78 protein-coding genes and 5 pseudogenes are annotated in these 87,528 nt (G+C 55.2%); 38 read left to right on the forward strand and 45 right to left on the reverse strand.

Annotated elements, in window-relative coordinates:
- From GHO42_RS04275 to GHO42_RS04300, 6 genes are all read left to right on the forward strand, one after another.
- A partial coding sequence (locus tag GHO42_RS04275; RefSeq protein WP_256671105.1) for an ATP-binding protein occupies positions 1-741 on the forward strand: 741 nt, incomplete at its 5' end.
- Between the two features lie 129 nt (positions 742-870).
- Positions 871-3,105, forward strand: coding sequence for a TonB-dependent siderophore receptor (locus GHO42_RS04280; RefSeq protein ID WP_133145018.1), 2,235 nt, complete (start codon positions 871-873; stop codon positions 3,103-3,105).
- A gap of 123 nt (positions 3,106-3,228) precedes the next feature.
- Positions 3,229-3,516, forward strand: coding sequence for a DUF3649 domain-containing protein (locus GHO42_RS04285; protein WP_095002875.1), 288 nt, complete (start codon positions 3,229-3,231; stop codon positions 3,514-3,516).
- The gene (locus tag GHO42_RS04290) at positions 3,513-5,120 is read left to right on the forward strand and encodes a PepSY domain-containing protein (protein ID WP_095023721.1); all 1,608 of its coding nucleotides are present in this window, start codon (positions 3,513-3,515) and stop codon (positions 5,118-5,120) included. The genes GHO42_RS04285 and GHO42_RS04290 overlap by 4 nt, the downstream gene beginning before the upstream one ends.
- Before the next feature lies 1 nt (position 5,121).
- Positions 5,122-5,445, forward strand: coding sequence for a DUF3325 domain-containing protein (locus GHO42_RS04295; RefSeq protein ID WP_095020736.1), 324 nt, complete (start codon positions 5,122-5,124; stop codon positions 5,443-5,445).
- 88 nt (positions 5,446-5,533) lie between these two features.
- A complete protein-coding gene (locus tag GHO42_RS04300; RefSeq protein WP_095039021.1) occupies positions 5,534-6,118 on the forward strand; it encodes a hypothetical protein in 585 nt (194 codons plus the stop codon).
- A 264-nt stretch (positions 6,119-6,382) separates the two neighbouring features.
- On the opposite strand, the gene GHO42_RS04305 is transcribed toward GHO42_RS04300, so the two are convergent.
- Positions 6,383-7,597: an aldose 1-epimerase family protein gene (locus GHO42_RS04305; RefSeq protein ID WP_095020737.1), complete on the reverse strand. Its 1,215-nt coding sequence runs from the start codon at positions 7,595-7,597 to the stop codon at positions 6,383-6,385.
- Between the two features lie 463 nt (positions 7,598-8,060).
- On the opposite strand from GHO42_RS04305, the gene GHO42_RS04310 reads away from it, so the two are divergent.
- Positions 8,061-8,387 carry a hypothetical protein gene (locus tag GHO42_RS04310; protein WP_095002880.1) on the forward strand — a complete coding sequence of 109 codons (327 nt, stop codon included), beginning with the start codon at positions 8,061-8,063 and terminating at the stop codon, positions 8,385-8,387.
- 380 nt (positions 8,388-8,767) lie between these two features.
- Here GHO42_RS04310 and GHO42_RS04315 read toward each other — a convergent pair whose 3' ends face one another.
- Complete coding sequence (locus GHO42_RS04315; RefSeq protein ID WP_095018615.1) at positions 8,768-9,676, reverse strand: LysR family transcriptional regulator; 909 nt, start codon at positions 9,674-9,676, stop codon at positions 8,768-8,770.
- Positions 9,677-9,830: 154 nt separating this feature from the next.
- Here GHO42_RS04315 and GHO42_RS04320 point away from each other — a divergent pair, with 154 nt between their 5' ends.
- From GHO42_RS04320 to GHO42_RS04340, 5 genes are all read left to right on the forward strand, one after another.
- The gene (locus GHO42_RS04320) at positions 9,831-10,601 is read left to right on the forward strand and encodes an SDR family NAD(P)-dependent oxidoreductase (protein WP_153326971.1); all 771 of its coding nucleotides are present in this window, start codon (positions 9,831-9,833) and stop codon (positions 10,599-10,601) included.
- Positions 10,602-10,624: 23 nt separating this feature from the next.
- Complete coding sequence (locus GHO42_RS04325) at positions 10,625-11,965, forward strand: MFS transporter (RefSeq protein ID WP_218575987.1); 1,341 nt, start codon at positions 10,625-10,627, stop codon at positions 11,963-11,965.
- 71 nt (positions 11,966-12,036) lie between these two features.
- Complete coding sequence (locus tag GHO42_RS04330) at positions 12,037-12,909, forward strand: NAD(P)-dependent oxidoreductase (protein WP_153326974.1); 873 nt, start codon at positions 12,037-12,039, stop codon at positions 12,907-12,909.
- A gap of 172 nt (positions 12,910-13,081) precedes the next feature.
- Positions 13,082-13,939 carry a fumarylacetoacetate hydrolase family protein gene (locus GHO42_RS04335; protein WP_153326976.1) on the forward strand — a complete coding sequence of 286 codons (858 nt, stop codon included), beginning with the start codon at positions 13,082-13,084 and terminating at the stop codon, positions 13,937-13,939.
- Between the two features lie 117 nt (positions 13,940-14,056).
- The gene (locus GHO42_RS04340) at positions 14,057-14,410 is read left to right on the forward strand and encodes a hypothetical protein (RefSeq protein WP_095002886.1); all 354 of its coding nucleotides are present in this window, start codon (positions 14,057-14,059) and stop codon (positions 14,408-14,410) included.
- Positions 14,411-14,663: 253 nt separating this feature from the next.
- On the opposite strand, the gene GHO42_RS04345 is transcribed toward GHO42_RS04340, so the two are convergent.
- The 4 genes from GHO42_RS04345 to GHO42_RS04360 all read right to left on the reverse strand — a co-directional run bounded on the left by GHO42_RS04345 (position 14,664) and on the right by GHO42_RS04360 (position 17,612).
- Positions 14,664-15,887 (reverse strand): amidohydrolase family protein, encoded by a 1,224-nt coding sequence (locus GHO42_RS04345; protein WP_138738281.1) that lies wholly within the window; start codon positions 15,885-15,887, stop codon positions 14,664-14,666.
- 201 nt (positions 15,888-16,088) lie between these two features.
- Positions 16,089-16,343 carry a DUF2790 domain-containing protein gene (locus GHO42_RS04350; RefSeq protein WP_095002888.1) on the reverse strand — a complete coding sequence of 85 codons (255 nt, stop codon included), beginning with the start codon at positions 16,341-16,343 and terminating at the stop codon, positions 16,089-16,091.
- A 109-nt stretch (positions 16,344-16,452) separates the two neighbouring features.
- Positions 16,453-16,923 (reverse strand): cyanase, encoded by a 471-nt coding sequence (gene cynS, locus GHO42_RS04355; RefSeq protein ID WP_095002889.1) that lies wholly within the window; start codon positions 16,921-16,923, stop codon positions 16,453-16,455.
- Positions 16,924-16,952: 29 nt separating this feature from the next.
- Positions 16,953-17,612, reverse strand: coding sequence for a carbonic anhydrase (locus GHO42_RS04360; protein ID WP_095002890.1), 660 nt, complete (start codon positions 17,610-17,612; stop codon positions 16,953-16,955).
- Positions 17,613-17,722: 110 nt separating this feature from the next.
- Here GHO42_RS04360 and cynR point away from each other — a divergent pair, with 110 nt between their 5' ends.
- The 3 genes from cynR to GHO42_RS04375 are packed head-to-tail and all read left to right on the forward strand — an operon-like array spanning position 17,723 to position 19,577.
- Positions 17,723-18,613 (forward strand): transcriptional regulator CynR, encoded by an 891-nt coding sequence (cynR, locus tag GHO42_RS04365; RefSeq protein WP_095020744.1) that lies wholly within the window; start codon positions 17,723-17,725, stop codon positions 18,611-18,613.
- A gap of 23 nt (positions 18,614-18,636) precedes the next feature.
- Positions 18,637-18,948: a hypothetical protein gene (locus GHO42_RS04370; RefSeq protein ID WP_153326978.1), complete on the forward strand. Its 312-nt coding sequence runs from the start codon at positions 18,637-18,639 to the stop codon at positions 18,946-18,948.
- Between the two features lie 5 nt (positions 18,949-18,953).
- Complete coding sequence (locus tag GHO42_RS04375; RefSeq protein WP_138738350.1) at positions 18,954-19,577, forward strand: flagellar biosynthesis protein; 624 nt, start codon at positions 18,954-18,956, stop codon at positions 19,575-19,577.
- Between the two features lie 369 nt (positions 19,578-19,946).
- Here GHO42_RS04375 and GHO42_RS04380 read toward each other — a convergent pair whose 3' ends face one another.
- Both GHO42_RS04380 and GHO42_RS04385 read right to left on the reverse strand, forming a co-directional pair.
- Positions 19,947-21,302: a dicarboxylate/amino acid:cation symporter gene (locus GHO42_RS04380; RefSeq protein ID WP_095002892.1), complete on the reverse strand. Its 1,356-nt coding sequence runs from the start codon at positions 21,300-21,302 to the stop codon at positions 19,947-19,949.
- Between the two features lie 106 nt (positions 21,303-21,408).
- Positions 21,409-22,464 (reverse strand): tartrate dehydrogenase, encoded by a 1,056-nt coding sequence (locus tag GHO42_RS04385; RefSeq protein ID WP_095032066.1) that lies wholly within the window; start codon positions 22,462-22,464, stop codon positions 21,409-21,411.
- 136 nt (positions 22,465-22,600) lie between these two features.
- On the opposite strand from GHO42_RS04385, the gene GHO42_RS04390 reads away from it, so the two are divergent.
- The 3 genes from GHO42_RS04390 to GHO42_RS04395 all read left to right on the forward strand — a co-directional run bounded on the left by GHO42_RS04390 (position 22,601) and on the right by GHO42_RS04395 (position 26,052).
- Positions 22,601-23,512, forward strand: coding sequence for a LysR family transcriptional regulator (locus tag GHO42_RS04390; RefSeq protein ID WP_095002894.1), 912 nt, complete (start codon positions 22,601-22,603; stop codon positions 23,510-23,512).
- 355 nt (positions 23,513-23,867) lie between these two features.
- The gene (locus GHO42_RS25980) at positions 23,868-23,990 is read left to right on the forward strand and encodes a hypothetical protein (RefSeq protein ID WP_256670549.1); all 123 of its coding nucleotides are present in this window, start codon (positions 23,868-23,870) and stop codon (positions 23,988-23,990) included.
- Between the two features lie 637 nt (positions 23,991-24,627).
- A complete protein-coding gene (locus tag GHO42_RS04395; RefSeq protein WP_095025353.1) occupies positions 24,628-26,052 on the forward strand; it encodes a site-specific integrase in 1,425 nt (474 codons plus the stop codon).
- 10 nt (positions 26,053-26,062) lie between these two features.
- On the opposite strand, the gene GHO42_RS04400 is transcribed toward GHO42_RS04395, so the two are convergent.
- Positions 26,063-26,299 carry a hypothetical protein gene (locus GHO42_RS04400; protein WP_370688619.1) on the reverse strand — a complete coding sequence of 79 codons (237 nt, stop codon included), beginning with the start codon at positions 26,297-26,299 and terminating at the stop codon, positions 26,063-26,065.
- A 60-nt stretch (positions 26,300-26,359) separates the two neighbouring features.
- Positions 26,360-27,022, reverse strand: coding sequence for a hypothetical protein (locus GHO42_RS04405; protein ID WP_095025352.1), 663 nt, complete (start codon positions 27,020-27,022; stop codon positions 26,360-26,362).
- A 1,194-nt stretch (positions 27,023-28,216) separates the two neighbouring features.
- On the opposite strand from GHO42_RS04405, the gene GHO42_RS04410 reads away from it, so the two are divergent.
- Complete coding sequence (locus GHO42_RS04410) at positions 28,217-28,543, forward strand: hypothetical protein (RefSeq protein WP_095025351.1); 327 nt, start codon at positions 28,217-28,219, stop codon at positions 28,541-28,543.
- Between the two features lie 178 nt (positions 28,544-28,721).
- On the opposite strand, the gene GHO42_RS04415 is transcribed toward GHO42_RS04410, so the two are convergent.
- Complete coding sequence (locus GHO42_RS04415; RefSeq protein WP_095023688.1) at positions 28,722-29,393, reverse strand: ankyrin repeat domain-containing protein; 672 nt, start codon at positions 29,391-29,393, stop codon at positions 28,722-28,724.
- Positions 29,394-30,038: 645 nt separating this feature from the next.
- Positions 30,039-30,296, reverse strand: a complete 258-nt coding sequence (locus tag GHO42_RS04420) for a hypothetical protein (protein WP_095032543.1) — start codon at positions 30,294-30,296, stop codon at positions 30,039-30,041.
- A gap of 118 nt (positions 30,297-30,414) precedes the next feature.
- On the opposite strand from GHO42_RS04420, the gene GHO42_RS04425 reads away from it, so the two are divergent.
- Positions 30,415-31,290: a YafY family protein gene (locus GHO42_RS04425; RefSeq protein ID WP_095023686.1), complete on the forward strand. Its 876-nt coding sequence runs from the start codon at positions 30,415-30,417 to the stop codon at positions 31,288-31,290.
- On the opposite strand, the gene GHO42_RS04430 is transcribed toward GHO42_RS04425, so the two are convergent.
- From GHO42_RS04430 to GHO42_RS04440, 3 genes are all read right to left on the reverse strand, one after another.
- Complete coding sequence (locus tag GHO42_RS04430; RefSeq protein ID WP_256670551.1) at positions 31,277-31,861, reverse strand: ankyrin repeat domain-containing protein; 585 nt, start codon at positions 31,859-31,861, stop codon at positions 31,277-31,279. The two genes, GHO42_RS04425 and GHO42_RS04430, sit on opposite strands and share 14 nt — an antisense overlap.
- Positions 31,854-35,222: a TM0106 family RecB-like putative nuclease gene (locus GHO42_RS04435; RefSeq protein WP_095032544.1), complete on the reverse strand. Its 3,369-nt coding sequence runs from the start codon at positions 35,220-35,222 to the stop codon at positions 31,854-31,856. The genes GHO42_RS04430 and GHO42_RS04435 overlap by 8 nt, the downstream gene beginning before the upstream one ends.
- Before the next feature lie 63 nt (positions 35,223-35,285).
- Positions 35,286-36,641 carry a hypothetical protein gene (locus GHO42_RS04440; RefSeq protein WP_254925237.1) on the reverse strand — a complete coding sequence of 452 codons (1,356 nt, stop codon included), beginning with the start codon at positions 36,639-36,641 and terminating at the stop codon, positions 35,286-35,288.
- Between the two features lie 343 nt (positions 36,642-36,984).
- Here GHO42_RS04440 and GHO42_RS04445 point away from each other — a divergent pair, with 343 nt between their 5' ends.
- A complete protein-coding gene (locus GHO42_RS04445; RefSeq protein WP_095025346.1) occupies positions 36,985-37,632 on the forward strand; it encodes a HEPN domain-containing protein in 648 nt (215 codons plus the stop codon).
- A 151-nt stretch (positions 37,633-37,783) separates the two neighbouring features.
- Here GHO42_RS04445 and GHO42_RS04450 read toward each other — a convergent pair whose 3' ends face one another.
- From GHO42_RS04450 to GHO42_RS04460, 3 genes are read right to left on the reverse strand one after another with little or no spacing between them, the layout of a single operon-like run.
- Positions 37,784-40,417 (reverse strand): DEAD/DEAH box helicase, encoded by a 2,634-nt coding sequence (locus GHO42_RS04450; protein ID WP_095032545.1) that lies wholly within the window; start codon positions 40,415-40,417, stop codon positions 37,784-37,786.
- Positions 40,414-42,405 (reverse strand): hypothetical protein, encoded by a 1,992-nt coding sequence (locus GHO42_RS04455; RefSeq protein ID WP_153326984.1) that lies wholly within the window; start codon positions 42,403-42,405, stop codon positions 40,414-40,416. Before GHO42_RS04455 ends, GHO42_RS04450 begins: the two co-directional genes overlap by 4 nt.
- Positions 42,402-43,697 (reverse strand): hypothetical protein, encoded by a 1,296-nt coding sequence (locus GHO42_RS04460; protein WP_095032547.1) that lies wholly within the window; start codon positions 43,695-43,697, stop codon positions 42,402-42,404. The genes GHO42_RS04455 and GHO42_RS04460 overlap by 4 nt, the downstream gene beginning before the upstream one ends.
- A 509-nt stretch (positions 43,698-44,206) precedes the next feature.
- On the opposite strand from GHO42_RS04460, the gene GHO42_RS04465 reads away from it, so the two are divergent.
- The 7 genes from GHO42_RS04465 (at position 44,207) to GHO42_RS04495 (ending at position 54,822) form a co-directional block, all read left to right on the forward strand.
- On the forward strand, positions 44,207-44,581 hold the full coding sequence (locus GHO42_RS04465; protein WP_095023682.1) for a hypothetical protein: 375 nt from the start codon (positions 44,207-44,209) through the stop codon (positions 44,579-44,581).
- Between the two features lie 62 nt (positions 44,582-44,643).
- A complete protein-coding gene (locus tag GHO42_RS04470; RefSeq protein WP_095032548.1) occupies positions 44,644-46,401 on the forward strand; it encodes a dynamin family protein in 1,758 nt (585 codons plus the stop codon).
- Entirely contained in the window at positions 46,398-48,635 is a 2,238-nt protein-coding gene (locus GHO42_RS04475; protein WP_095032549.1) for a dynamin family protein, read from the forward strand. The genes GHO42_RS04470 and GHO42_RS04475 overlap by 4 nt, the downstream gene beginning before the upstream one ends.
- Positions 48,632-51,025, forward strand: coding sequence for a dynamin family protein (locus GHO42_RS04480; protein ID WP_095032550.1), 2,394 nt, complete (start codon positions 48,632-48,634; stop codon positions 51,023-51,025). The genes GHO42_RS04475 and GHO42_RS04480 overlap by 4 nt, the downstream gene beginning before the upstream one ends.
- Before the next feature lie 91 nt (positions 51,026-51,116).
- A complete protein-coding gene (locus tag GHO42_RS04485) occupies positions 51,117-51,455 on the forward strand; it encodes a YkvA family protein (RefSeq protein WP_095023678.1) in 339 nt (112 codons plus the stop codon).
- Positions 51,456-51,609: 154 nt separating this feature from the next.
- On the forward strand, positions 51,610-53,697 hold the full coding sequence (locus GHO42_RS04490) for an AAA family ATPase (RefSeq protein WP_095032551.1): 2,088 nt from the start codon (positions 51,610-51,612) through the stop codon (positions 53,695-53,697).
- Between the two features lie 93 nt (positions 53,698-53,790).
- Positions 53,791-54,822, forward strand: a complete 1,032-nt coding sequence (locus GHO42_RS04495; protein ID WP_176464980.1) for a YafY family protein — start codon at positions 53,791-53,793, stop codon at positions 54,820-54,822.
- A 376-nt stretch (positions 54,823-55,198) separates the two neighbouring features.
- On the opposite strand, the gene GHO42_RS04500 is transcribed toward GHO42_RS04495, so the two are convergent.
- The 4 genes from GHO42_RS04500 to GHO42_RS04515 all read right to left on the reverse strand — a co-directional run bounded on the left by GHO42_RS04500 (position 55,199) and on the right by GHO42_RS04515 (position 61,398).
- Positions 55,199-55,399 carry a hypothetical protein gene (locus GHO42_RS04500; RefSeq protein ID WP_095023675.1) on the reverse strand — a complete coding sequence of 67 codons (201 nt, stop codon included), beginning with the start codon at positions 55,397-55,399 and terminating at the stop codon, positions 55,199-55,201.
- Positions 55,400-56,704: 1,305 nt separating this feature from the next.
- Positions 56,705-57,409: a DUF5677 domain-containing protein gene (locus tag GHO42_RS04505; protein ID WP_153326986.1), complete on the reverse strand. Its 705-nt coding sequence runs from the start codon at positions 57,407-57,409 to the stop codon at positions 56,705-56,707.
- Between the two features lie 159 nt (positions 57,410-57,568).
- The gene (locus GHO42_RS25985) at positions 57,569-57,703 is read right to left on the reverse strand and encodes a hypothetical protein (RefSeq protein WP_256670552.1); all 135 of its coding nucleotides are present in this window, start codon (positions 57,701-57,703) and stop codon (positions 57,569-57,571) included.
- Between the two features lie 623 nt (positions 57,704-58,326).
- The gene (locus GHO42_RS04515) at positions 58,327-61,398 is read right to left on the reverse strand and encodes an STY4851/ECs_5259 family protein (protein ID WP_218575988.1); all 3,072 of its coding nucleotides are present in this window, start codon (positions 61,396-61,398) and stop codon (positions 58,327-58,329) included.
- Positions 61,399-61,434: 36 nt separating this feature from the next.
- On the opposite strand from GHO42_RS04515, the gene GHO42_RS04520 reads away from it, so the two are divergent.
- A protein-coding gene (locus GHO42_RS04520) for an IS3 family transposase (RefSeq protein ID WP_153326990.1) occupies positions 61,435-62,585 on the forward strand; the annotation gives its coding sequence in 2 pieces (ribosomal slippage) (positions 61,435-61,672 and positions 61,672-62,585; 1,152 coding nt in all).
- Between the two features lie 65 nt (positions 62,586-62,650).
- On the opposite strand, the gene GHO42_RS04525 is transcribed toward GHO42_RS04520, so the two are convergent.
- Positions 62,651-62,911, reverse strand: coding sequence for a hypothetical protein (locus GHO42_RS04525; RefSeq protein WP_095023647.1), 261 nt, complete (start codon positions 62,909-62,911; stop codon positions 62,651-62,653).
- A gap of 242 nt (positions 62,912-63,153) precedes the next feature.
- Here GHO42_RS04525 and GHO42_RS04530 point away from each other — a divergent pair, with 242 nt between their 5' ends.
- Positions 63,154-63,738, forward strand: a complete 585-nt coding sequence (locus GHO42_RS04530; RefSeq protein ID WP_095023646.1) for a hypothetical protein — start codon at positions 63,154-63,156, stop codon at positions 63,736-63,738.
- 224 nt (positions 63,739-63,962) lie between these two features.
- On the opposite strand, the gene GHO42_RS04535 is transcribed toward GHO42_RS04530, so the two are convergent.
- From GHO42_RS04535 to GHO42_RS04565, 7 genes and pseudogenes are all read right to left on the reverse strand, one after another.
- On the reverse strand, positions 63,963-64,634 hold the full coding sequence (locus GHO42_RS04535) for a DNA adenine methylase (protein ID WP_153326992.1): 672 nt from the start codon (positions 64,632-64,634) through the stop codon (positions 63,963-63,965).
- Positions 64,577-64,756, reverse strand: coding sequence for a hypothetical protein (locus tag GHO42_RS04540; protein WP_153326994.1), 180 nt, complete (start codon positions 64,754-64,756; stop codon positions 64,577-64,579). The genes GHO42_RS04535 and GHO42_RS04540 overlap by 58 nt, the downstream gene beginning before the upstream one ends.
- A 150-nt stretch (positions 64,757-64,906) precedes the next feature.
- Positions 64,907-65,224, reverse strand: a pseudogene (locus tag GHO42_RS25990) (lysis protein); the annotation flags it as partial.
- A gap of 99 nt (positions 65,225-65,323) precedes the next feature.
- The gene (locus GHO42_RS04550; RefSeq protein ID WP_138738271.1) at positions 65,324-65,530 is read right to left on the reverse strand and encodes a hypothetical protein; all 207 of its coding nucleotides are present in this window, start codon (positions 65,528-65,530) and stop codon (positions 65,324-65,326) included.
- Between the two features lie 169 nt (positions 65,531-65,699).
- A complete protein-coding gene (locus tag GHO42_RS04555; RefSeq protein ID WP_150628178.1) occupies positions 65,700-66,014 on the reverse strand; it encodes a type II toxin-antitoxin system RelE/ParE family toxin in 315 nt (104 codons plus the stop codon).
- Entirely contained in the window at positions 66,011-66,265 is a 255-nt protein-coding gene (locus tag GHO42_RS04560; protein ID WP_095002908.1) for an antitoxin, read from the reverse strand. Before GHO42_RS04560 ends, GHO42_RS04555 begins: the two co-directional genes overlap by 4 nt.
- Positions 66,266-66,949: 684 nt before the next feature.
- On the reverse strand, positions 66,950-67,486 hold the full coding sequence (locus tag GHO42_RS04565) for a hypothetical protein (RefSeq protein ID WP_095002910.1): 537 nt from the start codon (positions 67,484-67,486) through the stop codon (positions 66,950-66,952).
- Between the two features lie 168 nt (positions 67,487-67,654).
- Between GHO42_RS04565 and GHO42_RS04570 the strand changes: the two genes are divergently transcribed.
- Both GHO42_RS04570 and GHO42_RS04575 read left to right on the forward strand, forming a co-directional pair.
- The gene (locus GHO42_RS04570) at positions 67,655-67,855 is read left to right on the forward strand and encodes a hypothetical protein (protein ID WP_153326998.1); all 201 of its coding nucleotides are present in this window, start codon (positions 67,655-67,657) and stop codon (positions 67,853-67,855) included.
- 21 nt (positions 67,856-67,876) lie between these two features.
- Complete coding sequence (locus tag GHO42_RS04575) at positions 67,877-68,326, forward strand: hypothetical protein (RefSeq protein WP_153327000.1); 450 nt, start codon at positions 67,877-67,879, stop codon at positions 68,324-68,326.
- Positions 68,327-68,328: 2 nt separating this feature from the next.
- Here GHO42_RS04575 and ykgO read toward each other — a convergent pair whose 3' ends face one another.
- On the reverse strand, positions 68,329-68,484 hold the full coding sequence (ykgO, locus tag GHO42_RS04580; RefSeq protein WP_095020762.1) for a type B 50S ribosomal protein L36: 156 nt from the start codon (positions 68,482-68,484) through the stop codon (positions 68,329-68,331).
- 192 nt (positions 68,485-68,676) lie between these two features.
- Here ykgO and GHO42_RS04585 point away from each other — a divergent pair.
- Together GHO42_RS04585 and GHO42_RS04590 are read left to right on the forward strand one after the other, a co-directional pair.
- Positions 68,677-69,375 (forward strand): annotated as a pseudogene (locus GHO42_RS04585) (tyrosine-type recombinase/integrase); the annotation flags it as partial.
- 284 nt (positions 69,376-69,659) lie between these two features.
- Positions 69,660-71,057 (forward strand): site-specific integrase, encoded by a 1,398-nt coding sequence (locus GHO42_RS04590; protein WP_153327002.1) that lies wholly within the window; start codon positions 69,660-69,662, stop codon positions 71,055-71,057.
- A 147-nt stretch (positions 71,058-71,204) separates the two neighbouring features.
- Here the strand turns inward: GHO42_RS04590 and GHO42_RS04595 are convergent, their stop codons facing one another.
- From GHO42_RS04595 to GHO42_RS04630, 8 genes are all read right to left on the reverse strand, one after another.
- Positions 71,205-72,323 carry a GTPase gene (locus GHO42_RS04595; RefSeq protein WP_153327004.1) on the reverse strand — a complete coding sequence of 373 codons (1,119 nt, stop codon included), beginning with the start codon at positions 72,321-72,323 and terminating at the stop codon, positions 71,205-71,207.
- A gap of 34 nt (positions 72,324-72,357) precedes the next feature.
- Positions 72,358-72,627 carry a YkgJ family cysteine cluster protein gene (locus GHO42_RS04600; protein ID WP_153327006.1) on the reverse strand — a complete coding sequence of 90 codons (270 nt, stop codon included), beginning with the start codon at positions 72,625-72,627 and terminating at the stop codon, positions 72,358-72,360.
- Positions 72,620-74,263: a dynamin family protein gene (locus GHO42_RS04605; RefSeq protein WP_228394080.1), complete on the reverse strand. Its 1,644-nt coding sequence runs from the start codon at positions 74,261-74,263 to the stop codon at positions 72,620-72,622. The genes GHO42_RS04600 and GHO42_RS04605 overlap by 8 nt, the downstream gene beginning before the upstream one ends.
- A complete protein-coding gene (locus tag GHO42_RS04610; protein WP_153327008.1) occupies positions 74,260-76,023 on the reverse strand; it encodes a dynamin family protein in 1,764 nt (587 codons plus the stop codon). Before GHO42_RS04610 ends, GHO42_RS04605 begins: the two co-directional genes overlap by 4 nt.
- A complete protein-coding gene (locus GHO42_RS04615) occupies positions 76,020-76,574 on the reverse strand; it encodes a hypothetical protein (RefSeq protein ID WP_153327010.1) in 555 nt (184 codons plus the stop codon). Before GHO42_RS04615 ends, GHO42_RS04610 begins: the two co-directional genes overlap by 4 nt.
- Before the next feature lie 16 nt (positions 76,575-76,590).
- Entirely contained in the window at positions 76,591-77,460 is an 870-nt protein-coding gene (locus GHO42_RS04620; protein ID WP_153327012.1) for a GTPase, read from the reverse strand.
- A gap of 130 nt (positions 77,461-77,590) precedes the next feature.
- Entirely contained in the window at positions 77,591-77,791 is a 201-nt protein-coding gene (locus GHO42_RS04625; protein ID WP_153327014.1) for a hypothetical protein, read from the reverse strand.
- Positions 77,792-77,823: 32 nt separating this feature from the next.
- Positions 77,824-78,081 (reverse strand): hypothetical protein, encoded by a 258-nt coding sequence (locus tag GHO42_RS04630; RefSeq protein WP_153327016.1) that lies wholly within the window; start codon positions 78,079-78,081, stop codon positions 77,824-77,826.
- Between the two features lie 119 nt (positions 78,082-78,200).
- Between GHO42_RS04630 and GHO42_RS25995 the strand changes: the two are divergent.
- Positions 78,201-78,635: pseudogene (locus GHO42_RS25995) on the forward strand (WYL domain-containing protein); the annotation flags it as partial.
- A gap of 40 nt (positions 78,636-78,675) precedes the next feature.
- On the opposite strand, the pseudogene GHO42_RS04640 reads toward GHO42_RS25995, so the two are convergent.
- Together GHO42_RS04640 and GHO42_RS04645 are read right to left on the reverse strand one after the other, a co-directional pair.
- Positions 78,676-79,923, reverse strand: a pseudogene (locus GHO42_RS04640) (TM0106 family RecB-like putative nuclease); the annotation flags it as partial.
- A gap of 63 nt (positions 79,924-79,986) precedes the next feature.
- Positions 79,987-81,468 (reverse strand): hypothetical protein, encoded by a 1,482-nt coding sequence (locus tag GHO42_RS04645; protein WP_153327018.1) that lies wholly within the window; start codon positions 81,466-81,468, stop codon positions 79,987-79,989.
- A gap of 220 nt (positions 81,469-81,688) precedes the next feature.
- Here GHO42_RS04645 and GHO42_RS04650 point away from each other — a divergent pair, with 220 nt between their 5' ends.
- Together GHO42_RS04650 and GHO42_RS26000 are read left to right on the forward strand one after the other, a co-directional pair.
- Complete coding sequence (locus GHO42_RS04650; RefSeq protein ID WP_153327020.1) at positions 81,689-82,336, forward strand: HEPN domain-containing protein; 648 nt, start codon at positions 81,689-81,691, stop codon at positions 82,334-82,336.
- A 56-nt stretch (positions 82,337-82,392) separates the two neighbouring features.
- Positions 82,393-82,701 (forward strand): annotated as a pseudogene (locus tag GHO42_RS26000) (integrase); the annotation flags it as partial.
- Positions 82,702-82,841: 140 nt separating this feature from the next.
- Here the strand turns inward: GHO42_RS26000 and GHO42_RS04655 are convergent.
- Genes GHO42_RS04655 through GHO42_RS04665 form a run of 3 tightly spaced genes read right to left on the reverse strand, consistent with a single transcriptional unit; the run spans position 82,842 to position 85,620 of the window.
- Positions 82,842-83,522, reverse strand: coding sequence for a hypothetical protein (locus tag GHO42_RS04655; protein WP_153327021.1), 681 nt, complete (start codon positions 83,520-83,522; stop codon positions 82,842-82,844).
- Positions 83,519-84,646, reverse strand: a complete 1,128-nt coding sequence (locus GHO42_RS04660) for a hypothetical protein (RefSeq protein WP_153327023.1) — start codon at positions 84,644-84,646, stop codon at positions 83,519-83,521. The genes GHO42_RS04655 and GHO42_RS04660 overlap by 4 nt, the downstream gene beginning before the upstream one ends.
- Positions 84,643-85,620, reverse strand: coding sequence for a hypothetical protein (locus tag GHO42_RS04665; protein WP_153327024.1), 978 nt, complete (start codon positions 85,618-85,620; stop codon positions 84,643-84,645). The genes GHO42_RS04660 and GHO42_RS04665 overlap by 4 nt, the downstream gene beginning before the upstream one ends.
- 412 nt (positions 85,621-86,032) lie before the next feature.
- Here GHO42_RS04665 and GHO42_RS04670 point away from each other — a divergent pair, with 412 nt between their 5' ends.
- The gene (locus GHO42_RS04670) at positions 86,033-86,362 is read left to right on the forward strand and encodes a hypothetical protein (protein ID WP_153327026.1); all 330 of its coding nucleotides are present in this window, start codon (positions 86,033-86,035) and stop codon (positions 86,360-86,362) included.
- Here GHO42_RS04670 and GHO42_RS25660 read toward each other — a convergent pair.
- Positions 86,351-87,528, reverse strand: a 1,178-nt coding sequence (locus GHO42_RS25660) for a hypothetical protein (RefSeq protein ID WP_218575989.1), incomplete at its 5' end; no start/stop codon positions are given. The two genes, GHO42_RS04670 and GHO42_RS25660, sit on opposite strands and share 12 nt — an antisense overlap.

The raw sequence follows: 87,528 nt of genomic DNA on the forward strand, positions 1-87,528 counted from the left end.
GGGCCGCAGGTGGCTCGGCGGCGCGACGAGCTGGGCGACCTGGGGCGAACCTTCGATCACATGGCCGAGCGCCTGGAAAACACCCTGGCGCTGCAGCGTAGGCTGATGCGTGACTTGTCCCATGAGTTGCGTACGCCGTTGAGCCGACTGCGCGTGACCGGTGAACGTGAACCGGACATGGATGCCATGCGCCAGCGCCTCGAACGTGAGGTACAGAGCATGGACCGATTGATCGGCGATACGCTGGAGCTGGTGTGGCTGGACACCGAGCGCCCCGCCCTGGCGCTGGAGCCGGTGGAGCTGGACCAGCTATGGGAGGTGTTAAGTGGCGACGCCAGCTTCGAGAGCGGTTGGCCGATCGAGCGTCTGCGCTGTGATTTGCCTCCTGACTGTCGCGTCATGGGTAACCTGAACAGCCTGGCGCAGGCGCTGGAAAACATCTTGCGCAACGCCATCCGCCATTCACCGCAACACGGCGCAGTCACATTCACCGGTGTCAGCAAGGGCGCCTATTGGTACGTGTGGATCGAAGACCAGGGGCCCGGCGTCGCTCCCGACAAGCTCGAACAGATTTTTCAGCCCTTCACCCGACTCAACGCCGCACGCCCCGGCGGCAGTGGCTTCGGCCTCGGTTTGTCGATTGCGCGCAGCGTCGTGCAATTGCAGGGCGGCGAAATCTGGGCAGAAAACACTGACAGTGGATTGCGCATAAATCTGAAATTACAAATGTATAAAATGTAAATAAGATTTACTCACGTTTGCGAATCACTTCTATTAGCGCCGCCCATGGAGATTCAGCTTAACCGAGCCCCCTGCTGACAGGATGCTCAGACACTCCATTGGGCTCATCCACTAACAGGAGTGTTGTCGATGTACCCGCGATTCAAGCTCAATCATCTTGTCCTCGCCTTGATGGCCTGCTCGCCCGGCGCTGCGCTGGCCGAAACCGAACTGCTGGCGGCGCCGGCGTCAGACAATGTCTTGCAACTCGATGATACCCATGTTGTGGCCACTGCCGCGCAAGAGCTCAAGCAAGCCCCCGGGGCATCGATCATCACGGCCGAAGACATCAAGAAACGCCCGCCCGTCAATGACCTGTCCGATATCATCCGCAAGATGCCGGGGGTCAACCTGAGCGGCAACAGCGCCAGCGGTACACGCGGCAATAACCGCCAGATCGACCTGCGCGGCATGGGCCCGGAGAACACCCTGATCCTGATCGACGGCAAGCCCGTGACCTCACGCAACGCCGTGCGTTACACCCGTTCCGGCGAGCGCGATACCCGTGGCGACAGCAACTGGGTGCCGGCTGACGAAGTCGAGAGCATCGAGGTGCTGCGAGGCCCGGCGGCCGCTCGGTACGGCTCCGGCTCGATGGGCGGCGTGGTGAACATCATCACCAAGCGCCCGACACAGGAACTCAGCGGTTCGCTCTCGGCGTACACCAACCTGCCCGAGGACGATGCCGAAGGCATGACCAAACGCACCACGTTCAGCCTCTCCGGCGCGCTGAGCGAAGCGCTGGCATTTCGTGTCTACGGCAACCTGAACAAGACTGACGCCGACGACTCCGATATCAACCTCGCGCACACCGACACCGCCTCCGGTTCTGCATTGGCTGCCGGCCGCGAAGGGGTCCGCAATAAAGACATCAACGCGTTATTGAGCTGGGCGCTGGACGATCAGCAGACCCTCGATTTCGAGACCGGTTTTAGCCGGCAAGGCAATATTTACACCGGGGATGTCGGCACCGGGGGAACAGACTCGCAGACGCCCGGCAGCACGATCAACCAATGGCTGGGGCGTGAAACCAACACCATGTACCGGCAGAATTTTTCCGTTACCCATCGGGGTGACTGGGCGTTCGGGACATCACGGGTGTTGGCGCAATACGAGAAAACCCGCAACAACCGATTGCAAGAAGGCCAGACCGGTGCGGTCGATGGTGACATCAGCGCCAACGCAGACAAGAGTACCAGTACCTATGACAGCTACTTGCTCCAGGGCGAACTGAACATTCCCCTGCAAGTGCTGCTGCCACAAACCTTGACCCTCGGCGCGGAATGGAATCGCCAGGAGCTGGACGACCCGAGCACCTTCGACCGGGCCGTCGGCACCACATTGCCCAACTCGGCGTTGGGTGCACGCTCGTCCTATATGGACGCGACGATCATGGCCTTGTTCATGGAAGACAATATCGAGTTGAGCCCCAAATGGTTCCTGACGCCCGGGCTGCGCCTGGACCATCATGATCAATTCGGCGCCAACTGGAGCCCGAGCCTGAACAGTTCCTACATGTTGACCGACGACATCACGTTGAAGGGCGGTATTGCCCGCGCCTTCAAGGCGCCGAATTTGTACCAGTTGAACCCCAACTACCTGTATCGCAGTAACGGCAACGGGTGTGCACCCACACTGCTCAGCACGGGTTGCTATGTGTTGGGCAATAAAAACCTCGAGCCCGAGATCAGCATTAACAAAGAGCTGGGCATCAGCTTTGCCCGGGATGGATGGACCGCCGGGATCACCTACTTCCGTAATGATTACGACAACAAAATCGTGGCTTCGAACGATTTGGTCGACAAGACCCTGGCCAACGAGGCCATCCTGCAATGGGATAACGCCAAGGATGCCGTGGTCAAGGGATGGGAAGGAAACGTCGGCATTCCATTGCTCGGTGAGAATGGCAATACGCTGAGCTGGAACACCAACTTCACCTATATGCAGTCCAACAAGGACGGCGACGGCAACCCGTTGTCGGTGGTGCCCAAGTACACGGTAAACACCATGCTCGACTGGCAGGCTACGCAGGCACTTACCCTGAGCCTGACCGGGACCTATTACGGCAAGCAAGAGCCGCGGGTATTCAACCCGACACGTGATGTTGCCGTCATCGCCACAAACGAGCTGCAAACCCTTGACCCTTACCATATCTGGGGTATTGGCGGGACCTACCAGGTAAACAAGAACCTGTCGCTCGGTGCCGGCATCAACAACCTGTTCGACAAGCGCGTGTACCGCGAGGGCTCGGGCACCACAGCCGGGGCCAGCACTTACAACGAGCCGGGGCGCGCGTTCTACGCGTCGATCAGCACCTCGTTCTGATCCCGGCGCTCACAGGCGCACTTGATCACCCACCCAACGCTCAGCCGCTGACCAGGCTGGGCGTTGGCGTACAGCTTGATAAAAATACTCCGGTATCGTGCCGGGAACTGATGAGCATGCCAGATGAAAACACCCCCCCATTACGGCCCGACAGTGTCGCGTATCCTTGCGGCGCTGTGCGGCGGCTACCTGTTCACTTACGCCTTCACTGCGGCACTTGCGCGCTTGCTGCCGATGAATAAAGTCGATGCGCTGGTGACGGCCAGCCTGGTGTCATTTGCGGTCTACAGCCTGGCGATTCTTTGGGCATTTGCCTGCCGCAGTGCCCGCCGCGCATGGGCCGGGCTAAGCCTGGCTGTGCCCTTGGCGGCGATCGGTTTCTGGCCGCAGTGGATGGAGATACCGGGATGAAAAGCAAAACCATCACCCAGTCCCTTGCCTGGCTGCACACGTGGGGCGGGCTGATTTTCGGCTGGATCCTGTTTGCAATCTTCCTCACCGGCACCCTCGCAGTGTTTGATAAGGAAATTGATAGCTGGATGCGGCCGGAAATACCGGCCCACACGCTCACGTCAAGCGAAGCCGCACAACGCGCACTCGACTATCTGCACGCGCAGCAACCGAACGCCAGCACCTGGAACATCGGCCTGCCCACCGAGCGATCACCAGGGCTGACCGTCTCCAGCGGTGAACAACGGCGTGGCGGTGGCGTGAACCTGGATCCGGAAAGCGGCGCCCCGCTTGACGTCCGCAAGACAGCGGGTGGCGGGTTCTTTTTTCGCTTCCATTTCACCCTCGACCTGCCGCGCAATATCGGCATCTGGGTGGTTGGCCTGGCCGCCATGGGCATGCTCGTCGCACTTGTCAGCGGCATCGTCATTCACAAAAAATTCTTCAAGGATTTTTTCACCTTCCGCCCGGCCAAGGGCCAACGTTCCTGGCTGGACGCGCATAACGCCACCGGTGTGCTGGTACTGCCTTTCCATCTGATGATTACCTACACCGGCCTGGTGATTTTTTACCTGACCTACATGCCCGCGGCGATGGACGCACTGTTCGATGGCGATCGTGTCGCGGCCAGTGGAGCGCTACGCGGGGCGCCTGCTGAACAGCGTGCAGAACACAATCACGCACCCGGCAAGCAAGACATCGCCACTGCGGGTGCACGCCGTGAGGGACAGAGGCCAGGGCGTGGCGAGCCTCTTCACCCCGTCTCTCAGCCTGCACCGCTGACCGCCATAGGACCTTTACTGGCCGAAGCCGAGCGAAGCATGGGGCCGGTTTCCGGACTGTCGATTAAAAATCCCGGTCGCAGTGATGCTCGTATTGAAGCGCGCCCCTTGCTGGGTAATCGTATCGAGCTGACCAAGGGCGCCAGCATGGTGTTCGACGGCGTTACGGGCAAAGTCTTGCGGCAACCGCCGCAGAGCCGAGCGAGCCTGCTGACCCAGAAAGTCATGTCCGGCTTGCACTTCGCCCAGTTCGGCGGTTATCCCATGCGCTGGTTGTACTTTGTCTGCGGCCTGGCCAGTTGCGCCATGCTGGCCACCGGTGTGGTGCTGTTTACCGTCAAACGGCGCCGTCGTCACGATAGCGAAGGGGTGATCGGTGCGATGCTGTATCACGCTGCCGAACGCATCAACGTAGCGGTCGTGGCCGGGCTGGTGCTGGCATCTATCGCACTGCTTTGGGCCAACCGGTTGCTGCCGTTGCAATGGGCCGGGCGTGATCAATGGGAAGTGCGGGTTTTCTTTCTGGTGTGGCTCGCCAGCCTGGGCCATGCCATCGTCAGGCCCAGACTCGCTGCCTGGCGCGAACAGTTGGGCCTCGCGGCCTTGATGTGTTTGAACTTGCCCCTGCTGAATCTGATTGTTGTCAATCGAGGGGACGGGCTCTACCTGGAACTCACCCTCGTAGTGATAGGTGCGCTGCTGGCCTGGGCAGCCTGGCAGACAGGACAACCGGCCAGACAAGCAGTACCGCGTAAATCCTCTAACACCCTGGAGCAGCATTGAAATGAACCTTGCCTTGATCGCGGGTATGTTGCTGGCCTGTAGCGGCATGTTGGGTTTGTGCCTGGGGCTGGAGCGGTATTACAAACAGCTCAGGCAACCCACGCCCGCCCCTGTCGTCCTGCGAACATTACGCTGCACCGGCTGGATTGCCCTGTTGGCCAGCTTGGCCTGTTGTATTCAAGCCTGGGATGGGCCCATGGGTGCCGTGGCCTGGCTCGGCAACCTCTCCCTCGCGGCACTCACGGTAGCGTTCCTGCTGCCTTACGCGTCTCGGCTGCGCAGAGTGCCTGAGCCAGAGAGGGCTGAGGTCAGGCAAACAACCTGAGAGACGCTTGGGTGGGGGTTGCCTTCAAGGCCGGGACGACTCAGATTACGCAACAGGATGTAACTTCTGACTTTCCAAGGTGGAATAGATGTTGAACAAAGCCCTGAAACGCAACGCACTCCTCGCCCTGCTCTCTGCCGTTTTGCCCTCTGTGGTCATGGCTGCCACCCCTGAAATGCCCAAGGGTATGACGGTCAAAGAGCTCATGCCCAGCAAGCCGTTCCCAACGACGTACCCCGGGTTTGAAGGCCAGAAAAGCAAGTTTCCGGCGCAACTTGAAGGTAGCGGCGAGTTCGAGGTGACGCGTGTGACCAGCGTTTGCGCTGACCCGGACAACCCGATCAACTTCGCGATGGAGGCCGAGAGTTTTATCCGAATGGGTAACAAGCCGGTGGCCGATGTACTGGAAAAACGCAACATTGATTGGGAAATGTGTGACGCCTCGGTGGTAGGCCAGAAACTCAAGGTGGTTCGCTTGCAGCTGTTGGGCATGGGCTGCGGCTTTCCCTTTGTGGGCCAGCAAAAAATCCCTGTCGACCAGATCAGCCAGCATGCCTGCTTTTACGTGCCCGTGGTTGAGTTCAACGGCAAGGAGCAATTGATGGCCAGCGATGCGCTGAAAGGTTTCGAGGGGTTTGCGGTAGAGCGTTTGAGTGCTTACCTGAACCCGTAAATGCCTGTACGCCACAGGCTTGATGCCTCGCTACCCCTTACCTGCGCCGAGTGCCTGGCGTCCTGAAAAGGGGACAGCCTCAACGCGCTGGCCTCTGCCTGCGCGTTGCTCCATCAGCATCAGCCCCCCGCCCAACAGCAGCAAACCGGCGGCGAAGAAGATGTAAATCCCGTACACACCGGTGGACCTTGAACAAACCGAGGAATAAGGTGCGAACATTTGGCCGAGGCTGCGTCACATCGGCCGACGGTGCTCTAGCCGGTGCTATCCCTTGGTCAGATCAACCAATGGCGTTTGCCGTACCTCAGTTTCCCGCCCACCCTGAATGTCGCTCACTCGCTTCAAAGCCTTATCAACAGCCACCTTATCCGCCAATAAGCTATAGCTAATGTGGAACTGCTTGTGTTCCTTCGGCCCAATTGTTGGTACCAAATTCAGTGGCCGCTGATAACGGCGGTTGTAGGAAAAACTTGTCCCCGGTTCCAAGCCGGTAACATAGCCCTGGCCTTGGGTATCGGTGTTTTTCCACAGGGAAAACACCGGCAGTGTCTGAGTATTGAAGCCGACTGAAACGCCCAGGCTGCCAGCCTTGTTATGCAACACGGTCAACGTATCGCCCTTGGCATCGCCATACGGCACCACGTTGTAAACCGTTTCGTCGTAGTCCTTGGTCGGTGCACGGTAGGTTTGCCAGTCGGGCAGATCGTCCTTGGCCTTGTCGTTGAACGGCGACACCTGTTTCACCGGTGCGGCGAAACGAGCGCCCTGCTCCAGGAACGGGGTGCTGAAGTTACTGTGATAGAGCGCCTGGTATTCCTTTGGATAGTCGCCGTTGTTGGTTAGGGTGTCGTTGAGGGAGAACACTACGCTGCCGGGCTCGGTGACCAATTCGGTAGCGACGGAAAAGTCGACTTTTTTGAACGCCTGCTCTTTCAGTTCGCCGCGCAGGGTGATGGCATACGGCGGTTTTTCATCGATATGCAGGGTGACTTTACTTGCAGGAATGTTAGCGGCCCGACCATGCAGGGTCAGCAGTTCGCCGTTGTCGACTCCTGGGTGGCCGACCCATTCGTATCCACAGCGGGTGACCAGCTCATTGAAACCTTCCAGCCAGCCCAGACCACCACGACCATTAAGCTCGATAAAGGACGGGTTGATCACTTCCTTGACCGGCGAATCCCAGCCCATGCGCACATTACCTACCGAGGCCTGCAAGACGTTCATTCCGCGAGTAGGCACTACCGAGAGTTTCATCGTACCGTTATCGATGTCCACAATGCTGACGCCCTCCTGCCGGCCACCGTGCAAGGTGCGCAAGGTGATGCTGAAGGGTTTATCGGTTTTTACGCCGAGTTGCTGGCTGTTGATCTGCCAGTTCCGGGCGCCATGGTCGGTGTCGAGCAGAACATAGTCCCAGGCCATGGCGTGGGAGGCTGCGGTCAGTGTAGTGAGGGCAACAAAGAGTTTGAGCGGGGTCATGGCAGCAGCCTTTCTTGGAATTGTGCCTTTTTATAGACTTGATGAAACGTTTCATCAAGCTTTAAAACCGACATAAAGCCGCAAAATACCCAGAAAAATCGGGGGAACATCGAAAATTTTTTCGATGTCATCACGAGCACACTTGCTCCCAAATCAGATCGAATATGAGCGCCCGCAGGTGAGGCACTTATCGCAGTAACTCCTGCAAGATGAACTTCACCCACTGCGGATCGGAAGCGCCAATGATGCGCAGCCTGGCTGTTCCTGGCTCAATACCGATCTCGGAAACCGATTCTATTGACGGAACATGGTTAGCGATAAAACAGCATAAACAATCACACACACTATTCCACCCAGCCAAGCTAAAGAACAGTACTCCCCTCCCCACCTGAAGTGCTACTGTCTTTATAAGTCGAGCACGGCGCACGACTTGTAAATCGAACTTCTCACAAGGACAAGCAAAGTGACAAAATATTACTTCCTATTCACTTATTCAATTTCTCCGACAGGAGATACTGACACTGCAGCCAAAGCAGCTGACAAAGTCAGAAAAGGGATTGCCAATATAGAAAATTCTGACTGGAACAAACTCTCCACTGTTGAAACCACGTTCTCCGGCCGGCTGACACTGACAGCTGAAACGGTCTGTGAAAAAAGAGAGGAAGCAAGAGGCCTTGTCTGTCGTGAAGTGAAAGCCGTAGTCGACGCCTATAAAGCGTGCTGCGAGATACGTGCCGACATCTCTTTACTCGTCGACGGCCTCGGCCCGCGCATGGATATCGTCATTTAATTGCACGCTAGTCCTCAACCGGGTGCAATTGAAAAGTAACTTGCAGCACTTCCCCTGCCCCTATCAATCCAAGCCGGGCGAATTCAATATATATTACCAGTTCTTACCGGGATATACGTTTTTCGAAGGAAGAATACACTGCAATTCAAACATGGCAACCTGAACACTACCTGACAGTTTTACCTAAATACCCAAACTACAGTTCATAAATATCGCATCAATTTTCTCCATTCAAGATCGAGCCAGTAGTTTTGCACCCGAATACGATCTTCAGAGACGTAGTTACTTGTGCAAGTGATTTAAAAAACGGGTTTTGTCTGCAAGACTGAAGTAGCACGCAGCGGCTTGCTTACTCCTGATGCAGGCCCAACCCGTTTCGATCAGCGAACCAGGCCTGCGACGAAATCAAGAAGCGCGCGAGTCTTTGCGGGAACATGATGTCGCGACGGGTAGTATGCATAGAGCGGAAAACGCTGCTCCGACCAATCGGGAAACAGCTGAACAAGCTGCCTGGAAGAGGTATATTCTTCAATTCCCAACTCGAACAACTGCGCAATACCGAGCCCGGCCAAGCATGTGCTATAGACCGTACCCGGGTCGTTGACGGTCAACATGCCCTGCGGCTTGACTGTGACCTTCTTGCGGCGCTGATGAAACTCCCAGGCAAACGGGCGGCCGGTGACTGGCTCCCTGAACAGGATGCAGCGATGGTCCGAAGTCTCGAGTTCCATAGGGTCCTTTGGATGGCCGAAACGCTCAAGATAAGCCGGTGATGCCATGGCCAAAACTCGCGTATCGAGGAGTTTTCTCGCCACTAACGACGACGGCTGAGGATGGCCGAAGCGGATCGCGATGTCGAAACCATCCGCGATCAAATCACCCAGGTCTTCCTTGCTGCGCAGCTCCATTTCGAGCTCAGGGTGGCTATCCATGAACGCGCCCAATCGGGGACCGAGGATCAGTCTCGCAAATAGCGGGTCCACGTTGACGCGCAGCCGGCCACGAACCTTTTGCGCATCACTGGCGGCGCTGCCTGTCGCCTCGGCAAGCGCATCGATCAGAGGCATCACCTCTTCGTAGAAACTGCGCCCTTCGTCGGTCAGCCTCACTGATCGCGTCGTGCGCTCGAACACTCTGATGCCCAATCTTGTCTCCAGGCGGGCTATTGCCCTGCTCACGCCAGATTGAGACATATCCAGTACCTCAGCAGCCCCGCCAAAGCTGCGCGCATCAACGACAGCCGCCATAACGTCGACGCCTTCCAGCAACCGGGAACTTAATGCCCTCATTGATGACTCCCGCGCATGAATATTATGCGTTCCATGCTATCGCATTATAAGGCCCAAAATCCCAACATTGCTCCAACGCTGAGCCGGCTACCCCATGCCGACCCTACACCCCATTGAGGCCACCCCCGACGTGGCATTCACCGGAGCAATGACAATGACGCGCATCCTCGTTACCGGATCCTCCGACGGTCTGGGCCAAATGGCGGCACGCCTGCTCGTGGCCAACGGTCATCAGGTCGTGTTGCATGCCCGAAACCAAGCCCGGGCGGCCCATGCCATCGCTCAAGTTCCCGGCGCGCAGACGGCACTCGTCGGGGACCTTTCCAGCATCGCAGAAACCAAGGCGCTTGCTGCCAGCATCAATGAACTGGGCCCCTTCGATGCCATCATTCACAATGCCGCTGTCGGCTTCCAGGAGCGCGAGCGCATCGCCACAGTGGATGGCCTGCCCCATGTCTTTGCCGTGAACTCTCTGGCGCCCTACATTCTGACCGCCATGGTCAAGCGACCCAAGCGCCTGGTCTACATGAGCTCCAGGCTTCACTTGAAGGGTAATCCCTCTCTCAGCGACCTGACCTGGGAATCGCGACGCTGGTCCGGGATGCAGGCCTACTCGGATTCCAAGCTTCACGCGGTCCTGCTTGCTTTTGCCGCCGCGCGTCACTGGCCAGATGTGCTGTCCAACTGCGTCGAACCAGGTTGGGTTGCCACGAAGATGGGCGGCCCTGAGGCTACGGATGACCTTGACCTCGCGCCCCGCACCCAGGCGTGGCTCGCTGCAGGCACTGCAGCGCGCGTAACCGGCGACTACTTCTATCACCAGCGGTCGGCACAGGTTCACAGCGCTGCGTTTGACCCCGCGCTTCAAGAGCGATACCTGGCCGCTTGTGCGCAACTCTCAGGCATTGAGTTTCCCCCACGATAAGTTCGCATGGCCCATCAGTCGGCATGCCGGTCACCACAGTACACCGGGTGCACGCACGGCTTGGCCTTGAAAAACCTTACCTTTGCGACCTTTATTTTGAATTTCACAGAGATACGCCCATGCAATCGAAAGTCATAAGGCATCAGGCCGATACTACGTCGGCAAGTGCCCACGCGCCCGTAACGCCACACCCTCATGGGGTAACTGTATCCAGGGCACAGGCGGTAGCGGCTGTTCTTGCCCTGAGCCTCGGCTGCTTCTCCTTTGTCAGCACCGAGCTCATGCCCGTAGGCGTGCTGCCAGCGATGGCCGCTGGCCTGAATGTCTCGCTCGGCGCCGCAGGTTATCTGGTTACAATTTTTGCATTTATGGTCGCTCTGACCGCAGCGCCGCTGACTGGCCTGCTTGGATCGCTCAACCGCAAGACACTGATGGCCGGTCTGCTGGCGGTCTGCTGTATCGGCAATCTGATCACCTTCCTGGCGCCAAACTACTTCGTCGTTTTCCTTGGACGCATTCTGGTCGCAGGTGCAATCGGCGTGTTCTGGTCGACAGCAGTGGTCACCGCAGTGCACATGGTCTCTGCACGAAACGCAGTACGAGCTACATCGATTGTCTTTGGCGGTGTTTCGCTGGCGACGGTGCTGGGGATTCCGGCTGGCACAATGCTCGGTGAAATGTATGGATGGCGCTCCGTGTTTGCTGCGCTCTCGATACTCAGCCTGGTCGTCTTCACGCTGATCGCATGGTCAGTTCCGGCGGTCCGCATCTCGAAGGCTGCCAAGCGAGGGGCGATGTCAGCCGTGCTCAAAAGTGGCCCCTTGCTTGTGGTTTTCGGGATCACCGCCCTTGTCGTCACCGGCAACTTTCTGGCTTACACCTACGTGTCTCCGTACCTTGAGCAGATTGCCGGCCAGAGCCCTGCACAGGTCAGCATGCTTCTGTTGGTCTATGGCGCGGCAGGTGTAATCACCAACTTCGCCGTGGGCCCGTTCGCGTCCAGGGCACCAAGAACCAGCCTGGGTCTGGTGACAGCACTCCTTGCCGCAAGCTTGTCATGCATGAACGCGGCAGCGGTCAGTCATGCCGCCATTTTCGCTGTGCTTGCTGCGTGGGGCGCTGCATATGGCGCACTTCCGGTGCTGCTGCAGACCCTGGTGTTCAAGGAGGCCTCCAGGATTCCAGGCGGAGCCGACGCAGCCACCTCCATCAATGTATCTGTATTCAATGCAGCCATCGGCCTGGGCTCGCTGCTGGGCGGACTGCTGATCAATCTTGCCGGACCGCAACCCATTGCGTACCTGTCCGCCTGCTTCGCCATTGCAGGCTTGGCGGTGATCCTGGTGAGTCGCCAATCTTCATAGTCGCGCAACCTCTGACAACCACCGAGTCCTGTCAGCCCCTCCCCCTTACACGTTGAAATGGAACAAAGCATATGAGCAGAATCACAGTCCTGGGCCTCGGCGCCATGGGGTCGCGCATGGCCTCACAATTGCTTGCTGCAGGTCATACAGTCACTGTCTGGAATCGAACCCCCGATGCAGCAGAAGCGCTTGTCAAGCAAGGGGCCTTCCACGCGCGCACGCCAAGAGAAGCCAGCGCAGGTGCGGAGTTCGTCATTGCAATGTTGCGTGACAATGATGCGTCTCGCCATGTCTGGCTGGATCGCGAGATCGGCGCCCTCTCTGGTATGCCAGCGGGAGCAATCGCCATCGAGAGTTCGACACTCACTTCTGGCTGGATCCAGGAGCTCGGCACCCACATGCAGCATGCCCGGGTGGCGCTGCTGGAAGCGCCGGTATCGGGATCCCGTGCTCAGGCCGATGCGAGGCAACTGGCCTATCTGGCAGGCGGAGAGGAAGAAGTCCTGGAGCGCTGTCTGCCTCTGCTACGCGTCATGGGCTCTTCAGTCCATCACGTCGGCGGCCTGGGTCATGGCGCTTTGGCGAAACTTGCCACCAACGCCATGCTGGGAATACAGGTGACGGGCCTGGCAGAGGTCATCGGGTTATTGGAGCGAAACGGAGCCGATGCATCGCGAGTGCTGGCAGCCATGGCAGGCACCTCCGTCTGGCCACCGGTTGCTGCCTATCTTTCAGGGAGCATGATGACGGAGAACTTCGCCCCGCAGTTCCCCGTGGCGTTGATTGAAAAGGACTTCGGCTACACGCTCGAGGAAGCAGGATCAGCAGAGAACGCCCCCACAATTGCCGCAGCACATAACGTTTTCCAGCGCGCAGCAGCGCGCGGAATGGGCGACCGGAACATGACAAGCGTAGTGCGATTGTTCACCGAAAAGCGTGATTGATCCCGCGAACCTACTGGGTCCTTTTGGCATGCAAACCGAGATGCCCCTCCCCCGCACTTTGCGTGCAATGAAGCATGACTGACAGTGGCTGCGGGGGTGTATCCCGCAACCAGCCTGGTGCCTGGCGCGCTCGGTTCCTGTGCATATTCTGATACTGCAACTGGAGACAACAATGAAGCTCTTTCGCTATGTTAAGCATGATGGCGTGTATCCGGGCATGGTCGATTCATCGGGTCAGCTGCGGGACATATCAGCCCATCTGGATGACGTCTCGCGCGCGTGCTTGTCCGATACGGAACTTACCCGGCTTTGTGAGCTTGACGAACACCGGCTTCCGCTTATTTCGACCCCGGTTCGCTACCTGCCACCGATAAGCGATATCGGCAAGTTCATCGCAATTGGTTTGAACTACCTGGACCACGCCGAAGAGGCCGGTCTTGCGATCCCGTCCGAACCGTTGGTGTTCTTCAAACCGGTCAGCTGCATCAGCGGGGCCGATGACCCCATCGTACAACCTCCCCACTCAAGGCAATTGGACTGGGAGGTTGAGCTGGGGGTCGTCATCGGAAAGCGCGCCCGTTACGTTCCGGTTGCCCAGGCACTTGAACATGTGGCGGGCTACTGCGTGGCCAATGATGTTTCCGATCGTGGATTCCAGTTTCAGAGCTCGCAATGGGACAAAGGCAAGAGCTCCGACTCCTTTGGGCCGCTGGGTCCCTGGCTCGTGACCCGTGATGAGGTCCCGGATCCGCAGAGCCTGCCAATGTGGCTGGAAGTCAACGGCCAACGGCGACAGGAAGGAAACACCCAGACCATGATCTTCAGCGTTGCAGAGATCATTTCCTACTGCAGTCACTACATGACCCTCGATGTTGGGGATGTGATCATCACCGGCACCCCGCCTGGCGTGTCGATGGGAATGAAGCCACATCCGGAATGGCTGGAACCGGGGGATGAAGTGGTGCTGTCGATCTGCGGCCTTGGTGTGCAACGACACGTTGTGATGCGATACGAGGCAGAGCAGGCGTAAATCTTGCCTGCTCCGAACCTGAGGCTGCATAACGCAGCCTGACACGCAGCTAAGCCAAGTGCCAAACCCTGTCTACACTGATGCTCATACCACGTGAGCTCGCAGGGAGCGCAAAGCATGGGAGCAATCGCCAGCTGGACTTTTTTGTTGGTTGTGGTTGTAGTTGTGGGTGTGCTTAGCTTTTTTATGTTGCGAGCGGGTGTTCAAAACGACCGGCGTATCAGAGAAGAACTCTACCTAACCTTCGAAAGCACAATGCAACAACACGGGGTCCGGACTTACGAAATCCTGAAAGAGAGCATTTGGATTAGAAACGGCATGCGCCTATCAGAGCTGCACCGAATTGTATTGGCCGACACCGGGCACTACTTTCTTTATTTCCAGGCAACCGGTACGCCGCCCTATTTTGCCCCCTTAACAGAGAAGCGCGCGATGCAAGCTTCAGCAGGCAAGATCGGGATTCAGGCATGACCGCATAAAAGCCATGCCTTTGCCATTGGCGGGCAATGGATGCATCCACGACTTCTCGCCCAGCTGAAACAGAGCAAGCGACGACATATTGCCGACCTTCCCGCTTGAAATAGTGGCACGAGGCCTGAATCTCTAGGCGATAAATCCGCAGCCGTTACACCCGTCCACACGCGATTGTCGTCGATCATCAAAAGACGACAGATTGACTGAGTGTCACATGGGTATCCGTTACTGATCCGGCAGGCGGGGACGATCAGAAGGCTATCGAACGGTTGTAATTTGATGTCGCCACTATTTTCCCGCGCTTCAACACCATAAGACGAGCCGGCAAGTCGAGGATAACCCCGGCGACCGACTGGGTATCCACCAGCACCAGGTCTGCATTTTTGCCGGCTTCCAGCCCATAGTTATCCAGCCCCAGGGCTTTTGCAGGATTAGTTGTGAGCATTCCCAATACTGTGGCCTGATCATCGGCCCCACCCAGGTGGCATGCAGGCATTGCCAATTGCGCAATATTCAGCAGATCGCCTGTCCCATACGGGGTAAAAGCGTTGCGTATATTGTTCGTGGCCAAACAGACATTTACACCACCGTCTCGCAACGCACGAACGGGCGTGAGTGAGCGGCGGACGTTATGGCTGTCGCCTCGAGCACCGAGATGCAAGTCGGTGGCTGGCAGGCACATTACGCTGATTCCAGCATCACGGATCAGGCTGATAATACCCACTCGCTGTTCCGCTGCTACGGCTCCAAGGCTCGTAAGATGACCTACGCAGACGCGGCCTTCATACCCTTCCTTGATGGTCTTGCGCGCGAGGTATTCAATGGTCATGTTCTCTGCCGTATCGGCAAAATCCTGATGGAAATCGATATCTTTTCCAAACTGTTTAGCCAGGCTGAAAACATAATCAATATGTTCGAAGGGTGAACGATCGTTATAGGGAATACCGCCGACGACATCGGCACCTTTTTCCATCGCCGCAACCATCATGTGCTTCATTCCCGGTAGTTTGAAAATGCCTTCCTGTGGGAAGGCAACTACCTGAATGTCGATCATGTCGCGAAACTTCTTGCGTAGCTCCAGGACAACATCAAACCCTGTGAAACCTTGTGAGGGGTCAAATTCGGCATGTGCGCGTACATGGGTAGTACCGGCCTGCACAAGTGAGCGTAATACCTGCGTTGAACGCTCGAGAATATCCTCCCGGGTCAACATCGGTTTAAGCTCAGCTGTAACGGCAATCGCCTCCTTGAGGGTTCCGGTGCGATTGACCTTACGGTGCATGACATAGGCTTTTTCCAGATGCAGATGCCCCTCGACAAAAGCCGGCATCAATACATTTCCATTTCCCTGGACTTCCTGCCGTGCCCGCACTGTAATTCCCGGGGAAATAATGGCAACTTTCCCATTGTGTACGGCGACGTCGGTTAAAGGCTTTCCATCGGCAATGCGTACATTGCGAAATATCAGATCCATAAACCTCACTCCTCAATTCAGACAACTTCCGTTTCTCGAGCATCGACCTCTGGAGGTCATGCTGCGCCTGCTTCATGACTGCCAGCACATTGCCCATGAGCACGCGCGACAGAGCTGCAAAGGAACGCAACAGTGTCCAGAATCAGCAGGAAAAAATTAAAAGACGTATTAAATATTTGCGATATGGATGGGAAGCACACACTAACCGTTAGAACAACCATTCCCCATTACGCGGTATTCGAGAATATGCCTATGCCCCTTGGAGTCTTCATACATCATACGCGCAGGCACCACTTCACAGACATTTGGCACTTCACCCATCGAAATGACTTTTGCGATATCAAGGTCTTGTGAATAACTGTACTGCTCTACCTGAATGTCGTTATCTGCTAGAGGCTGCCCAGCCAAAGCCACAGTGCACAAGCTACTGAGCCCTGCCAACAATAAAATTTTCATGTTCAAACACCTGGGGGTATCGCGTGACGCAAATACCCTTCAATACTTACAGGGTCAATGTAGCGCTTCATGACTCGGCGTCGTATTACGACGCCGAGACACTCAACTATCAGAAAGGCTTGGTGGGCAGGTATTTACCATCCAGGGTAATGACTGCGCGCGACCCACCCTCTGGATCTTCGACTTTTTTAATATCCAGTTTGAAGTTGATAGCACTGATAATGCCGTCACCGAACTTCTCATGGACCAACGCCTTAAGCGTGGTGCCGTAGACCTGCAGCATCTCGTAAAAGCGGTAGATAGTGGGGTCGGTCGGTATACCGTTGTCGATGCTGCCGCGCATCGGGATGGTTTGCAGCAGCGCCACGCCATCAACATCGAGGCCGAGCTTTTCGCCCACTACTGTGGCCGCTGCTTTGGGCAAGGGATGCTGACCGAGCAGCGCGGCAGTGACGAACGCCTCGCTGAGCCCTGTGCCATCGGTGATCTGGGCAAATGACAAGTCTTTCCGGGCTTTAGCCAGCAAAATGACTTCGGTCAGGGCCAGACGCGAACCTGGATTGATTTGGGACTGGATCATGGTGTTATCTCCTGGGGTAATAAACGAGTTCAAGCAGATTGCTTCTGTTGATAGGGAGCGGCACGTGCGCCCGGGTTGTCCACAAGGGGCGCAAACTTGCCGGTGCTACTGTCGAAAGCATCCATACGGCCGCTCTCGATGTCATAGACCCAGCCATGCAGTGCTACGCGTCCCTCTTCGAGGGCCAGGCGTACCGATGGATGCGTCCGGATATTGGCCAACTGGGCGATCACGTTTTCTCGAACCATCGCCTCAACACTGCTGTGTGGGTCCTTATGTTTGCGCGCTTCATTCACCACTCGAGCGGAGTCGGCGTAGCGTAACCAGCCTGCCACTGCGGGCATGTGATCCAGGCACTTGCAGGTGGCAATGGCAGTCATTGCGCCGCAATCAGAGTGCCCGCAGATAACGATGTCGGAGACTTGCAAGGCAGCAACGGCATACTCGACCGAGGCCGACACACCGCCAGGCTCAGGGCCGTAGGGCGGCACGATGTTGCCGGCGTTGCGAATGACAAACAGGTCGCCGGGCTCTCGCTGCGTAACCAGTTCCGGAACCAATCGGCTGTCAGAGCAGGAGATAAACAGCGCCCGTGGGCTTTGCTGATTAGCCAGATTCTTGAACAGGCCGGCGCGTTCCGGAAAAGCGTTAAGTTGAAACTTTAGAAAACCATCGATGATGTCTTTCATGGTGACTCCTCTTGGTCGCGATGCGTTGGAGCAGAGATTACGGAGCTCGTGACATAAGGTAAAAGTCTCATTTATGATGGAGCACATCAGATAATCTTATGGCTATGAGCATGCTGGCACGTCACATCAAATACTTTCTCGCTGTGGCGCAACACCACAGCTTCACGAAAGCAGCTGCTGCGCTGCATGTTTCGCAGCCCGCGCTGTCACAGCAAGTCAGGCAACTTGAGGAAAGTCTTTCTGCCCAGTTATTTGACCGATCGGGACGTACGACGCGGCTGACTGACGCCGGCGAAGTGTATTTACGCTATGCACGCCGGGCATCGCAGGAACTGGAGGAAGGAAAACGTGCAATCCATGACGTGGGCGATTTGAGTCGCGGGGCACTCAGGGTTGCATTGACACCGACGTTCACCACATATCTGGTCGGACCACTGGTCGAAGCTTTCCACAGCCGATATCCGAATATCACCTTGAACCTGCGTGAGATCGCTCAAGAACAGATGGAGGAGCTTCTGCTCGCCGATGAGCTGGACGTGGGTATCGCTTTCGAGGACGGGCACTCTCAGGACATAGAGACCCAGCCGCTTCTGATAGAAGCCCTCGCGCTGGTGGTTGGGGAAAGACACCCGTTGGCTGGACAGAGTGCTATTGACCTGGACGCTCTGAGTGCCGAATCACTGATCCTGCTCAGCGAAGAGTTTGCCACTCGCGAGCAGATCGACCGCTACTGTCGCCAGCACAACATTACCCCGCGGGTGAAAATGGAGGCCAATGTTATCGGTGCAGTCATCGAAGTGGTGCGCAGGACCACACTGTCGACCCTGTTACCGGCCACCGTCGCACTTGCACATCAGGGGCTGTTTGCCATTGAGCTAAGCCCTCAGCGACTGCACCGTACCGCCGTATTGATGCAGCGCAAAGGGGCCTACCAGACTTCAGCCGCACGTGCCTTTATCGAACTGGCCACAGACATTGCGGCCCAACTCGAGAAAAGATAAGGGCATCTGATAGGTGCCCGGAGTTGATACGCCCGCGCAGCACGTTCACGACTTTAAGTCGGGTCAGCTCCGAGGCGTGGTCAAAAAATCTTCAATGGACTGCAGCAGATGACCGCGACGGTCTTGCTGATCATCATTTCCTCAAGACAAAAAAACCGCGAAATGCGGGTTCAGGGATTACGAGCAAAAGGCTAGGGCCAGAGCCGATTGCTTTCGTGCTGCTTGCTCTCTCAACCGCGCAAGTCAGCCAGGCGGTTGAGCTGCACATTGTCTTCTACACTCTTTTTCGCCAGCTTTTGGACAAGCCTATGAAGGCCAAATATAAAAGGGAGTAAGGATGATGGTTCGAAAAATTTTGGCCGTTGCGGCATTGGTACTGTTAGCCGGTTGCGCCACCAACAGGGCAGAAGTGGATGTTTTACGGCCGGGTGATACTCAGACACCGGCCCCCAGCAATGGCAAAAAGGTTTATATCAGCGCCGTTGATGATCGAGTTTTTCAAATCAAACCTTCCAGCTCCGACATACCTTCACTGAAGTACGACGAGATCGACGATAAGTCGATTACCGAGCGGGCCATCGCGCGTAAGCGCAATAACTTCAATATGGCGATCGGCGACGTGCTGCTGCCTGAAGGGCGCACAGTTTCAGAGCTGGTGGGTAATGCCGTAGCCACTGCCTACCGGCAGGCCGGATACGAGGTGGTCAGTAGCCCCGATGCCCGTGATGTCAGTGAAGTAAAAGTGAACATCATCGAATTCTGGTCATGGTATTCGGCTGAGGGGGTACTCGATAAGGTGCTACGCAACAAGTCGCTGTTGCAGATAAAAGCCCCTGGTACACCTGTACAGACCGTAAAAACGCTGGTCAGTGAGAACGTGAAAGTGGCCACAGATACTGACTGGAAAACCATCACCGAATCCGGACTCGAAGCCATCACCCAGGAAACCCTGAAGCAGCTCTAAGGGGCTCCTGCAGAACACAGTGCAGTGGCCGTCTACTTCAAGTACCAGCCCCCTGGTTGGTCATCGATTGATTCGGTCACTCAATATTTGTGGTTAGCCGTGTTGCCACGAGTGGCGATACATGACCAAGAACCACCAGACAGACCACGCCGATGTGATCTGGTCGGATATGGTTCCGGCCCTGAATATCAGTGAAATCAATAGGGTCGGGACGGAGTGATTCGAACACTCGAACCCTAGCACCCCATTCAAGCTGGACTCACTCAGCGCCAGTTAATACGGGACTCCAGCAACAGGCGCTCGCTGCATAGGTATTCGTGCGCCTGGGCCGCACGAATACCCTTACCCGAGCACTTCAGCAACACACATTTATACCTGGGAGGCACTTGCAAGGCTGGGCTGCAAGGCATTACCCATCACTGGACCAGAGGGATGAGCAGCCTCTTCGTGTACGAACTCTGGTTCAGGCTCCCCTCTTTCACCATTCAACGCCTTGTGCATTTTAACGGTATCCAGCGCCCCGACCCACTTGGCAATTGCCATGGTTCCGACACCATTGCCAATCGTGTTGGTGATCGCACGTGCTTCTGACATAAAGCGGTCAACTCCCAGCAGCAGCACCATTCCCGCAACCGGGATGGTCCCCAAAGAAGACAAGGTGGCGGCCAGGATAATAAACCCTGAGCCGGTAACACCTGCCGACCCCTTGGAGGTGAACATCAAAACTGCCAGAACGATCAGTTGGTCAGTGAGGGTAAGCGGCGTGTTGGTTGCCTGGGCGATAAAAATCGCAGCGATGGTGTAATAAATCGCCTGACCGTCCGGATTGAAGGTCAAGCCGGACGGAATGATCATCCCGGCGACAGGCTTGGAAACTCCGGCCTTTTCCATTTTTGAAATCATTTGCGGCAACACCGACTCCGAAGAACTGGTGCCCAGTACGGTGAACAACTCCTCCTTGATAAATTTAAGGAATTTCCACAGGCTGAAACCGCTGTACCGGCATATGGGCCCCAGGACAAAGATCACGAACACCGCGCAGGTCAAGTACACGCAGGCCATCAACTTGCCGAGGGAGAACAGCGAGCCGAAACCGTATTTGCCGATTGTGAATGCAATGGCCCCAAACGCACCGACAGGCGCCAGGCGCATAACCATATTGACGATGCGGAACATGCCCTGCATCAAGCTATCCAGTGCATCGACAAAGATTTTCCCGCGCGGGCCGACTTGGGCCAGGGCGACACCCAGAAGGACGGAAAACAGCAAGATCTGCAGCACATTACCCTTGGCAAAGGCATCCACAATGGTATCGGGGATGATATTCATGGCGAAGTCCATGAATGAGTCATGCTTCACCGCCGAGGTATACGTGGTGAGACTCGACGTATCGAGGCTTGCGACATCAATATTCATGCCCGCACCGGGCTTGAATACATCGACCACCACCAGGCCGACCACGAGCGCCAGGGTCGACACAACCTCGAAATAAATCAAGGCACGAAAGCCTACCCGCCCAAGCTCCTTCATGTTTTCCATGCGTGCGATACCCGTGACGACAGTCAGGAAGATCACCGGCGCGAGGAGCATTTTGATCAGTTTGATAAACGCATCGCCCAAGGGTTTGAGTGCAGCCCCGGTTTCAGGAACCAGCACACCGACGATAGCGCCAAGAACGACCGCAATAAGTACTTGTATATAAAGTTTGCCGAATATTCTTTTCATGACAGGGCCCTGATTTTTATTGTTGTCAGGAAATGCCAAGGAGTCAGACCCAATAATCTGCCCCTTGACGTAGTGCCGCAGTACTACTTTGAATCGCTGGGACGCTTCAACGGTTGATCAACGCAATGACTGCATCCGTGATCTGCCGTGTAGTGGCCGTACCGCCCAAATCAGGAGTATGCAAACCGCTTTCAGTCACAGCCTCGATGGCGGACATCAGTTGTTTTGCCGCGGCGGTCTCACCCAGGTGTTCCAGCATCATCACTGCCGTCCAGAAAGTCGCAATCGGGTTCGCCACACCTTTACCGGTGATATCGAATGCAGAGCCGTGGATAGGTTCGAACATCGAAGGGAATTTGCGCGACGGGTTCAGGTTGGCAGTCGGCGCAATGCCAAGACTGCCGGATAGCGCCGCCGCCAGATCGGACAGAATGTCGGCGTGCAGGTTAGTAGCGACAATCACGTCCAGTGTGGAGGGTTTGAGCACCATGCGCGTAGTGACGGCATCGACCAGTTCTTTATCAATTTTAACGTCTGGAAAATCCTTCGCGACTTCATAGAAAATCTCATCCCACAGCACCATGCCGTGTCGCTGGGCATTGGACTTGGTGACCATGGTCAGGTGCTTGCGTGGGCGGCTTTGCGCCAGTTCGAAAGCAAAACGGTGGATGCGCTCGACTCCAACACGGGTAAAGACCGACACTTCCGTGGCGACCTCTTCCGGCAGGCCACGGTGAACGCGACCTCCATTGCCGGAGTACTCACCTTCGGAGTTTTCCCGCACCACTACCCAGTCAATCTGGTCACCATTGACCAGTGGGCTCTTTACCCCAGGCAACACACGAGCCGGACGCACGTTGGCGTACTGATCGAAGCCCTGGCAGATCGGCAAACGCAGGCCCCACAGGGAAATATGATCCGCGACGTCAAGCGCACCCACGGCGCCAAAGAAAATCGCATCGAAGGTTTTTAGCTCTTCCAGCCCGCCTTCAGGAATGTAGTAACCATGCTTCAGGTAGTTATCCGAGTTCCAGTCGAAGTGTTTGAAATCCAGTTCGAAACTGGATTTTTTCGACAGGGCCTGCAGCACCTCGACACCAGCGGCAATGACTTCGATACCAATACCATCACCTGGAACCGCTGCAATTTTGTATGTGCTCATGATCAACTCCGCGCTCAAAACGTTCTTGTTTTGCCTGTCGAACGGTCTGTTCAATCAGGGTGTGAACGGAGTATATGTAGTGAATTAATAAGTGTGAGTTACTCAGAATCACTACATAAATAACTTTGAGTTACCAATGAGCCCAACCCTGGATCTGTCATTTTTTTATCTTCTGGCCAACAAAGGCAGCCTGGCTGCCACGGCCAGAGAGCTCGGCATCACACCGCCAGCAGTGAGCAAGCGCCTTACTGCCCTTGAGGCTCGATTGGGGGCACGCCTGGTGAATCGCACCACACGTTCAATGAGCCTGACCTCAGAAGGTGAACTGCTTTTTTCCCACGCGGCCCGGATCCTGACGCAGATCGATGAGGTCGAGCAGTTGATCAACAGCAGTCAGGCTGAGCCAAAAGGCTTGATTCGCGTCAACGCATCGCTGGGCTTCGGACGCCGTTACATCGGTCCTGCCCTTGGCGCATTTTTCAAGAAACACCCGCAGGTGGAAGTACAACTGGAGATCAGCGACCACCCGCTCGACCTGACGACCCATGGGTTTGACCTTGGCATTCGTTTCGGCACACTGGCGGATGCAGCTTTTCATGCGCGAAAGATCGCTTCCAACCGCCGATTGCTATGCGCCTCACCGTTGTACCTGGAAAAATACGGTGCTCCGCAACGTCTGAGCGATTTGCAGCAGCACAACTGCATCTTCCTGCGGCAGAACGAAACGCCTTACGGGGTGTGGAGCTTTACCGACGGTGGCCGTACGCAAAACATCAAGGTACGCGGCGCCTTGGGCTGCAACGACGGTGAGGTAGCCCTGAACTGGGCGCTGGAGGGGCATGGGATTCTGCTGCGAGCTGAATGGGACATCGCCAGATATGTCCGTAGCGGCCGATTACGACTGGTACTCGAAGACCAGACACCGACCCGTGCCGATGTTTACGCGGTATACCCGCAGCAGTTACACCTGTCCACACGAGTGCGCAGCCTGATCGATTTCCTGGTTGAGCGTTTCAAGGACATCGATCATCTGGAGAGCGAGTTGTAGAGCCATTGCCCCCCTGTCTCCTCCCCCACCTGCTGCCTGCGCAACCAAGCCGCCAGGCTACCGCAGCAGGCACTGGCGACGAGTAAGTCGCACGCCCACCGGACTGATGAATAAACCTCATAAACCCTTGCCAATTTACCCATCCAGTGCTCATGCGCCATCTCGCATGCTGTCACCCAAACGCGAATATCGAGAGCCCGAAATGCACAAGCGCGCACTCGGCAACAGTTAACTCGAAGTATCAGCGCCGGGACTGGACTGCATGGGTTTAAGGCATGGCGGCGGCACGACGACGGACACACCACAAGCCATTACGCTTGTCCGCTCGGCGATGAGGCGATGAGGCGATGAGGCGATGAGCAACGATAAAGCGTCAGGATCTGCTGCTCGCCTGTTGATTGTGCTGGTTGGTATTGCGGTGGTGTTGGCCCAGGTGACCGCCTGGGTGGCCGTAGGGTATTGCGCAACAAGACGTTGAGAATCGAACGGGCAAAGATCATCTGGCAAACCCTAAGACGCTTTGCACAGGCTAACGCAGGCTTTGCAGATTACCTGTCAGCCAAGCAGCACGCAGGCTTATGTCCTAGGTCCTAGCCATTTCGATACCTACCACGTCCCTGTTGTGCCTGTCTCCCGTCCTGCTGTTACACCGCTGGGCATACCTTCCAACTGACCACCTTCTCGCGATCACCCGGCACGGGCTCTGCTTTGCAAAAGATGGCAGATAAACGACGAGGACTGCTGGTATGTGCTGGGCAGCAATGCTCGCCTGGGCACAAACTCAAACTTCAAGCCCTGATTGCCGCGAGCAATAACAGGCACAAGTTTCCTGCTGGTAGGGGTCCAAGTAGGGGCCTTTCTTAGGCATGAAAAAGCCCAACGGATTAGGTTGGGCCAAGTCATTGAAAAAGATGGTCGGGACGGAGTGATTCGAACACTCGACCCCTAGCACCCCATCGCGTTTTGAGCGATTCGTCGGGAAACGTCCTGACCCTAACCATCACGATCTATGCTTTAAAAACAGTGGCTTAGGTGATCATCTGACGTGCAGCACGTCCCATGCTTTCCCACCTAATCCCGGTATCTGGTGGGGGGTTTAGTGGGGGGTATTTTCAATGGTGAAAATCACGATCAAAGAGCTCGAAGCGCTCAGCAGCACCGACCATGGCAGGACGCTTCGAGAAGATGGCAATCTGATTGGCAAAGTCCTTATGCACAAGCAAGGGCTCTCCGTTCAGTTCCACTACCGCTTCAAGTGGGAGGGTAAATACAAGGACTTCGCCTGCGGTACATGGCCACGCACAAGGCTGCTGCACATTCGCGATGCTCGCGACTCGGCAAAACAGCAGTTGAAACAGGGCATCAACCCTTGCGCTCAGAAGCGAGCCGTGAAAATACAAGCGCACGCAAAGGTGGTTGAAGTTGTAGCCACCGAGAGTCTAGCTGACACGGACTGCCTGACCTTGGGCGAGCTGTTCGAGACCTGGCTACGTGATGGCGTGGCACGTAATAACGCCAATGCTGAATTGCGCCGCAGCTTCAGCAAAGATGTGTTACCGCCACTGGCTAACAAACCGTTGAATGATGTCACCGAGCACGACCTTAGAACCATTCTGCGCAAAGTCATTGCGCGCAATGCCCCCAGACGGGCGATCAGCCTCTTTGCCGATATCACCCAAATGTTGTCCTGGGCTGAAAAACGTCAGCCTTGGCGCGCACTGCTCATTGATGGCAACCCTGCCCACCTGATCGACATCGACCTGCTGCTGCCCGAAACGTACGAGGAGGAACGCAGCCGCATTCTGTCGCACGATGAATTACGCGAACTGCATCAGAAATGCACAGGCATGGCGGATGTTTACAGCGCGCTCCCGGCTGGGCAGAAGTACGGCGGTATACGTCCGCTCAAGAAGGAAACCGAACTAACGCTCTGGATCTGTCTGGGCACCTTGTGTCGGATAGGCGAACTGCTCGCCGCCGAGTGGCGCCATGTGAACCTAGACAGTGGCGAGTGGTTTATCCCGGCCAAGAACGTCAAAGGCCGGCGTGGCAAGAAGCAGGACCACCACATCTTCCTCTCGCCTTTTTCACTGCATTACTTTCAAGTGCTCTACTCGCTGACAGGGACTACCCCTTGGTGCTTTCCGGATAAAGACGGCACAGGCCCGGTCTTCTCGAAAACCGTCAGCAAGCAGGTGGGGGATCGCCAGGAAATGTTCAAGAAGCGCAAGCCGCTTTCCAGGCGCCGCCATGACAACAGCCTGGTTTTAGCCAAAGGTACCAATGGCGCGTGGACACCCCATGACCTGCGCCGCACCGGTGCGACGATGATGCAAGCCTTGGGCGTCAACCTGGATGTGATCGACCGTTGCCAGAACCACGTGCTGGCCGGGAGCCGAGTGCGTCGTCACTATTTGCATCATGACTATGCGCGTGAGAAGGCGGAAGCCTGGGCGCGTCTGGGCACCCAGCTGGAATCCATCATCTTTCCAAAGGGTATGGAGCATACGCAACAGGTGCCCGAACAAAAAATCTTGTGAAGAATTCAATTCAGTTGCGGGCCAATCCCAACGTCAACAGTTCCTTGCGTAACAGCGAACGCTCAAGCACAGCCATTCGAGCCTGCCAGTCGGTCAACAGCAATTGGCTCAACTTTTGTTGGCTGATCAAGGGCTCAGCCAGAAAAAAGTTTTTGCACTCGCGAATGCTGATGACGAGGAAAAACCAGTCCCCACCCTGCTCCGCCAGCCAGTTACCAATCGTTGAGCGAGCGGATTCGTTAACCAAACCCTCATTCGAAGCTCACACATCAGCGCTACCAAACTGTCAGCCCAACCCGATACTGCGTTACGAATTTAACAAATTCAGACTCGGGCACACCAAGCGCACCATTTTGTCCGCCTTGCGACGATAGTTATAGTTATCATCCGAGGTCCAGACATAGGCCTTCAGCCAGATGGTCATGCTCAGGTACTGAAATCTGATACAACTTTCGCCGTCCAGCCTCTTCAGTGATCGATTCACTTTCCGCTCACGCTCAAATACAGTGGCCACCAGGCCAACTCGGTAGTCCAGCGACTTATCCTGCAAAGATTTAACCGAACGGAAATCCCCTTCGGAAAATCGATAGAGATGACGGCGTTCAAGCTCGAGCTCGGTTTTTATTTCATCGTCTTCGAAGCTGTATGGGTGACTGTGATAGTCACCCAAGTAGCAGACTTCGGGGAAAAACGTGTCGATAAAGCCTTGTTTCAGCTCTTGCGCTTCATCGGTAAAAGCAACCGAGCTCTGGTCTCTTTCAACCGCGGTGGATGTGTCTGCCAGTACCACCCTGTAGATCATGTCTCTACCGATTAATGGCTGATCGTACCCCCACAGGTGCCCGAATGTTTCGACGCGCGCAGCCGAGTCGCCGCCGTTCAAGACGTGCTCCAGTTTGTAGGCTTCCAGCGCAGACGTGACAATGCTGAAAAATGCTTGCTCGGATATTGAAACTACTGAATCGATCACAACGTTCCTTAATGATTTAGACGTGGGAGGGATTACCTACTTCACGCTCATACTACAGAAATGGCTTTTGGCCATCAGTATGTCGATACCTTGAAGAAAGTGAAAGCGCATCCCCCCGCCAAGGACCATCGATAGTGGCGAAGATAGACATGGGCCGTACGCACGTTAAGTACTTCGCCAAGCGGGATGAGCCACTCGCGATGGTTCGCAGCCTAAGCAGTGAATGCAAAAAAGCCCAACGCTGGAGCTGGGCTTTGAGTTACAAATTTATTGTGGAGCCCTACTTTTGACTCATTTTGATTGCTTCCGCACTTTCGATAGTGCTTATCTGACTTTCGATCAACTTACCAACAGCGAGGGTGTAAGCCGCACGCTTTTGCTGTGGGGTAGTGTTGCGAAAAAAGTCAGACATTGGGGCTGATGCCACCTCCACATCGTCTCTCATGACGTGGCCTTGGTTAAATAGTGTTCAAGTCCAACAGATTCTTAGGAATGGTTAACCAGCGCGTCAATGCATCGCCATCAAGATCAATGCCGATCTCACTTATCTGCCCATCACTGTCCCTCCCCATCAAATCGACGTGCAGATCAGTACTAAAAGATTTTTTCAGCTGTCAAAAAGTCTCTATTGAGAAGAAAAATTCGCCGCACCAACTCCGCACAGAGAATACTTCGTCCTTCGGTGATCTCGTGCGCAACAACAAAACCAGACTAGCTCTGGCCGCTGGTACACATACACGACTTGAACAGCACGCCCTCGAACAAAGAAACTCTCAATGTTATTAATGAAGCTTTGGAACCCGTCTTACTCATCATAATAAATGCGGTAGTGGCGTCGCCGCATAGAGCGTTCGCGCGGAACATACTATAAAATCAGAAGACTTCAAACTTTATCACAAATTCAACTGCCAACAACACTTACCCCCCTAGTGCACACCTGAGCTGTAACGCCACGTAAAAATCAAGCATCACTTTAACATCAAAGCCAACACCTAACTTCATACCTAGACTCATTGGACCGTGCATACCCCCCCATAACCCAAGTACCGACCTAGCACTCAAACAATTGAACACAATTTAAAATATAACCATATTAGAGAATAGTATTTTTATCTTCACCTTAAGTGATACTGTCACCATAAGCCGCGCACAGCGCGCGACACATAATGCCACTACACCCTAAGGGCGAATCAAATGACAACACACCATTTCCTGTTTACTTATTCGATTTCTCCGATCGAAGGCTCTGATAACGCAGCCAAAACAGCTGACAAAGTAAGAAAAGGCATCGCCAATATAGCAAGCCCTGACTGGGTCAAACTCTCTACAGTCGAAACCACTTTTTCCGGTCGGGTGACACTGACAGCGGAAACTGTCTGCGAAAAAAGAGAGGAAGCAAGGGACATTATCGATCGTGAGCTGAGAGGTGTCATTGATTCCTATAAAGCGCGTTGCGATATACGGGCCAATATTTCCATACTGGTTGATGGACTGGGGCCGCGCATGGATATCATCATATAGTCACGCGTTTACCTTTAGTCGTTTACAATTTAAAACATGGCAACATCACGCCTTCGCACTGTCACCCCAAAAACTTGGCCAGCTCCATCTAGATTTATCTTCACCTGACAGTCACCCTCTACACCCAGTGACTGTCAGATCAAGCCAAGAGTTTTTCAGCTAATAGCCCTATAAAAAACTAACGATCTTTACGTCTGGGTAACATTTCCTTCAAGCCTGCACTCATTTTGTACATGACTCGCACCGAGGTTATGTAATTGTCGATCTCCCAGATCAAAAGCTGCTGCGCTATATCTTGATGATCCTCAAGAACGGCCAAGTTGCGCGCAGTATTCCCGTCATGGTTCTTCGCATCAATATCCACGTTGAACATGAAGTGCTTTTCAGAAAAGTGCTTAACTGCCTTGAGGTGACCGTTTGCGGCTAACCAGTGGATCGGTGTATTACCTCCCTTATCACGGGAATTAAGACATCCGCCCTCCCTGTATCGTTTTTCCAGCGTCTTCAGCTTTCCCTGCTTACCAGGCAGATGGACGTAGTTATCATTTTCGATGAAGCGACCAACGCCCCTCGCTTCGAGGTTTGACTTCTCCCCCTCTGCGCCGTTCGCCTCTAATCGCTCGATGAAGGAAGTCCGGTTTAAACAATAAGCGATGTCCAGTGGTGTATGCCCTGCAAAATTCCTGGCATTTAATGCTAACAGCTCGAGCGACGACAGATGATTCGTGTTGTCGAGAAGCACTGCGGCATGCCAGTCACCCATACCGTGATCAAGCATATCGCCGACACAATAGCTTGTCGGCGCTAGCGTTTGTTCAAGCAGCGTGAGTAATTCGGGTGCGTAAGCCATGGCATCTTTTCCTGAATAGTTCACCTAGCAGCAATTCGTAATAAGACTATTGCATAGGTGCAGTTAATTCGAATTATTTTTTGAAAGGTGCAGATCACGCAACATGAACACCGCTCCCGAAGCCCAGCGGTATCTTGCAAGCCAACCCGCCTCACCGGATTCGGCCCAATAGCCTGACGCTCTTCTGCCGTAAGCCTTTGAACCGGCGCTGCACGATGGCCATTGACTGTGTTCTGTTCCGTCCCAGCTTTAGCTGAAGCAGGTATATTTCCAATCTACTTGAGATTCAACAAAAGCCATCCGACCGCATTCCATACTCCCCACAATATAAATGCGCCAGTCAAGCTGCTTAAAACTCTAGCCAGCCATGAAATATCCCTGTTTAAAATAGCTAACACACCTGCGATTCCAACAACAAAAAATCCCAAAGCAAGAAAAATTATAATAAACCAGCCCATCGCATCCTCAGTAATTATTAGTCTAAAAATAGATCCAGCCACTCCCCCAGGGCCTCTCGAGTACCAGGAGGGCACGTGCCGTGCGGTGTTGCTTTGCTTCAACGTTTCAGACCCCAGGTAGACCCGGTGTAATGGGCCGCTGCTGGGTCTGTCCTTAAACTGACGGCGACAGAGACTGGGCGTTCTCTTATCCCCCTGTCGGGATCAATTCCTGCAAAATCACCAGCTTTTTTTCCAACACCTCAACGCGTTCTTTTTCATCCCGCAGCGCAGTACGCAGTTCTCGTTTTTCCATTTCCAGAATCTGTACCCAGCGCACATCTTTTTTGAATCGCTGAGCCATTCGCCAGAGCTCATTTATTCTCAGACTCTGCTGCACAAGGACCAGCAAGACTGCCATCAGCATGATCAATACCACGGTCAGAAATTCCTCCGACATACCCATATCCACGCCCTTAATGACTTTGATTCATTCCGAAAACAAATACACGATATGTAATGATTCACGACAGGTCTAGAATGTAGACTTATACAGGTAAAGTTTTCAAACACATGGAGCGGGTATGAAACGCAAGCAATCCATCGAACAAGTGCGCTGGGATCTGGCACTTCGCTATCGTTTGATCGAAACCGTCGCCTGGTGGGAAGGCCGACTGACCACAGGACACTTGATTCAAAGCTTCGGCATTAGCCGCCAGCAAGCCTCCAAGGACATCAACACCTACATCAATGAACATGCGCCCCGAAACTTGACATATGACAAGCAACGCAAGGGCTATGTCCCAAGCAAGCAGTTCAAACCACTATTCATCGATGACAGCGCCAGTGCCTACCTGCACCTCCTTTACCAGAACAATGAGCGGGCACCGCACATCGATGGATTGGCCCTGGCCTACGCCCATACCAAGGTGCTCGAAGTGCCAGACCGGCCGATTCGGCCTGAAATTCTGCGGCCCTTGCTCGCAGCTTGTCGAGACGGTTTGCGCTTAGAAATCGAGTACGTTTCGCTTAACACCCCAAACGTGGAAATCCGCCTGATTGCCCCGCATACCCTGGTGTACTCCGGGATGCGCTGGCATGTGCGCGCTTACTGTGAGAAAAATCGTCAGTACCGCGATTTTGTGTTGAGCCGACTACGCGGTGACCCAGACCTGCTGGACGCTTCAGAAAACACCCGCGAGCTGGATGAAGATTGGAATACCGAAGTACCGATCATTTTTACCCCCGATAGCCGCCTAAACGCCGCGCAACAATGCATTATCGAAACCGACTTTGGCATGACGGAGGGGAAACTGGTGGTCTCCAGTCGCAAAGCATTGGTGAAGTATGTATTGGCCCGCTATCAGGTCGACCCGAGAAACCAGGCCACCAACCCAGAGGCCCAGCAGATCGTGGTCAGCAACATCAAGGAACTGAGGCCATGGCTTATGCATGATTGAGGCCCATCTCCTGCCAAAGACGTAGCGCACGGAGGTAGTTGTCGGTTTCAGCCGTCAGTAACTGATGCGCCAGCGCATGATGGCTGTTGAGCAGGGCAATATTTCGCACGGTATTGCCCTCGCCGTTCTTACCGCTCAGATCAAGGCCATACATCGCACAGTGGGTAATGAAATACCCGGCGGCCCTCAAGTGACCATTGATCAGCAGCCAATGCAGCGGCGTGTTGCCCTGTCCATCACGATCATTGAGGTTCGCGCCCAATCGGTAACGAGCCTGCAAGGTTTTGACATTGCCATACCGGGCAGGCAAATGAATGTACTTATCGTAGGGCATCAAGCTTCCCCGCCCGACCCAGTCCAGTGGCTGCCGCTTGCCTTGCGCACCCAGAGACTCCAGCGTGTCTATCAGGCTGCTTCGGTTCAGACAATAGGCTAGGTCAAGCGGCGTGTTGCCAATCAGATCACGCTGATTCAATCCCAGCGGATTGAAAGGCGGCGTACCTTCGAGCAATACACAGCGGTGCCAGTCGCTAAGACCAAGCTTGGCCCAATCATCGTGTCGATCAAGCATGGTGATGGGTCGCGCCGTATCTGACCGCCATGCACAGGCCATTGACCAGACTCATGTCATGGGGCGTGATGCAGCGCACAGCGGTCAGGTCCGGGCTGGCGACGATACACGCCAGGGATTTGGCGCGACTGACGGCCACGTTCAAACGGTTTTTCGAGTACAGAAAGCCAATGTCACGCGGAAGGTAATTTTCATTGGAAGTCGCCATCGATACGATAACAATTTCCGCTTCCTGCCCTTGGAATTTATCCACTGTTCCCACCCGCGCGCCTGAGGGCAAAACTTGTTTGAGCACTTGTACCTGCAAGTTATAAGGCGCCACCACCAGGATATTATCAACACCGATCGCCTGTTCCTCACCGTCGCTATCGATAAACCGTTGCCGCGAAAAATACGCATAAAGTGCCTGGACCTGTGCCGCCTCTTCATCCGAGCTCTGACTATTGCCATCGTGCTTCACAGGGCAAAACATCAGCCCACTGTTCGGCACCTCCGGTCGTTGCCCATCAAGTGACAATACCCGGCGATCGGTACCTGGCGCTGAAGACAGTTGCCCTTCGTACACGGCATGCGAAATAAACGAACATACGTGCGGGTGCATCCGCCAGGTTTGCGCCAAGAACACCCCACGATCAGACGCGATGGTGGGCGTGCCATCCAGTAGATAGTCGAGTATGGAATCGCCAGAGCGGCCCGGGTGCACGCCTTGCACTGGCTGCGACAATTGCATCTGGTCGCCCATCAGAACGATGTTGCGTGCAGCCATGCCCATCGCCACCAGATTCGCCACGCTCACTTGTCCGGCCTCATCGATGAACAGGTAATCCAGCTGCTCGGTAAACGTCTCGTCGGCCAGTATCCAGACGGTACCGGCGGTCAAGTCAATCGAGGGGCTCCAGGCCGTGAGAAAGGCTTTTTTGTCCTCGATGGAGTGAATACAGCGGCCATTGAACTCATTGCCATCCCCGTCCGAAGATTTTTTCAGACCAGTGAAGGTGAGTCCGTCTTCTTGCGCACGTGCTTCAACCGCCGCCAGCAGGTTATTAATAGCGTGGTGCGAATTGGAGGTTACACCGATACGTTTGCCCGCCTTGAGCAAATCGACAATGACGTGCGAGCCGGTGTAGGTTTTGCCGGTACCCGGTGGCCCCTGAATAAACAGCACGCTGCTCTCAAGGTTGCGTACCACCTGCTTGATCGCGTCCAACGGCACCAGGTTCGGGGCCAGCAGGGGCGTGCCCGGCTCGATACCGCTCACCCGTGGACCGCGTCGATGCAGGAAGTCTGTCACCGCCTGAAAACGCTGCTCGCCAGCCAGCACGCTGTCGGCATAGCGAAACAGCGCCTCGCGCAACGAATCTGTCGGGATAGGCCGGCCGGGAATCATATCGAAAAAGGCCGGCGGCGCCTTTTTCTCGGTGGCCTTGAACGTCGCCAAGCCCTGCTCATGATCCAGACGATACAACTCAATGTTGTCCTGAGTCTCGGCGACCAAGCCCTTGGAGCCTGTACGTAATTTGGTCTCTTGCGGTTCGAAGCGGTACTCAAACAAAAATGACCGACTGATCGGCTCACGCGGTGTTTCCGTGCGCTGCAACCCTGCAAGGCTTTCTATGTCTTCCAGCAGCTCCTCGGTGGTCATGTCCTGGCGGCTGAACATCTGCCACCAAGTCGGCTTGTCGGCACGACGGTGGAAATCGAGCAGTTGGAAAGTCAGCAGGCGAACTGGGTCCTCGACGGGTGGCTCGCCAAGAAAACGATGGCGATAGTGCTCCAGGCGAATTTCCAAGTCTGTTTGCTCGGCGACGGATTTTTCGCTCGCGGGCTCAGGCCCAACAAAAACGCCCGTATTTGACGGTTTGATTGCCAGCAGCCAGTTACGCAACAGGTAAGTGGAGAGCACATCGTCTTCGTTATAACGCTCGATTTTCTCAAGCAATGCCGACTCGCCAGTCTCTTTCCAGCGCTCATAAAACACGATACTCGCGCCGGCATTGGTCACGTCGCCGTCGCGCTTGCCCATGTAAAAATGCTCGATATTTTTAATCGAGTAGCTGGGCTCAGACACCCGGATAGCTTCGCGCACGACCTTGTACAAGTCGATCAGTTTGCCGTTGCGCAGCAACCAGTCCACTTGCGCTTCACGCGTCCCGTGTTGACTCATCAGGCGCTTGATAGCGGTTTCTTCATAACTGGCGTAATGGTAAATATGCGCGTCGGGGTAACGTTTTAAATGGCCGATTACCCAGTCAATAAACTGCTCGAAGGCGAGCTTTTCTTCATCTCGGGTATGCGCCCAAAAGGGTTTGAAGATTTGTTGCCCGCCCTCGTCAATGTACAGGCCGAAGAGGTATTCCAGGCCACCCTCTTCCAGCGGATTGCCCTCCATATCGAAGAACAGGTCGCCCTCCACGGCATAGGGCATCCGATAAAAGCCACGTCGCTCACTCAACATGGGAAGCAGCTCGAACAGCGGGGCCTCACTAGAACGGCCCTGAAACTGCAAACGCGCCTGATGCCGCAGCTTGCTCAATGATTCGGTCTGCAGTTTTGGAATACGCAGGTCGTCAGTGCTCTCCGCCAACTGGTGCAATGTGGTGACACCAGCACCCTGTAATTTCTGGATTTGCGAACGGCTGATACCCGCTACCGCCGAAAGGTGGTCGTCATGCTGTCGTTGATCGTCGCAGCGATCACGCCAGGCACAGAAACCACAATGCCCGCACGGCTGCGGGTAGGTAGGCGGTCGCTCGGCGCCGTTCACGAACCCGTCAAAGCGCTGCAACACATGCTCCAGATAATCGGCGTAGTCGGCGACGCGAAACGCCTGTTCAGTACGCGCAGCATCACCGAGCACGACGTACATATACTGGGGTTGTACGCCCTGGATCGAGGTCAACATTCGCGAATAAAACGCCACCTGCACCAGAAACTTGGCCTTGGCTGTTTTCGCCAGTTTGGTGTCGATCACCTCATAGCTGTGGTCGCCCAGCGCCGACGCCCGTGGCACTTTACGCAGGAAGTCGGCATGACCAATAAACGCGCCTTCCTGAAACGACGCTTGGAAGATAACCTCGGCGCCAGCTTTCATGGCCTCAATGGTCAGCGCCACACGACGAGCAACACTCGGATTGCCTTCAGCAATGTCAACCACGTTGGCATATTTGCGTTTGAGCTCCTCGAAAAAGGCCGCCTCATGGGCCAGGCCTTTGTCCTGGATCAGACGGTTCTGGTCGCTTGCTGCCGCCTTCTCCATCGGCATCACAAGGTGCTGAAGGTCTAGCGCCGTCAGGTGCTGGCACTCAAGAAAATTGCAGATATCTGAAGCAGAGTACAACTGAGTTCCGTTGCGCGCTTGCATGGTCGGTTCCTGTTCGGCGAAACGTCCAGGAACGCTTCATGCTGATTGAGTATCGTGCGTGTATCAGGCGTCGACCGCACATCCGCAGAAAAACTGCTCAAACAAGGTCGTTGGCAAGTGTTGGGCATCAAGCAAGCCAAAGTGTTTGCCCACGTTGCGCCCCACCGCCAGCAGTGTTCTTGCCGCGTTCTCGGTACCCGCATATCCGGCGCTAAGGACGTAAGCAACGCGTGCCTGATCGGTCTTCGCTCGTAAATACGCGTTACCCGTGATCAATACATCCACCAGACACACGTGTACACGCTCATCACCCAGGGTGAATGGCTCCAATGTCGGTGTAGCCAATGCCGCACGCAATCCATCCTGGCCACCTCTGACGATTTGCTCAAGCGCTGCCAGTGGCCGTTCGAACAGATCGAACTCCTGAATGGAAAACGCAAAGCAGTAGCCCATAGCAGTCGCGCGGGTTGGCGGTTGCTCATTGCGTGGATTGGCTACCTGCCAGGCAACGAAGTTGGCTTTACTGTCGAGCGCGCCGCTGAGACGAAAAGTCAGATAATCCTGAAGAACCTGACTGAACGGATGCCCGGTCGGCACCCATCCAGTGCCCGCACGCTCGCGGCTCTTCGCATCATTCGCTGCCCCTGCAGCCTCCGAATCTGCCGCCAGCGGCACTCCAAAGCACTGCAGGTCATACCCAAGCATAAACAGGCAGGCCTCAAACGCGTGGCACCGTGCAGGCAACGCACCTTGGCCGGCGAACCAGTCTGTGCGCTGAAGCAAAGCTTGGATTATCCACCCCAATCGCACTTGCCAGCGGGCCCATGACTCATAACTGATTGAAGAAAACTGTGGCGCAGCCAGCCCGTTCACAAACGCCCCGGGGTTGCGGATCTGGCTGCCGCGAGCGGCTCCGGACGGGAACGCCAGCAAGGGTTTGCCGCCCCCCGCCCATTGCTGGCGAAACAGCGAATACAGCATGCCAATCGCCGCGCCAACGCGACTGTCATAGATGGGTGACCCCGATGCATCAAGCAAGGCATGAACCTTGGTAAGACCGGCATCGAAACGCTCGACACTGCTTGCATCCAGTTCATTCAGATCACTGCTACCGTCAAGCGACATCAGGCCTGCCATCTTTTTCAGGTAGCTGGACAACTCACCTTGCGCAGCCAACCGGTGCAAAAACGGAATGGCGCCTCGCACGCCCCCCCAGCGAAGAATCTGCAAGCACGCCTGCAGCGCTTGTGTTTCATCCCCTTGGTTGACCGCGCTCGTCAGCCACTCACGCAGTTGCCCAAGAGAGCGTTGCGTGTCAGCCCAGGTTTGTGAATCCACTGGGCTTTGGTTGGCATCCTGCCAAGTTGCCTTCCAACGGTAATGCTCTAGCACCTGCTCGATCCCCTGGACATCAGCCATTAAACCGCCCGGCACAAATTTGCTCGATTTAAAACGTAAGGTGAAAGTCAGCGTCGGTAAGTTCGCTGCCAGCCAATTGAGGAAAGCCCCAACTTCTGGTTGTGCCAAGAACTGTGTACGCGTCATGCAGGCTGCCTTGCAGGTAATGTCGAATGGCCATACCCTAAGCAAATGCACTGGCCCCGTCCATGTTGTTTGTCTGTACAGGTAAACAAATAGCGCAGGTTATGGGCTCCCGGATAAACACTCTTCTGCCAACGCCAAGCCTGGCTCAAATATATGTAAAGCTTTAAGACACTTCATACCGGTTTACCCATCCCCATGACATCAAGGATCGGCCCCCATGGACCATCAAGCTCTGAAGACTCGTCATCGTCAGGAACGAGAAAGCCATCACCCTAATCTCACCTTGCGTGTCCATCGAGCGCTGAGCTGGCTCAATCGGGCCGAACAGGCAGACGATGTCGACGGACGCTTTGTCTTTCTCTGGATTGCCTTTAACTCGGCCTACGCCACCGATATCGACGAGCAGTACCGGCTTTCCGAGCAAACCACATTCAAAGCGTTCCTGGATAAGCTGTGTGCACTCGACACTGCAACTCTGATCGAAAACCTGGTCTGGTCCGAGTTCTCCGGTAGCATTCGCGCCTTACTGGATAACCCCTTCGTATTCCAGAGTTTCTGGGATCACCAGAACGGCAAGATCAGTGAGCAACAGTGGAAAGAGCGCTTCGCCAGCGGTCGGCGGGCAGCACAACAAGCCTTGGCCAACCGCAACACCCCCGCCGTACTCGGCGTTCTGTTCAATCGAATCTATACACTGCGCAACCAGGTAATGCATGGGGGCGCAACCTGGAATAGCAGCGTGAATCGAGATCAGTTGCGCGACTGCTCGAACCTCCTCGGCAAGCTGGTGCCGGTGATTATTTTGCTGATGCTGGATAACCCCGAAACTCTCTGGGGGGATGCTTGCTATCCGGTTGTGGCTTAGGACGCCCGAAAAGAGCGCCCTGATCACCTACCAGGCCCCTGACACTTCACCATCACGGCGCCCCTTGATCGCCGGTTGGCCGTGATGCAAGGAAACACCCAGTGCCATTAAAAAGCGGCTCCCCCTGATCAGCCCAGAGGGGGAGATTGCTTCAAGCACTTCTTCCCAGCGGCGAAAAACACGGTGCGCCGACCTTCAGCTCCGCCAAAAGTTGCTCATATGCCACATCGCCGTCTGCCTCCCTGGCCGGGATCACTTCACCATGTAATTGAGCGCGCAAGTCATCCCAACGCTCCAGCAAGACCTGCCAGTTATACTCGTCATAAGTCCCTCGGAAGATCACCGGGTGCACATCAATCTGCGGTAGCTGTGCGGGCGGACGGTTTTGTTTCAGTGCATCGTCAAGCTGGCGACTCCATTGACTGCCCACACGATCTACGCGACCTATCTGTTGCTCGACCACCCCAGGGTTCCACTCAGGGTGCATGAGAATGACCGTCTTGCAGGCCAAATGCAGGTTAAGCCCCTCACGACCAACTGTGGATTGGGCCACAAGCACACGGGGAAAGCTTTTACTGCGATTAAAGGCCAGTTGCAGCAAACGCCGAGTGGATTGTTCAGTGCCGCCATACATCAAGCGAGCGTACCCCCCTTCCTGATGGCCCGACTCAGCTTGCAGGCGGGCCAGCAGCAACTCCCATTGCAATGCAGTTTTCTGGTTATCCTCAGCCTCGGGGTCATCGTCCGTACGCTGGTCGCTGGCAGCGCTCAGCAGCTGGCAAAAAGCCGTGCAGGTGTGCTCGGCAGTCAGGTGCTCGACATCCTCGCCAGTGAGGTCGAGAATCGCCCGGGCAAACAGCGCGACGGGATGCTTCTCGACTGCCTCTGCCACTTCCCGGGTACGCTGCGCCGCCTCAAGGTGTTTGAGCATCGCCCGCGGGAGCGGATCGTCATGAGGCAGCCCCGCTTGGAGCCAGTCGAGCAAGTGTCGGCGAAATTGCTCACGACGGGCACTGTGGCTGTTGTATTGAGTGGCCAAAAGTTCAGGGATGCGGCTCAGAGCCAGCGGACTTTGTAACTGACGGTGCGCAACCCGCACGGCAGCCCATTGCGAATGCTCATCGGAGTCGTCGTCACGGGTTTGAATAACACTCTGCGGCCAGTATCGACCCGCCTGCAGACTGCGCAACATCTCCCGCGCGTTCAGCAAACGGACCAGGGCCCGCATGGGCGCGGTGAAACGGCCGAACACCAGGACCTTTTCATCTTGCCCGTGCGCCGCTTCGATGGTCGCGATTGTGGCCAGGATTGCCGGGTGTTCAAACAAATGGTGAGGGGTCTGAAACGCTTGAGCAGCCGTCTGCAACCACCATTGCACGCGTTGTTGGCGCTTGTTATCGACAGTACTGGTCTGCTCGTCAACCGCCAACACCGAAGAAACCTCCGGCTCGTTGATCTGCGCTAACAAGTCAGCAATGCCATGCCCGTTGGCCAAGGTCAACCGCAAGCGTTTGGCGGTTACGTTCTCGTCCAGCCGCGAGGTCACCGAGAGGGCTTCTGTTGCGCACACGGCCTGGCGCCAAGGCAAGCTCAGAGTGCGTACATCCACACTGACCGCGCTATCTGTGTTGCGATAATTTTTGCCCTGAGTCAGCTCGGTGAAGCGCGCGACATCTGGATCTTCACGCTTGTCCCGACGCAACAGGTAGGGGCTCAGCGCCGATTGAAAGGCACTGGCAGTCACCTGATAGTGCTGACGGGCTGTATCACTGGAGCGCCAATGGGCGCGCAGATGACGAATGGCCTGGGCAAAGTCATTGATCACCAGTTGCAGGCGATCGCGCACCGGCTCGTCGAGGCCAAGCCGCTCGAAGGTTTGCCGCCACTGCTCGACATCCAGTTCCACCGGGGTTGCGGTCATGCATAGACGACGGTTCTGCAACGTGCTCTGCAGCACATTACAGAGCAATCGGCTCAAGCCGCTGTCACTGCCGCGACTTTTGTGCGCCTCATCAATCACCACCAGGTCGAAGGCCCCCAGGCCAAACCCGACCACCTGCTCCAGCCAGTACCGATGCGCGGTACCGCTGCGGTAATCTGTATGACTCCTGGGATCCGGCCAAGCATTTTGGTTGTTGAGGTTGGCCAGCCAGGTGTAAGCCGGTTGCCGAGGATCTTGGTTGATGTGCTTGACGATACTCGCGGCCGCCTGCTCGACCCAAGAGTCATAAGGACAGGAAGCATGGAAGCCGTTGGGGTATTTGAATCCTGCTTCCTTGCGCCAGCGCGCCAAGACTAACGGCACCAACTCTCGACGCCAGCGCGAGGTGTGCTCGCCCATGCGCCAATTGGCAAAGGCCTGCGACAGCACCAGCGTGGGGGCCTCAAACCAGGGCTTGTCTGGTGTGGTTTCCTCGCCACTCCAAGCTTCAAGGTAGCGGTAAAGCCCACGCAGCATCGCCGGGGCTTCGACGCCGCCGCGCTTCAATTCATCGTGCCACTGATAACCCAACCCAGGTGGCGCCACAACGGCCACGCGACCGCCAGCGTGGTTAACCGCCCGAATCAACTCCACCGCGATACGGGTCTTCCCCATGCCGACCTCGTCAGCCAGCACCACGCCGTGGTCGCCAATACGCTCGGCTAGCGCATGCAGACTGGCGCGCTGACCTGGATTCAGGTGGGCGGCCGCCTCACCCTCGGCACAGGCGAGTTGTTGCTGCTGGGACGCCCTTTCGCGCAGTGCAACCGCAACCGCTGCCCAGTTAAACGCTCCAGACTTCATGCCGGGGCTCCCAGGGGGTGTGAGTGATCTAGCGCCCAATGCGCCTCGATATGGTTCAACGCCGCCTCGTAGCGCTGTCCTGCCAGGTGCTCTGGCGTTTCCGCGAAGTGGGGCCTGAACGCCGCCTGGCGCAAGGCATGAATGGGGTTGAGGTTGAGGGCCAGAAACGCTTGCAATAACCCGCAGCCACTAGCCTGGATGAGCGACTGCTCCAGACGCGCACACCAGACAGGCCAATCGATGGGCGCAAGCGCGGTCTGTTTCGCCGCAATGCCCTCGATTAACTCCATCATTTGCCGGATTGGATAGCTTGCCGTGCCTTGAGCACGCCCAAAGTTCTCCTGCCGGCTACCTGAACGCACGCTGTGATCAAAGGCATCGGGCAGCTCCTCCTCACTGGGCAGTTGCGGAAAACCCTCGAGCTGACGCCACGCATCCTCCAGGCTGATGTTCGGCAGCTCCGTGGCCGCCAGGCGACCAAAGCCATCGAGCACCGGCACGGCCATAAACTGCTCAGTATTTTCCACTTGCCAGCGGATGAGCACCTGGCGTGGCCGCTGACCACACCATGTAAAACCTTGCCCGTCGACGTAAGTGCACGGCTGATGCGAAGGATCGAGCACCACATAATCAACTTCTAAGTCGTCTTCACTGCTTAACCAGCCTTGCTCCGGCGTTTGCGCTTCCCGCCACACCAAGTATGCCACGCGGGCTGCACTGAACACTTCGCTGCCCACTTCAAACGCCTCACCCGCCTGCAACGCTTCCGGCCTGCATGTAAGTTGCCGTTGAATCGGCAGGTAATAGCCAATCGACTCAGGGTCGGCGACGGCCATGTGTGGCGGGTGCCAGTTCAACGGCGTCGGTGCGAACACCACCCCAGCCTCAAGATTGCCTAGGTGACGTCCCATTTTCAGGGTAAAACCCTGCGGGGTAAGATTGCCTGAACCCAGATACAGCCAGGGATTGCCAGTCTTGTTCGAGTGCCCCGTCTCACTGGCGCTGAAGATAAACTTGGCATGTAAAGTACGTTTTTGCGCGTGGGGAAAATACCCCGGCTGAGCCGCTGGCCGCACGCTGATGTCGGCCGCAGTCAACATCGCCAATGCCTCAACAACACCCTGACAGCCGCCTTCGTTGACGAACAGATTGACATCGCTGGACATCGTCAACAGCCGCGGCCCTCCCCCTTCACCGCGCAAACCGCGGACAACCTGCAACGGCACCGACGGCGTTTTTCCGAGCAATGAGGACTCGTAAAATCCCGACCCCATGGCCAGGTAGTTACGCGCAACCCCTCGCCCCGAAGCGCTCACCACCTTCGCGGGCAATTGGGCGAGCAGCGACGCTGTGCGGTTATCGAAAAACCGCGCGCTCAAACCAGGGGCTTTCAATTTGATCTGCTTGAACAGCAGCGTATCCATATCCGTGATGGCTTTTGCCGTCAGCGGGTTGGCGAGCAGTACACGACCGTCGTATTGCCGACGCAGCCACGACAGTAAATCCCAGGCACCAGAGATGTCCGTGCGCGCCTGCTGCGTCGTTTCGGTAGGTGATCGCAGGTCATCACTGTGCAGGTCCAGACGCCAGACCAGATCAAGACTGTGTTCCAGGGTCTGACGCGTCCAATTACCGGTGGAGACCAGCAAACGCACACTCCAGACGTCACTCCGGGCGGTGCTGCGGTAAGTCAGCACTGCCACCTTGGCGTGCATCAAGTTGAACGGCATAGCAGCTTTCGCCCAAGGTAAATGCAACAGCCCGGGGACTTCGATGGGAGTGATTTGGGGCGCACGTGGATCCAGTAATAACGCCAGTGAGGTATCCCCAGTGTAGGCACGCTGGTTGGCTTGTCGGTGAGTGAAGCGTTCAAGGGCATCGTTGAGAAAGCTATCGTCAGCCGAGAAGCCACACAACCAGCCGAAATGGCCGGTAAAACCGTCTGGCGTTTCGAAGTGCTGAGCCAGTGATGCCGGAACCTGACTCATAGACTCACCTCGGCCACTGCAGCGGCTGGGGGCTGTGCGAGCCAGATGCCCAATTGACCTTGCAGGTCCAGATCCAACTGATACAGGCGTTCCACACGCGGAGAAATCCAGGCCGGTAGCGCACCCTCGACGACCTGACCTTGAGGCTCGCCAGCAGGTTGATCGGTGACCGCCAACACCTGAAACAGGAAAGCACTGCCGGGCAGCACCTGCGTGCCCTGCAAGCGCAGCACCCGACCGTCTCGGTATACCAGGCTGGCCAGCACATGGGACGCCTCAGGTGCACTGCACTCATGGCAAAAGCGCGCGGCGACCGCATCGGTTCGCTGCGCCAAAGGGTTATCCAGAAACAGACGGGCCAGCTCGCGCAAATGCCCGATACGGGTTGAGAGCAGCTCGGGGATGCTCTCCCCTAACCGAAACTGTGGTCGACTCGATGCCGCCATGTACTGCTCCAAGCCATCCAGCACCTGGTAGGCGGCATCCTGAACCTGAAAGAACAGCGCCCCGTAGTGCAAGTCGTTCCAGTGTTCGACGTCAATGTCATTCGGCCGGGCGCCCCAGTCAAACACCGCAGGATGAGCGTAGCGGGCCTGCACCCAGCGGCGTATGGCAGCGCGCTGCAACCCACCACGGGCAGACGCGAGGTCGGTATTGAGGCGACGCGACAACAATGCTCGCGCTTGGGCAGGTAATAGCTGCAAGGGTGAAAGCACTGCCCCAGTGGGAGCTTTCAATTGATTGACCGAACGGCCTTTTTGCGCCCATTGCAATAAGAGTTCCAACTTCGCGCCGTCATCCCCACAGCAGGCGTTAATAAACTCATAACCAAACGCCGTGCACATAAAGGCATTGAATCGCTCTCCCTGGGCACGTACCAAACCCAAGGTCAACAACACCTGGCCAGTGCCCATGCGCATTGGCTGGCTGACATAAAAGCCAGGTTTGCACAGCGCCTGGAAATCAAAATCGGCCTTGCCGCGCAGCTTTTCCGAACCCCGCACGCGGGAATCACCCTGGCCCTGGTTGTGCTTGAGGGCGAAATAACAACCCAAGGCTTCAATAGCATTGGCAACCGTAATGTTCGACACATTGATCTGGCGCTCGCGCAACTTTTGAGCAAGTGCAATGCCCAGCATCGCCAGCAGCAGCTGTTTGGCGTACCACACCCCGCCCATGCCCGGTACCGCACGCTCATTGTACTCACGCACAGCAGCACCAAGGTCCAAGGTACGGGTTCGTCTCTCGCCCCCCAATTGCTCGGGACCCAAAAGCCCCCACATCATGCTCATCAAGAGGCTTCCTTAGCGGTTTGGTCGGTGTACTGTCGGCGTAGTCGAGAACACGAGGCACTTTCGTGCAGGGTCCGCTAAATGCCAGCGAGGATAGAGGGGGAAGTGCGAACTGGAGCTCACTTCCGGATGACGGGCGAGCGTGCAAATATACGCATGGCCAAGAACAGTAGCAAAATGCCACAATTGCGTCCATATCTGCCTTGGGACGGCTTGCAATGCCCTTCCCTTCATAGCATAACCGTCTGCGCGCACAAGGAAGTTGCCCATGTCTGCCCCTGCGTTGATTGATACCCCTCTCATACCTGCACCGTCAAAACGGACATCCACCCTGCTCATATCAGCGACAGTTCGGCACATTACGTGCCCTGCACCCTGATACCGGACACGACACAAGATGTCGTCGGCAGGCTCGATCCTCACTCGCCTGTTCTCCATACAAATTAGCGAGAGATACGTTCATGCCTGAGTCCTTCTACCCATCACAAAAACGCTCGCGACATCCAACCATGTTCCTGGCCATCGACATGTGGGGGATCGAAGGCGAGTACGCTGACGGGAACTGGCATGTTTTGCTTCACCGGTTCGCAGTGGACTGGAGCCAGAAGCATCCTGAGCAGGCCACTGCCACCCTGTGGTCAAGCGTTCAACCCTGCAGCATTTTCACCAACGGATCTTCCTGCTACATCGCTGGCAGCGCCCACTTACCAGATGCTTTTTTTCAGCAACTGGAGGTTTTTCTGCGCGCAGCATTCGGCGACTGTGCACGTATTGGCGGTGAAATTCAGGTCAACGTGGATGAGTGGCGGGTGTACCTGCACTTCGAGAGCGGTGGTATCTGGGAAAAATATAACGGTTACGAATGGCGCGCGCTCGAGTTGTGAAGCGCCTTGGGCAGCAGTCAACGAACACATATTCATAATTAGACGCAAGGATTCGTACTGCGATGTTGAATACTCAACGCACCTACCTCAATTACCTGAACGCCATTTTTCCTGTTATTGCAGATACCGCTCTCCAGTCCGATGAGGTAACGCGACTGCAGAACGATATCGAGCATACCGAACTGCTTGTTCCTGTAATCGGTGCCTTCAGCGCCGGCAAAAGCAGTTTGCTGAATACTTTTCTGGGTGAAACTATCCTCAGTGTTGGCCTGACACCTGAAACAGAATTGGCCACAGAGTTGCGCTACAGCAGCGACCCGCACCTATTGGCCATGCGCCTGGACGGCAGCGCTGAACGCATGGACATCACGGCGCTGGCCACTCTCAAGGCGCGTGCCCACGAATTCACGCACCTTCAGTTGTACCTGGACAACCCACGTCTCAAGGCCTTGCCCTCACTGGTTCTGGTCGATATGCCGGGCTTCGGCTCTTCGCTGTCCAACCACAACAAAGCCATCGCCTATTACCTGCCCCGTGGTGTGCACTTCATCGTGGTCACCAGCGTTGAGGATGGCAATATCACTCAGTCGATGCTGCGCCAATTGGACGATCTACACACCTACGGCCGCGCGTTCACGTTCCTGCTGAACAAGACCAACCTGCGCTCAGATGAGCAGGTGCAGGACGTCGCCGAACTGGTCGATGAACAGATCAAGATCAACTTTGCCGATACCCGTCCACTGGTGCGTGTTGGGCTCGACGCAGCCCCTCGTCTGACCGAAGTCCTGGCCTCACTGCAACCGGAACAGATCATCCGTGATGTGTTCGAAGATCGCCTCAAAGACCTGACCCACTCACTGCTCAACCAAATTAATCTGGCACTGGCATCATTGCAAAAAACCCAGGGCGAAAATCAACACGCACTAAACGAACTGGCCCAGGGCATTCGAAAAGTCGAGCGCCAGCGCGACAACATTCTCGAAGACTTACGCGATCAGCAACTAGAACGAACCGTGGAATATTGCCTCAGTGCCGCGGGTCACGAGCTGGATAGCGTGCAGTCGGAACTGGTCAGTGCGGCCGTCGCGGGCAATCAGGAAGCGTTTTCGCGAATTGTCTCCGAGGTCGTTCGCGGCTCAATGACGCGCTCAATCAAGGACCAGATGGACCATCTCAGTAGCACCGTGGTGACGGACTTTGCTCAAGCCTTGGGCGATCTGGGCCAGAGCATGGGACAGTTCAACAATGAACAGAACTGGCTCGGGCAGATCACGGACAGGATCAACCGTACGCTGCACAAGACCGGAGAAACCCTGGGCCACTGGAATGGCACATTGGCTGAGCGTAATGGCCGCGAGCTGGAACGCCTTAAGCAGGAAACTGGCTGGGAGCATGGAAAGCCGCTGCCCCGTGTGACATACCAAGGCTTGACCACTGTTCTGGCAGTCACTACCTCGGTGGTCAACCCCCTCATCGAACTGGCGATCATCTTCCTCCCCAATATTCTCGCGTTCATCAATGAAGGGCGCCTACGCGAGCAACTGCGTCAGAAGGTAATCAACGAAGTAATTCCTGCGGTCAAGCGTGAAATGCGTGAGCGCCTGCACACCCTGCTCCACGAACAGATGAACACTTTAGTGACCCAGGTTAGCAGCGAGTTCGAACGGGAGATCGGTGAAAAACAACGCCTGATTGACGAGATGATAGCCAATCGCCAGCAGGATGCCGAGGCAGCACAGCAGCAGCTCGAGCTCTTGATCCAGTGCCGGGAACAACTGCAACAACTGGCCAAACAAGCCCTTTACGAGGTTCAGTCATGACCCCGCAACACGTCCTTGAACTGAACCAGCGCCTGCACCAGTGGATGCAAACCTACCACCCGGAGCTGGAAAAAGACCTTGCGCCCATGCTGAACCGGCACGCCATCGATCGTAGCGAAGACCTGGAACAAGCCTTCAGTGATCTGGTGGAGGAAAACCGCCTGCTGCAAATTGGTGTCGTGGGTCGCGTCAAGGCCGGTAAATCCTCCCTGCTCAACGCTTTGGTGTTTGATGGCCACGCCATTCTCCCCAGGGCTGCAACGCCGATGACGGCAGCGCTGACCACCCTGACCTACGGCGACACGTTCGGCGCCGATGTACAGTTCTACAGTGCAGCAGACCGGGACAACATCCAGCAGGATGCCTTGCGCTATCAACAGCGCTACCAGGAAGAACTGACCAAAGCTGTAGAAACCTTACGTCAGCGCCGCCAACGCAGCGGCCAACCGGTCGATGACGCAGGGCTTTATCGTGATGCAGAGAAGAGCGCCAAACGAGCCCTGCAGAGTGAACACACTCTGGTGGCCGCCAGTGAACAATGGCAGCACATTGAAGCCTCGACCGTTGACCTCGGGGCACTAGACGCCCTGGGCCACCTTCAAGCACCTGACGCGGCCACCTTGGCCGTTTTGCTGAGCGATTATGTCGCGGTGGGCGGAGCCTTTATGCCGTTGACCAAGAGTGTCGACATCTTCCTGCCGCTGGAGTCGCTGCGTAACGTGCGCATCATTGACACCCCCGGGCTTAACGACCCGGTGCAGTCCCGCGAAGAGCGCACCACGGCGCTGCTGAAAAACTGCGATGTGGTGTTTATCGTCAGCCCGGCCGGCCAGTTTCTCAGTGAACAGGACATCGAGCTGATGAGCCGAATCACGCAAAAGGAAGGGATTCAGGAACTGGTACTGATTGCCAGCCAGGTCGACAACCAGCTGTATGGCAGCGACACTCATCAACCGACACTTCAGGGCGCACTGGATAAAATCACCCAAACCCTCAGCGTGCATATGGTCGATACCCTACAACGCTTGAAGGCCCAGCATCCGGAAATCGGCGCGACCTTCGACAACCTGATCCAACAAGGTACAGGCAAGGTGCTGTACACCTCTGGCATGTGCCACAGTCTGTCCGAGCGTTTTGACCAACAACACGCCTGGGACAGCGCTGAACAAAAAGTCTGGGAGAACTTGCGCACCCACTACGCCGATTTTTTCACCCCGGAACATGCCGATCGTTGCCGGGGCAACCTCGATCTGCTGGCGAATACCCACGCATTGCGCGCGGTATTGGACACTGTGCGCGAGCAGAAAGACCACATCATCGAACAGCGCCGTACCGAGTTAGTCCGCGCCAAGTTGACCGCCCTGGAAGCGCTACGCACCGACCTGTTGACGTTCAGCCGGGACAAGTATCAAGAAATCCGTAACACCGATATTGAAAAACTGAAGGCCGCACGCCACGAGCTGGACACCAAGATAGTGACCGCCTCCTACGACCTCGACGTTATGCTTAGCAAATGCGTTGCGGAGTTTCGCGAACAACTCAAACGTGAACTCACTAAACACCTTGATGCAGCCTATAGCACTACAAGCAAGGGCGTCAAAGACGCCTCGGAGGAAACCTCACATTCCAGGGAGGTGGTCCGCGACAGCACTTTCGCAAAAATGGCTAACTGGATGTGGGGCGGTGGCACTGAAACCCAGCACTACACCGTATTTAAATTGTTTTGGCGTCAGGTCCATAACCAACTGGAGGAGTTTGCCGAGGGACTGAGCGGCACCCTCAAGCATTCAAGCGAAACTCTAACCCAAACGTTTCGCGACAATCTAATGAAAGAGTCGACCCGAGTTGCCCGCCTGCACCTGGAGGACAATCTCGATGCCGGCTTGATCATTCTCACCAATCAGAATCTGGCAGCGGGCTTTCGCCTCCCAGCATTTGAGTTAAACAGCCAGGCATTAGGCAAGCTCAAGGGCTCCGGCAGTTATCTGCTGGACGACGCCGCACGGCAATTTCTCGATGACGCCAAGCATCTGCTGCACGACCTCCATGGGCAAGCCAAACGTCAAATCCGCCATCTGATCGATGACGTCACGCACTCACTGCCGCACTCTTACGGCAATGCGTTTTTCGCTGATTTGCAGGCCCGCATCAGCCAACTTGAGGCACAAGTCAGCAATGTTCTGCATACACTCGACCGCTTGCAACGCATGGCCCAAGAACTGGAGGCAGCATGAATAGCGAGCTGTTTCCGCCTGCGTTGCTGGCACAACTGGACAAGATCGGCCAACTGTTCGTCTGGCGGCGCAAGACTCTGCGCGACAGTATGATCGAGGCACTGCAGGTAGCAAATCGCAGTCACGAAGCCCTCGCCCTCGACCATCAAGCGACCCTGGCACGTTTGCAGGCCTTGAACGTGGAGCATGCGCAACTGACCGAGCTCCAGGCCAGTACGGTCGCTGAACTGAGCGATACTTGCCAGACACTGCAGGGCCTGCAGAATACCCTGACCCAGGCACAGGCCCAGCATCAGCAGGCTCAGGAACATGCCCGATTGCGTTTTGACAATTTGTCAGTCAGCTATACCCAACTGGTCGAGGAGCGTAACGGCATCGAAGCCGCTCGCCTGGCGCTCGAGCAAGCCCAGCAGCAAACTCGTCAGGCGCTCGAGGCCGAGCACACCCGTAATGCCCAGCTGACGCTCGAGCGCCAGGCGCTACAAGCCAGTCTTGACACCCTTAACAGGGAGCATGAGCGACTGACCGAGCATCAAGCCACCACCGCCGTCGAACTGAACCATACCCAAAGAACCCTGGAAGAGGTCCAAGCGTCGCTGGCACTGGCCCTGGATCAGCATCAACACCAGCAGCAACAGGCCGCCGAGCGCTTCGAAACCCTGTCAACACAACACAGCCAACTGGAACAGGCCCGCAAAAGCATCAAAGAGGACCTGGACCAAACTCGTCAGAACCTCCAGGTGACGAACGACACATTGCTGGCTGAGCACGCCCGCAATGACCAATTACTCCTCGACTGCCAGGCGCAACAAGCCCGCCTTGACGCTTTGAACGAAGAGCATCAGACCTTGAGTGAGCGCCAGGCCGCTACTGTGGCAGACTTGAATAACACCCGTCAGGCCGTACTGAACGTGCAAGCGTCGTTGGCGCAAGCCCTTGACCAGCATCAGCGCGCGGAGAGCCAGGCCGGTGAACGTTTCGAAGTACTGTCGAACCAACACCAGCAGCTGGAACAGGATCACAACCGTCTCCAGTTGGCCCGTCAAACGCTCGAACAGACACTTGAGCAGGCGCATCTTGAGCTGCGCACCACGGGAGAATCACTTATTGCGCTGCAACAGGCGCATGGCCAGGAGCAACAACAACACGCGCAACTGGCAGACCAGTTCCAATCCACCTGGACTCGCTTTCAGCTGATTTCACGGCTGCTGGCCGCCAAGCCGCGGGAAAGTGCCGGGCTTGCCCGTTTCAGGGAGTTACTGGACAACGACTACATGACATTTGCCGACGGCGAGTCGTGTCTGGGCGCGGAAGCCAAAGCCCTGAGAATGTTGCAATCGATCGAACAGGAACTGGCTTTGCTGGTCGGATTCCCCGATATTCACGAGCGCACCATTGTCGGGATTGTCGGCGGTTTCAGCAGTGGGAAATCCGAGTTTATCAACAGTTTCATTCGCGACCCCGAGGTGCGCCTGCCAGTAGGTATGCAGCCCGTCACAGCGATCCCCAGCTATGTGCTGGCGACTGATCAGCGAATGATCCGCGGCTACTCTGCGAACGGTGGCCACATGGAGCTGGATGTGGCCTTTTACAAAAACATCTCCCATGCGTTCATCAACTCATTCAGCTTCGACTTGAAGAGTTTAATGCCGTTCATGTGCGTCGGCGTGCAAATGGCACCTGAGCTTTTCAGCAACATCTGCTTCATCGACACGCCAGGCTACAACCCGCCTGCCACTGCGGCCGAACACAGCCAAGGCGACAAACGCACGGCCATCCAGTTCGCCCAACAGTGCGAGGCCATTATCTGGCTGATTGGCCTCGATGCCAACGGCACTGTGCCAGTGTCCGACCTGGACTTTATCCATGAGATCGGTGTGGAACAGCGCTCGGTGTATGTCGTGCTGACCAAGGCAGACCTCAAGCCGGAGGATGAGATCGAAGAGATCATGGACGAAGTCCAGGATGTGCTGCAGAGCGAAGGCATTAATGTGGTAGGGGTCAGTGCATACAGCTCGACTCAACGTCACGAGATCGCTTACCGGGACACACCACTGCTGGAGTATTTCTCACGGATCAACCAGCAAGGAGACTCAAGCCAGCACCTGGAAGGCCGACTGCAGGAAATTTTCACTATGTATGAAGACGCCATCCAGACAGATATCAACGGTATTCGTGCGCAAAAAACCGCCATCAACGGATTGCGCCTTGACTGCCTGGAGGTTGGCGGAGCAGACGTCTATGGCCGGATGTTCGAGCCTATTGCCAAGCTTGACCGCCATCTGGACACCGCACCCCAGGAAGGCTGGCTCAAGGAATCCAGGCGACTGCTGGAAGACTTCCGCGAGGCGGTACGCATGACTGCAGCCCCCCAAAAGACTCAAATTTAATGGACATCCACGAGCACCGACGCATAAGGCTGACTGCTCGCGGACAACTGCCACAGTTCAATGTACGCCCCAACATTTGAAGCGAGACAACATGTCAAACAATGCCTTTGAAAAAGACTACTCAGACGATTCGTTCTGGGACAAAGTGAAAACGTACGCCAAATCTGCCGGCGAGACCGCACTGGAACCCGCACTGAAAATGTATTACGCAGCCACTGACGCCGACACTCCCACCTGGGCCAAAACAACGATTTATGGCGCCCTCGGGTACTTTATCTCGCCGATTGACGTCATTCCGGATATCACGCCATTTTTGGGCTACACCGACGATGTTGGTGTGCTGTGCGCGGCATTGGCCGCGACTGCGAGCCATATCAAGACCGAACACGTAGACAAAGCTAAAGACACCTTGAAACAGTGGTTTTCCTGACTTAACCGTCAACGCTAGGCTTACAGAACGCTGAACTGGGATCAGGCACGATCGAGCATGTCGAGTCTGATCCCTTGCCAAGCAGGATTAGTACGACACATTTTGACTCCCGCTGGCCTCATCCTGCTGACTCCACTGCATCAGGAGACTCAGCATGGGCAGACGCCTATCCCCCTTTGCACACGGCAGCCGCCGTGCTGCTGATACTTGTACGCTCTCGCTGAAGTGGTGTTATCAACTGCTGCTGGATCTGGGGGGACATCGTAGCTTTATCAACCGCCACGGTCTGAGCGAGGATGATTTGGCTCACGAGTTGGGCCTGGCCGAATGGTTAGACGATGACCAGTACAGCCCTGCCCTGGCGCTGACGACACTGCGCACCCGCGCTCGCGCCTTCAATGCCGAGCACATGACAGCCCTCTATCCGAACAACCTACAGAGCAACCTGGAGGCGCTTGGGGCACTGTTAGGCTTGGGTGAGTCAGGACTGCAAGTACTCGGTTTCTGCGTGCTGATGCACAGCGACCCAACACTCAGTGATGCCACAGACCAACTGGGCATGTTGGGGCTCAACCGGGCAATGAAAGTGCTGTCTGTTCTATTGGGATTACCGCTGGCAGAAGTCGAGGCATGCCTGGCACACAATAGTCCACTGATGCGCACGGGCCTGCTGGATCTGAGCACCAATCACCGCGCCGTCATGGCACTGAGTTCAACCTTGTCGGTGAGTAATCCGGACCTGCCTGGCCTACTGCGTTTTAGCAAAGGTACACCGCTGGAGCTCTTCGCTTATGCGTTTCGTTTAAGCCCTCCAGGTAGTTTGAACAGGGAGCATTACCGTCATATCAGCCAAGCGCTCACGATCGCCGAGCGCTACCTGAGCAAATCCTTGGCCCAAGCGCGACAGGGCGTGAATATTTTGCTCTACGGCCCACCCGGCACAGGTAAAACTCAGCTTAGCCGGCTGATTGCTGAAACACTGGGCTGCGCGCTGTATGAAGTGGCCTGTACCGACAGCCAGGGCGATCCCGTCAGCGCCAAGCAACGTCTGTGCTCCTTGCGCGCGGCCAACAGCGTACTGCGTTCGCAACCTGCTCTGCTCGTGCTTGATGAAATCGAGGACATCTTCCAGGCCGCCCCTTCCGCGCCCAATAGCCATTCCCAGAAAGGCTGGATCAATCGCATGCTGGAAGAAAATAGCCAACCGTGTTTCTGGCTAAGCAACAGCATAGAGACTATTGATCCGGCACATATACGCCGTTTCGACCTGGTGATTGAAGTGCCCAATCCACCCTTGGCGCAGCGCAAACAAATGCTGCACACGTGCAGCGCCGGCAAGTTGAGCGAGGTCTTGATTGAACAGCTCTGCGCCCATGAGCAGATGACGCCGGCGGTTCTAGAGAGAGCCGTGCGCGTAGGACGCAGCGTGTCACAACGCGCCAGCAAAGCACTGGACAACACGATTCGATCGATCGTCAATGGCACGCTCAAAGCGCAAGGCTTCGCTTCGCTACAACAGCACAGCAATGGTTTACCGAGCTTCTATTCGCCAGACTGGATCAATACCGACCTGCCCCTGCATGGTTTGGTAGAAGGGCTGCGCGCCCATCCACAGGCGCGGCTGTGTTTTTACGGCCCGCCCGGTACAGGCAAAACCGCATTCAGCCATTGGCTGGCTCGGGAGCTGGGCAAACCTTTGATGGTCAAACGGGTTTCCGATCTGGTTTCCCCGTATGTCGGGGTGACAGAGCAAAATATGGCACACGCCTTTGAACGCGCCCGGCAAGAGGACGCGATTCTGTTGCTCGATGAAGTCGACAGCTTTTTGCAGGACCGACGCAAGGCGCGACAGGGCTGGGAGGTTACGACCGTCAATGAAATGCTCACTCAAATGGAGAATTATCCAGGCCTGTTTATTGCCTCCACCAACCTGATCACCGACCTGGACGAGGCCTCCTTGCGCCGCTTCGACCTGAAGGTGCATTTCGGTTACCTGACGACGGAGCAAGCCCAGGCATTATTTGCTGAACACCTCAAGGCTTTGGCACTTAAGGATCCACAACATGACGCCGCCCGCCGCTTGCGCACCGAGGCATATCTGACACCTGGCGACTTTGCCGCGGTAGCGCGCCGAGGACGTTTCAACCCCTTCAGCAATGCCGACGAATTGGCCCGTGCACTGCTGGCCGAGTGTCGCTTGAAACCCACTGGGCAACAACGGCCCATCGGCTTCGTACATTAAGCCCATTAAAGGTTGCCGGATTGACGCCGATAGGTGGGCAACCGACTTTCTTACTGGCTATAGGCCAGCCTGCACCCTACAAGGATGATTCTCTTGCCTTCAGCCAAGACCCATAGCGCCCTGAGCCGTCAGTGGGAACTGCTACAGCACCTGCCCAAACGCGCACCTGGCATCACGGTGAGTGAACTGCTCAGTCGCTTGGTGAGTGCGGGTTACTCGATCAGCCGTCGCAGTGTCGAGCGCGACTTGCGTGATCTGTCCGTGGTGTTTCCCTTGCAGTGCAACAATGGCGGGACGCCTTTTGGCTGGTACTGGAAACCAGGCGTAAGCGTGGAATTGCAGGGCATTACACTGGCAGAGGCGGTCAGTCTGACCCTCGTCGAGGATGCGGTCCGCCCCCTCTTGCCCGGCAGCATGTTGAGCGTACTGGAGCCACGATTCGAGCACGCCCGGCAAAAACTCAAAGGCCTTGAAGACGGCAACCCCACTGCCCGCTGGCCGGATAAAGTGGCCAGTGTTCGCCCGGACTTCAATCTGCACGCACCGCAAATCCTGGCTGAGACCTTGGAAGCCTTGCAGCACGCCGTGATTAGCGAGCAACAAGTACACTGCCACTATTACTCGGCACACACCAATAAAATCAGCGAACTTACCCTCAACCCACTGGCCATTGTTCAGCGCGGCTTAATCACCTACCTCATAGCGACGGCAGCGCCGTATACCGATGTTCGTCAATTCGCCGTGCATCGCTTTCGTGAAGTAACGGTACTCGACACTCAGTGCCAAGGGGTGGCGTCATTCGAGTTACATACCTACCTGGCCAGCGACGCCTTGCAATTCGGTAACCCGGAAAAAATCCTTTTCAAAGCGTGGGTCAGTGAACACCAGGCGCGTTTGATTCGAGAGACGCCCTTGAGCGCGGACATGGTGCTACAAGCACTGCCAGACGGTTTTCAGATACAGGCGACCGTCAGCAATACCTGGCAACTGCACTGGTGGATTCTCTCCTTGGGCGCTTCGTTGGTGGTGCATGAACCAGCGGCATTGCGACAGCAGGTGGGCGACACCTTGCGACTGGCGGCAGCAGCCTATGGCTCTGAAAGCAGTTCGAAGTCATCTGACTAGTAGGGCCAACTGGGCTCACGGAAAAGGCTCTGAAGCCTGATTGACAACGCTCATGTCAAAGCACGCTAGGAGGACATGAGTCATTGGCTGATGCTCCCCGCCTGATTGCCCAACCTCAGCAACTGCGGCAGACGCTCTGCCGCTTTACCAAGCAACACCAACACACCCTACTCATCCACTGGCTCCCGCACCACGTTGATATGCATCACTCGTGCCCCACACTGCCTGGCGATATAGGGGATTTGCGCCGCAGGGTGAACCAGCCCGATGTACCGACGCAAATTAATACGTCCGCCTCCTTAGCCACCGCCAGTGCTTGGCGCCACGCAGGTTGAGTCGTGACAGGGGTTCTGCGGGACGCATTGGCCAAGCCCCCCTAACGGCGTAATCGGGTAAACCATTGCGCCAACGTACGGTCAACGACGCCGGCTATCTGCCGGGTCAACACGTCACTGCCACAGCGCTCACACCGCTCACACCAGTCGAGGGGCCCCAGTGCATCACTGAGCGGTGCAACGGTTTTCTTCCAGTGACACGCCTGACATACAAAAGTGAAAGGCTGTGGTCGGATAGGCATGTTCTTGCTCCTCTGCCACGCCTGTAGGTGCACGTGGCTATGGGTCATTGTCTAAGGCTGAGAGGTTGATGGCACTAGGGCTTGCAGGATTTCGAGCTTTCGCTGGAGCTGATCGACGTGTGCATTTTGCGCCTGGAGCGCCGCTCTTAACTCTCGATTTTCCTGCGCGTGCCAACCCACCCGCCGCTCGCGCTCTTGCGTGGTCACCTGCCAGTGCGTGAGCAAATGCCACGTTTTATGGCCTTGTGAATACAGTGCGCAAAGGATTGCCAACATCAGCCCCAAGACCGCAATTGCCACCCAATACTCAATACCCATAGCCTGCCCCACTGAATGCGACCCTGGAGGTGATGGGCGATGCACAGACCCAGCGCAATCCGCAAACCAAATCAGAGCCAAGCCACAGCAGGCGCTCAACTTCTGCTCGTGCGGTACTCGGAACAAAGCAGACATTTAATGTTGGGGGCATCTAGGCAGCCTTTACGTGAGTCATTCGATAGAAGGCATTATCACAATGGCTCACGACAGTTTGTGTCGTTACCGCGCCCACCTCTGCACTCCAGGTCAAAACTCCTGAATGCCGCCACTAAGGCACTCTGGGTCTGGGTAAATAAACGGCTATCACACCTTCCGAACTTCGCTAGATAAACCATTGAGGCTATCGGCTGGAGATGTCTATGGTGCCGCGGGCAAGTGAGATTCAGGAACTGCTGTCGCATAGATGGCAAGCGATTTAATTGCGCAAGACGGAATTCCCGGACGGCCACATTAGAACTAAAAATTCCAATAGAACAATATGAAGATCATTTTTGCATAAAGGGCTATAAGATCAAGCAAGGAAGTCGCTATCACGCCAAAGGAAACAGAATAACTATAACTGACGGCGACATGAAAAACACAATAACCACAATAAAAAACACATCTGGAAAAAATAGAAATTCTTTGTTGCTCGAAGAGCCATGTAAACCATTAGAGCTCTGAGCGCAAACAATTGAACTCAACCCCAAAAGCCACCTTCTTAAAAAATGCCAAACATAAGTATCTTCGTACCTTTTAACTTCAAGGGCTTATTGGAATCTGAAAATACCACAACATGAAAGCTAGGCGCCGTTTGGCGCCTGCCCCCTGCATCAAGCGCCAGCTTACTACGACTAATACCTTGAATTTCCTAATGGCGTGTGAGTGGATCCAGAATCACTTTATTGCAATTATGATTGCATATCACGAGTGGTAGCAATCGGCCAGAAGTCACCAATTGGCACTCGCACATAAAAAAGCCATGAAAACCTCTTTAAAAACCCCTAACTACTGCTTCTGATTATTAATTACATCAGGTACTTTTAGGTAGTTAGTGATCTTTGAAATGGTATCATGAATGTAAATTTGCCCTTGAACCTGAAGTATCATCGTGGTCTCAGGGGACGCCGAGTTCTTATAGTTATTCACCAGATATGAACTTGGATGCACAAGCTTTGAGAACAGTTTGTAAACGCTTTTGTGCTCATCGCTAGAGTCTAGTTTTTTTGCTATTTGCCCTGCTGAGGCTGGGGTATTAATTTCTGGCAAGCTATATTTTTTTCTGACTTTTTTAAGCCGGTTAATCTCTTCGATTAATATTAATCTCTGATCAGCCAAGTCAGATGCAGTATTAATACTGAGTATCCCCTCCAGAACTTGAATATTGTCAGTAATGGCCTCTGAATTCCATTCGTCGAGATTATTTTTGCTACCGATTATCGAGCGGGCTATCAAGTTGAGCTCGTAAAGATTTCGGGTTGCAAGTGCCAGAATTGAAATATGGTTACCAATTGCTGTTTGAAAAATGTTTACACACTGTGAATTAGCGGCCAACAAATTTAGCAACGCTATATTTTCATCGTTTCTGGGGCAAGCAGCATCCACCCAGTCCATTATTAAAAGAATCTTATCTTCTAGGCTTTCTAGTGCAAGCTTTAGATCATCCTCAGTTCCAGATGTTACATAATCACTGATTGGTGCGGTATTATACATATCTAGCATCCTGCTGTTAATGTTTGGCGTTAACTATGGGGGATTATGCCATATACTCAGCAAACAAGTAATCGCCAATCGCAGGACTGAGGCAGCTCCCTATTAAGGTCATGCAGCATTCTGCAGACAACCGTCTGGCAATATCAGTAAATTGCGTTGCTACTGCTTGATCGTCTGCAGGCTCTGGGGTTTTTTGAACTTGGCGCGAGTAGAATCGACTAAAGCCTGACTGAAATTACCGCAACGGTTGACGCTCAGGACGATTTTCATGCAACCGATCAGCAGTTTTTTCATACCTACTGACCAAGATCGTGATGCTCTCGTGCATCATCGATATAGTGACCAGTCAACAGCGCGGCATTTACAACTCGCTGCAAATCTTGATCGGCGTGGCCAAGCTTATGAATTGCAGATCATATTTAGCAAAGAGAGTGCAATGGTAATAAATTTCGGCTAGGTGTGAATGGCCCTTGATTTCTTAAACGCTTTTGACTAGCAGCTTTTGTCCGATTCTGTAGAAAAAGTAACTCCCCTGCCTAGTCTGCGGCAAGATTTCTGGATTGGACGACAGGGGATCACACAGCATGAAGGGACTGTTATCGAGTGGGCAGGGGCGGATGTTTTACTCGTTTAAATTTAAAGATCAAAGGTCGCGGTAGGGATGGCAGTTACCTGCCACCCCCCGCACAGATCCGTACGTGCGGAACTACCGCATACGGCTCCTGCCTTGGGTGCGTGACGCGAAGCGATCCTCAGGATACGGGTGTGCGTTCTTTGGGCTCGGTATGTAGTGATCTGTGAGCAACCCGAAGCGAGACCATTGCAGCCGATTTCGCTGGCTGCGTCGCCCGAGAGCCTGACGCCAATATCAACCTCGATATGGCGAGCATTCTCGCCTAAATGGGTGTCCGGTTTCATTAGACCACTACAAACCATCCCTGACGGTCAAAATCAGAAACCAATCGAATGGCGAATTTTAGGTACGCCATCGGCACAGGAAGATCATTTAGGGTGGCTTTGCCTGCCGTCACATACGCCAAAAAAATTGGTAAGTAAGAAACCGCTTTAGTGAAACCAACAGGGGTAATCTCTCGCAAGAATTCAGGTACCGGATTCTGAAGGAGCCAGCTAGTCAACTCCGCAGTAAGATCGGTAGGCCACTGTCTGTCGGTAGCGTGTTGTTGGCGTAAGGCTTGATTCCAGCCTGGTACCACCAATTGGGGAGGGATTTTGGTCAGACTGCTTTTATTGCCAGTACTTAGGTAGTCGCCTAAATAATCAAAGCCGGAAACCACAAGTCGCAACACGACCGCGCGATTCGTTTCAAGGTTCTTGATAAGAATCTCCGGCAAGCCACATGCTATCAGCCCTTGTAAAAATCGTGCATGCGCTTCGAACCAAATGGGGAGAGGAATTGCTTCCCAGATCACCGCCAACTCATCGCGAATTCGAGCGCAGAACGCTTCGTCCATTTCTAGTCGGAGCACCGCGAATGCCAGCGCGTCTGGTTGCTTTGACAGTGCCTTCCAGCTTTCAAATGACGACAACGGCAGGTGCGCGTAATGTTGCTTCAAATCCGCTAAATATTGCCAACCACTGTGCCCGAACTCTTTGGCCATGACGGTGATTTGTTGGCTGATGGCGTTTGGGTTGGTTTTTGGGTGGAAAACCTGTGTCGCTTTGTGCAGGGAAAAAACTTCAGTTTGAATTTCAGTAATCGACGAAGCCGACGCGAACAGTGCAGGGCGAAATTGAGTTTTACTATCTTTGGCTGGATAGATTAGCCATGGACCATCACGTTGCATGGCGTGGGGTAAAATAAATCGCCCGGTGCCAACATCCTGACTCTTGAGTTCCTCAATTTTGACTGGCGCTTGTTTAGGATCAGAAAGCAGCATTGCTTCAACTTCGGTGTCATTCAAAATTGTCGCGTTATTTATTTCGCAGATCGTGAATGTGTCTCGACTTTCCCATTGTAAGCGGCCGTTGTACCGTCTGATATTCAGGCTGAGCGCACGCTTTTCGGTTTCTAGAGTAAGTCTGATAAACGCATCTTGTTCGTCGACTGCTCCTAGCATTTGCAGCATGTCATTTTGGTAGCTAAATAAATTTAGCAGCGTGGGCGATGAGCTTACTTTGATCTCATAGTGCCGTTTTGGATGTGGCAGCGCCTCGCACACCAGTTCTAGTTGCATGTAGAAACATTGCCCTTGAGTTTGCCCTGAGGTCAATGCGATGCGATGACCTATCAGCTCAGGTAACGTAAGTTCGTGTACTCGTGAGGGCCGGTCGTCTGGTCCAATAAGCCGGGCTCCTTGATACGGGTATGGGAGGCGAAGTCGTAGTGGCTGATTGCTGTTTTTCTGGTCGATCTCCAGCGTAAAACCAGCAGGAGGTGTATCAGATCGATGAATAAGGCTGAAAGTGGTTGCGGAGTGATCAGACTCCAATCGCTTGGCCATTAGCAGCGAGCTGTCGATTTTCAAGTCAAGCTGGAGCGCACCTTTAACCTGCAATCGAGCAGGTTTTTCAGTGGTCGCAGGAAGCAACGAGGTACTGAATTCTTTGGGTAGGACGGCAAAGCGTCGTGTTAAAAGCGTTTTTCCCGTGCGATTTTTCAAGGTGTAACGAACGACACCGAAGGGCCCGGTACGGCGAAGAGTGTCCAGGGGTTGCCCATTGGCAAATTCTAGAATATCGCCCAACCCAAACTCATAGCCTTCGGGCAACTCCAGTCGTGGCCAACCCAAATATACAACACCTGGGTTACTGTAATAGAGCCCCTGAACACCAGCCAGAGCGGGTTTTCGGTGTTCGTTTTGATTCTGATTTAATTCGATTCGATAGAGGTCAGGGCCGTTTTGGAGCGATACATCGGCCCGTAGATCCAGCCACTGGCCGTTCTCTTTGTCGGTAGTCAGCAGGGATGGTGCGAGGCCGTCTGACGTAAAACTAAATTTGGTCGGAATGCGCATACGTGCGGACTCACCAGCGGCACCGCAAGATGATGTTCCGACCAGTTGCCAGCAATCAGCCCGCTGTTCAAAAACTAACGGCGTTTCTTCGTAGTCCAACTCGCTGCCGTCGAATTGGTAACATTGAACAACTCGTCCATTGTCGAGTAAGCGCAGCGTGACAGGTTCGCCTAACCGGCGACGTTCTATTGATATTGAGGGCTTGGAGAAGCGGATCGTCAGACGCGACTCGTTCAGCTGGGCATACACTGCAGGCCCCCGAGTTAATATGTGCTCACCTTCGTAATAGGCTTGATCGAGCCGAGTGCTACCCAACTGCTGGGCATCAATATCAAATGAGTGTTCCTTTGGCAAGGCCAGCTCTGTCCTAATCCTCCAGTCCGGCAGTGCGCCTAATAGAAAATGCTCACAGGTGAATGCTCTGGATTGAATGAGGGCCTCATTCCTATCAAGCCGCTGCTTGCCAGCATCATGTAGCCAATCATTAATCAGGCCTCTAGCATTAGTTTCATCGAGAGGGATTGGAAAGGCTTCTGTCCACTCAGGAGCGACTTTATCCAAGTAAGCAGCAGGGTCTTTCTGATCCTTAAGCGGATATTGCCCAGCCAGATACATCAACTGTTCAACAATGCCGGCAAGCAGCTGTCTGGTTTCTAGATTTCGAAAGGAAATTGGCAATTCATCTTCGTGCGCCGCTATTAGGTCAGCAGTTGTTCGGTGGCTGCTCCCTGCACTGAAGAGATTAATACCTCGATTGACAGCTTTGCCAAAGCCATGCGATTCCTTTTGAACCAGGGGCCAAGGTAGCCCACCTTCTGCGAAAAGCGACCCTAACCAATCCCTACCGTTTTCACGGTACCGAATAGGGCGTTTCCAGTATTCCAGTCCTTTACTGGCCAAGGTTGCATGCTGGTTGTGTGAAAGTGAAACTGCTAACTCACTCTCAGCGCCTGACCAGGACCATGAGCTGTTGTAATTTCTACGATACTGAATCGCCCCGGGTTTCCTAGACACCTCTTTGCCTTAAAATGAGGCCAATCAGGAGGTGCCATGAGCAACCCACGTAATCCCGAAGAATTCAAAATCCAAGCAGTCAATCAAGTGATCGAAAAGAAGCTGCCTGTCGCTGATGTGGCAGCACGTCTCGGTGTATCGACTCACAGCCTTTATGCGTGGGTAAAGCGCTACAGCAAGCCACAGGAAGAACGACAGCAAGGCGATGATCAGCAGGCTGAACTTCGACGTCTTAGGGCGGAGCTCAAGCGGGTCACTGAAGAGCGAGACATATTAAAAAAGGCCGCCGCGTACTTTGCCAAGGAGTGCGGTTGAAGTACGCCTTTATCAAGCAGCAGGCTGCCGACTACTCCGTTCGACGGCTTTGCCTGACGCTCAAAATCCACCCCAGTGGCTACTACGCTTGGTTATCGGAACCGCAATCTGCGCGCGCCAAAGACGACCAGCGCCTGTTGGGGCTGATAAAACATTCATGGCTGGAGAGCGGCGGCGTTTATGGCTATCGCAAAATCCATGATGACCTGCGTGAAATCGGTGAGGCTTGCGGTCGCCATCGGGTTGCCAGATTGATGCGTATTGAAGGTCTGCGCTCTCAGACAGGGTACCGCCGACGTCCAGGGAAGTACGGAGGTAAACCTGCGGTGGCCTCACCCAACTTATTGAAGCGTCAGTTTGATGTGGTGGAACCCAACACGGTTTGGGTCACTGACATCACCTACATCCGCACGTACGAAGGCTGGCTGTATTTGGCAGTGGTACTGGACTTGTTTTCTCGCCAAGTAGTTGGCTGGTCAATGAAACCGCAAATGACAAGCGATTTGGCCAATGATGCATTATTGATGGCCGTTTGGAGGCGTAAACCAAAACAAGAGGTGATGGTTCACAGCGACCAAGGCAGCCAGTACAGCAGCTCCGATTGGCGTAGTTTCTTGAAGGCGAACAATTTGGTTGCCAGCATGAGTCGTCGAGGTAACTGCCACGATAATGCTGTCGCAGAAAGTTTTTTCCAGCTTTTGAAGCGAGAACGGATCAAGCGAAAAATCTACATCACACGGGAAGATGCTCGTGGTGATGTATTCGATTACATCGAGATGTTTTACAACGCAAAACGTCGTCATGGTTTCAACAATCAGCTGTCCCCGGTAAAGTTTGAAAAGCGTTACGCAGCGAGCTTGGAGAGTGTCTAAAGAACCCGGGGCGATTCAGTGAGGTTCTACGAGACTCCTCCTGTCCTACAGACTGCTAGAGCTTATCAAACAGCAAGAGGGGAACAGTGGAGCGTGTACTGACGATTGGCATTGATGGTTGTGTCGACTAAGAACCGGTGAATATTTCCGGATACAGAGACGTCAATTTCATCTACCGTAAGCCCTGACTCACCAAGTTCAACAGAGATTTTGGTGCCGCTATCACAGCTCTCGATCTCTACGTCTCTATCTGGCAGGATGACCATTCTTCTGGGATTGCTATATAAGCAATGGAGCGTTAAATCAGCCTTACCCTTGTAGTTCATCTTGCACCTCCTATGTCGGTAAACCCGAGCGTATCATATGTGTCGAGCAATAGACGTTATGGCTGAATTCTCGCTGGGGCTTTCCGATTTTCCAAGATCGTATTCCGACTGTCCGGGCGCCCTTGCTACCATAACGTCGTTCCATAAGCGAAGCACTACAATCCTAATTTAGCATTGCAGATGCCTGTTTTTTTGCGTGTGTGATATTGTCTGTAGCATCTCCACAAGGACAATAATCGAACATGCTGCTTTATCATTTCACCCGTGCTGGTGCTATCAACGACATTCTCAAAAACGGAATTCTCCCTGGTAAGGTTCCATGTCAAGAGAACGGCAAACCGAAGCTTGTCTCCCTAACATCAAGGCTTGACCCGAGCGGACATGGATTGATAACCGGACAATTGCTTTACGAGCAGACGTCTCCAGAGTTCCAATTCATGGCCAGCGTTTATCCTCAACTGATCACAGGTCAATCGCCCAATAGACAGTTGCAACTATTCGACCAGACAGAGGTAGTTGTAGAGCTGGACATTAGCGATACAGATCCAAATTTATTGGACTACAACAGCTTTATTAATCTAATACTGACGCAGATGAACTACTCGAAAATACATAAAAACCTTTTCAAAGCAGCTATTCTGGTCAGCACTCGGTATCCATTAGGTCATGATCATATAGCAACCAAGAAATATGATAAGGAAGTACGAGATGTTCAATATTCAGGTGCCATCTCCGACCCTGGCTGGTTCCTCTATGATGGAACAATTTCGCCCAATATGATTAAGTGCATCAGGACTCGGGACAATCAGACCGGAAAATATATTTGATCACGGTCATGTAAAAATTAAATTTTCTACTAGCCGATCAATAAAATCTATAGAAGTCGGCAAGATATTGGCGAGAGCCTCTCTGATCAGGGCATCGATCAATTTTGAGTGAGCGTTGGTTTTTCGGACAAGCACGACTTTAGAGTTGGTTCAATCCTAGGCGATTGCAGATTTAGGGAAATAGTAGCTTTAGGGCGGTTACAGCCAACCACCCTAAAGCTTTACTAAAATAGCCCCCCCAAAGCCTCCTGCTCCCAATTCATCACAATCAACTCTCCCGTCACCTCAGCCTTCCCCTGCCGCTGATTCGTGGTCGTGTACCTGATCTCGGTTGTCTCAAAATGAAACCCCTCAAACACTCGCCGAATGTCCGGATGGTCGTTGATGCTGACCATCACCTTACCTTTGCAGCGACGCATAAAATCAGCCATGCGCTCGTAGTTTTCAAACGGGAAGTCGACGCCGTAGCCAGCGGTCTGCCAGTAAGGTGGGTCCATGTAATGGAAGGTGTGCGGCCGGTCGTAGCGCTCTGCGCACTCAAGCCAGGGCAGGTTTTCGACGTAGGTGCCGGCCAGGCGCTGCCAGGCTGCAGACAGGTTTTCTTCAATTCGAAGCAGGTTGATTGCTGGAGCTGTTGTTGCGGTACCGAAGCTCTGCCCTGAAACCTTACCACCAAAGGCATGGTGCTGCAGGTAGAAGAACCTTGCAGCGCGCTGGATGTCGGTCAGGGTTTCCGGGCGGGTCATTTTTTTGCCACTCGAATATCTGCCGTAAGCTGAGAGCCCACCTAATTGACGCACGAATTCTTCCAGGTGGTTCTGCACCACGCGGTACAGGGTCACCAGGTCGCCGTTGATGTCGTTAAGTACTTCAACCGGAACAGGTTGTGGGCGCAGGAAGTAAAGCGCCCCGCCACCGGCGAAGACTCAACGTAGCATTCATGGGGCGGGAACAGTGGGATAAGACGGTCGGCCAGGCGGCGTTTGCCGCCCATCCAAGGGATGATGGGTGAAGACATGATGTGCAAGACCTTTGCTGTATGGATAAACAGGTTTTAGGCTCGCTCCGCTTTGTGCACGAAGCAGGAGCCTTGACTGGGCTTGCAGGGCTAATCTGCGGGTTTGGTGGCCGGGTTGGATGTTGATGCATCCAGTTTCGGCCGCTCCTTTTACTTTGTGCCTGATACTTCTTTGGCATAGGCCTGACAGGCCTGCAGCGCGATCAATCCTTGATCGTCGTCGCTGGTGATTCCGATAATTCGTTGAGCATGCGCTGGGCCAAATTGGGCTCTATGGGCGCCATAAACCACGCCGCCGGCAGTGGCAAGGCGATCACGCAGGCGTGCCTGTTTGGTTTTCTCATCGGTCAGGGCTCGGTAATGGGATTGGTCACTGGCTGCCAGCCATTGCTCCAGGGCGAGGCGCTTGCCCTGCTCTGCCAGGATTTGCGCAGAGTTGGCATTGGCCAGATCGGTGCGTTCGGTTTCGGGAGGATCAGCAGCAGTTGCCGCGCTGTGATGGGCATGAGTTTCTTTAGATAATAAAAAACCCGCACTCGGCGGGTTTCTTTGAATCGGTGCAGGTATTTACTGTGGCTGGATACCTTTGATTTTCTCCAGGCGCATTGGATAGCCATTGGCTGGCTGAACCACAGTTTCGCTTTCAACCGTTTGAATGATCTTGCCGTTGGCATCTTTCGTCACTGAAATAGTCTTGCTATAGGTGCTCTGCACCACGCAGCCATTCATCAACAATGCCGCGCCGACTACAGCCAAAAACTGGATGCCCTTCACTTGGTACTTCCTTACCTGGATAATTTCGGCGCCGACTGTAGCAGGCTTTATGCCATCATTTCCAACGACATGGGCTGAAGTCTTGCTTCGCTGGAAGGCATGCCTATCTCGAGACAAAAAAATCCCGCACTTGGCGGGTTCGGTACTGCAGTTTCATTTCAGCAAGACATCACTTGTTCAGCCGTTCTGCCAGTCGCGTCATCAGGTCCATGCGTTCATGCAATATCGCCACGATCAAAGCAGGTCCACCTTCACGCGGCAGGGCAAATGCGTAATGGTGTTCGCAGTGAGCCATCAACAACGTCGGGTAGAGGTCGCTCATGTCCCTGTACGCGCCTTGACGGGCCGCAAGGCGCGCGATCCCGCGTTCCAGTCTGCCGATGTACACACGCACCTGCTGGTCACTCCACTGTTGGCGCGTGTAGCGGATGATCCCGCGCAAGTCGGCTTCAGCCTCAAGCGTAAGAACGTAAGCACCGCTCAAACCCGATTTTCCCCAGACAGTTCTTCGTCGAGGATGTCACCAATGCTCCTGTCTGAAACCTTGCCCGCCAGGCCATCATTGATGCGGGCGGTCAGTACGCCTCTGAGCTCTTGCCATGCCGGATCATTGTCGACATTGCCCGGAAACAGGCGCTCGATGGCGTATTGCTTGATCGTCTTGCCCTGCAAGGCGGCCAACGCTTTCAGGCTCTGATGCTGCTGCTCGGATATGTCGATGGTCAGGCGGCTCATGTGGCAACTCCATACGTGATCTACGCCCTGATCTTCGCACAAATGTGGGAATGTGGGCCATCGACTGGACGACCGGGACTTCTCCCAGGCTAGCTTGGGCGTAATGGCCGCATGTTTGAATCGGGATAGCCCTCTGCATCCAGCTTCCAGGCTCGAATCTGAGTACGGTAGTCGCGCCACAAGCGCTCCGTACCCGCACCTGCTCGCCATCCTCGATGGCCTCCAACTGCTCATCCACAAACTTACGCTCCTGCTCGATCCACTGAACTTCGACAGCAATCAAAGGCGCCAACCGCGTCCTGCGCGAAGATCACCCCCTGCGCCATAACTGATGATGCGTATACCCCATGTGATCAACATGCCATCTGCAAACTTTATAAAGCTGCCGCTGGCATTCGTCCCTTGATCAATAATCGCTCTGCTCGCCACGGAACCCACAACAGCTGCAAACGCTGCGCTTTTAAGCGCTGCTGCCTTGTCGTATAGCTCCCGCGTCATAAAGTTAATCTTCTGATTGGCCACACGCGGTGGGTCACCGGGAGGAGATTTACCTGCGCATTCAGGCATAGCGCAGCCTGAACGGAAAGCATCACTGCAGGCCGCTCGCTGAGCAGGTTGGAGGGAATGAAAGCTGTGGAAAGTCTACGGTGAAATGTCAGCCATCATAGAAAAGGTTTACCAGGCTCACGGACTAGAATTAGTGAGCTGAACATAAATACAAAAACCTGCAAGCAGCGCCCAAAAAATTACAAATAGCCATGGTGTCCTCATAGAGAACATTAGCGATTTGCGATACCCCTGCTGACTCGATTCTTTTTCGTTAAATAAGGGTGAGTCATCATAGGCCTCCCCCATAACCGGGTCACTGCGCAATAAGTGACTTTGTTTGAAATGCCAATGATCAATGATGACATACGAGGCCCTAAACCCAGGCCAGGCATGCAATGAGCTAAATATTCCTAGGATGGCCATCAAGGTTGGTACAACCAAGGTAAAAAGCTCGCCCCATCTGGGATTGAGGTTCGCCATTGAAGAGGCAAACGCAATAACCAAGAACGATTGGGCCGTTAAATATGCGTTCGTTCTATTCGAGAGCAAACTTGTTTCATAGTGAATTTCTCTCCGATAGAAATCTAGACGATCTTTAGGAGTGCCAAATAGAAAAACGTCTGAGGGCGACTCCTGATGAAGCCGGATTTCCTCAGTGATGATCTTAGTCACAGCACGCCTCCGATGGACTGAATGACTTTAGAAGCGCTCCCCTTCAAAGGGTTCATTAAATTTCAGCGCATAAATACTCAATCCTAGCCAACTTCAAAAACTCATTTCATCCCCATGAATGTCAGCGAAAGAAGTGAAGATGAATAATCCACAGCTCTGCAGGCGACCATGACCCCAAGTCAACGCGCTTACTGTGATGTAGCGCTCGCAATAAACCAGAGCCGCAATATGTTCGTCGCGCTTAGCCTCGGGCTTGCCGGCTCCAGCACACCGAAGAGCGCCCCGCGCTACCGGGTAGTGCCAGAGAGTGGCGAGTTCTTCCACATCGTCGATACCGGTACCGGCAAGGTGAAAGGCTTTCGCCCGTAAACTCGAACAGGAGTCGCTGCCATGACTGACTTTCTGGATACCGTCGAAGGCCCGGACTGGCTTTACGATGCCATCAACAGCCTGATCTGCGGCGACACCGTCACGGCGCCGCGCCCCTTCGGTAAACAGGTGACATTGGTGACACCACAATCACTATACGAAGCACTGGCCGAACACCTCGGCGCACAAGAACACATCGCCCCTCTGCTGACCGACAACCGCGAATATCCGATCGAGCAGATGATTTGCGAAATCGTTGCCGGTGGACGCTGCATACACGGCAAGGTCTACGACCTGGCCTGCACGGCTCTGGACCCAGCCAAGTCCAGGCAACACCCTACAGCCCTGCATGATCTTGCCGAGTCACTGATTCGTCCCCGAGCCAATGAGTACGGCCAGGCCCGCGCCGAGGAACTGGCGACAGACCTTGCTGCCGACCGGGCGGATCAACGCAAAGCCGACGTTGCGTAAGGTCAGCCCTTGCCTTTGTTCTTGTTCTTCGCTGCGCCCTGGCGAGCCTTGAATTTCGGATTGGTTTTGCAGATCACATAAATACGGCCACGGCGCTTAACGATCTGGCAGTCACGGTGACGATTTTTCGCTTCTTTGAGTGAGGACAGCACTTTCATCGGTGAGGCTCCTTGCGGTGAGTTGAAACGTAATAACATATCTTAAATACGAATGATAATGTTTAGCAACTCATATTTCCCCTACCCCTTCTTGATGCTGCGTAGATCGCGGCAAGGATTTTGTCGTGTCCATGAATATGCGGATCTGGGATCAAGTCGATAAGACCGATACCCGGTGCACAAAAGCTGCTTTGGCTGGACAGCGTGCCCATGCTGACAAAACTGGAAGAGAAGAAATCGAGCCGCAAGCCCTACCCCATGTCCTGGGAAGAGCAGTCGATTCTTTTTGGCGAGTTGCCCGCCCACTTGCAGACGATGGCCTTGTTCAAGGTGAACACGGGCTGTCGCGAGCAGGAGGTTTGCACATTGAAGTGGGATTGGGAGATTGCGGGAGCGGAACTGGGCACCAGTGTGTTTCTGATACCGGCCGATTTTGGCGGCCGGCATGAGCGGTCGGGAGTGAAGAATGGTGATGAGCGTCTGGTGGTGCTCAACACCGTGGCCATATCGATCATTGAGAAGCAGCGCGGTATCAGCAAGGAATGGGTATTCCCCTACAACGGCTCCGCAATGCACCGGATGAATGACTCAGCCTGGAAGAAGGCGCGAGTGAGAGCGGCGAAACTCTGGCAGGAGAAAAACCTTCGCCCCGCTCACCCTGGCTATCAGTCGATCAGGATTCACGACTTGAAACACACGTTTGGCCGACGGCTTCGGGCAGCAGGCGTAACCGAGGAAGACCGCAAGGCATTGCTCGGGCACAAGAGCGGTAGCATCACCAGTCACTACTCCGGCGCCGAGCTGGGGCAGCTGATAGAAGCTGCAAATAAGGTGTCAGCCACTGACTCGCGTGGGACGGTGCTGACGATTCTGAAGAGAAGGCAGGCGTGAAATGTGGAGAAGTCACGCAAAAGTCACGCACATGAAAAAGCCCAACCTGCGAAGATTGGGCTAAGTCATTGAATAATATGGTCGGGACGGAGTGATTCGAACACTCGACCCCTAGCACCCCATAAAGGTGAATCTTTATCCAGCAACGTCCTGCAAGATCCAACACTTCCTCATAACACTCTGAACATGTTGATTTTACCCACTACCACTGTCCATTAGCATCCGCTAACATCCCCCCAAAGCCCATCTCAATTCACTACCAATTCACTACCAAGAGCAAGTACATGGCCAACATTACAGACAAGGCAATGAAGGCCAAGCCTGGCCAAACCCATAAATGGTTGAGTGAAGTCGCGATTTGGGGCCATGGATCACTTCTGGCCCGCATCACGCCATCGGGTGACCGCCTTTTCTACTTCCAATACACCAACGAGGCAGGCAAGAGATACGCTCTCCCAATCGGAACTTATGGTGCTGGGGATGATGCCGCAACAATGACTCTTTCGGATGCACGACAGAGAGCAATGGAATTGGCCAGTCTTCATAAAACAGGCATCAAAAACATCCGTGAACACCTTGAGTCCGAAGAAACTGCACGTATCGCTGCCCGCAACGCCGAGCTAGCACGGTTAGACGAGGAGAGAGCCACTGCAGAAACCGAGCTAGCCCGCCAGGCATCCCGCAAGAGCGTTGCCGAGCTGTTTGAACACTGGGCCAAGATCGACTTGATCAATCGCAAAGATGGCGGCGCAGAAGTGCGTCGAATGTTTGAAAAAGACGTATTGCCCTTTCTAGGCCAATACGCCGTAGCGGACGTGAAAAAAGGCCACATCACAGAAGTAACTGACACCATGCTTGCCAGAGGCGTCAACCGTGCTGCAAAAATTGCCTTCTCCCTGATGCGCCAGATGTTCAGATTCGCAGTAGACCGTGACCTCATAGAGCACGATCCCAGCGCCAGTATCCGAAAAGCGAAAATTGGCGGTAAAGACGTCGAACGCGACCGAGTATTGACTGATGATGAAATTCGTAGCCTTGCGAAGAAAGCTCCAGAGGCGGGACTTCTAATGACGACAGAAGCTGCAATCTGGATTGCACTTTCCACCTGCTGCCGCATCGGTGAGCTACTAAATAGTCGTTGGGAGTATGTGGACCTCAAGCAGCGCACTTGGTTAATTCCTGCTGAGCACAGCAAGAATGGCAAGCCGCATACTGTTTTCCTGTCAAACTTCGCTGTAAATCAGTTCGAGCGGGTTCAGAGCATCAATAGCAGTTCGGCCTGGTGCTACCCAAATACCGATAACAGTGGTCCAGTCAACTCCAAGACCGTGACCAAACAGCTGGGTGATCGTCAACGCCAGCCTGAGCAAGGAACAATGAGCCGACGCAGTGCTAAAGCTCAAAGCCTGCTGCTTCCGGGTGGTAAATGGACTCCTCATGACCTTCGTCGCACAGGCGCAACGTTAATGACCGCACTGGGAGTGATACCTGAAGTGGCTGAGCGCTGCCTAAATCACACCGAAGACAATAAGGTGAAGCGAATCTACCAGCGCCACAGCTATACATCCGAAATGACTGCCGCATGGAACCTACTAAGCGAACACCTTGAGATACTCATAAAACCAAAGGCTACGGATATAAAAAACACCTCAGACTTGGGCGCCATCATAGAGCCCAGTTGAAGTTTCCAAAGTCATTGGGCCAATTAAAACATAGTAACCATGAGTCGCCCTTAATGAAGATAAATGCCTCCACGACTTGTGCTCACAACTAGAGACAACCCTTGTCGACCTGCCAGGACTCTGGCAGGTCGACATAGAAGTCGCACACTACTTGAGTGAGAGTTTTCTCTTCAGCTCATCACCGATCAAACTGATATTAAGCTCCTTGCCCGGGTTGTTATTGCAGAAATCCGTCAACACCGAAATGTAGGCCGCTCCCAAACCTTTCGTCAGCGTCGCAGCCGTTGTCGCGGCGATAGTGCCGCCTACCGCACTGCCCACACCTGGAATCATTTTGAGCAAACCGGTCACGACCGCCCGGCCCAATAAGCTTGCTGCACTCGAACCCAGCGCCGATGCCACCAGGGTCGTCAACGCACTGGTACTGACTTCCATTCCAAACGTCACACCAATCTTAGCCAGCATCCCGACTTGAATCGGTATCAATACAAAAGAGTCTGAAAATGGAATCGGCGTAGCCCCCGCCGCCGCTGCCAGGCCGCTGGCGATCAATACTTCCTTCTCAGCCTGCTCGACTTTGATTTTCATGGAAGATTGATGCCGCGAGCTCAATGCATTCGCGAATGCACGCTTTTTTGCTTCGGGGATCAGCCTCGCAGATTCATAGATCAGCTCGTCGATACCTTTGACTCCGAACTTGAAAACGTTGCCTTCGTCGTCTTCGATCTGTTGCGCCTCTGCGCGCACCCGTACTACGGCTGAAGCGCCGGGCAACAGCTTTTTGACCTTGAGGTGAAAGTCAACGTCCTTGGCGAACATGCTTTTGGTGACAACCGCCACCACTGGAATGGATTGATCGATCAACACACGGCAGAGATCGATTTCCGCCTGCTCAATCCGATCACCGCCTTCCTGAATGCAAATCCATGCCGCATGGATGTGCTTGTTTTCATCGTGATGCCCCGCACGTAACTCAAGGAAGCTCTCCAGATCCTTGAGAATGGTCGCGTAGTCCTTCAACTCCAGACCTTTGCTATCGATGATCGTGATTGGATGACCTTCCTTGGTGATCTCTTCGATCTGCTGCGTCACCGGGGTGCCGGAGCCGGTCTTCGCCAACTGCCCACGGAACACCGTGTTGATCAGGGTGCTTTTACCCACGCCCGTCTTGCCTGCGACGACGATATTGACCTTGCCGGAACCCCGCACGGCGTCACGAATGACGTCATCAATCGCGTCCTGTTGCCGATCAGCTACGTCCAACATTACTGCCTCCTTAAATATTCAAATGATCAACACATCACATCGTTTGCAGCTGCTTGCAGGCCGCTGCGTTTATTTCCACGAACGCATCCCAAGTCATCGTCCGTTGATAATTCAGTTCGTATTGCCGATCCACGCGGCAGATATCCGGCCGAGTTGCGTAGATACGGCAGCCACCATCGGCTTCGTCCAAATTCCTGCACACCCCGTCACCTCGGTCCATCCCGGCTGTTTGTGGCAACAGGTGGACACGCTTGCAGCACTGCATGCAGCGGTTGCAGGGGAATGCCTGGCGGTGTTCAGACATAGGTATCCAGGGTGACCTGGCATTGCACCAGCAGCTCGCGATCTTCGCTGAGCTTGCGCTCGGTCTGGCTGAGACTGCCGCGCAAGGCCTTGAGCTTGTCGTTGACCAGCGCAAAGTTGCTTTTGATATTGGCTTCCACCACCTCGGTCAATGCCCGCGAGAACTCCCAGGCAATATCGTCGCCCAGGCTCTTGATCGCCTGGTCGCGCCGCTCACGCTCCTGCTGCTCCTGGCGAGCCTGTTCTTCGAGGCGTTGCTGCTCCGGGTCGCCGGCAAAAGCTGTGTAAATCAATTTGCCGACCTGGTAGACGACGCCGATGGCAGGCAGCACCTTGCCTACAACCTGCTCAGCCACTTTACCCATGGTGATCGGACCAATCCCCTTGAACAGGGTGGGCAGCCACTCCTTGCCCAACTTCATCACCGTCACCACGTGCTCGGTCTTCAGCGCTCCGCCCGCCTGGCGCACACCCGCTTCCAGCAAGCTCATATCGACGGCCGAATCTGTAGCCCCGGCAGGTTCGCCAGCTGAGGCGCCGGGGATATTCAATGCGCCCGTGGACGGCATGTCTGGGTGCTGCACGCGGACCTGATCGAGCATCTCCTCGAGCAATTGCGCCGCATCCAGCGCAAGGCGTTTGAGCTCGTCATCCAGCTCGCCACACACCTGTTCGTTGGCGCGCCGGATCAGCCCGTCGATCTTGGCTTGAGCACCCTCGGCGTCCTGGTGCATTGCCATCATCGCGCCCTTGGCCACCCCGGCCGCCTTGGCTTGTACTGATGCTTTTAGCAGTGTGCGCAGGTCAATCTCACGCCGTGCGATTTGCGCGTAGAACGCATCGATGCGAGCGCTGGAGGCCTGATCGCGCTGTTGGTCCAGCAGCGTCAGCGTCTCACTCAGGAAGCCGCTCAGATCGGTGGCCACACCGGCAACAATCTGACGCTGCTCTATCGAGGCAAAGAAGTGGTTGAGCTCACTTTCGAACTTCGGAAAGCCCGAGTTCTGCAGCAGATTACCCTTGTGCTCTAGCTTGCCCTTGAGTGCCGATCTGGCGTTGACCTCCAGGATCGGAATTGCCTGCAGCACTGGCGGCAACCCGCGCGCCTGGGCCATTTGCTGGATGCGTTCGCGCAGTTGGTCCTTGATTCGCTCGGCTTCCAGCGGCTCCAACGGGTTCTTGCGGTTGAGCACCAGAAAGATCTGTTTGTTGCGTGCGACCAACTCCAGCAGCGCCGAAAGCGTGGCTTCTTCTTCGACAACGCCCAACGGGTTGACCACAAAGATCACCACGTCGGCGCCATACAACTGCTCGCGCGTCACCTGCTCGTGGGCTTGTGGTGCGTCGATACCCGGCGTATCGAGGATCTCGAAGTCGCCCCAGCGGTAGCCCTGGATCTTGTCGGTTTCCGGCGTATCGGCAACCTGCGCCTGCTCGGCGCCAAGCAACGCATTGATCAGCGTGCTTTTGCCGGCGTTGTACACGCCGTAGACCATGATGGTCGCCGCAGCACTCGCCTTCCGGGCCGCCACCATCTTGCGGATGGCCGGTGTAGCCGAGGGGTTGTACACGGCACACAGTTCGTCCACGTCATCGTAGAGCGACAGGACGTGGGACATTGGGGGTTGTTGAGTCATGGCTGTGGAGTCTCCACGAGGGAATCGAGTCTGTCGTTCAAGCGGGTAATCTCGGTAACGAGCACCTCGCAATAACGCTGCATGCTGGCGCGCACCGGTTCATACAGGCCCATGACGTGTTCGGCCAGCAAGGCCGGCACGGCGTTGGCGTAAGCGTCGAGGGCGGCTTGGCGCTGCTCCTCCAGGTTGTCGCCGACCACCACTTGGTGCGTTTCATAGCGGGCCTTGGCACTGCGACCGGCAAGACTGGAAGCACTGCCAATGGACGCACCGAGGAGCGCTCCGGGTATGCCTCCCACGAGAAATCCCACCGCCCCACCCAACAGTGTCCCGCCCGCGCCCCAGGCCGTCTTGGTCCCCGATTCGGTGCCGGTCCGGTATTCCTTGGCAACAGTCACCTCACGGTATTCAGGCAAGGCGCTTAAGCGGCTTGCGTCGAAGGCGCGGCGCAACCCGGCTTGTTGTGTCTTGTCGATGTGCTTCATCGCATCATCAGCCCGGTCACCCAGAACCCGCGTCAGTTGGTCACGCAACTTGCCTTCAAGCTTTTCGTTGTAGCCGGCGTCGAACAGTTGATTGACGTAGCGGCTCATCTGCGCGGCGCCCGCCAGACCTAGGTTGCGCACTTCCTGCTCGATGGCCTTGCCCTGCTCGCGGATCTGCTGCTCGAAGCCGTTGGCCAGATCCGCCACAAGGGCCAGATCCGCCGCAGTGTCCTTGATCGCGTTGCTCAAGTTTTTCATCGGCGTGGCCAGCTTGAGCTGCAGCGCATTACTGTCGCAGATGGCCTTGAGCGTCTGAAACAATTCCCCCACACCACTGGCAGCCAGAGCATCCGGGCGGGTTTGCGCGAAGCGTGTCGACAGCGGCACAACACGCGTGTATTTCAGCGCTTTGTCGTCCAGCCTCTGCAACTCGTTGTTCACATAATCGACTTGTGCCTGTCGATCCTTCGCCGGCTTCATGACGATCTCACACACCGCGTTGCCGTCGTCGTCCTCATCTTCCTCGGTGGTATCGCTGCCAGTCAGCAACACCATCAATGACTTCTCGTCGGCCAGCAACTCACCGATTTCGCCCATATCGGAAGCCCTGCCCGGAGCTTGGGAACTCATGGTGTAGAGGATCAGATCAGCGTGCTCGACGTACTCCCGCGCCAGGTCACCATTGGCCCGGTTGACCGAATGCAGGCCGGGCGAATCGACCCAGGTCAGGCCGGGCAAGCGAAAGCCCTGGATCGAGCTGGTCGCTTCGGTGGCGCCGACGCGAAACTGCAAATTCTGTTCGGCCTCCTTGTGCTTGTCACCGCCTTCCACCGCCGTCTGCTCGGCAGAGAAGTACACCGGTTGAACCTTCGCCTGCGCCTTCAACTGCGCCGTAGGCTCGCTATGGCCCCAGGCGACGTAGTTACCCAGTGAGCTCTTGCCGGACTTGACCTTGCCGTAGACGAATACCAGCAGGGAGTCGTTGACGTTTTCGCGGAATTCCGCACCCTTGACGCGGGCTTTGACTTGTTTTTGCCACACCTCGAACTGGTCCGCCAGACGCTGCGAGAGACCTTGCGCCAGCTTGTGCAACGGGTTGTCGCTGCTGACAGCGCCGAGCAGCGCCTGGGTGTGCTCGAGGTTGCTGGAGATAAACTCCTGGCGCAGCAAATTGAACGTGCGATCCTTGGCGTGGATGTCGCTTTTCTGCTCTTCGAACTGGGCCTGGAGTCTTTCGAAAGCACCCATCAATTCGTCACGGGTCACGGCATTCATACCAACTGCTCCACGGTATTTTTCAATTGCTGCAAACGCTTGATTCGCGCCGCCGATTGCTGGAGTTGAGCCTGGGCCTGCTGCTCCGCCTGTTGGGCAGCCAGCGGCGCAGTCAGGGCTTCAAGCACATTGAGCTGCAAAAGGAAGCGCTTGGATTTCACCGCAGAGAACGCCGAGTCAGCGTGCAGAATGATCTTCATCGCATCGCCATACGCTGAGACCGAATATTGCTGGTTGGCGACGGCCTGCTCCAGCTGAGTCGCCGTCTTTGCGGGGCCCATTGCCTTCATAGGCTGACCCAGGGTTTGCGCGGCGCTGTTGAGCTGAGTTTTCAATTGCTCGCGGCGATCTTTTTCCAGGTTCGAGATCCGATCCTTCAAGCCTTGCTGCTCGCGCTCGCGTTTGGCGGCAAGTTCCTGCTTGCGGCGCTCGGCGTCACCGGAGCTTGAAGAGGTGGATGAGCTTGAAGACGGGCTGTCATCAGACACGGCCTTGACGATCGCTGTCACGGCGGCCACCGCAACGGCACCAATTAACCAGGGTAGAGGCATTGCAAGTCTCCTTGACTTAAAGGCTATTCAACTTTTCGCGGGCAGTGCGAATCTCGGCGGTCTTGGCCGAAAAACTGCTTTGAACGCTGCTCATCAGTTCGATAAAGGCGGTGGCCGTGTGGATGTAGGGCGCGCAGAGGGTCTGGATCACTACTTGCTCACGCTCGATGGCTTGATCAAGCGCGGCGCTCAATTCCTCACGGCGTTGCATCAGGCGCTGCTGGCGAGCCGCCGCGAGTGACGGGGCCTTTTCGCTCGACATCTGGTCAAGATGCAAGGCCAGGCTGGGAATGCCGCTTTTGGCCTTCATCCCTTCTCGGCCCAACTCAACACCGCGCTGATAACGGCGGCTAGAGACTTCAAAGCACGTCGGCTGGAACCCCAGGCAACGTAGCACCTGGCCTTCAATGCGCTCACGCACCTGCGCCATCGCGTCGTTCTGATCCAGGTCCAGAAGACTGAACACCAGCACTAGCCGCTGTTCGAGCGCATCGCCATGGACGTCACGCAGTTTGAGCAGCAGGTTCACTTGTTCCTCGTCCAGCTCCCCCGGAGGCGCGTGAACGAACAGCACGATATCAGCAATATCGAGCCCTTCCATGGCCTGCTGGCTGTCGCTCTGTTCGATGCCCAGGCCCGGTGTATCGACCAGCACATAATGCTCAAGCTCAAGCTGCTGGTTGATGCGGGTGGTACGCACCGCGCCGGTGGCGAAGTATTCCTGGTGTACATGTCCGCTCAGCATGTTGAGCAACGAGCTTTTGCCGGCCTTGACCAACCCCCAGGCAGCAATGCGCGGCTTGAGTGGCGTGACCTCTGTGTGTTGCAGCTGGAGACGCTTGCATTCGGCCTCAAGCGCATCGATGTACAGCACTGCTTGATCCATAAACCTGAAACTCCTTGGGGCGCCATCGTGCAACGACAGCGCGTTGTGCGGCTGCGGTATATTAAGATCTACAAATAATGCCACATTGCCATGATCGACCGCAGCCGCGTTGTTCATTCCTACCGCCACCTTAAAGCCCCCGTCGTGCCATAAGCTCCGCTGCAGCGGCCTCAAGCCAGCCTGCCGCGCGCATTTTCAGGGCGGTGCTGCCGCACTTCGGGCAGGTGGCGAACCAGTCGCCGGGCATCAATGCATCGCTGCGCGGTGCAATGGTTTTCTTCCAGTTGCAGTCTTCACACACAAACGTGAAGGGCCTGGGTTTTATCGGCATGAATGCCTTCTCCTAGAGAGCGATACTGCGGATTATTCTGCGACCGGGATCAACGCTTGCAGCAGTTCCAGCTTTCGCTGCAACTGTGCGACGTGCTCTCGCTCAGCGCGCAACGCCGACCGCAGCTCGCGGTTTTCCATTTCCCAGATCTGCGCCCAGCGCAAATCCTTCTGGCAATGCGCGACCATTTCCCAAAGCTCACTCATCTTCAAACATTGCTGTACCAGCACCAGCAGGATGACGCCCATCACCACCAATGCACCCGTCGAAACCACGTCCGGCATACTCATGCTCACATCCTTCCATGTCTTCGATGTATTCCGAAGACAGACACACGATATGTAGTGATTTACGACAGGTCTAGAATGTAGACTTATACAGGTAAAGTATTCAAACACATGGAGCCGGTATGAAACGCAAGCAATCCATCGAACAAGTGCGCTGGGACCTGGCACTTCGCTATCGTTTGATCGAGACCGTCGCCTGGTGGGAAGGGCGACTGACCACGGGACACTTGATCCAGAGCTTCGGCATCAGCCGGCAGCAAGCCTCTAAGGACATCAATACCTACATCAATGAACATGCGCCCCGAAACTTGACATATGACAAGCAACGCAAGGGCTATGTACCGAGTAAGCAGTTCAAACCGCTGTTCATCGATGACAGCGCCAGTGCCTATCTGCACCTGCTTTACCAAAACAATGAACGGGCCCCGCACATCGACGGGCTGGCCCTGGCCTACGCCCACACCAAAGTGCTCGAAGTACCCGACCGGCCGATTCGGCCAGAAATCCTGCGGCCCCTGCTCGCGGCTTGTCGCGATGGTTTGCGGCTGGAGACCGAGTAGCTTCGCGCACGACCTTGTACAAATCAATCAGCTTGCCGTTGCGCAGCAACCAGTCCACTTGCGCTTCGCGCGTCCCGTGTTGGCTCATCAGTCGCTTGATAGCTGTTTCTTCGTAACTGGCGTAGTGGTAAATATGCGCGTCGGGGCAACGCTTGAGATGGCCGATGACCCAGTCGATAAACTGCTCGAAGGCGATCTTTTCTTCATCCCGGGTATGCGCCCAAAAGGGTTTGAATATTTGCTGCCCACCCTCATCGATGTAAAGACCGAAGAGGTATTCCAGGCCACCCTCTTCCAGCGGATTGCCCTCCATATCGAAGAACAGGTCACCCTCGACCGCCTTGGGCATCCGATAAAAGCCACGTCGCTCACCCGACACGGGAAGCAGCTCGAATAGCGGGACATCACTGGAACGCCCCTGGAACTGCAAACGCGCCTGATGCCGCAACTTGCTCAATGACTCTGTCTGCAGTTTTGGAATGCGCAGGTCGTGAGTACTGTCCGCCAGCTGGTGCAATGTGGTCACGCCGGCACTCTGTAACTTCTGGATTTGCGAACGGCTGATACCAGCTACCGCCGAGAGATGATCGTCCTGCAGTCGTTGTTCGTCGCAGCGATCACGCCAGGCGCAGAACCCACAATGCCCGCACGGCTCCGGGTAGGTAACGGGTTGCTCGGCACTATTCACGAACGCTTCGAAACGCTGTAGCACATGCTCCAGATAATCGGCGTAGTCGGCGACCCGAAATGCCTGCTCGGTACGAGCAGCATCACCGAGTACGATGTACATGAACTGTGGCTGTACGCCCTGGATCGAGATCAGCATTCGTGAATAAAGCGCAACCTGTACAAGGAACTTGGCCTTAGCCGTTTTCGCCAGCTTGGTGTCGATCACTTCATAGCTGTGGTCGCCCAGCGCCGACGCCCGAGGCACTTTGCGCAGGAAGTCGGCATGACCAATAAAGGCGCCTTCCTGAAGCGACGCCTGGAAGATGATATCAGCGCCGGCCTTCATGGCCTGAATGGTAAGTTCCACCCGACGCGCGAAACTCGGATTGCCCTCGGCAATGTCGACTACGTTGGCATATTCGCTTTTGAGCCGCTCGAAAAAGGCCGCCTCGTGGGCCAATCCTTTGTCCTGTATCAATCGGTTCTGATCGCTTGCCGCCGCTTTTTCCATAGGCATGACAAGGTTCTGAAGGTCTAGCGCCGTCAGGTGCTGGCACTCAAGAAAACCGCAGATGTCTGAGGCGGAGTACAACTGAATTCCGTTTCGGGTTTGCATGGTCGCTTCCAGTCCGGTGAAGCGTCCAGAAACGCTTCATGCTGATTGAATGTCGTGTGTGAGTCAGGCGTCGAGCGAGCAGTCGCGGAAAAACTGCTCGAACAAGGTCGTCGGCAAATGTTTTGCATCGAGCAGACCGAAGTGCTTGCCCACGTTGCGCCCCAACGCCATCAGCGTCTTGGAAGAGTTCTCGGTACCCGCATATCCGGCGCTCAAGAGGTAGTCGATGCGTTCTTTCTCGGTCGTCGCCCGCAGATACGCATTGCCCGTGATCAATACATCTACCAAACAGACACTTGCCCGTTCATCACCCAGGGTGAACGGCTCCAAAGTCTCGGTGGCCAATGCCGCGCACAATCCGTCCTTGCCACCGTCGACGATGCGTTCGAGCTCTTCGAGCGGCCGGCCGAACAGGTCGAACTCATCAATGGAAAACGCGAAACAATAGCCCTGCGCGGTGGCACGCGTGAGCGGGTTCTCGTTACGCGGGTTAGTCAACAGCCATGCAACGAAGGACGCTTTATTGTCGAGCGAACCGCTGTGGCGGAAGGCCAGATAATCCTTCAGGACCTGACTGAAGGGGTGCCCGGTAGGCACCCAGCCAGTGCCATCTCGTTCACTTTTCTGCGCAGACATTACTGGCCCTGCTGCCTTCGGGTCAGACGCCAGCATCACACCAAAACACCGCAGGTCATAGCCGAGCATAAACAGGCTGGCCTCGAAGGCGTGGCACCGCGCGGGCAGAGCCCCTTGTTCAGCAAACCAGCCGGTACGCTCAAGCAGGGCTCGGATAATCCACCCCAACCGCACCTGCCAACGTGCCCATTCGGCATAATCGATCGCCGAAAATTGCGGCGCCGCCAAACCGTTCAAGAACGCTTCCGGGTTGCGGATCTGGCTGCCGCGAGCGCCTCCGGACGGGAAAGCCAGCAGAGGTTCGCCGCTCCCCGTCCATTGCTGGCGAAACAGCGAATACAGCATGCCTATCGCTGCGCCGACGCGACTGTCATAGATTGGTGACCCCGACGCATCAAGCAAGGCATGAATCTTGGTCAGGCCAGCATCGAAACGCTCGACACTGATCGCGTTGAGATCATTCAGATCGTTGTCGCCGTCGAGTGACATGAGCCCGGCCATTTTTCTCAGATAGCTCGACAACTCGCCTTTTGCGGCCAGTCGGTGCAAAAACGGAATGGCTCCCCGGACACCACCCCAACGAAGAATCTGTAAACACGCCTGAAGCGCTTGTTGTTCATCCCCCAGGTTGACCGCACTCGTCAGCCACTCGCGAAGTTGCCCGAGAGAGCGTTGAGTTTCAGCCCAGGTTTGTGAATCAACCGAGCTTTGGTTGGTATCTTGCCAGCTTGCCTTCCAGCGATATTGCTCAAGAATCTTCTCGATGCCCTGGACATCAGCCGTTAAACCGCCAGGCACAAATTTGCTCGACTTGAAGCGCAGCTTGAAAGTCAATGCCGGCAAGTTCGTTGCAAGCCATGCGATGAAGGACTCAACTTCAGGTTGCGCCAGGAACTGTTCGCGCTTCATGCAGACCACCTTGCAGGTAATATCGAATGGCCATACCCTAAGCAAAACCACAGCCCCCGTCCATGTTGTTTGTCCGTACAGGTAAACAAATGGAGCAGGCTCTCAGGCCCTGGATAGACACTCCTCTACCAATGCCTAGGTTTAGCCAAAATATACGTAAAGTTTTCAGACGTTCCTATTCTGTTTACGTACTGCCCATGACCTCAAGGATCGGCACCCCATGGACCATCAAGCACTCAAGACCCGTCATCGACAGGAACGTGAATGTCATCACCCCAACCTCACCTTGCGTGTTCATCGGGCGCTGAGTTGGCTCAATCGTGCCGAGCAAGCTGACGATATCGATGGGCGTTTTATCTTCCTGTGGATCGCCTTCAACTCGGCCTACGCCACCGATATTGACGAACAGTACCGCCTTTCTGAGCAATCCACGTTCAAGGCGTTCCTAGACAAACTCTGCGCGCTCGACACTGCCAACCTGATCGAGAATCTGGTCTGGTCCGAGTTCTCTGGCAGCATTCGCGCGTTGTTGGACAACCCCTTCGTGTTCCAGAGTTTCTGGGATTACCAGAACGGCAAGATCAGCGAGCAACAGTGGACCGAGCGCTTTGCCAGCGGTCGGCGAGCAGCGCAGCAAGCGTTGGCCAACCGCAATACCCCAGCAGTGCTCGGCGTTCTGTTCAATCGAATTTATACATTGCGAAACCAGGTCATGCATGGGGGCGCAACCTGGAACAGCAGTGTGAACCGGGATCAGCTGCGCGACTGCTCAAACCTTCTCGGCAAGTTGGTGCCGGTGATTATTTTGCTGATGCTGGATAACCCGGAAACTCTATGGGGTGATGCTTGTTATCCCGTTATTGCTTAGGTAGTGGGACTTTCCAATCCCGCGATCACAAACGAAGTGATTCCGCTGGCTGCTCACACAGCCAAACCGCCAACATGGCGCTGAAGCGCATGAGTTTCGAAGGGCGCCTGGTAAGTCATGGCATGCGCTCAATGGCGAGAACCATCATCATCGAGCACGGCTGTGATCCTGAATTGACCAAGGTTGCGCTTGCTCATGTCGATAAAGATGACGTACACAGCGCCTCCATCCGAGCGAACTACATCGAACGCAGACGCCCTATGATGGACTGGTGGAGCAAGCACACTCAGGAAGCTGCCACTGGGAGCCTGTCAGTGTCAGCACTCTGTCAGAACCATTATCGAAAAGTCGTCTCAATACGCTAACGAGTGGCTTCAACCAGTGAGAAGCAATCACTCGACCATGACAGCCGGCTGCCTGGACTGTGCATCGGGCTCGCCCCCGCACTCTCAGTGTATATGCCAAGCAGCCGATACAAGCGATAGAGCCACCTAAAGGAATTGTTTCAGCTGTCGCCGCGAGGAAAGGAAGCGCGTAAATGACGAAGAAGATCGTTCGGTAGTACTGCTGGGAGCTTCGCAGTGCCGTTATTGGACAGCTGAATGGCGACTGTCTTATTAAGGCCGGCGAATTTCACTTGGACTTTTTCCAGCACATGCTTGCGGCCGGCTAGCAGGATATCTGTAGCTTCGCGCACATCCTTTACCCCTTTGAGCAAGATTTTTCCCGTCACCCCGTCGTCTATTTCGACGCCCGAGACCTGGAGCGAGTCGACAGTGATGTCCTGATCCACGGCAACCTGCAGAGCTGAGACCCACTCAATCAGGTTAACCGTAGGAGGCGTTACTACTAGGTTGAAACTGCAAGCTTCAAGCAGGCGACTGATCAATTCCTTGATACTGCGCTGGTAGCTCCTTAGTTCGATGTGGGGCGGCGAATCAAAAAGGGTGAACTCTGTCGTCCGGTACCCAATCCGATCAAACACCTCTTCACTACCAAAAGGAGTCGAGACCACCTCTTGGTAATTGTACTTTTCGATGTAACGTCCCTCGATGAAATCATCCCGGATTCGCTCTATAGCGAAGCCATCCATTCTTTCATCCGTAAATGGCATCTCGATGAGCCTCTTCCCAACAGCTCGAATCGTCGAGGGCCATTGGGCATTCAGCCATCTCACCCTGTTCATGTCGGTTCTCCTTGCGGCTCAGCGCGCGCTTGAGCTTGCGCTCTCAGCCCCCTGATAACCTTCGCAGCGGTTTCTTCGATGATGCCCAGATAGGTTTCTTTGTCTTCGGCGCTGACCGGTCGGATCGTCTTGGTGTACTGAAGCTCAACGATCCGATAGGCGCCTCGGACAAAGTACTTGAAACCTTTCCCTTGTACCGGATCCTCAAAAGCGGCCTCAAACTCTACCATCGGTTGTGGTGCCTTGTTCAGCACCGAGCGCCAGATGATCGACGTGATGAAGAAGCCCTTCCGGGTCAGACTCTGGTACTCCTCAGACGCCAGAAGTGTCTCACCTTTAAGTGCGACGTTCTTGACCAGAGCCAAGGCCTCCTCTTTGGCCACCTCAGCTTCCTGGTCATCGTCCAGGTCGAGCTCGTCTTCCTCAGGCTCCTGGGGCAAGCGTTCAACCTTCACGCTAGTGACGTTCTTCAGCGAGAAACCCGTGAGATCTCTGATCAGGGACGTAAAGAATTCTGTGCGCAGGGCCGATGACCGAAACTCGCCGAGTTCGATGCGGATGGTGGGAATCTCAGTCTTGGCCTTGGTATCCAACTTGTCCTTGAGCTTCGAGAAGATAGCCTTCACACGGTCGTTCGCAGGCATCCGAATAACCGTTTTGTCCGCAGAGACGTGGAACTCGATCGAGGCTTCTTTGGGTGTGCGCTGGACGAGTCGCGTCTTGCCATAGTCGACATCGGAGTACTTAATGTTGGCGACCACTTGGTTGCCGTCCTTGATCTGCTGAGTGACCTTCTCGTCCTCCGGAGATTCCTCAATGTATTCCCGGAGGACCTCACGAATTCCTTCCACGGTCAGCGCGGTTGGCAGCGTTACCGAAGTGAGTTTTTCCTGTCGGCCAGAGTGCTCCCGCTGTTCCAGCAGGGTGTTCAGATCATGATAATCGTGCGGGAGGAGCGAGATGGCACTGACCAAGTCATCCCGGCTGTCCTTGGCAGAGTAGAAGATCCCCCTGTCCTTCGCGAGTTCAAGCAGAACCTTTTCGTTAATTTTCTGCTTAGCCGACATCAAGGCGTCGTAGATTTCCTTATCCGTAGCACAGTACTGAAGCGCGTTTTTGCTCATTGCCGAGACAGCTCCAGTTCACAGAAGGTGGTGCGTACGTGTTCAAGTTTTCCGAAGTCAATGGAGTCTAGAATCTGCCTAAGGTCGCCTCCGCCCTGATAGTCAGCGATGTACTGGTCTTTGGCTTTGGCGAAATTGGCCGAAGCATTCTGATGCGGGTCGACCATGCGGATCGTGACCTCCGTTTCGGCCTTTATTACCTGGTAGTGCATCAGGTACTCGATGAGGTATAGAAATTCATCGGTCGTGAATCCCCGCTTACGCATGAAGATCACGAAGCCCTGCTTGCTCCCATTCTTGGGGTTCACATAGGACAAGATGATCCAAGGTGCGGTCAGCATATCCAGCGTCGCAGCTTTGGCGTGCTCCAATTGGACATTCTTCCTGCGAACCAGATGGGGGTAGTAGAACTTGCAGTAATCCCGCTCCGGCACGAGACCTGCACCTCCGCGCAGGTGGATGATTTCGTGGTGAACGTTGTTCAGCCAGTAAATATCCTCAGGCCCCATCACAACGATTTTAGAGCCCTTCGGGATGTCCAAGTCGTCGCACTTCACCTTTTCAAGGATCTTGGCGAAGTCCTTGTCATACTCATTATCGTGGTTGTAGACGAAAAGCAGTCCCTGGATATTCGCCGACACATCCGGATGGATGTAAGTGTCGCTAAACTCCTGGCTGATCTCGGCGCATCGCAGACTCTTGGCCAGACTCTCGATCGCCTCCCGGATAGCCTTCGTTTTGATGGTGCCCTTCGCGTAGCTCTTAAGGTCGCAGTTCACATAGGTGCGGGACTGCGAATAGGGCTCGTTGTACCAAAAGACGACATCAGAGGGATGGGTCTTGACCTCATGTGCCTCCTGGTTCTCGCACGGCCAATTGATGTTGGTGTGCTCCATGCGACCCCAGAGAAACTCGTTGAAAATCCCCTTCGACAGCCTCTCTGCCATCTTTGCGATGTTTATCGTCTCGGCCATGATTCCCTGGGCTCTTTATGTTGGTCAAAGCAGCGCTAGCGCCATGACGGCGCTAATACTGGCACAGTAAACACGATGGTCGAGCCAGCTACAAGGCGATCCCCTGTTCGACCTTGGCACTATACCTTCCCGCGGGAACATCTCTAGGACGAAGTCGCTTCAACATGGGTAAGACTGCTTGGGAGAAATTAGCCACGCCTAGAGTAGCCGGGCATCGCAGACAGCCGCCGAATGTCGGTTCGCAAAATGGGCCTGGTAAAAGCTTTCGATCCAGATCGCTGGTGAGTTCCCGCTTCGGCTCGACTGCAGCCCGTCGCACCCTTGGGCGAGCTGCTAGCAACAGAGATTTTCGATTAAAAAAATCTCAGTCCTACATAACCGTAATGACATCAACACCGAGAAGGTTCGTCCCATGTCATTACAGTGCCCTCGCTGTCATTCCCCCAAAGTTGCCTCTTTCCATCACGCCATGAAAATCGGGGCTGCCATCGGCACCGTAGGCGGTGCAGCCCGTGGCGTCAGCGCAGCTCTAACAGGTGGTCAGGCTGGTGCGCTTATCGGCGCTATCGCCGGGCCCGTCGGAATCACCCTCGGCTCAGTGTCAGGCGCCATCCTAGGCGGCCTGGCCGGCGGTGTCGGCGGCTGTGCGCTAGGCGCCCAAATGGGTGAGTCGCTCGATCGCCATGTGCTTGCCCACAACCTCTGCCTCGCCTGCAATCATCGCTTCAACCTACCGGCCTAATCCTCTTACAAAATTCTCCGGCCAGTGCTGCGCTCGCGCAGCACTTATGCCGGCACGCCCAAAGGAATCACTCCCATGGCTCATCTCGTCGAACAAATGGCCTATGTTGGCGCTACCCCTTGGCATGGTCTGGGTATCAAAGCCATGCGTGCCAATGTCAGGCGCAAAGGCCAACTTTTTACCCACTGGAACGGGTGCTCCCGCCGTTTCCCGGGTGAAGCTGTAACTGTCATCGGCATTGCTGCGGGTCAGAGTGCCGTAGATACCGGACAACCGCCCCTTGATCGATTGCTGACCCTGCCCTGTCAGCAACCCGATGGTGCGGGCCGTAACGGCCACCGGCCCGCTCGCCGGGATCAGGTTACCGTCCAGGGTCAGCAGGGCGACGTAGGCCCCGGCGCGGGCCGCGATTTGTGGCGAGGTCTGCCCGCCGATCGCGATGTTGGTATGGGTGCGCGGACTGACTAAAGCCGCCAAAGCCTCACGCCAAGTAGTTTGCCCTCCAGCCCCGTTGGTCAAACTGTCGCCCAAAAAGTAAAGGTCTTTGGTCGAGGAGATATATCCGCCCACCGTCCCGGACACATCAAAGTTACCGACCACCTTCCCTGACGTATCGATGGCCAAGGCGCGGCGACCATCTTTATCCACCAGCGCCCACACAAAGCCGCTTTCCGGGGATAGCGACTGAAACCTGAAGTCGGAATCAGCCGTTAATCCAAACCCCTCCACACTGGCCAGACGCTGCTCCGCCACATCCAGACGGGGAAACTTGGGAAGAACGACAGCACCGCTCAGATCGACCAGCAACGCGGCCCGCTGCGCAGAATCAACCAACGCCCACGCATAACCACTCTCGGGCGTGAGGCCTTGAAACTTGAACGCCGCATCAGCAGTCAATCCCAGCGCTTCGACATCGGCCAAGCGCCGATCGGAATTCCCGATGGTCTGCTCCACCAGATCGAGACGCTGATACTTCGGGATAATTACAGCACCGCCCAGATCGACTAATAGAGCCGCACGCTGGTTAGCATCAACGATGGCCCAGGCGTAGCCCGATTCAGCAGACAGACTCACCATTTGCATACCTAAGGAAATCCTGAAAAAGACTTCCTGATTTGGCAAAATCCCCGGACACCAATCGCCGAGCTTTTCAATGAAGCAAATGA

This window comes from Pseudomonas sp. FSL R10-0056, assembly GCF_009600105.1.
Taxonomy (GTDB): Bacteria; Pseudomonadota; Gammaproteobacteria; order Pseudomonadales; family Pseudomonadaceae; genus Aquipseudomonas; species Aquipseudomonas bubulae.

Excerpts from the sequence above, each read along its gene's own strand:
- GHO42_RS04360 (WP_095002890.1), bottom strand. The coding sequence starts at position 17,612 with ATGAAAGACATCATCGATGGTTTTCTAAAGTTTCAACTTAACGCTTTT.
- GHO42_RS04605 (WP_228394080.1), bottom strand. The coding sequence starts at position 74,263 with ATGACTCAACAACCCCCAATGTCCCACGTCCTGTCGCTCTACGATGAC.
- cynR (WP_095020744.1), top strand. The coding sequence starts at position 17,723 with ATGCTGGCACGTCACATCAAATACTTTCTCGCTGTGGCGCAACACCAC.
- GHO42_RS04500 (WP_095023675.1), bottom strand. The coding sequence starts at position 55,399 with ATGCCTATCCGACCACAGCCTTTCACTTTTGTATGTCAGGCGTGTCAC.
- GHO42_RS04410 (WP_095025351.1), top strand. The coding sequence starts at position 28,217 with ATGACAACACACCATTTCCTGTTTACTTATTCGATTTCTCCGATCGAA.
- cynS (WP_095002889.1), bottom strand. The coding sequence starts at position 16,923 with ATGATCCAGTCCCAAATCAATCCAGGTTCGCGTCTGGCCCTGACCGAA.
- ykgO (WP_095020762.1), bottom strand. The coding sequence starts at position 68,484 with ATGAAAGTGCTGTCCTCACTCAAAGAAGCGAAAAATCGTCACCGTGAC.
- GHO42_RS04345 (WP_138738281.1), bottom strand. The coding sequence starts at position 15,887 with ATGGATCTGATATTTCGCAATGTACGCATTGCCGATGGAAAGCCTTTA.
- GHO42_RS04670 (WP_153327026.1), top strand. The coding sequence starts at position 86,033 with ATGTCATTACAGTGCCCTCGCTGTCATTCCCCCAAAGTTGCCTCTTTC.
- GHO42_RS04630 (WP_153327016.1), bottom strand. The coding sequence starts at position 78,081 with ATGAGTATGCCGGACGTGGTTTCGACGGGTGCATTGGTGGTGATGGGC.
- GHO42_RS04325 (WP_218575987.1), top strand. The coding sequence starts at position 10,625 with ATGCCGGTCACCACAGTACACCGGGTGCACGCACGGCTTGGCCTTGAA.
- GHO42_RS04595 (WP_153327004.1), bottom strand. The coding sequence starts at position 72,323 with ATGTTGGACGTAGCTGATCGGCAACAGGACGCGATTGATGACGTCATT.
- GHO42_RS04415 (WP_095023688.1), bottom strand. The coding sequence starts at position 29,393 with ATGGCTTACGCACCCGAATTACTCACGCTGCTTGAACAAACGCTAGCG.
- GHO42_RS04375 (WP_138738350.1), top strand. The coding sequence starts at position 18,954 with ATGGTTCGAAAAATTTTGGCCGTTGCGGCATTGGTACTGTTAGCCGGT.
- GHO42_RS04460 (WP_095032547.1), bottom strand. The coding sequence starts at position 43,697 with ATGAGCATGATGTGGGGGCTTTTGGGTCCCGAGCAATTGGGGGGCGAG.
- GHO42_RS04660 (WP_153327023.1), bottom strand. The coding sequence starts at position 84,646 with ATGAGCAAAAACGCGCTTCAGTACTGTGCTACGGATAAGGAAATCTAC.
- GHO42_RS04285 (WP_095002875.1), top strand. The coding sequence starts at position 3,229 with ATGAAAACACCCCCCCATTACGGCCCGACAGTGTCGCGTATCCTTGCG.
- GHO42_RS04425 (WP_095023686.1), top strand. The coding sequence starts at position 30,415 with ATGAAACGCAAGCAATCCATCGAACAAGTGCGCTGGGATCTGGCACTT.
- GHO42_RS04340 (WP_095002886.1), top strand. The coding sequence starts at position 14,057 with ATGGGAGCAATCGCCAGCTGGACTTTTTTGTTGGTTGTGGTTGTAGTT.
- GHO42_RS04655 (WP_153327021.1), bottom strand. The coding sequence starts at position 83,522 with ATGAACAGGGTGAGATGGCTGAATGCCCAATGGCCCTCGACGATTCGA.
- GHO42_RS04560 (WP_095002908.1), bottom strand. The coding sequence starts at position 66,265 with ATGAGCCGCCTGACCATCGACATATCCGAGCAGCAGCATCAGAGCCTG.
- GHO42_RS04440 (WP_254925237.1), bottom strand. The coding sequence starts at position 36,641 with ATGGCTGATGTCCAGGGGATCGAGCAGGTGCTAGAGCATTACCGTTGG.
- GHO42_RS04320 (WP_153326971.1), top strand. The coding sequence starts at position 9,831 with ATGACGCGCATCCTCGTTACCGGATCCTCCGACGGTCTGGGCCAAATG.
- GHO42_RS04290 (WP_095023721.1), top strand. The coding sequence starts at position 3,513 with ATGAAAAGCAAAACCATCACCCAGTCCCTTGCCTGGCTGCACACGTGG.
- GHO42_RS04540 (WP_153326994.1), bottom strand. The coding sequence starts at position 64,756 with ATGTCTTCACCCATCATCCCTTGGATGGGCGGCAAACGCCGCCTGGCC.
- GHO42_RS04485 (WP_095023678.1), top strand. The coding sequence starts at position 51,117 with ATGTCAAACAATGCCTTTGAAAAAGACTACTCAGACGATTCGTTCTGG.
- GHO42_RS25985 (WP_256670552.1), bottom strand. The coding sequence starts at position 57,703 with ATGAAAAAACTGCTGATCGGTTGCATGAAAATCGTCCTGAGCGTCAAC.
- GHO42_RS04315 (WP_095018615.1), bottom strand. The coding sequence starts at position 9,676 with ATGAGGGCATTAAGTTCCCGGTTGCTGGAAGGCGTCGACGTTATGGCG.
- GHO42_RS04455 (WP_153326984.1), bottom strand. The coding sequence starts at position 42,405 with ATGAGTCAGGTTCCGGCATCACTGGCTCAGCACTTCGAAACGCCAGAC.
- GHO42_RS04590 (WP_153327002.1), top strand. The coding sequence starts at position 69,660 with ATGGCCAACATTACAGACAAGGCAATGAAGGCCAAGCCTGGCCAAACC.
- GHO42_RS04470 (WP_095032548.1), top strand. The coding sequence starts at position 44,644 with ATGTTGAATACTCAACGCACCTACCTCAATTACCTGAACGCCATTTTT.
- GHO42_RS04390 (WP_095002894.1), top strand. The coding sequence starts at position 22,601 with ATGAGCCCAACCCTGGATCTGTCATTTTTTTATCTTCTGGCCAACAAA.
- GHO42_RS04530 (WP_095023646.1), top strand. The coding sequence starts at position 63,154 with ATGCTGCTTTATCATTTCACCCGTGCTGGTGCTATCAACGACATTCTC.
- GHO42_RS04665 (WP_153327024.1), bottom strand. The coding sequence starts at position 85,620 with ATGGCCGAGACGATAAACATCGCAAAGATGGCAGAGAGGCTGTCGAAG.
- GHO42_RS25980 (WP_256670549.1), top strand. The coding sequence starts at position 23,868 with ATGAGCAACGATAAAGCGTCAGGATCTGCTGCTCGCCTGTTGATTGTG.
- GHO42_RS04445 (WP_095025346.1), top strand. The coding sequence starts at position 36,985 with ATGGACCATCAAGCTCTGAAGACTCGTCATCGTCAGGAACGAGAAAGC.
- GHO42_RS04600 (WP_153327006.1), bottom strand. The coding sequence starts at position 72,627 with ATGTCTGAACACCGCCAGGCATTCCCCTGCAACCGCTGCATGCAGTGC.
- GHO42_RS04395 (WP_095025353.1), top strand. The coding sequence starts at position 24,628 with ATGGTGAAAATCACGATCAAAGAGCTCGAAGCGCTCAGCAGCACCGAC.
- GHO42_RS04435 (WP_095032544.1), bottom strand. The coding sequence starts at position 35,222 with ATGCAAGCGCGCAACGGAACTCAGTTGTACTCTGCTTCAGATATCTGC.
- GHO42_RS04490 (WP_095032551.1), top strand. The coding sequence starts at position 51,610 with ATGGGCAGACGCCTATCCCCCTTTGCACACGGCAGCCGCCGTGCTGCT.
- GHO42_RS04465 (WP_095023682.1), top strand. The coding sequence starts at position 44,207 with ATGTTCCTGGCCATCGACATGTGGGGGATCGAAGGCGAGTACGCTGAC.
- GHO42_RS04480 (WP_095032550.1), top strand. The coding sequence starts at position 48,632 with ATGAATAGCGAGCTGTTTCCGCCTGCGTTGCTGGCACAACTGGACAAG.
- GHO42_RS04420 (WP_095032543.1), bottom strand. The coding sequence starts at position 30,296 with ATGGGTATGTCGGAGGAATTTCTGACCGTGGTATTGATCATGCTGATG.
- GHO42_RS04380 (WP_095002892.1), bottom strand. The coding sequence starts at position 21,302 with ATGAAAAGAATATTCGGCAAACTTTATATACAAGTACTTATTGCGGTC.
- GHO42_RS04430 (WP_256670551.1), bottom strand. The coding sequence starts at position 31,861 with ATGCTTGATCGACACGATGATTGGGCCAAGCTTGGTCTTAGCGACTGG.
- GHO42_RS04305 (WP_095020737.1), bottom strand. The coding sequence starts at position 7,597 with ATGACCCCGCTCAAACTCTTTGTTGCCCTCACTACACTGACCGCAGCC.
- GHO42_RS04650 (WP_153327020.1), top strand. The coding sequence starts at position 81,689 with ATGGACCATCAAGCACTCAAGACCCGTCATCGACAGGAACGTGAATGT.
- GHO42_RS04645 (WP_153327018.1), bottom strand. The coding sequence starts at position 81,468 with ATGAAGCGCGAACAGTTCCTGGCGCAACCTGAAGTTGAGTCCTTCATC.
- GHO42_RS04575 (WP_153327000.1), top strand. The coding sequence starts at position 67,877 with ATGACTGACTTTCTGGATACCGTCGAAGGCCCGGACTGGCTTTACGAT.
- GHO42_RS04300 (WP_095039021.1), top strand. The coding sequence starts at position 5,534 with ATGTTGAACAAAGCCCTGAAACGCAACGCACTCCTCGCCCTGCTCTCT.
- GHO42_RS04475 (WP_095032549.1), top strand. The coding sequence starts at position 46,398 with ATGACCCCGCAACACGTCCTTGAACTGAACCAGCGCCTGCACCAGTGG.
- GHO42_RS04350 (WP_095002888.1), bottom strand. The coding sequence starts at position 16,343 with ATGAAAATTTTATTGTTGGCAGGGCTCAGTAGCTTGTGCACTGTGGCT.
- GHO42_RS04330 (WP_153326974.1), top strand. The coding sequence starts at position 12,037 with ATGAGCAGAATCACAGTCCTGGGCCTCGGCGCCATGGGGTCGCGCATG.
- GHO42_RS04280 (WP_133145018.1), top strand. The coding sequence starts at position 871 with ATGTACCCGCGATTCAAGCTCAATCATCTTGTCCTCGCCTTGATGGCC.
- GHO42_RS04295 (WP_095020736.1), top strand. The coding sequence starts at position 5,122 with ATGAACCTTGCCTTGATCGCGGGTATGTTGCTGGCCTGTAGCGGCATG.
- GHO42_RS04335 (WP_153326976.1), top strand. The coding sequence starts at position 13,082 with ATGAAGCTCTTTCGCTATGTTAAGCATGATGGCGTGTATCCGGGCATG.
- GHO42_RS04570 (WP_153326998.1), top strand. The coding sequence starts at position 67,655 with ATGACCCCAAGTCAACGCGCTTACTGTGATGTAGCGCTCGCAATAAAC.
- GHO42_RS04625 (WP_153327014.1), bottom strand. The coding sequence starts at position 77,791 with ATGCCGATAAAACCCAGGCCCTTCACGTTTGTGTGTGAAGACTGCAAC.
- GHO42_RS04450 (WP_095032545.1), bottom strand. The coding sequence starts at position 40,417 with ATGAAGTCTGGAGCGTTTAACTGGGCAGCGGTTGCGGTTGCACTGCGC.
- GHO42_RS04615 (WP_153327010.1), bottom strand. The coding sequence starts at position 76,574 with ATGCCTCTACCCTGGTTAATTGGTGCCGTTGCGGTGGCCGCCGTGACA.
- GHO42_RS04610 (WP_153327008.1), bottom strand. The coding sequence starts at position 76,023 with ATGAATGCCGTGACCCGTGACGAATTGATGGGTGCTTTCGAAAGACTC.
- GHO42_RS04620 (WP_153327012.1), bottom strand. The coding sequence starts at position 77,460 with ATGGATCAAGCAGTGCTGTACATCGATGCGCTTGAGGCCGAATGCAAG.
- GHO42_RS04385 (WP_095032066.1), bottom strand. The coding sequence starts at position 22,464 with ATGAGCACATACAAAATTGCAGCGGTTCCAGGTGATGGTATTGGTATC.
- GHO42_RS04525 (WP_095023647.1), bottom strand. The coding sequence starts at position 62,911 with ATGAACTACAAGGGTAAGGCTGATTTAACGCTCCATTGCTTATATAGC.
- GHO42_RS04505 (WP_153326986.1), bottom strand. The coding sequence starts at position 57,409 with ATGTATAATACCGCACCAATCAGTGATTATGTAACATCTGGAACTGAG.